The organism is Hymenobacter citatus, from assembly GCF_014333615.1.
Classification (GTDB): Bacteria; Bacteroidota; Bacteroidia; order Cytophagales; family Hymenobacteraceae; genus Hymenobacter; species Hymenobacter citatus.
This window is the reverse complement of the sequence record NZ_JACSCY010000015.1, coordinates 1-115343: the sequence shown is the minus strand read 5'-3', so window position 1 is coordinate 115343 and position 115343 is coordinate 1. Positions and strand designations below refer to the sequence as shown.

100 protein-coding genes and 2 pseudogenes are annotated in these 115343 nt (G+C 56.5%); 43 read left to right on the top strand and 59 right to left on the bottom strand.

Annotated elements, in window-relative coordinates:
• Positions 1 to 52: 52 nt before the first annotated feature.
• The 5 genes from H8B15_RS16785 (at position 53) to H8B15_RS16765 (ending at position 8769) form a co-directional block, all read left to right on the top strand.
• Positions 53 to 940, top strand: coding sequence for a geranylgeranylglycerol-phosphate geranylgeranyltransferase (locus H8B15_RS16785; RefSeq protein ID WP_187320806.1), 888 nt, complete (start codon positions 53 to 55; stop codon positions 938 to 940).
• A gap of 116 nt (positions 941 to 1056) precedes the next feature.
• Positions 1057 to 2376: a BamA/TamA family outer membrane protein gene (locus H8B15_RS16780; RefSeq protein WP_187320805.1), complete on the top strand. Its 1320-nt coding sequence runs from the start codon at positions 1057 to 1059 to the stop codon at positions 2374 to 2376.
• A 348-nt stretch (positions 2377 to 2724) separates the two neighbouring features.
• Positions 2725 to 5907, top strand: coding sequence for a SusC/RagA family TonB-linked outer membrane protein (locus H8B15_RS16775; protein WP_187320804.1), 3183 nt, complete (start codon positions 2725 to 2727; stop codon positions 5905 to 5907).
• Positions 5908 to 5920: 13 nt separating this feature from the next.
• On the top strand, positions 5921 to 7417 hold the full coding sequence (locus H8B15_RS16770; RefSeq protein ID WP_187320803.1) for a RagB/SusD family nutrient uptake outer membrane protein: 1497 nt from the start codon (positions 5921 to 5923) through the stop codon (positions 7415 to 7417).
• A 107-nt stretch (positions 7418 to 7524) separates the two neighbouring features.
• On the top strand, positions 7525 to 8769 hold the full coding sequence (locus H8B15_RS16765; RefSeq protein WP_187320802.1) for a glycosyltransferase family 2 protein: 1245 nt from the start codon (positions 7525 to 7527) through the stop codon (positions 8767 to 8769).
• 7 nt (positions 8770 to 8776) lie between these two features.
• On the opposite strand, the gene H8B15_RS16760 is transcribed toward H8B15_RS16765, so the two are convergent.
• The 3 genes from H8B15_RS16760 to H8B15_RS16750 all read right to left on the bottom strand — a co-directional run bounded on the left by H8B15_RS16760 (position 8777) and on the right by H8B15_RS16750 (position 11344).
• Complete coding sequence (locus H8B15_RS16760) at positions 8777 to 9373, bottom strand: SAM-dependent methyltransferase (protein ID WP_187320801.1); 597 nt, start codon at positions 9371 to 9373, stop codon at positions 8777 to 8779.
• Between the two features lie 95 nt (positions 9374 to 9468).
• Positions 9469 to 10197, bottom strand: coding sequence for a PIG-L deacetylase family protein (locus tag H8B15_RS16755; protein WP_246455569.1), 729 nt, complete (start codon positions 10195 to 10197; stop codon positions 9469 to 9471).
• On the bottom strand, positions 10190 to 11344 hold the full coding sequence (locus tag H8B15_RS16750) for an acyl-CoA dehydrogenase family protein (protein ID WP_187320800.1): 1155 nt from the start codon (positions 11342 to 11344) through the stop codon (positions 10190 to 10192). The genes H8B15_RS16755 and H8B15_RS16750 overlap by 8 nt, the downstream gene beginning before the upstream one ends.
• Positions 11345 to 11678: 334 nt before the next feature.
• Here H8B15_RS16750 and purH point away from each other — a divergent pair, with 334 nt between their 5' ends.
• The 7 genes from purH (at position 11679) to rodA (ending at position 21142) form a co-directional block, all read left to right on the top strand.
• The gene (purH, locus tag H8B15_RS16745) at positions 11679 to 13205 is read left to right on the top strand and encodes a bifunctional phosphoribosylaminoimidazolecarboxamide formyltransferase/IMP cyclohydrolase (protein WP_187320799.1); all 1527 of its coding nucleotides are present in this window, start codon (positions 11679 to 11681) and stop codon (positions 13203 to 13205) included.
• Positions 13206 to 13647: 442 nt separating this feature from the next.
• On the top strand, positions 13648 to 14673 hold the full coding sequence (locus H8B15_RS16740) for a rod shape-determining protein (RefSeq protein ID WP_185282419.1): 1026 nt from the start codon (positions 13648 to 13650) through the stop codon (positions 14671 to 14673).
• Positions 14674 to 14776: 103 nt separating this feature from the next.
• Positions 14777 to 15700, top strand: a complete 924-nt coding sequence (gene mreC / locus H8B15_RS16735) for a rod shape-determining protein MreC (protein WP_187320798.1) — start codon at positions 14777 to 14779, stop codon at positions 15698 to 15700.
• Positions 15697 to 16230, top strand: a complete 534-nt coding sequence (locus tag H8B15_RS16730; protein WP_187320797.1) for a hypothetical protein — start codon at positions 15697 to 15699, stop codon at positions 16228 to 16230. The genes mreC and H8B15_RS16730 overlap by 4 nt, the downstream gene beginning before the upstream one ends.
• 112 nt (positions 16231 to 16342) lie before the next feature.
• Positions 16343 to 17770: a glycosyltransferase family 39 protein gene (locus H8B15_RS16725; RefSeq protein ID WP_187320796.1), complete on the top strand. Its 1428-nt coding sequence runs from the start codon at positions 16343 to 16345 to the stop codon at positions 17768 to 17770.
• Positions 17771 to 17951: 181 nt separating this feature from the next.
• Positions 17952 to 19784: a penicillin-binding protein 2 gene (mrdA, locus tag H8B15_RS16720; RefSeq protein ID WP_187320795.1), complete on the top strand. Its 1833-nt coding sequence runs from the start codon at positions 17952 to 17954 to the stop codon at positions 19782 to 19784.
• 65 nt (positions 19785 to 19849) lie between these two features.
• Positions 19850 to 21142 (top strand): rod shape-determining protein RodA, encoded by a 1293-nt coding sequence (rodA, locus tag H8B15_RS16715; RefSeq protein ID WP_187320794.1) that lies wholly within the window; start codon positions 19850 to 19852, stop codon positions 21140 to 21142.
• 79 nt (positions 21143 to 21221) lie between these two features.
• Here rodA and H8B15_RS16710 read toward each other — a convergent pair whose 3' ends face one another.
• Both H8B15_RS16710 and H8B15_RS16705 read right to left on the bottom strand, forming a co-directional pair.
• Positions 21222 to 22283 carry a hypothetical protein gene (locus H8B15_RS16710; RefSeq protein WP_187320793.1) on the bottom strand — a complete coding sequence of 354 codons (1062 nt, stop codon included), beginning with the start codon at positions 22281 to 22283 and terminating at the stop codon, positions 21222 to 21224.
• Between the two features lie 99 nt (positions 22284 to 22382).
• Positions 22383 to 23492, bottom strand: a complete 1110-nt coding sequence (locus H8B15_RS16705) for a hypothetical protein (RefSeq protein ID WP_187320792.1) — start codon at positions 23490 to 23492, stop codon at positions 22383 to 22385.
• Between the two features lie 33 nt (positions 23493 to 23525).
• On the opposite strand from H8B15_RS16705, the gene H8B15_RS16700 reads away from it, so the two are divergent.
• The 4 genes from H8B15_RS16700 to recO all read left to right on the top strand — a co-directional run bounded on the left by H8B15_RS16700 (position 23526) and on the right by recO (position 27988).
• A complete protein-coding gene (locus H8B15_RS16700) occupies positions 23526 to 23852 on the top strand; it encodes a 2Fe-2S iron-sulfur cluster-binding protein (protein ID WP_187320791.1) in 327 nt (108 codons plus the stop codon).
• Positions 23853 to 24123: 271 nt separating this feature from the next.
• Entirely contained in the window at positions 24124 to 24753 is a 630-nt protein-coding gene (locus H8B15_RS16695; RefSeq protein WP_187320790.1) for a thymidine kinase, read from the top strand.
• Between the two features lie 81 nt (positions 24754 to 24834).
• A complete protein-coding gene (porZ, locus tag H8B15_RS16690; RefSeq protein ID WP_187320789.1) occupies positions 24835 to 27189 on the top strand; it encodes a type IX secretion system anionic LPS delivery protein PorZ in 2355 nt (784 codons plus the stop codon).
• A 76-nt stretch (positions 27190 to 27265) separates the two neighbouring features.
• Positions 27266 to 27988, top strand: a complete 723-nt coding sequence (gene recO, locus H8B15_RS16685) for a DNA repair protein RecO (protein ID WP_187320788.1) — start codon at positions 27266 to 27268, stop codon at positions 27986 to 27988.
• Positions 27989 to 28100: 112 nt separating this feature from the next.
• Here the strand turns inward: recO and H8B15_RS16680 are convergent, their stop codons facing one another.
• The 5 genes from H8B15_RS16680 to H8B15_RS16660 all read right to left on the bottom strand — a co-directional run bounded on the left by H8B15_RS16680 (position 28101) and on the right by H8B15_RS16660 (position 31786).
• On the bottom strand, positions 28101 to 28457 hold the full coding sequence (locus tag H8B15_RS16680) for an FKBP-type peptidyl-prolyl cis-trans isomerase (RefSeq protein ID WP_216859180.1): 357 nt from the start codon (positions 28455 to 28457) through the stop codon (positions 28101 to 28103).
• A gap of 99 nt (positions 28458 to 28556) precedes the next feature.
• A complete protein-coding gene (locus H8B15_RS16675) occupies positions 28557 to 29126 on the bottom strand; it encodes an FKBP-type peptidyl-prolyl cis-trans isomerase (protein ID WP_187320786.1) in 570 nt (189 codons plus the stop codon).
• Positions 29127 to 29150: 24 nt separating this feature from the next.
• Positions 29151 to 29690, bottom strand: a complete 540-nt coding sequence (locus H8B15_RS16670) for an FKBP-type peptidyl-prolyl cis-trans isomerase (RefSeq protein ID WP_246455568.1) — start codon at positions 29688 to 29690, stop codon at positions 29151 to 29153.
• A 54-nt stretch (positions 29691 to 29744) separates the two neighbouring features.
• Positions 29745 to 30704 carry an FKBP-type peptidyl-prolyl cis-trans isomerase gene (locus H8B15_RS16665; RefSeq protein WP_187320784.1) on the bottom strand — a complete coding sequence of 320 codons (960 nt, stop codon included), beginning with the start codon at positions 30702 to 30704 and terminating at the stop codon, positions 29745 to 29747.
• Positions 30705 to 30742: 38 nt separating this feature from the next.
• Positions 30743 to 31786, bottom strand: coding sequence for a DHH family phosphoesterase (locus H8B15_RS16660; RefSeq protein ID WP_187320783.1), 1044 nt, complete (start codon positions 31784 to 31786; stop codon positions 30743 to 30745).
• Positions 31787 to 32066: 280 nt separating this feature from the next.
• On the opposite strand from H8B15_RS16660, the gene H8B15_RS16655 reads away from it, so the two are divergent.
• Positions 32067 to 32486 (top strand): nucleoside-diphosphate kinase, encoded by a 420-nt coding sequence (locus H8B15_RS16655; RefSeq protein ID WP_187320827.1) that lies wholly within the window; start codon positions 32067 to 32069, stop codon positions 32484 to 32486.
• Between the two features lie 185 nt (positions 32487 to 32671).
• Here the strand turns inward: H8B15_RS16655 and H8B15_RS16650 are convergent, their stop codons facing one another.
• The 4 genes from H8B15_RS16650 to H8B15_RS16635 form a co-directional block, all read right to left on the bottom strand.
• Complete coding sequence (locus H8B15_RS16650; RefSeq protein ID WP_187320782.1) at positions 32672 to 34003, bottom strand: nucleoside permease; 1332 nt, start codon at positions 34001 to 34003, stop codon at positions 32672 to 32674.
• A 248-nt stretch (positions 34004 to 34251) separates the two neighbouring features.
• The gene (gene hemF, locus H8B15_RS16645; protein WP_187320781.1) at positions 34252 to 35178 is read right to left on the bottom strand and encodes an oxygen-dependent coproporphyrinogen oxidase; all 927 of its coding nucleotides are present in this window, start codon (positions 35176 to 35178) and stop codon (positions 34252 to 34254) included.
• Between the two features lie 102 nt (positions 35179 to 35280).
• Complete coding sequence (locus H8B15_RS16640; protein ID WP_187320780.1) at positions 35281 to 36168, bottom strand: universal stress protein; 888 nt, start codon at positions 36166 to 36168, stop codon at positions 35281 to 35283.
• Positions 36169 to 36273: 105 nt separating this feature from the next.
• Entirely contained in the window at positions 36274 to 37047 is a 774-nt protein-coding gene (locus H8B15_RS16635) for a sulfite exporter TauE/SafE family protein (RefSeq protein WP_246455567.1), read from the bottom strand.
• A gap of 138 nt (positions 37048 to 37185) precedes the next feature.
• On the opposite strand from H8B15_RS16635, the gene H8B15_RS16630 reads away from it, so the two are divergent.
• Entirely contained in the window at positions 37186 to 38043 is an 858-nt protein-coding gene (locus H8B15_RS16630; protein ID WP_187320779.1) for an NAD(P)-dependent oxidoreductase, read from the top strand.
• Here the strand turns inward: H8B15_RS16630 and H8B15_RS16625 are convergent.
• The 6 genes from H8B15_RS16625 to ccoN all read right to left on the bottom strand — a co-directional run bounded on the left by H8B15_RS16625 (position 38040) and on the right by ccoN (position 44122).
• Complete coding sequence (locus tag H8B15_RS16625) at positions 38040 to 38501, bottom strand: FixH family protein (protein WP_187320778.1); 462 nt, start codon at positions 38499 to 38501, stop codon at positions 38040 to 38042. The genes H8B15_RS16630 and H8B15_RS16625 overlap by 4 nt on opposite strands.
• Before the next feature lie 240 nt (positions 38502 to 38741).
• Positions 38742 to 40145: a cytochrome c oxidase accessory protein CcoG gene (ccoG, locus tag H8B15_RS16620; protein ID WP_187320777.1), complete on the bottom strand. Its 1404-nt coding sequence runs from the start codon at positions 40143 to 40145 to the stop codon at positions 38742 to 38744.
• Positions 40146 to 40311: 166 nt separating this feature from the next.
• Positions 40312 to 41211, bottom strand: coding sequence for a cbb3-type cytochrome c oxidase N-terminal domain-containing protein (locus H8B15_RS16615; protein ID WP_187320776.1), 900 nt, complete (start codon positions 41209 to 41211; stop codon positions 40312 to 40314).
• Complete coding sequence (locus H8B15_RS16610) at positions 41208 to 41531, bottom strand: hypothetical protein (RefSeq protein WP_187320775.1); 324 nt, start codon at positions 41529 to 41531, stop codon at positions 41208 to 41210. Before H8B15_RS16610 ends, H8B15_RS16615 begins: the two co-directional genes overlap by 4 nt.
• A complete protein-coding gene (locus tag H8B15_RS16605; protein WP_187320774.1) occupies positions 41525 to 41731 on the bottom strand; it encodes a hypothetical protein in 207 nt (68 codons plus the stop codon). Before H8B15_RS16605 ends, H8B15_RS16610 begins: the two co-directional genes overlap by 7 nt.
• Positions 41732 to 41869: 138 nt before the next feature.
• Positions 41870 to 44122, bottom strand: coding sequence for a cytochrome-c oxidase, cbb3-type subunit I (gene ccoN / locus H8B15_RS16600; RefSeq protein WP_187320773.1), 2253 nt, complete (start codon positions 44120 to 44122; stop codon positions 41870 to 41872).
• A 175-nt stretch (positions 44123 to 44297) separates the two neighbouring features.
• Here ccoN and H8B15_RS16595 point away from each other — a divergent pair, with 175 nt between their 5' ends.
• From H8B15_RS16595 to H8B15_RS16585, 3 genes are all read left to right on the top strand, one after another.
• A complete protein-coding gene (locus tag H8B15_RS16595) occupies positions 44298 to 44999 on the top strand; it encodes a transposase (protein WP_187320772.1) in 702 nt (233 codons plus the stop codon).
• Positions 45000 to 45061: 62 nt separating this feature from the next.
• Positions 45062 to 46015: a redoxin domain-containing protein gene (locus H8B15_RS16590; protein WP_187320771.1), complete on the top strand. Its 954-nt coding sequence runs from the start codon at positions 45062 to 45064 to the stop codon at positions 46013 to 46015.
• A gap of 100 nt (positions 46016 to 46115) precedes the next feature.
• Positions 46116 to 46826 (top strand): hypothetical protein, encoded by a 711-nt coding sequence (locus tag H8B15_RS16585; protein WP_187320770.1) that lies wholly within the window; start codon positions 46116 to 46118, stop codon positions 46824 to 46826.
• Here the strand turns inward: H8B15_RS16585 and ccoS are convergent.
• Complete coding sequence (ccoS, locus tag H8B15_RS16580) at positions 46784 to 46927, bottom strand: cbb3-type cytochrome oxidase assembly protein CcoS (protein ID WP_187320769.1); 144 nt, start codon at positions 46925 to 46927, stop codon at positions 46784 to 46786. The genes H8B15_RS16585 and ccoS overlap by 43 nt on opposite strands.
• The gene (locus H8B15_RS16575; protein WP_187320768.1) at positions 46924 to 49434 is read right to left on the bottom strand and encodes a heavy metal translocating P-type ATPase; all 2511 of its coding nucleotides are present in this window, start codon (positions 49432 to 49434) and stop codon (positions 46924 to 46926) included. The genes ccoS and H8B15_RS16575 overlap by 4 nt, the downstream gene beginning before the upstream one ends.
• 128 nt (positions 49435 to 49562) lie before the next feature.
• Between H8B15_RS16575 and H8B15_RS16570 the strand changes: the two genes are divergently transcribed.
• From H8B15_RS16570 to H8B15_RS16555, 4 genes and pseudogenes are all read left to right on the top strand, one after another.
• Positions 49563 to 50153 (top strand): group III truncated hemoglobin, encoded by a 591-nt coding sequence (locus H8B15_RS16570; RefSeq protein ID WP_187320767.1) that lies wholly within the window; start codon positions 49563 to 49565, stop codon positions 50151 to 50153.
• A 183-nt stretch (positions 50154 to 50336) separates the two neighbouring features.
• The gene (locus H8B15_RS16565; RefSeq protein ID WP_187320766.1) at positions 50337 to 50726 is read left to right on the top strand and encodes a group III truncated hemoglobin; all 390 of its coding nucleotides are present in this window, start codon (positions 50337 to 50339) and stop codon (positions 50724 to 50726) included.
• Between the two features lie 91 nt (positions 50727 to 50817).
• Positions 50818 to 51756, top strand: a complete 939-nt coding sequence (locus H8B15_RS16560) for a helix-turn-helix domain-containing protein (RefSeq protein ID WP_187320765.1) — start codon at positions 50818 to 50820, stop codon at positions 51754 to 51756.
• A gap of 92 nt (positions 51757 to 51848) precedes the next feature.
• Positions 51849 to 52601 (top strand): annotated as a pseudogene (locus H8B15_RS16555) (SDR family oxidoreductase).
• Between the two features lie 229 nt (positions 52602 to 52830).
• Here the strand turns inward: H8B15_RS16555 and H8B15_RS16550 are convergent.
• A complete protein-coding gene (locus tag H8B15_RS16550) occupies positions 52831 to 53874 on the bottom strand; it encodes a response regulator (RefSeq protein WP_187320764.1) in 1044 nt (347 codons plus the stop codon).
• Positions 53852 to 55459, bottom strand: a complete 1608-nt coding sequence (locus tag H8B15_RS16545; protein ID WP_187320763.1) for a sensor histidine kinase — start codon at positions 55457 to 55459, stop codon at positions 53852 to 53854. The genes H8B15_RS16550 and H8B15_RS16545 overlap by 23 nt, the downstream gene beginning before the upstream one ends.
• 410 nt (positions 55460 to 55869) lie before the next feature.
• On the opposite strand from H8B15_RS16545, the gene H8B15_RS16540 reads away from it, so the two are divergent.
• Positions 55870 to 56193: a thioredoxin gene (locus H8B15_RS16540; RefSeq protein WP_187320762.1), complete on the top strand. Its 324-nt coding sequence runs from the start codon at positions 55870 to 55872 to the stop codon at positions 56191 to 56193.
• A gap of 318 nt (positions 56194 to 56511) precedes the next feature.
• Here the strand turns inward: H8B15_RS16540 and H8B15_RS16535 are convergent, their stop codons facing one another.
• The gene (locus tag H8B15_RS16535) at positions 56512 to 57120 is read right to left on the bottom strand and encodes a superoxide dismutase (protein ID WP_187320761.1); all 609 of its coding nucleotides are present in this window, start codon (positions 57118 to 57120) and stop codon (positions 56512 to 56514) included.
• A 127-nt stretch (positions 57121 to 57247) separates the two neighbouring features.
• Positions 57248 to 57697 (bottom strand): nucleoside deaminase, encoded by a 450-nt coding sequence (locus H8B15_RS16530; RefSeq protein ID WP_187320760.1) that lies wholly within the window; start codon positions 57695 to 57697, stop codon positions 57248 to 57250.
• A gap of 126 nt (positions 57698 to 57823) precedes the next feature.
• Between H8B15_RS16530 and H8B15_RS16525 the strand changes: the two genes are divergently transcribed.
• Positions 57824 to 58369 (top strand): YceI family protein, encoded by a 546-nt coding sequence (locus H8B15_RS16525; RefSeq protein ID WP_187320759.1) that lies wholly within the window; start codon positions 57824 to 57826, stop codon positions 58367 to 58369.
• Positions 58370 to 58450: 81 nt separating this feature from the next.
• Here H8B15_RS16525 and H8B15_RS16520 read toward each other — a convergent pair whose 3' ends face one another.
• From H8B15_RS16520 to H8B15_RS16505, 4 genes are all read right to left on the bottom strand, one after another.
• On the bottom strand, positions 58451 to 58990 hold the full coding sequence (locus tag H8B15_RS16520) for a hypothetical protein (RefSeq protein ID WP_187320758.1): 540 nt from the start codon (positions 58988 to 58990) through the stop codon (positions 58451 to 58453).
• A gap of 90 nt (positions 58991 to 59080) precedes the next feature.
• Positions 59081 to 59539 carry a hypothetical protein gene (locus H8B15_RS16515; RefSeq protein WP_187320757.1) on the bottom strand — a complete coding sequence of 153 codons (459 nt, stop codon included), beginning with the start codon at positions 59537 to 59539 and terminating at the stop codon, positions 59081 to 59083.
• A gap of 236 nt (positions 59540 to 59775) precedes the next feature.
• The gene (locus tag H8B15_RS16510; protein WP_187320756.1) at positions 59776 to 63396 is read right to left on the bottom strand and encodes an ABC transporter permease/M1 family aminopeptidase; all 3621 of its coding nucleotides are present in this window, start codon (positions 63394 to 63396) and stop codon (positions 59776 to 59778) included.
• A 189-nt stretch (positions 63397 to 63585) separates the two neighbouring features.
• Positions 63586 to 64482: an ABC transporter ATP-binding protein gene (locus tag H8B15_RS16505; RefSeq protein ID WP_187320755.1), complete on the bottom strand. Its 897-nt coding sequence runs from the start codon at positions 64480 to 64482 to the stop codon at positions 63586 to 63588.
• A 210-nt stretch (positions 64483 to 64692) separates the two neighbouring features.
• On the opposite strand from H8B15_RS16505, the gene aspS reads away from it, so the two are divergent.
• Positions 64693 to 66456 (top strand): aspartate--tRNA ligase, encoded by a 1764-nt coding sequence (gene aspS, locus H8B15_RS16500; protein WP_187320754.1) that lies wholly within the window; start codon positions 64693 to 64695, stop codon positions 66454 to 66456.
• Between the two features lie 51 nt (positions 66457 to 66507).
• Here the strand turns inward: aspS and H8B15_RS16495 are convergent, their stop codons facing one another.
• The 3 genes from H8B15_RS16495 to H8B15_RS16485 form a co-directional block, all read right to left on the bottom strand.
• The gene (locus tag H8B15_RS16495) at positions 66508 to 66858 is read right to left on the bottom strand and encodes an HNH endonuclease (protein ID WP_343069175.1); all 351 of its coding nucleotides are present in this window, start codon (positions 66856 to 66858) and stop codon (positions 66508 to 66510) included.
• 35 nt (positions 66859 to 66893) lie between these two features.
• Positions 66894 to 67127, bottom strand: coding sequence for a hypothetical protein (locus H8B15_RS16490; protein WP_187320752.1), 234 nt, complete (start codon positions 67125 to 67127; stop codon positions 66894 to 66896).
• Between the two features lie 114 nt (positions 67128 to 67241).
• Positions 67242 to 68756, bottom strand: coding sequence for a DUF4394 domain-containing protein (locus tag H8B15_RS16485; RefSeq protein WP_187320751.1), 1515 nt, complete (start codon positions 68754 to 68756; stop codon positions 67242 to 67244).
• Between the two features lie 534 nt (positions 68757 to 69290).
• Between H8B15_RS16485 and H8B15_RS16480 the strand changes: the two genes are divergently transcribed.
• The gene (locus H8B15_RS16480) at positions 69291 to 70100 is read left to right on the top strand and encodes a 3'-5' exonuclease (RefSeq protein WP_187320750.1); all 810 of its coding nucleotides are present in this window, start codon (positions 69291 to 69293) and stop codon (positions 70098 to 70100) included.
• Between the two features lie 135 nt (positions 70101 to 70235).
• Here the strand turns inward: H8B15_RS16480 and H8B15_RS16475 are convergent, their stop codons facing one another.
• From H8B15_RS16475 to nuoK, 4 genes are all read right to left on the bottom strand, one after another.
• Entirely contained in the window at positions 70236 to 71627 is a 1392-nt protein-coding gene (locus H8B15_RS16475; RefSeq protein ID WP_187320749.1) for an NADH-quinone oxidoreductase subunit N, read from the bottom strand.
• A gap of 99 nt (positions 71628 to 71726) precedes the next feature.
• Positions 71727 to 73193: a complex I subunit 4 family protein gene (locus H8B15_RS16470; RefSeq protein WP_187320748.1), complete on the bottom strand. Its 1467-nt coding sequence runs from the start codon at positions 73191 to 73193 to the stop codon at positions 71727 to 71729.
• 109 nt (positions 73194 to 73302) lie between these two features.
• A complete protein-coding gene (gene nuoL, locus H8B15_RS16465; protein WP_187320747.1) occupies positions 73303 to 75255 on the bottom strand; it encodes an NADH-quinone oxidoreductase subunit L in 1953 nt (650 codons plus the stop codon).
• A gap of 127 nt (positions 75256 to 75382) precedes the next feature.
• Positions 75383 to 75715 carry an NADH-quinone oxidoreductase subunit NuoK gene (gene nuoK, locus H8B15_RS16460; RefSeq protein ID WP_185282471.1) on the bottom strand — a complete coding sequence of 111 codons (333 nt, stop codon included), beginning with the start codon at positions 75713 to 75715 and terminating at the stop codon, positions 75383 to 75385.
• 245 nt (positions 75716 to 75960) lie between these two features.
• Between nuoK and H8B15_RS16455 the strand changes: the two genes are divergently transcribed.
• The gene (locus tag H8B15_RS16455; protein ID WP_246455564.1) at positions 75961 to 76563 is read left to right on the top strand and encodes an RNA polymerase sigma factor; all 603 of its coding nucleotides are present in this window, start codon (positions 75961 to 75963) and stop codon (positions 76561 to 76563) included.
• A gap of 55 nt (positions 76564 to 76618) precedes the next feature.
• A complete protein-coding gene (locus H8B15_RS16450; protein WP_187320746.1) occupies positions 76619 to 76996 on the top strand; it encodes a hypothetical protein in 378 nt (125 codons plus the stop codon).
• A gap of 60 nt (positions 76997 to 77056) precedes the next feature.
• Here the strand turns inward: H8B15_RS16450 and H8B15_RS16445 are convergent, their stop codons facing one another.
• The 14 genes from H8B15_RS16445 to H8B15_RS16375 all read right to left on the bottom strand — a co-directional run bounded on the left by H8B15_RS16445 (position 77057) and on the right by H8B15_RS16375 (position 89862).
• Complete coding sequence (locus H8B15_RS16445) at positions 77057 to 77566, bottom strand: NADH-quinone oxidoreductase subunit J family protein (protein ID WP_187320745.1); 510 nt, start codon at positions 77564 to 77566, stop codon at positions 77057 to 77059.
• Between the two features lie 88 nt (positions 77567 to 77654).
• Entirely contained in the window at positions 77655 to 78233 is a 579-nt protein-coding gene (locus H8B15_RS16440; protein WP_187320744.1) for a NuoI/complex I 23 kDa subunit family protein, read from the bottom strand.
• 17 nt (positions 78234 to 78250) lie between these two features.
• On the bottom strand, positions 78251 to 79333 hold the full coding sequence (gene nuoH, locus H8B15_RS16435; protein ID WP_187320743.1) for an NADH-quinone oxidoreductase subunit NuoH: 1083 nt from the start codon (positions 79331 to 79333) through the stop codon (positions 78251 to 78253).
• Positions 79334 to 79424: 91 nt separating this feature from the next.
• A complete protein-coding gene (locus tag H8B15_RS16430; RefSeq protein WP_187320742.1) occupies positions 79425 to 80426 on the bottom strand; it encodes an NADH-quinone oxidoreductase subunit G in 1002 nt (333 codons plus the stop codon).
• A 115-nt stretch (positions 80427 to 80541) separates the two neighbouring features.
• On the bottom strand, positions 80542 to 81882 hold the full coding sequence (gene nuoF, locus H8B15_RS16425; RefSeq protein ID WP_187320741.1) for an NADH-quinone oxidoreductase subunit NuoF: 1341 nt from the start codon (positions 81880 to 81882) through the stop codon (positions 80542 to 80544).
• A 50-nt stretch (positions 81883 to 81932) separates the two neighbouring features.
• Entirely contained in the window at positions 81933 to 82490 is a 558-nt protein-coding gene (locus tag H8B15_RS16420; protein ID WP_187320740.1) for an NADH-quinone oxidoreductase subunit NuoE family protein, read from the bottom strand.
• A gap of 22 nt (positions 82491 to 82512) precedes the next feature.
• The gene (gene nuoD / locus H8B15_RS16415; protein WP_246455572.1) at positions 82513 to 83694 is read right to left on the bottom strand and encodes an NADH dehydrogenase (quinone) subunit D; all 1182 of its coding nucleotides are present in this window, start codon (positions 83692 to 83694) and stop codon (positions 82513 to 82515) included.
• A 203-nt stretch (positions 83695 to 83897) separates the two neighbouring features.
• Positions 83898 to 84467 (bottom strand): NADH-quinone oxidoreductase subunit C, encoded by a 570-nt coding sequence (locus H8B15_RS16410; RefSeq protein ID WP_187320738.1) that lies wholly within the window; start codon positions 84465 to 84467, stop codon positions 83898 to 83900.
• 89 nt (positions 84468 to 84556) lie between these two features.
• Positions 84557 to 85111 (bottom strand): NADH-quinone oxidoreductase subunit B, encoded by a 555-nt coding sequence (locus tag H8B15_RS16405; RefSeq protein WP_216859179.1) that lies wholly within the window; start codon positions 85109 to 85111, stop codon positions 84557 to 84559.
• A gap of 53 nt (positions 85112 to 85164) precedes the next feature.
• Positions 85165 to 85581 (bottom strand): NADH-quinone oxidoreductase subunit A, encoded by a 417-nt coding sequence (locus H8B15_RS16400; protein ID WP_187320737.1) that lies wholly within the window; start codon positions 85579 to 85581, stop codon positions 85165 to 85167.
• An 828-nt stretch (positions 85582 to 86409) separates the two neighbouring features.
• Positions 86410 to 88074, bottom strand: a complete 1665-nt coding sequence (gene pruA, locus H8B15_RS16390; protein WP_187320735.1) for an L-glutamate gamma-semialdehyde dehydrogenase — start codon at positions 88072 to 88074, stop codon at positions 86410 to 86412.
• A 194-nt stretch (positions 88075 to 88268) separates the two neighbouring features.
• Positions 88269 to 88964 (bottom strand): YjjG family noncanonical pyrimidine nucleotidase, encoded by a 696-nt coding sequence (locus tag H8B15_RS16385; protein ID WP_187320734.1) that lies wholly within the window; start codon positions 88962 to 88964, stop codon positions 88269 to 88271.
• A gap of 53 nt (positions 88965 to 89017) precedes the next feature.
• Positions 89018 to 89332 (bottom strand): (2Fe-2S) ferredoxin domain-containing protein, encoded by a 315-nt coding sequence (locus tag H8B15_RS16380; protein WP_187320733.1) that lies wholly within the window; start codon positions 89330 to 89332, stop codon positions 89018 to 89020.
• A gap of 131 nt (positions 89333 to 89463) precedes the next feature.
• Entirely contained in the window at positions 89464 to 89862 is a 399-nt protein-coding gene (locus H8B15_RS16375; RefSeq protein ID WP_185282486.1) for an ArsR/SmtB family transcription factor, read from the bottom strand.
• A gap of 109 nt (positions 89863 to 89971) precedes the next feature.
• Here H8B15_RS16375 and H8B15_RS16370 point away from each other — a divergent pair, with 109 nt between their 5' ends.
• The 8 genes from H8B15_RS16370 to H8B15_RS16335 all read left to right on the top strand — a co-directional run bounded on the left by H8B15_RS16370 (position 89972) and on the right by H8B15_RS16335 (position 102343).
• Positions 89972 to 90655 carry a peptidase associated/transthyretin-like domain-containing protein gene (locus H8B15_RS16370; RefSeq protein ID WP_187320732.1) on the top strand — a complete coding sequence of 228 codons (684 nt, stop codon included), beginning with the start codon at positions 89972 to 89974 and terminating at the stop codon, positions 90653 to 90655.
• 214 nt (positions 90656 to 90869) lie between these two features.
• Positions 90870 to 92249 (top strand): NAD(P)/FAD-dependent oxidoreductase, encoded by a 1380-nt coding sequence (locus tag H8B15_RS16365; protein ID WP_187320731.1) that lies wholly within the window; start codon positions 90870 to 90872, stop codon positions 92247 to 92249.
• Between the two features lie 314 nt (positions 92250 to 92563).
• The gene (locus H8B15_RS16360; protein WP_187320730.1) at positions 92564 to 93160 is read left to right on the top strand and encodes an RNA polymerase sigma-70 factor; all 597 of its coding nucleotides are present in this window, start codon (positions 92564 to 92566) and stop codon (positions 93158 to 93160) included.
• A gap of 79 nt (positions 93161 to 93239) precedes the next feature.
• Positions 93240 to 94265 carry a FecR family protein gene (locus H8B15_RS16355; RefSeq protein ID WP_187320729.1) on the top strand — a complete coding sequence of 342 codons (1026 nt, stop codon included), beginning with the start codon at positions 93240 to 93242 and terminating at the stop codon, positions 94263 to 94265.
• Positions 94262 to 97687: a SusC/RagA family TonB-linked outer membrane protein gene (locus H8B15_RS16350; RefSeq protein ID WP_187320728.1), complete on the top strand. Its 3426-nt coding sequence runs from the start codon at positions 94262 to 94264 to the stop codon at positions 97685 to 97687. The genes H8B15_RS16355 and H8B15_RS16350 overlap by 4 nt, the downstream gene beginning before the upstream one ends.
• 19 nt (positions 97688 to 97706) lie before the next feature.
• On the top strand, positions 97707 to 99221 hold the full coding sequence (locus tag H8B15_RS16345) for a RagB/SusD family nutrient uptake outer membrane protein (RefSeq protein WP_187320727.1): 1515 nt from the start codon (positions 97707 to 97709) through the stop codon (positions 99219 to 99221).
• A gap of 137 nt (positions 99222 to 99358) precedes the next feature.
• Complete coding sequence (locus H8B15_RS16340; protein ID WP_187320726.1) at positions 99359 to 100792, top strand: glycoside hydrolase family 30 protein; 1434 nt, start codon at positions 99359 to 99361, stop codon at positions 100790 to 100792.
• 93 nt (positions 100793 to 100885) lie between these two features.
• A complete protein-coding gene (locus H8B15_RS16335; RefSeq protein ID WP_246455562.1) occupies positions 100886 to 102343 on the top strand; it encodes a glycoside hydrolase family 30 protein in 1458 nt (485 codons plus the stop codon).
• Between the two features lie 152 nt (positions 102344 to 102495).
• Here H8B15_RS16335 and H8B15_RS16330 read toward each other — a convergent pair whose 3' ends face one another.
• The 6 genes from H8B15_RS16330 to H8B15_RS20885 form a co-directional block, all read right to left on the bottom strand.
• On the bottom strand, positions 102496 to 102870 hold the full coding sequence (locus H8B15_RS16330) for a PH domain-containing protein (protein WP_187320725.1): 375 nt from the start codon (positions 102868 to 102870) through the stop codon (positions 102496 to 102498).
• A 54-nt stretch (positions 102871 to 102924) separates the two neighbouring features.
• The gene (locus H8B15_RS16325; RefSeq protein ID WP_187320724.1) at positions 102925 to 103350 is read right to left on the bottom strand and encodes a hypothetical protein; all 426 of its coding nucleotides are present in this window, start codon (positions 103348 to 103350) and stop codon (positions 102925 to 102927) included.
• Between the two features lie 127 nt (positions 103351 to 103477).
• Positions 103478 to 105832 (bottom strand): M1 family metallopeptidase, encoded by a 2355-nt coding sequence (locus tag H8B15_RS16320; RefSeq protein ID WP_187320723.1) that lies wholly within the window; start codon positions 105830 to 105832, stop codon positions 103478 to 103480.
• Between the two features lie 170 nt (positions 105833 to 106002).
• Entirely contained in the window at positions 106003 to 106608 is a 606-nt protein-coding gene (locus H8B15_RS16315; RefSeq protein WP_187320722.1) for a HupE/UreJ family protein, read from the bottom strand.
• A gap of 199 nt (positions 106609 to 106807) precedes the next feature.
• The gene (locus H8B15_RS20890) at positions 106808 to 107725 is read right to left on the bottom strand and encodes an SDR family oxidoreductase (protein WP_216859178.1); all 918 of its coding nucleotides are present in this window, start codon (positions 107723 to 107725) and stop codon (positions 106808 to 106810) included.
• A gap of 11 nt (positions 107726 to 107736) precedes the next feature.
• A complete protein-coding gene (locus H8B15_RS20885) occupies positions 107737 to 109023 on the bottom strand; it encodes a family 1 glycosylhydrolase (protein WP_216859177.1) in 1287 nt (428 codons plus the stop codon).
• 421 nt (positions 109024 to 109444) lie between these two features.
• Between H8B15_RS20885 and H8B15_RS16305 the strand changes: the two genes are divergently transcribed.
• A complete protein-coding gene (locus tag H8B15_RS16305) occupies positions 109445 to 109837 on the top strand; it encodes a hypothetical protein (RefSeq protein ID WP_187320721.1) in 393 nt (130 codons plus the stop codon).
• Between the two features lie 62 nt (positions 109838 to 109899).
• On the opposite strand, the pseudogene H8B15_RS16300 reads toward H8B15_RS16305, so the two are convergent.
• Positions 109900 to 110162 (bottom strand): annotated as a pseudogene (locus H8B15_RS16300) (type VI secretion system ATPase TssH); the annotation flags it as partial.
• Positions 110163 to 110241: 79 nt separating this feature from the next.
• Here H8B15_RS16300 and H8B15_RS16295 point away from each other — a divergent pair.
• A complete protein-coding gene (locus tag H8B15_RS16295; protein ID WP_187320720.1) occupies positions 110242 to 110460 on the top strand; it encodes a hypothetical protein in 219 nt (72 codons plus the stop codon).
• Positions 110460 to 111053: a hypothetical protein gene (locus H8B15_RS16290; RefSeq protein WP_187320719.1), complete on the top strand. Its 594-nt coding sequence runs from the start codon at positions 110460 to 110462 to the stop codon at positions 111051 to 111053. Before H8B15_RS16295 ends, H8B15_RS16290 begins: the two co-directional genes overlap by 1 nt.
• Positions 111054 to 111106: 53 nt before the next feature.
• Here the strand turns inward: H8B15_RS16290 and clpB are convergent, their stop codons facing one another.
• On the bottom strand, positions 111107 to 113719 hold the full coding sequence (gene clpB, locus H8B15_RS16285; protein ID WP_187320718.1) for an ATP-dependent chaperone ClpB: 2613 nt from the start codon (positions 113717 to 113719) through the stop codon (positions 111107 to 111109).
• A 483-nt stretch (positions 113720 to 114202) separates the two neighbouring features.
• Here clpB and H8B15_RS16280 point away from each other — a divergent pair, with 483 nt between their 5' ends.
• Complete coding sequence (locus tag H8B15_RS16280; protein WP_187320717.1) at positions 114203 to 115195, top strand: acyltransferase family protein; 993 nt, start codon at positions 114203 to 114205, stop codon at positions 115193 to 115195.
• The last annotated feature ends 148 nt before the right edge of the window (positions 115196 to 115343 follow it).

The window sequence follows — 115343 nt, the reverse complement described above, 5'->3', positions numbered from 1 at the left end:
GAGTAGGTTTTGTGTTGCAATGATTTATCGCGTGCCTTCTATAAAACCAGCTATGCCTACCAGAAAACTATCGTGGGTTGAAAGGAGCCGGCAACTAGCCCGCCTGATCCGGCTGCCCAACCTGCTGCTAATGGGGCTGTGCCTGCTGCTGGTGCGGGCAACACTGTTGCCAACGGCCACTTGGCGGGTAGTACTGGCGTCGCCGTTTTTGCTGTTAGTGCTAGCCACGCTGTGCGTAGCAGCTGCCGGCTACATCATCAACGACTATTACGATGTGAAGATTGACGCCGTCAACCGGCCTGGCCAACTTGTCATTGGCCGCCTCATCAACCGGCGCCACGCCATGATGGCCCATCTCATCCTGTCGGGTATTGGCATTGTGGTGGCAGGTGTGCTTTCACCACTGCTAGGCTTGGTGCATGTGGGGTCGGCGCTGCTCTTGTGGGGCTACTCTGTACGCTTTAAACGCGTGGCCCTGGCCGGCAATGCCAGCATTGCTACCCTCACAGCAGCAATGGTACTCCTACCCGAGTTGCAGGCTCGCACGGGGCAGGCGAGTCCGTGGGGCTACGCGCTGGCGGCTTTCTTGCTCACTATGGTGCGCGAAATTGTGAAGGATGTGGAAGATATGCGTGGCGATGCGCAGCACGATTGCCGTACGCTGCCTATCGTATGGGGCGTGAGCCGGGCGAAATGGGTAGCAGGCGCCTTCTTGGTTTGCTTACTATTCTTAACCGGCGGAGCTGCATCCGAATCCTTTCAAACTGGTTATCCGTGGTTAGGTGCTTGGTTGCTAGTGCTTTGTCTGCTTCCCATGCTAGCGTTGAGCTATCAGTTGCGGCGCGCCGACCGTCGGCGGCATTTTGCGCAGCTCAGCGCTTGGTGCAAATGGATTATGTTGGCCGGCGTGCTGTCTATTCCTTTATCTGCCATTGTCTAAAACCGTAGTAGGCACTGTTGCGTTAGTGCAGAAATCCTAGTCAGATGCGTTGCGTGGCGCCGCCTTTTCGGGCCACCTGATTTCCTGGCTTCCACCTTTTTCTGTCTGGCATTTTTATGCGCTTTCTCTACCTGCCGCTGGTCTTATCCGGGCTGGCCTTGTCTGCGGCCGCTCAATCTGCGGCGCCCTACTCGGTGGTGGCACCACCTCCAGCTTCTCCTACCGTATTAGCATCGGCGGCGGAGCCTACGGAGGCGCCGGCGCCTACGCTGGGCCTGCTGGCCAACCGCCAGCCCGCTACCTCCCTGCTAACGCCTCGCCGTGTTCCTACCCGTAAGCTAGACTTTAGCCCCAGTGATAAGCCAAGCTTTATTCCAGTACCTATTGCCTTTTATCAGCAGGAAACTGGTTTCGCCGTAGGGGCGGCCATCCTACCGGTATGGCGCTTTGGCACCGATACCACCGTGCGTAAATCAAACGCTCGCCTTATTGCGTGGTTTAGCCAGAAGAAACAAACAACGATTCAGCTCACGCACACCATCTTCACCCCCGGCGAGAAGTTCTACTTCTCGGGTGAGCTGAGCTACTATGATCTGCGCTTCGACTATTTCGGTATTGGAAACGATACGCGCAAGAGCGACAAAGTAAGCATTCAGTATCCTCTGTTTGTATTCGATGAGAAAGCCTTGGCAAAGGCTGCGCCTAACCTGTTTGTGGGTGTCCGCTACCGCCTGACTAACCTGGGCGACGTGGAGCTGCGTGAGGCGGAGAAGTACATGAGCGTTCCGCCGGTGTATGCGCAGTTGGGGGCCCGTGAAAACTTCCGTGGTTTGGGTGAGCAACGCAACGGTACTATCAGCTCTGGAGTAGGGCCGGCGTTGCTATATGATGGTCGCGACAACGTGCTGGCTACCTACCGCGGTAACTTCGTGGACGCACATATCCTGTTCAACGGCGGGGCGCTAGGCAGCGACTACCGCTTCACGCGCTATCAGATCGATGCGCGTCACTTCAACCCGTTGTTCGGCTCCAACAATACCATCTTGGCACTGCAATTTGTGGGGCAATACCACTCCGGCGATGTTCCCTTTCGGGAGCTGGGCGGTATGGGCGCTACGCTGGGGGGTGCTATCTATAACAACTCTTACCTGATGCGTGGTATCTACGAAGCCCGCTACCGCGACCGTCAATTCACAACAGTGCAGGCTGAAATACGCCAGAAGCTCATTTGGCGCTTTGATATTGCTGCGTTCATTGCAGCCGGCCAGGTAGGGTATAATCTAAACGACTACACCTTCGACGGCACCAAGCTGGCCGGTGGGGTAGGAGCCCGCTTCCGCTTCAACCGCCGCGACCGACTCAACATCCGCCTTGATTATGGGGTAGGCTCGGGCGGCAACTCTGGTATCATCTTCGCAGTGGGGGAAGCTTTCTAAAGTAAATTTGAAAATTCGTTTATAAAAATATAGCCTCTATCTGTTAGCAGATAGAGGCTATATTTTTATAGTTGGACAATACGAATAGATTCGTATTGTCCAACTATAAAACGGGTGAAATTAATTGTGCGCTATTGTCTTAAGATTTTTGCGAAAGTGCATTAATGTCATTATAATAGCCTTTATATGTAATATAGAGAGATAAAATTTTGTATAGTTTATAGAATGTATTTATAAATATTGGGTTCATAAACAGAAAAATTGTTTGTTAATCTATTGTGATGTTAGGATTATGTCGTTTATTAGATGCATTCATTGAAATACTCTTAACCCCTTACACAAGTACACATGAGGAAAACACTACTCTTGTTTCTACTTACCGTACTCGTATTAGCAAACCACAATCTGTGGGCGCAAGTGCGAACAATTACTGGTAAAGTCCTAGGATCGGATGGCTCGGCATTGCCAGGTGTAACGGTCGTAGTAAAAGGAGGTGGACAGGGAACTTCCACTGACGCAGAAGGCAGTTATTCACTATCTATACCCGCTAGTGCAAATACACTAGTATACTCATTCATTGGGTATGATAGTAAAGAGGTTGTAGTTGGCGGCCAATCAGCCATCAATGTAACACTTGCAGCTACTACTACGGGGCTCGATGAGGTAGTGGTAGTAGGCTATGGCACACAGCTTCGCCGTGAGTTAACAGGGTCGGTTGCCACCATATCCGGCACAGATGTGGCGCAACGCCCAGTACAAAGCTTTGAGCAGGCTATGCAGGGTAAAGCTCCAGGTGTGAATATCACCACCCCTAATGGAGTACTGAATAACCCACCTGTAGTACGGATCCGAGGCGTAAACTCTATTTCGCTCAGTTCGTCGCCTTTGTATGTTATTGACGGTATCCCTACCTACAGCGGCGACAACTCGGCTACTAACGCGCCTAATAACCCACTTAGCAGCATCAACCCCAACGATATAGAGAGCATTGAGGTGTTGAAAGATGCCGCTGCGGCTGCTATTTATGGCTCGCGGGCAGCTGGTGGTGTAATCCTCGTAACAACCAAGCGTGGCAAAAAAGGGCAGAGCAAGGTATCGGTTGACTCGTGGGCCGGCCTGACCAAAGCCTTTCGTCTTTTCGATGTGCTGGGTGCCGAGGACTATATGATGATTAAGAACGAGGCTGTACGTAACCTAAATGCGAACCGGGTTGCGCTAGGTGCAGCAGGCAATAACGTGGAGGGCTTCCGGCCAACATTAGACGCTGATGGCAATGTGGTGGATACTAGGTGGTATGATTACATCTACCGTACGGGTTTCTCTACCTCCAATTCAGTGAACTTCTCTGGTGGTACCGACAAGACGAGCTTCTACGCTTCAGTGGGCTATACCAATCAGAAAGGTATGTTGGAGAACAATGAGTTCAAGCGTACTTCCGCTCGTGTGAATGTGGACCACAAAGTATATAAGACGTTTTCGGTAGGTGCCCGCATCAACTACGCTAATAACTACAACGCAGCACCAAGCACGGGCTCGTTGAGCGGATCGGCATTTGGTACGGCTGGCCTGGGACGCCTGCCGCTGGTATTGCCTCCCAACATTCCGGCTTACACCCCTGATGGTAGACCGGCTACCAATGGTGCCGGCGTAGGTGCCGGTGCCAACGTAAACCCAGCCGCACCAACTTCTGCTCTGGCTCCGGGTTACTACAACCCGGTTGTTGATCTCGCTTACAACTACTTCAACTCGGAAAGCAACCAGATTCAGGGCAATGTATACGCCAACTGGGAAGTGCTGAAAGGCCTGAACTTGCGCACCACTTACGGTATCGACAACGTGGGCTTTGAAGATAAATCGTTCCAAACGGCGCTGGCCGGTGATGGTTTCAGTACGGGTGGTTCTGCTACCAACTATTACCGCACTAACAAGCGTTGGAACTGGCAGAACACCGCTCAATATGACCGTTCTTTTGGCGAACACAACGTCTCACTACTTTTGGGTGGCGAGCAGCAGCAGACGGAGGTACAGCGCTGGGGCGCCAACCGCACTCAGGTAGCTGACGATTTCTTTGATACCTACCAAGGCAACTTCACAAACATTGCGGCCGCTGGTAACGCCCAGGGCTTTAATTACTTGGTTTCGTATTTTGGACGTTTGAGCTACGACTACGCAAAGAAGTATCTGCTCTCGTTCAATGCTCGGCGCGACGGCTACTCTGCTTGGGGTAACAAGAAATGGGGTAATTTCTATGGTGGTGGCGTAGGGTACATTATCACCGAAGAAAACTTTTGGAAGAATTCGGGCCTGGCTAATACTGTAAGCTTCCTGAAGTTTACGGGTAGCTACGGCGAAGTAGGCAATAGCCAGGGTGTAGGGGACTTTACAACGCTTTCTACCTATGGTTCGGGCTTGTATGGAATAAACGCTACCCTCGGCTATAACAACGCTGGCAACCGTGATTTAACCTGGGAAACCAGCAAAAAACTCGATGTTGGCTTCTCGTTTGGCCTGTTGCAGGATAAGTTGCAGGGCGACTTTTCGTATTACCGCAATACTATTGATGGGCTGATTCTGGCAGTGCCTCTATCACCTTCCAAAGGAGTTCCCGGCAACTCAATTGATGCTAACATCGGCTCAATGCGCAACCAGGGGATTGAATTCAACCTAAAGGCCAACATCTTCCAGAAGCAAGATTTCAGTTGGGTAGTGAGCGGCAACGTAACTACGCAACGCAACGAAGTGCTGGCGCTAGTAACAGAAGGACAACGGATTGGTACTGCTACCTCAGGCCTGGAAACGGTGAACTACACCCGAGTGGGTGGTTCAGTAGGTGAAATCTTGGCTGTTCCTTCATTGGGGGTTAATCCTGCTAATGGTCAGCGGATGGTGAGCATTGTAAACGCTGATGGTACTGGTCGCACAACAGTACAATACAACCACCAAGGTGGTGGTTGGACGACGCTAGACGGAAAGCCTGCCAGAACACCAAACCAATTGACCGACGGCGAATACTATGGTCCAGTGCTGCCCAAGTGGTACGGCGGTATCGACAATAGCTTTCGCTTCAAGCAATTCGATCTGAATTTCTTCATTCAGTATTCGGGTGGCAACTACATCTACAACGGTACAAAAGCCGGTTTGCACGACCAGCGTTTCTGGAACAACGACTCCGACATTCTTGACCGTTGGACCAGCGAAAATACTAATGCCAAATGGCCGCGGGTGGTATATGGTGACAACGTATCGAACGGCTCTGCCTTGGTAATGTCGTCGAACGTGGAGAAGGGTGATTTTGCTCGTCTGCGCAACGTAACACTAGGCTACTCGCTGAATCCGACGCTTGCCAGCCGGGTAGGCATTGCCAATGCCCGCCTCTACGTGCAGGTGCAAAATGCTGCTTTGGTCACGAAGTACTCAGGTATCGACCCGGAAATTTCGTCAAACGGTGCCAGCAACACTGGTATCGGCGTAGACCGCAACTCAGTGGGACAGGCCCGCACATATACGGTAGGCTTCAACATTGGCTTCTAAACACAACTTTCGGATGAAGATCATAACTAAAAATACTGTTACGGTGGCGTTGGGTGCCTTGCTTCTGGCAACAGGGGTAACTTCCTGCGATACCGATAAGCTTGACCCAGTACCTGAAACTGCCTTTTCAGATCAGGTAGTATTTAACACCCCGGCACGCATCGCGTTACAGATAAACAATCTGTATGCTTATGTAAAATCTGGTAGTTTTCTGGGGGGGCGCTACCAAGTGTATAGTGATGTCCGTGCAGATGATTTTATCAACCGTACATCCAATGCTGTTACGGCGTTGCAAGTGTGGAACCATACGCTAACGGAAACATCCTCGAATGACGTTACCAGCGTCTGGGGTGCTGCTTATTCGGCTATCAACCAGATCAACGTATTTCTAGCAGGTCTGGAAGCTAACTCAGCTAGCTACGTAGCACCTGTGTTTGCTGCTGATTTTGCTACTACCACAGCTGTTCAGTATCAAGCCGAAGCGCGCTTCCTGCGGGCTCTCAGCTACTACTCGCTGTTGCAGCTGTATGCCCGCCCGTATATTGACGGTAACGGTAGCAAACCCGGTCTGCCACTTCGTCTACAGGCTGAAACCGGTGCTGGCGGCAACGACTTGGCCCGTAGTACGGTGGGTGAGGTGTATGCACAAATTTTGGAAGACCTGAACTTTGCCGAAAAGAATTTACCGCTCACTTACGCAAGTACTACGCTGAATATTACGCGTGCACATCGCAATACTGCTATTGCTTTGAAAACTCGGGTGTATTTGACGATGGGGCAGTATGCTAATGTGGTGACAGAAGCTAATAAGATTGTTCCTGCAACGGCACCTTTTACGGCCAGTAGTGGCGTTGCAAATTCACTAAACGCCTCTATTGTAACGGTATTCAACTCAGAAACGACAGAAAGCATTCTGGCATTTCCCTTCACTGCACAAAATACACCCGGCACCCAAAACCAGTTGGGCTTTTATTACTTACCTACCAGCAACCCTGGTGGTCCTACGGGCGGGGGAGAGTTTTACCTGAATGCTGAAGGTATTTTAGCGAATACCACCGCCCTTTCTGCCACTGACGTGCGCCGTACCAGCTTTGTGATAACAAATGGTGGCAACTCCTACTTGGCAAAATACTCAGGTGGTACGCCCTACCTGGACAAAGCACCAGTGCTGCGCTATCCGGAAGTGATGCTGAGCTTATCAGAGGCGTTATTCCGTACTAATGGTCCTGCTGATACACGCGCTTTAGCACTGCTGAATGCTGTGCGTACTCGCTCAAAAGGCACTGCTTATACCAGCTTCGCTTCAGCAGATGCCGCTGTAAATGCTGTATTATTAGAACGCCGGATTGAGTTCTTGGGCGAGGGTATCCGCAACATTGATATCATGCGCCTGAATGCAACCATTCCAGGTAAAGGGTCGGTGAGTGCTGTGCCATCTTCTAGTGCCAATTACGTGTGGCCAATCCCGGCTACGGAGCTTCAAACGAATAGTCTGATCACACGCAATTAACATCTGAAGCTCCATAGTGGGCCAGACAAACAAAAGCGGCTTTCCTACCAGTAGGAAAGCCGCTTTTGTTTACAGCCACAGTTGGGCAATTCGCGTAGAGTACGGTGATGACATCCGTACTACCCTCGCGCTTCCATGCTGCCCACGAAGTGGCTGCTTCGCCTCTGTTGGAACGTGGCCTGCTGACTGTGCCGCCCCGACCAGAGCTATGTTATTCTGTTATTATCCCAGCAAAAGACGAAGCGGAGAACCTGCCGGCTACTTTGGCTGCCTTGGCTACGCAAGTAGATGAGCAAGGGCAGCCATTGCCGCTTTATAGCTACGAGGTAATTGTACTGGCCAATAACTGCCGGGATGCCACCGCGCATGTGGTCCGTCAGTTGGCACAGGCCTATCCGCAACTGGCATTGCACGTGATAGAGCGCACCCTACCGCCCGCCGAGGCGCACGTGGGAAAAGCCCGGCGCCTGCTGATGGATGAGGCCGCACGGCGCCTGCGCAGCGTAGGTAGGCCACACGGCATTATTGCCAGCACCGACGCCGATACCCGCGTAGCGCCTACCTGGCTAGCCAGCATTGCTGCCGAAATAGCCGCGGGCGCCGATGCCGTGGGTGGGCGGATTGTGGCCGAAGTGCCTACCCAGCGCAACTGCCCCGTGCGGCGCTACCATCTGCGTGATGCAGCCTACCGCCTGCTGGCAGCGCAATTGGAGCACTTGATTGACCCCGATCCGGTGGATGCTTGGCCGCGTCATCACCAGCATTTTGGAGCCAGTTTTGCCCTCACGGTTTTGGCCTATGAGCAGGTAGGCGGACTGCCAGTGGTACCGTATCTGGAGGATGAAGCTCTATACCAGGCCCTGTGTGGCCACGATTTGCGCGTGCGGCACAGCCCTGCTGTGCGTGTGACTACCTCGGCGCGCCATGAAGGGCGCGTGGCGGTGGGCTTATCGTGGCAGTTGCGGGAATGGGCGGCGCTGAGTGAGCAGCTCCGGGAACCTCTGGTAGCGAGTGGGCCACAATTAACGGCTCAATGGCAGGCCCGCCGGCAACTACGACAGCTCTGGCAAGCTGTTAAAAACGATGTACATTCCTCTGGTGCTGCGCTTAGTCCTACCTTGCACGCCGTCGGGGTAAGAATAGCCGATATGCTTGGTCTTACCAAACAGATGCTATGTCAAGCCGTTGTGGAAGCTGTTACGTTTGGCGCACTGTGGCAATGTGTACAACAGGAACAAGCTACCCGCCAACAATGGGCGCAACGGTGGCCGCCGGTTGCACTCTCATGTGCCTTAGCTGAACTGCGAATGTTGTTAAAGCAGCATACGCCATTAGTAGGGGAGGCGCAATAGAATAGCCTTACCGCTTCTCCAGTAAGTCCAGTCGGTAGGTTTCCTGGCGCTGGCCGTGCACGTGGCGCAAAGGGCCATCTGCCTCGGCTTTTTGCAGAAAGAACTCGTGTACTTCGTCGCCGGTTAGGGGGTAGTCGTGTACGGGGGGTGTCCAGTGCACCAGCAGCAATTGCCCGCCGGAGGGTAGGGCAGCTAACAATTGTGCGGCGGCGCGGGCCAAATCCTCGGGCGACCAGTAATAGCCCACCTCTGATACCAAAATCAGGTCGAACTGCTCCTGCGGGAACTCCTCCGGCACGCGCATCAGCTGAAACTCCACCTGAGGCAACTGCGCGCACCGTTGCCGGGCGCGTTCCAGAGGTGCCTCCGCTACATCCACGGCCAGTAAACGCCCACACCGCGGCGCCAACTGTTCTGTGAGTACGCCCAGCGAACAACCGATTTCAAAAGCCCGATCGTAGTGCGGTCGAGGTAAGGCGGCCAACGTAGCAGCGTATTTCTCCCGCTCATAGGGGCTGGTTTCGAACTGCCACGGGTCGTCGTTGGCCCGGTACACATCATCAAAGTAAGTGGGAGGGAGGGTGTTCGGTTGATTAGGGTTCATAGAAGTAGGAGTTTATTTCTCGCAGAGGTTCGCAGAGCGTAGGTCAGCACACTGCGAACCTCCGCGCCTTCCTCCGCGAACCTCTGCGAGAAAAGTCATTCGTCAAAATACACTTCGATAGGCTGCGCGAAATGCGCAAGCATCTGCTCCGAAAGCAGAAAGCCGCTGGGGTCATCGTCGATGATGCCGGGGGCAAGTTGGGAGCGATGGGCCGCAATGGCAGCCTGCTTTTGAGGCAGCACGGAGCTGATATCCAAGCGCCAGCCGGTGACTTCGCCTGGTTGTGGCAAATCTTCGGAGGCGGCGCGCTCCCAGGCCCACACTACGTACTCGACGCGCCGGATAGGTAGGCCCGTCAGTGCCGCGGCCACCAGCTGGCTGGTGGCGCGGTGGTCGGGGTGCGGGTCGCGTCGCCAGGGTACGAGCACGGTAGCGGGCTGCACGCGTTGGAGGTAGGCACGCAGGGTAGCTACGGCTTCCGCAAAACCCGGTTGGTTGAGGGTAGGCACGGCGCTGTCGGGAAGGCCCAACAGCAGCAAATCGTCTGTGCTGACGCCTAATAATGTGAGAGCCTCACGCAGTTCTGCTTCGCGCAGAGCTTGCCGGGCCGCGGCCGGAAACTTCACTGAATGAGGATGCGACATGGTGCCATCACTCACCAACACGGCCTGTACCGGCACGCCCGCCTGCCGCAGCAGCGCCAGCAACCCGCCGCATCCCAGCGACTCATCATCGGGATGGGGCGCTACGATGACAGTAGAGCCAAGGGTAAGCGCGAAATCAGCCGGGCGCAGCGGCAATGAATCAAACAAAAACTCAGCCATGCCACAACGAATAAGCAGGTGCGGTAGAAGCCAGCGCAAAACGGCCCGCGTCGGCCAGGGCGGCATCGGGGGCGGGTTGGCGCAGGTAGTGGGTCAGGTCGCGGTGGAGGCGCTCGAAGGGCTCGGGACGGAGCAGGCCGCGGGCGCCCACGCACCGCTCGGCCAGCTGGAGCGTGCGCAGGCAGATTTCCTCGATGGCCGTGCGCACCATGTTGGCGTAGGCCACGGTGGTGTCTGCGTCGTCGGTGGCCTGGGAGCGCATGGCGTGTTCGGCGGCGGCGCGTAGCCAGTGCTGGCCGCTTTCGATGAGAGTAGCCAGCTCGCCCAGGCGTTGGCGCTGGTAGGGGTCGTCGGTGCGACCAGTTTTTTGTAGGAAGTGGCGGGTTTCGTCAAACACCGCCTCAGCCCCGCCCAACTGCACAGCCGCAAACCGAATGGCGCCCCCACTAAACCACGGCTGGCGGTAGTAGTCACCGGGCTGGCCCAGCAGGTCATCGGGGCCTACCTCCAGCCCCGTAAAATCAACCCGAAAACTGGCCGAAGCCCGCATCCCGAGCGGCTGCCAAAACGATTTATCCAGCTGCGGCACTTGCGCATCGGCTGGCAAAATCAGCATCTGCCAGCCCCCATTGGGTAGGGCGCCCGTAAGCAGCGGGCGCGTGACGTGACCCGCGCCCGAGCCAAACGTTTTGCTACCCTGCAAGCGGTAGCGGCCATCGGGGAGTGGTTCCAGGTGCACGCCGTCGTGTGCCTGCGTGTTCCAGACGCCAAACAAATGCCCGGCCGTCGCGTCCTCAGCCCAGCGCGCTACTTGCTCCGTGCGGCCAAATCGTTGGGCTAATTGCAAGGCATTGGCGTGACCTTCGTACACGCGCCCTACTGCCAGATTGCCGCGTCCAATATGCCGCAGCGTGCGCAGCAAGGGTAGGGTGTGCGAAACTGCTGCCAAGTCCTGTCCGCCGAGGTGGGTGGGTAGGGGAGCCGTGAGCAGGCCTGCCGCGCGCAGCCAGTCAAACTCTTTTTCCGGAAAGCCACCTTCCTGGTCGGAGGCGGGCGCTTGGACCGCCAGGCGCGGAGCTAATTGAGCGGCGGCGTCTTCGGCCGGCGTGGTTTCTTCGGTTGTAGGAAAGGGTAGGGGGGCAGACATAAACTAGGAATAGCGTGGTAGAGAACATGTACTGTATTTGAATCCGGGGTGTTGTGCTTGCGTGAGAAGTAAAGTTGTTGGGCCATCCTTCCGAGCTTGCCGAGGAATCTCGCGTGGTGATATTGTATTGCTAATCAGAAGTCAGCTCGCGAGATTCCTCGACAAGCTCGGAATGACGGCCTTATATATTGTAGAATAACTGGTGGTATTTTGTGTTGATTACGAAGGTGTTATCAGGTGCTTAACAATTACGTAACATATAGAGCACCAAGCCGCCCGCTTGCCGTGGCTACCTTCGTGCTGTCATTCACACAGTCCGCAACCAACCCCTACCATGTCGCAGCCGATTCGTTCCGCTCTCGTTTCTGTTTATTACAAAGACCGCCTGGAGCCGCTGGTGGCCCTGCTCAAACAGCACGGCGTGACCATCTACTCCACGGGGGGCACCCAACAGTTTATTGAGGAGCAAGGCGCCGATGTAACGGCCGTGGAAAGCCTGACAGGCTTCCCGGAGGTGTTTGGTGGCCGCGTGAAAACGCTGCACCCCAAGGTATTCGGCGGCATTCTGCACCGCCGCCACGAAGCCAGCGACTTGCAGGAAGCCGAGCAGCACCAGATTCCGCCCATCGATTTGGTGGTGGTTGACCTCTACCCCTTCGAGGAAACCGTGGCGTCGGGAGCACCCGAGCAGGACATCATCGAGAAAATTGACATCGGTGGCATTTCGCTGCTGCGCGCCGCCGCCAAAAACTTCCGCGACGTGCTGGTGGTGAGCAGCCGCGACCAGTACGAGGCCGTTACGCAATTGCTGACGGAGAAAAACGGCGGCACCGACCTCGAAGACCGCCGCCAGTATGCCGCCGCCGCCTTCGCCGCCACTGCGCACTACGACACGGCTATTTCTGGCTACTTCAAAGAAAGAGCTAACAGCCAACAGCTATCAGCTAACAGCTCCCAAGAAACACCCCTGCGCTACGGCGAAAACCCGCACCAAGCCGGCACCTTCCGCGGCGACTTGGATGCGTTGTTCGATCAGCTCCACGGCAAGCAGCTCAGCTACAACAACTTGGTAGACGTAGATGCGGCCGTGCTGCTTATGCAGGAATTCCAGCAGGGCAAACCTGCCTGCGCTATTCTGAAGCACACCAACGCCTGCGGCGTGGCCCAAGCCGATACCTTGCACACGGCCTACCTCAACGCCCTGGCCTGCGACCCGATTTCGGCATTCGGTGGCGTGATTATCGTGAACAAGCCGGTAGATGAAGCCACAGCCCAGGAGCTAAACAAGCTGTTCTTTGAAGTGCTGATTGCGCCGGAGTTCGACGCGGCGGCCCTCACGGTGCTGCAAAGCAAGAAAAACCGCATTCTGCTGCGCCAGAAGCCCGTTGATTTCCCACAAAAGCAGGTGAAAACCTTGCTGAATGGCGTGATTGAGCAGGATTTCGACCGCGCCATCGAAACCGCCGCCGACTTCAAAACCGTGACTGACTCGGCGCCTACCCCCGAGGAAACCGAAGCCCTGGAGTTTGCCCTCAAAGTGTGCAAGCACACCAAGAGCAACACCATTGTGCTGGCTCGCGCCGGCCAATTGCTGGCTTCCGGGGTAGGGCAGACTTCCCGCGTAGACGCTCTCAAGCAAGCCATCGAAAAGGCGCACTCCTTCGGCTTCGACCTGCAAGGCGCCGTAATGGCCTCCGACGCCTTCTTTCCCTTCCCCGACTGCGTGGAAATTGCTGGCGCAGCCGGCATCCGGGCAGTGGTGCAACCCGGCGGCTCCATCAAAGACCAAGACAGCATTGCGGCCTGCAACCAGCTGGGTATGGCCATGGTGATGACCGGCGTGCGCCATTTCAAACACTAAAGGCTATTTGCTTACGTATTGAACGATGTAGAGACGCAACCTTGCGTCTCGTCGTTGAACGATTTCGTGCACACGGCGCGGCCAACGAGACGCAAGGTTGCGTTTCTACACCGTCAATACGTAACGCAAATAGCTTATTAATAATTAGCCCTAAAATTCCGAACGGTCCTGCCAAGCTTACCGACGCAGGACCGTTCGGAATTTTAGGGTAGTCGGTTTGCTGGCCAGTGCGCCTAGGAGCAATATTTGGGTTGAAATGCGAGTATTGCACCCGCATAGCAGGCTCTTTTGATAGAAGGATTCTGGTATTAAACTGAAATAATTGGGCCCCGGAGCCGCAGCGCAATCCTATGTCTATAGTAGGGCTTCGCGGAAACTTCTGTACTTTTGCCCCACTTTTTCCGGTGCAAGCCGCCCGGTTTCATCTACTTGCCGTCACTCAATGGGTTTCTTCAATTTTCTGACCAGCGACATCGCCATGGACCTGGGCACGGCCAACACGCTCATCATTCACAATGATAAAGTGGTGGTGGATGAGCCCAGTATCATTGCCAAAGATCGTACTACCAATAAAGTAATAGCCGTGGGTCGGCAAGCGCAGCAGATGCACGAGAAGACCCACGATAACATCAAGACCATCAGGCCATTGAAAGACGGCGTAATTGCCGATTTCCACGCCGCCGAGGAAATGATTAAGGGGTTGATCAAGATGATTGACACCCGCACGCGCCTGTTTCAGCCCTCGCACCGCATGGTTATCTGCATTCCCTCGGGCATCACGGAGGTAGAAAAACGCGCTGTGCGCGACTCTGCTGAGCACGCCGGTGCCAAGGAAGTTTGGATGATTCAGGAGCCCATGGCCGCCGCCATCGGTATCGGCATTGACGTGGAGCAGCCCATCGGCTCCATGATTATCGACATCGGCGGTGGTACTACGGAGGTGGCTGTTATTGCTTTGTCGGGTATTGTGTGCGACCAGTCGATTAAAACAGCCGGCGACGTGTTCAACCAGGATATTCTGGATTACATGCGCCGCCAGCACAACCTGCTGATTGGTGAGCGTTCGGCCGAGCGCATCAAGATTGAGGTAGGCGCCGCCCTCACGGAGCTGGAAAACACGCCCGCCGACTTCGAGGTGCGTGGCCGCGACCTGATGACGGGCATTCCGAAGGTTATCAAAGTGACTTCCTCGGAAATTGCCATTGCTCTCGACAAATCGGTAGCCAAGATTGAGGAGGCCGTGCTGAAGGCGCTGGAAATCTCTCCCCCCGAATTGTCGGCCGACATTTACGAAAACGGCATTCACCTGACCGGCGGCGGTGCCCTGCTCCGCGGCCTCGACAAGCGCCTGGCCGCCAAAACCAAGCTGCCCATTCACATTGCTGAGGACCCGCTCCGCGCCGTGGTGCGCGGCACCGGCGCCGCCATCAAGAATATTCAGGCTTTCAAGAGCGTATTGCTTACTTAGAAGTGAGGCTGTGAGACATGAGAAGTGAGATAGTAAATTCATAACGATTTGTGCGAGTCTATTATCTCACTTCTCATGTCTCACCATCTCCTATCTATTTTCAATGAGAAACCTCTTTGCCTTTTTGTTTCGCTACCGGGGCATCCTCGTGTTTGCGTTGCTGGAGGTATTGAGCGTTTACCTGCTGATTCGCAATAGCGCTTACCAGCGGGCGGCGTTTTTCAACTCGGCCAATGCCTATGCCGGGCAGCTGTTGGAGTGGCGTACGCAGGTGGCGGAATACTTCGAACTGGCCCAGGTAAACCAGAGTTTGGCAGCCGAAAACGCGGCCCTACGTCAGCGTCTCTACCTGTCTGACCTGGGGCGGCGCGTGGCCGACAGCCTACCCATCCGCCACGATAGTCTTGCCCAGGTGCGCCTACTACGCACGGGCCGCCCCGATTCACTGGTACTGGGCAACCAAGCTCTCAGCAACAACGACCCCAGTTATCCACTGATTCCGGCTAGGGTAGTGAATAATAGCTTGCGCGACGTGGATAACTACCTAACGCTGAACGTAGGAACGCTCGATCAGGTGCAGCCCGGTATGGGGGTGCTGGCCGCCAGTGGGGTAGTGGGTAGGGTGCAGTCGGTGAGTGAGCATTACGCCCGCATCACGTCGCTGCTGCATTCCAAAACGGCTATTTCGGCCAAAATCCAGCGCGATGGTACGTTTGGCAGCATCAAATGGCAGGGCGACGACCCCACCCACGCCCTGCTCGACTACATTCCGCGCCAGAACAAGCTGGTGCGCGGCGACACGGTGATTACCTCCGGCTACAACGCTACCTTCCCGGAAGGGGTGATGGTGGGTACCATCGACACCTTTACGAAGGAGCCCGACAAGAATTTCTGGACGGTGCGCGTGCGGCTTTCGGTCAATTTCTCTAACCTGACCTATGTGTACGTGGTGCGCAGCCGGCCCCAAGCCGAGCGCGACACCCTGGAAACACACACGGGCACCGTAGTAGGAGGGGGGAAACGATGAGCATAGTCGGAACCATTGCGTGGCAGCTGGTGCGGTTTGCGCTCTTTGTGGGGCTGTACGTGCTGCTGCTCGACAACAGCAACTTCGTGCTGTTCGACCTGGGCTGGAATTTCTTCTATCTGGGCTTCCTGCTGTTTCTACCCATTGATACGCCCATTGTAGTGCAACTACTGCTGGGTTTTGGGCTGGGCTTCACGGTAGATGTGTTTCAGGATACGGGTGGACTATATGCTGCCTCGGCTGTGCTCACGGCCTACCTGCGCCCGTGGGTGCTACGCCTGCTGACCCCTCGCGATGGGTACGACGCCGCCGACTCGGTGAATATTCACCAGATGGGCTGGCAGTGGATGATGGTATACTTGGTGCTGCTCATCGCCTTGCACCACGTGACGTTCTTTCTGTTGGAGTTGGGCAGCTTCCTGTCGTTGGGCTTCACCATGGCCAAAATCCTCGTCAGCACCCTTTACACCACCTTGGTGATGCTGATTGTGCAGCTGGTGTTTTTTCCTACCCGTCGCCGGTCGCGTTAGAGGGTAGGGGCTGGGCTGTTGCAATGCCGCAGCTGGGTTGCTTTATCCGGGAAACCCAGCAAAAACGTAGTAATCTTGTAGAAGTGAATACAGTGAGTTATGCTAGGTTTCTATGCTTCTACAAAAGAAATATTACGCACTACTATTACTGGTGTTGTTAGTTGGCTTCGCGGCCACGCTCTACCACCGAATCGTTCATTTCGATGACGCCTGGTGCACCGAGCAATCCTATTGGTTACTGAAAGACGGCATTGTGCGCTCCGAGTTATTCAGGGGCTACAACTACTGGCACGAGCGTCTGTACGTTTTTCACAAAGCCTTCGTGTACGTGCAGGTGCCGGTGCTGTATCTATTCGGACCCACCATCTGGGCGGCCCGCACCGTGCCAATGCTGTTTACCGCGGTAGGGCTGGTGCTGCTGTTAGTGTATTTTCGAGGGCGCGCGGCGCAGCAATGGCTAGCCGCCCTATTCTACGTTGGCTGCGGATGCCTGTGGACATTCGGGGTAGACAATCGTCCTGAAACTATGGTGGCGGCCTGCGGCTTCGCCTCGTTTTTGCTGTTGCAGCAGCATAGCGCCCGCACCCGTTGGGTAGTAGTGGCGGGGGCGTTTGCCGGATTGGCGGCCCTCACCCACCTCAATGGCACCATCTACATTGCCGCGGGGTGCGCTTGGCTCGCAGGACAAGGCCATTGGAAAAAAGCAGTGTGGTTTGGCTTGGCGGGGGGCATTGTGCTAAGCTTGTATGTGGCCGATGCGCTGTGGGACAACCAATTGAACCGGCTACTCTACCAGTTCAGCCACGACCACGCGGCCCAGGGCAATTTCAACTGGGCCAAGAAGATGCACGTGATGCGCCGCTACGACCAAATCTTCTTTCACAGCAGCGGCGAAGTGCCTCTCACTGTGCTTTTTCTGCTCACCGTATTGGTACTGACACTGCGGCCGGCCACCCGGCGACTGCTAACGCCCACCATGCAGTATTTGCTGTGGCTACTGGGCATCTTCTGGCTGCTCACCAAAAACACGAACGTATATTACTACCTGCTGTTCGTGCCCATATTAATCGTGGTTGTGACGGAACTTCTAGCAGCCGCTACGCCCCACTTAGCGCGCTGGCAGCGGCTGGCACTGCTGGTAGTGCTATGCCTCTACCCATTAGGGGCCGCTGTGCGTACGGTCGAGCTGGTCATTGAAAATCAGCGCGAGCCTTCCATTATGGATACCAATCGGACGCTGGCGCAGTACATGCCCCGCAAAGGTGCCAAGGTAATTGCGCCTATCGATTTTTTCTTTGGGCAGATGCCTCATTACCGCGTCCGGTCCCTCACGTATTACCAGCTCATAGCCCCCGATAATCCACCGCCTTTGACTACTTTTTTCCGCCGCGCGGCTCAGGACTCAGTGCGCTATATTATTTGCGATTATCGACAGAAAAACCAGGTCTACCACATCCCATCCGATGCGCCCGCGCAGATTGGCGCTTACCGGCGTGTGTACCAGGATGCCTGGCGGGGGATATATGCTTACACGGAATAAGTAGGTGGATTTTTGTTGAAAAAGAAGAACGTCTGTGTATGCGTGTTGTTGTAGGGCACAAGCCGTAACAAGCGGTGTTGTGTTGGTGCTAATGCTGTACTATAGCCGCTTAATGGTTTGTATCTTTGCGGCGCAGCTACATCATGCATCGGTATAGCTTACTACTCAGATTTTCTTTGCTTTGCAATATTTAGAAGGACGCAAATACGTAGTGCAGGCCATTTTTCTTGCCGTGGCGATGCTATTTGCGGGGCGACTCTTTTACATCCAGGTGCTGGATGGCAGCTACAAGCTGGCCGCCGACCGCAACACCTTGCAGCGCATCGTGAAGGTGCCTTACCGCGGGCTGGTGTATGACCGCAACGGCAAGCTGCTGGTACAGAATACGCCGGTGTATGACCTGCTGGTGGTGCCCCGCGAAGTGAAGCAGCTAGACACGGTGCGCTTCTGCCAGCTGCTGCAACTACCCGTAGAGGACTTGCGCGCTGGCTTGCTGGCTGCCAAAAAATACTCGCGCGTGAAAGCCTCACCGCTGGTACAGAACTTAAGCACTGCCGAGCTGGCTTCCATTCAGGACAACCTGATTGATTTCCCAGGCTTCCGCATTGAAGCGCGGATGGCCCGCGCTTATGGTACCCAAAGCATGGCCCACGCCCTGGGCTACGTAGGACCAATACCGGCCACTTGGGTAGACCGGGAGAAGTACGCCAAGTACCGTCCTACCGATTTTCTGGGCATTAGCGGCCTGGAGTCGTTCTACGAGAAGGAGCTGATGGGGCACCGGGGCGTGCAGTACCGCATGGTGAACGTGCGTGGCATTGAGAAGGGCGCGTTCCGGGGAGGCGAGTTTGACACGCTCTCCGTAGCCGGGCAGGACTTGCACACGGGCATCGACATCGACTTGCAACAATACGGTGAGATGCTGATGGCTGGCAAGCGCGGTACAGTCGTCGCCATTGACCCCAAAACCGGCGAGATTCTAGCCTTCGTGTCGGCACCGGCTTATGATCCGGCCATGCTCACGGGCAAGGGCCTAGGCAACCGCTACATGGAGTTGCTTAATAACCCCGAGCGCCCCCTCATCGACCGGCCTCTCACGGCCATTTACTCGCCGGGCTCGGTGTTTAAGCTGGTAAACGAGCTGGTGGCCATGCAGTCGGGCGCTGTATCGGCCAACACGGGCTTTCCCTGCAACCAGCGCTTAGTGCGCTGCACGCACAACCACGAATATCCTGGTAATGTGAGCATTGCCATCAAAAACAGCTGCAACCCCTATTTCTACCAGGTGATGCAGGCCACCGTAATGCGCGGCCGTTCGCGCAACCGCTTCGAGGATTCGCGGCTGGGACTGGCCGAGTGGAAACGCAACGTAATGACCTTCGGCCTCGGCGACAAGCTGGGCGTGGACTTAATGGGCGAGAAGAAAGGCCTGATACCCTCGCCTGAGTACTACGACAAGCGCTACGGCCACCACCGCTGGACTTACAAAACGGTTTACTCCTTGAGTATTGGCCAAGGCGAGGTGCAGGTAACAAGTCTGCAAATGGCAAACATCATGGCCATTATTGCCAACCGTGGGTACTACTACACGCCCCATTTCGTGCGCAGTGTAGGCCAAAACGGCCCTTTGCCTCAATTTCAGGAGCGCCATACCACAAGCGTAAACCCGCGCTATTTCGAGCAGATCATTCCGGGTATGCAGATGGTAGTGGGTAGGGGCGGCACGGCCAATCTGGCTAGCCTAGAGCAATTCGGCATCTCAATGGCCGGTAAAACGGGTACGGTGCAGAACCCCCACGGCGCCGACCACGCTACCTTTGCAGCCTTTGCACCCGTCGAAGACCCCAAAATTGCCATTGCTGTGTTCATCGAAAATGCAGGCTTTGGCGGCTCCTCAGCGGCTCCTCTGGCCTCGCTGATGGTGGAGCGCTACTTGCGCGGCAAAGTGGTGCGCAAACAGTGGGAAGAATGGTTGCCTGGCTCCGCCGACCGTTTCGTGAAACGCCATCATTAAGCGAGTTGTCAACCGCTGAGTACGTGTTGTCAGTTATCAGACAACGTATAATTAACACCTGATTAATGCCCTCATCACCCGCTCGTTATTCCCGCAGCATAGACTGGGTTACCGTAGGCATTTATTTGCTGATGGTGTTCGTGGGGTGGCTGAACGTGTACGCGGCCAGCTACTCGCCCGATGCACCTACCCACGTCTTCGGCTTGAGCTTTGGGGAGCTGATGAACTTCAACTGGTTCAAGCAAATCCTGTGGATTGGGACGGCCGTGCTGCTCATTGTGGTGCTGCTGGTAGTCGATTACAAGGCGTACGACACGTTTGCTTACGCGCTCTACGCGGGCATGATTGTACTGCTCATTATTACGCCCTTTATTGCGCGACCTATTGCGGGCTCCCGCTCCTGGCTGGAGTTGGGGCCGGTGCGCCTGCAACCCGCCGAGTTTGCCAAGTTCATCACGGCCTTGGCCGTGTCGCGCTACATGGCGGGCATCAACCTGCGTCACCAGAATTTTCGCGACCAGTTGATGCTGGCCGTCTTCACGCTGCTTCCCCCGTTGCTCATCATCGCGGCCAACGAAACGGGGCAGGCGCTGGTATTCGGGGCGTTTCTGCTGGCGTACTTCCGCGAGGGCATGTCGCCGCTGATTTTGCTGTTGCTGGCAGCCGGCGGGGCTATCCTGATTCTGGCGCTGCTGGTGCCTAAGCTTTGGCTGATTGGTTTTTTTACCGTGCTATTGGTGCTGGTGTTGGTGTTCAACAATCGCCTGCTACGCCACCATCTGCCACTTTCCATTGGGGTGTGGCTGGTGGTGATTGGGATGGTATTTGGGGTTGATTTCTTCTTTAATAGCGTCTTGCAGGAGCATCAGCGCAAGCGCATCGAAATCCTCATCAATCCCTCTGCCGACCCGCTAGGGGTAGGCTGGAACGTGACGCAGTCCAAGATTGCCATTGGCTCGGGTGGGGTAGTGGGCAAGGGCTTCCTACAAGGTACCCAAACCAAGTTCGACTTTGTGCCCGAGCAAAGCACCGACTTCATTTTCTGTACTGTGGGCGAAGAGTGGGGTTGGCTTGGTTCCGTGGTTACGATTGCACTGTTTATGGCCTTGCTGTGGCGCGTTGTGTACGTGGCCGAGCGGCAGAAATCGGTGTTTGGGCGCACCTACGGCTACTGCGTGGCCAGTATTATCTTCTTCCACTTCGCCGTGAACATCGGCATGACCATCGGGCTGGCGCCGGTGGTAGGGATTCCGCTGCCGTTTTTTAGTTACGGCGGCTCCTCGCTCTGGTCGTTTACTACCCTGCTATTTATCCTGCTGGCCATCGACGCCTACCGCAAACAGGATTTGGTTCGGTAAGGCGTTGGTGTGATGCTATAGTAAGAGAGGATGTTGTAATGAAATGAGTAATTCACTTCTCTACCTCCTGAAAGTGCGGTTATGGATTATGCTGAACGTTGATTAGCCAGCGGCCCAGCGGATGATGCGTTAGCACCAAAGCCAAGCCCACGGCCAGCACAGGAGTACCCAGATACGCCATACGACCCAACTCGCCGGAAAGCAGCATGTGCACCAGCACGAGCAACAGAAAAGTGCCGCCGGCCCAGCCCAACGGCGCTATCCATCGCCTCCACAGGGCAGCGTCGCACAAGCCCAATAAAAACAGCAACCAGAAAAAGCCAAGTACGCTGAATAGGTCTCCTGCCCCGCCCACCGAGAACAGGCGTTGGAGTGAATAGCGTAGGTTCTCAAAGTGATGAAAAGCGTTCTGTACACTGGCTGCGGGTGGGGTGCCGGCTTGCGCGTCTATCCAGTATCGGATGGTGTAGGTGAGGGCCCCTGCTGCCGTTAACAGCATAAGCTGCAATGGCCAGCGCCCGGCCGTTTGGCCAAAGACCAGCAGCCACGGCACCAAGAACACAAACGACTCCTTGGCCAGTGGCCCCAGCAGCAGGCAGCAAACCAGCGCTGCTCTTGACCCGCTACGAGCGGCATAAAACGCCAACGCTACCACCAACACGTATAGGCTATCGACCATGGGTAGCCCCGCCAAGTACACTGCCCAACGGCTGCACAACACCGCCGCCAGCGCCAGCAGCGCCGCGGGTGGCGATGCGCCGTAAAGCAGGCACGTACGAAACATAAGTAGCCCCGCGCCGGCCAGCACCAGCGTATTTACGATATAAAAAGCCAGCCGCAGAGGCCACTCGCTCTGCGGGCGTTGGGGCCATACGCGGGTGTATACTTTCTTGATAGGCCACGCTACGGCCGCCGCCGCCCATGGCACTACTACCCGGTAGCGCCGCGTAATGCTAGTGCCCCGAAACTTGCCCTGTGCCACGCGCAAGTAGCTGCGCGTGTCCAGAGAGTGTGAGAAATCGTAGTGCCTGTACATGGTGTAGGCGCCACCCGCCAGCAACCCTACTGCCACTATATATACCAGCAGCCAATTACGCCAGGTAGTAGGCACAGCAGCGAGAGAAGCAGGGGTAGGGGGCACAACTACAGGTAGCGGAGTTCAAAAAAATAGGGCTTGGTTGTTCGCGAAGAAATCAACCAAGCCCTATCGATAGACAGCGGAACTAGAAAGAGTGTTTAGCTACGCAAACTTGCGGTCAATCAGCTTCAGTAGGCGCCCCACGTGCTCTTCCTTGCGGGTCCAGTCGTGCGATTTAGCCAGTGTATCCGTCACGTAGCGTTTGGCCGCGTCGGCGTCGGGTAGGGTGTCAAGGTGCTGTATAGCAGTGTGATACTCCATGTTCTCTCCGTTAAACAGCTCGTTGATAAAGCTGAACCGTTGGTTGATGGAAATGGCTTCCCGCAACGATTCCACTCGCGTTGGTTTTTCGGCTAGTGTTGCCGACTGGCGCTCGGTGCGCAGCGTCGTGCTCAGGCTTGGCACAGACGTATGTTCGCTTTTGAGCTTTTCGTAGAGTCGCGCAGCCGGAGCCTCTGGTGCAGATGCCGGGGCTGGGGTAGGGGGCGCGGGGGCTACCGGCGGAGCAGGCGGTGGTGTCGGGGCGGCCATTACCGGCGGTGGGGTAGGGGCGGGGCGGGGTGGCGCTTCGGCCACGGGGCCATCCTCACGCAGATCAGCAGCGGTAAGGGGTAGCAGATTGCTTAGCTCTTCCACCAGCTTTTCCAGGGGGCGTTGCCGGGCGTGGTTGGCCTGCTGATACTGCCGAAACCGCTCCAGCACAAAGGTGCGCTCCAAGGGCGCGCCCTTCACCAGAGAGTCGATAAACGTTTGAAACCACGCTTTGTCTACATCAATGTAGCGCAACGCGTCGTGGAGCTGCTCCACGGCCACGCTGGGACTAGTGCCCAGGATTTTACCCTCAAAAATCTGTTCCGGATCGGTGGCAATGCCCAGCGTATCGGCCACAGCTGTGGCCAGCAGCGGCTCAAACGTGGCACGGCTTAGCTTAATGCGCCGCGACAGGGTGTTCATGAACTGCGTGAGGGCCTGCCGCACGTCGGCAGCCTCAAAGTCGAAGTAGGGACTGCGCAGCCGGGCCATTTCCTGGGTCCACTGGCCCAGTAGCTGCTGCACCACAAACAGATTGACCTGCCGGATGGGCGTAAATTTCAGCACAGCGGGACCGTCTAAGGTAGCGTCGGGCTGGGCAAGGAAGTGCTGGTTGCACAAGTGTGCCGCCAAGCGGCGGCCGTATTGTTCGCGTTTCGCGGAGCTATATTTGTCCTTCATTGAAAGCCTTATTCAATGGCAATTTAGGGAAAGATGCCCATTTTGACCGTGCAAAATCTATTTGGCGTGGCTGTGCCGGTGCCAGCTGGCACTACGTTGCTGGCGGCACTGCAAGCCGCTGGCCACGATTGGATGCACGCCTGCGGGGGCCGTGGGCGGTGTACCAGCTGCCGCATACAGGTCGTAACGGGCCTAGAACTACTAACGCCACCCACCGATCCAGAATTGCGTTACCGCCGTGCCGGCCGCCTACTCAGTCACGAGCGCCTCACCTGCCAAACCCGCCTACCTGCCGGCGACGTGACCGGCTGTGTGCCCGAAGCTACGAAGCTGCCGCACGTGCAGTATGGGGTGGGGTAGCAGGATGAGAGGGTAGCCAGTAAGAAGGTTGTCATCCTGAGCGCAGCGAAGGACCTTCTGCCAGTTAAACGAGTCGTGGTTGCGATAGTCGTTCTCATGTGATAAGGTCCTTCGCAAGCTCAGGATGACAATCTTCTTACTGGCTACCCTCTCGTCCTGCTACCCTCAACAGTGAAAGCAGCGTTGTTGCCCCCTGCCGGCCAAAGTTGTAAATTTGACCCTTTGTCTCCGGACAAATTCTCTTATTCACTCATTCATTCACGCATCGACTGTGTTCATCGAACCTCGCGTTGGCAATGGCCGCGAAGCACCGCATCGGGGCTGGATTGAAGTGGTGGCGGGCTCCATGTTTTCGGGTAAAACCGAGGAACTGATCCGCCGGCTCAATCGCGCCAAAATTGCCCGCCAGCGGGTCGAAATTTTCAAACCGGCCCTCGATACCCGCTACCACGAGCACGATGTGGTGTCGCACAACGCCACCAGCATCCGCTCCACCCCTGTGCAGCTACCCGAAGAAATGCTGCTGCTCGCCAGCGGCTGCGACGTAGTGGGCATCGACGAAGCGCAGTTTTTCGACCACTCGCTGGTCGACGTGTGCAATCAGTTGGCCAATCAGGGTACCCGCGTGATTGTGGCCGGCCTCGACATGGACTACACCGGCAAGCCCTTCGGCCCCATGCCAGCCCTAATGGCCGTGGCCGAGTTTGTGACCAAGGTAAACGCCGTGTGCGTGTGCTGCGGCGAGGTAGCAGCCTATTCTTTCCGTATTGCCGCTTCCGAGGCGCAAGTGCTGCTCGGTGAAACCGACTCGTACGAGGCGCGTTGTCGGCCGTGTTTTCAGGCCGGGATGCAGGAGAAGGCACCCGCCATAGTTCGCCCCGCCGCTCGTCAGGAAAGTTAAGCGGTAGTCAGAACCGGCTCCGATAGAAAAGCCTACAGCCAATAGCTACAAGCTAAAGGTGTAGTATGTACCTTGTTCCGCATGCGCCACCTCCTACCCACCCTGTGCTATGTACTGCTTCTGCTCACGGGCCTGCTGCCCCCGTTACCTGCCCGGGCGCAGTCGGGCGTGGGCTACGGCGACTGGCAATTGCACCTGCCCATCAACCGCGCCAAGGCCCTGACCGATGCCGGCAACCGCGTATACGTAGCCGCCGAAGACGCCTTTTTTTATTACGATAAAGAGCTAAATACCACGGCGTTGCTTTCGCGCCGCGACGGCCTGCACGACGTGGGCGTACAAACCGTAGCCTACGACTCCCTGACGCGTCAGACGCTGGTGGCCTACGCCAACGGCAACCTCGACGTGCTGCAAGCTGACGGTTCTATTCAGAACCTAACGGATATTCTGCGCAAGCAAATCACGGGTATTAAGGCCATTTACGGCATTGCCTTCCATAATCGGTTGGCCTACCTGTCGTGCAGCTTTGGGCTGTTGGTACTGGATATGACGCGGCTGGAAGTGCGCGAAACCTACACCAACATTGGCGCTGGTGGGGCGGCTGTGCAAGTGTACGCTACCACCGTGGCTGATGGCTACTTGTTGGCCGCTACCTCGGGCGGCGTCCTGCGCGGCTCGCTGGCAGCCAATCTGCTCGATTCTCGTGCCTGGGCCATCGTGCTACCCGCGCGTGCCGGCGACCCGTACCGCACCTTGGCCATGCAGGCGGGCACCGTATACGCAGGCGTTAATGGCGACCAGCTGTACCGCTTCCTACCTGCCGGACAAACTTGGCAAGCTGTACCTGGCACCAGTGTTGGCACCTTCAGCCAGCTCACGCCTTCGGCGGCTGGGTTGATCATTACCGATAACCAAAAAGTGAGCGTATTGAATGCCGCCGGGCAGGTGCGGACGCTGACTGCCGCGCCCATTCAGAGCCCGCGGGCGGCTTTGCGGGCGCGCGATGGCGCCTACTACGTGGCCGATTACCGCAATGGCCTCGTCCGTGTTGCGGCTGATGGGCAGCAGGCCGAGAGCTTTGTAACCAATGCCCCGGCTACCGCCCTTAGCTTTGGCGTGTATAGCGATGCCCGCAGCGGCATCACCGATGTGTTCAGCGGCGGCTATCAGGACCGCTACCTGCAAAACGAACTGTATGCTGGTTTCTATGAATACCAGGATGGTCGTTGGACTAATATCACATCCACTACCCTACCCGACCCCGCGCAATACCCCAACCCCAAAGACCTGACCCACGGCGTGCGCACCGCCGACGGCACACTCTATGTGGGTAGCTATGGACAAGGGTTGTTGGCGTGGAAAGGCGCGGGCAACTTTCGGCTGTTTAACCCTACCAATGGTAACAGCCCGATACTGAGCGCTATCAGTAATCCAAACTACGCCCGTATCACGGATGTGGCCTTAGATGGCAACGGCGATGTGTGGGTGATAAATCGCCACCAGCGCACCAACAATTCGGGCCTGTTCGTCTTCAGTCCCACCAACAATGCCTGGCGGACACTACCCTATTTCTCCGGTTCTGAGAACCTCGACCGCCTTGCCCTCGACGACAACAAGGTGGCCTGGGCGACGCAGGCCCGCCAGGGCGGTCAGGGCTTGGTAGCCTATGACCCTGCTACTGGCGCCGTGCGCTATTTCACGAGTGCTACCTCCCCCGATAACTCTACGCCGGGTCTCATTAACCTCTACGATGTGGTGAAGGACCGACGAGGCGCCATCTGGGTAGCCAGTGGTAGCAGTAGCGAAGTGGGCGTGGCCGTTTTCGACGACCCCAGTCAAGCCTTCGACCCCAGCGCAACGTTTCGGGTGCCATTCCTGCGTAAGGGCGAATCGGATACGGGCTTCGCCATTTTGCGCGGTCAAACCGTGCTGTGCATCGCCACGGATGGGGCCAACCGCAAATGGTTTGGTACAGCTGATAACGGCCTGTGGCTGTTCAATGCCGATGCCGACGAGGCGCTGCTGCATTTCACTACTGCCAACAGCCCGCTACCCTCCAACCACATCAACGATGTATCGGTGAACGACCGCACCGGCGAGGTGTTTGTGGCTACCGATGCGGGCCTGGTGACCTACCGTGGTTCGGCTACCATCACAGAAGGTAAGCCCGACTGCGTGAAGGTGACCCCCAATCCCGTGCGCACCAGCTTTACCGGCGAGGTAGGAATTTCGGGCCTAGTGAACGATGCCATTGTGAAAATAACGGACGTGACCGGCGCCCTCGTCTACCAAACCCGCGCCAACGGCGGCACCGTCACCTGGAACCTGCTCGATAGCAATAACCGCCGCGTGCAGTCCGGGGTCTACCTGGTCCTCTCGTCCGATGCCGATGGCAAGAACGGCTGCATCAGCAAAATTGCAGTGGTAGAGAAGTAGGAATTAGTCTATTCCAAAAGGTGTTAAACTAGGTATCAAAGCTAGCGTCTGCTGCTCTTACCTTTTAAGTGAAACTATGCTGATCAAAACCCGCGGTATTGTCCTCAACTACATGCGTTACCGCGAAACGTCCATTATTGCGCGGGTGTATACCGAGCGGTTGGGGTTGCAGTCGTACGTAGTGAATGGGGTGCGCAAGGCCAAGCCTCCCGGACGCATTGCGCTGTTTCAGCCTTTCACGTTGCTGGATTTGGTGGCCTACACTTCACGCCAAGGCGGCCTCACGCGCCTCTCGGAGTACCGCTGCGCCGAATCCTACCGCAGCATTCCGTTTGATGTGCAGAAGAGCAGTGTGGCCTTGGTACTATCGGAAATTGTGGGGCGGGTGGTGCAGGAAGAAGAGGAAAACGAGCCGCTGTTCCATTTCCTGCACGATGCTCTGCTGGCCTTCGATCAGCAGCAAACGGGCTACGAGAATTTTGCCCTGATTTTCCTGCTGCGCCTAGCTTCCTATCTAGGGTTCGGGGTAGAATCGGGGCAGGAGATAACCACCCAAGTAGCCTTTGCCTCGGCGGTACCTGCTACGGGTAGCGGCACCAGCACGCCTACCGTGCTACGCTTCCAGGAATTTGATCAGTATTTCGACGAACTGCTGCACGACCCTACCCACGCCACCGTGCCCAATGGCCGGGTGCGCCGCGAGCTACTCAATCTACTCATCCGCTACTACCAACTCCACATCGAGCACCTAGGCGACGTCCGCTCGCTGGCCGTGCTATCGGAAGTGCTAGCCGAGTGAAGGTGAAATAGTGAGATGGTGACATGGTGAGTTTGAGGTTCTAACCGCGCATTCTGCGCAAGTGGCGCCGTTAGCGCTGATAGAAACTCAAACTCACCATGTCACCATCTCACTATCTCACCTTCACCACCGTCAGGTCGAATACCAAATCGGTATTAGGTGGAATAAGGTAACGACTATCATCGTCGGGGTCGCGGGCACCTTTTGCACCGTAGGCCAGCGCGGCTGGAATCCAGACGCGGGCGCGGGTGCCGGCGGGTAGTAATAAGAGCACCTCGTCCCAACCTTTGATAACCTCGCCGCGCCCTACCCGCAGGCGCAACGGATGCCCATCTACCACCGACGAATCGAACACCTTGCCATTGGGTAGGAAGCCAGAGTACTCCACCACCAACTTGTCGCCGGCCTGAGGAGTAGGGCCGGTGCCAAGTGTCGTTATCGAGTAGCGCAGGCCGCTAGCGGTTTGCACGGTATCAGCCGGTGGAGTTTGTGCTACAACAGTGAGAGTACTGAAAAGCAGACTCAAACATAACCAGCAGGCCCACCAACGCTGTGCTATCATGCGCTATTAGTTAACGCGCTTGGTTACGATCATGTCGAACTGCAGTACCCGGTCATTGCCAACGTTTGAGATAGGGTCGCCCGACAACTGAGAGCCATAGGCCAGGTAGGAGGGAATAAGCAGCAGCTTCCGGTCGCCGGGTTTCATGAGCAGTAGCGCCTCATCCCAGCCTTTAATCACGTTACCGGCGCCAGCTACTACCTGAAAACACTGGCAGGGCGTGCGGTTATCGTAAGAGCTGTCGAAGGTAGTGCCGAGCACCCCATCGTTGATAAACTTGCCGATATACTGCGTTTCTACTCGCTGACCTTCTTTGATCGTTTCAGTACCCGCAGGAGCGTCTGTAACAGGCACCAGATACAAGCCCGATTCAGTGCGGGTGAAGTTTTTGATGTTGTTGGCTGTCAGATACTTCATAATCGAAGCATCGTCCAGCGTTTTTTGCTGCTCGCGGTGGTCTTCGTATTGTTTGAGGTAGCTCGGCGTTTTGTTGCAGCCAGAAAGCACCGTAGCACTGCCGGCAAAGGCCAACAGTGAAGCACTCAGAAGCAGGCGATGCAGGAAAGGTCGTATCATTTGGGAAAAAGAAAAGATAGCCGCTTATTTAATGTCAATCAGTTCTACCTCAAAGCGTAGCGGTGTATTAGGCGGAATGGTAGAGCGGCCAAACACTCCATACGCCAGTGCCGACGGAACAAGCAAAGTAGCCTTGCCTCCTTTGCGCATTAAGGCAATGCCTTCATCCCAGCCCATAATGACCTGGCCGATACCCAATGTGAAGTTGAACGGAGTAGCGCCGGAAGCGTCGAATGCTTTGGGTGGCGTGCTGAAAAAATAGCCCGTGTAGCGTACCGAAACGGTTTGACCGGCTTTGGCCATGTCGCCGGTACCCAGGGCCGTGCTGTCCTGCACAAAATACAGACCCGAAGCACGTTTATCGAACTTCGTAATCTTGTTGTCAGCCAAATACTTCTGAATGGTGGCTTCGTCGTCTATCTTGGCTTGAGCAGCCTGGCGTTCCAAATCAGCCAGATAATCGTCGTTGCTGTTATTATTTAAACAGGACGAAACGCTCAGCAGCAAAACCAGCAAACCGAGTACGAAGCGCGAGGCGCGGAAGAAGGAAAAAGTATTCATCATACCAGTAAGAGAAAAATAACCGCCGCCGGGTTGCATCCGGCGGCGGTTATTTACCTATTTCACGTCTACCAACTCCACATCGAAGCGCAACGGCGCATCAGCAGGGATGTCGGCGCCCGCGCCGCGCTGCCCGTAGGCCAGCGATGAGGGAATCAGCAGCACGGCCTTCGAGCCCTTGGGCAGTAGGGCAATGCCTTTGTCCCAGCCCGGAATCACCTGGCCTACCCCTAGCGGGAATTCTATCGGCTTACCCTGGTTGCCCTTGGCCGAAGAGTCGAACTCTTTACCGTCGAGCAGGGTGCCTTTGTACTGCACCGACACCGTCTGGCCCGTCCTAGGCTTGGCGCCAGTGCCGGCCTGCGTAATGATGTAGTACACGCCCGAGGTGTCGCGCTGGGCCGTGAGGTTGTTTTTCTTGATGTACTCTTGCAGAATTACATCATCCTTTTTCAGTTGCTCTTTGGCGTGCGCCTGCATTTTTACCTGCGCGTCCATCATTTGCTTCTGCTGGTCGGCCATGGCCTCGTCGCGGGTCTGCACCTTCTCGGCTTTCACCAGCATCGTGATGGTGTTGCCCTGCTTCTTGATGAAGGGCGGCGCCGGACGGCCCGAGTTCTTCATAGCCAGCGTGTCGGCGTTGAATTTGAACACGGCTGAGTCGCCGGGCTGGAGCATGGCAAAGGCTTCGGCCTCAGCACCTTTCTGCTTCACCGAGTCCAAGGGGAACGGGGCGGGGATGCCCATGCGCTGCACGCGCGAGCTCATCAGCAGCGAGTCTTTGGCCGTGCGATACTCAATGTGCAAGCCCATGATCTTGCCGATGCGGTCTTTGTAGGTAGGGTCGCCGGTTACGGCCACTTCGCGGGGCTCGTACTTGTTGCCTACCTTCTTGAAGATTTTGTATTCGATACCAGACTTGGTTTTCTGAAAATCGCCACCGCCTTTGTTGCAGGAGGCCAGGCCCAGAAAGCCGGCCGCCAGGGCCAGACTCAAAGAAATGCGTTGAGAAAGCATTGAGTAGGGTAGAGTTAAAAAAGAGAATTTCGGGCAAGTTACGCCGAACGGGGCGCAACTACTAAAGGAGCCGTGACCAGTTGAGCCTGGTACTGCGGCAATAAGTCGATGAAGCGCTGCACGGTGTTGTCGAGCGAATCGTAGCTGACGCCGCCGGCGGCGTTGTGGTGGCCGCCGCCCCCAAAGTGCTGGCGCGAGAAGTCACTCACGGAGAAGTCTCCCACCGAGCGGAAGGAAATCTTCACCGCCGAGCCTCGGTCGATGAGAATAGCGGCAAACACTACCCCCTCAATACTCAAAGCAAAGTTGACGAGGCCTTCCGTGTCGCCGGTTTTGGACTGGTACTGGCGTAGCTCGTCCTGGGTGATGGAAATGTAGGCAGTGTTGTACTCGCGTAGCACCGTGAGCTTGTCCTTCAGCACAAAGCCCAGGAAGCGCAGGCGCATCTCGGAGTGCGAGTCGTAGATGCGACGGTGTACGTCGGAAAGATTGATACCAGCGTCCAGCAGCTCGGCAATAATCAGGTGCACGTTGCGCGAGGTGCTGGGGTGGCGAAACGAGCCCGTATCGGTCATGATGCCCGCGTACAGGCACTCGCCAATACCCACGTCAATCAAATCCTGGTCGCCCAAGTCGCGGATTACCTCAAACACCAGCTCCGAAGCGGCGGCCGCGCTGGAATTGGAAAAATCCAGATCGGCAAAGTTCTCGGGCTCCTGGTGGTGGTCGATGAGCACCTTGGTGCCGGGCGCGTGCCGAATGTACTCGCCCATCTCCGCAATGCGGTTGAGGCAGGAGAAATCCAGGCAGAAAATAACCTCCGCTTTGTTGATGAGGTCGCGCACCTGGGCGTCGTTCTGGTGCCGCTCGTAGATGATAACATCCTCGTTGCCGGGCATCCAGGCCAGGAAATCGGGGTAGTCGGAAGGAGTCACGACAGTAACGTGGTGACCTTTTTTGCGGAGATACCCCATCATGGCCAGCGACGAGCCCAAAGCATCGGCGTCGGGTTTGTGATGGGTGGTAATGAAAATCTGCCGGGGTTGCGCAAGCAGCTCTTGCAGGGCGGTAATTGTGGACATTGCCTACTACTAGATGGCTGAAAGTCGGTATTTTACGACGGAAACAAGGCGGCAAAAGTCGGAAAAATTCCGGAATTGCAACGAAACGGCCCGCCCGTCTCTCAAAATAGGAGCCCTTGGGCGCGTCGGATACGGTCAAACGCCACTGCTATATAAAAGGTGCCCGCAGGATTTATTCGGCGCAACTCCGCAACTCTCGCCGGATACCTCTACTTTTGCGCCCACAAACCGCCGCGGCGGTTTTCTACTTTCCTACCCTTACCCTTTGACCCTGAATCGTATGGCAACCAACCGCACGTTCACCATGATTAAGCCCGATGCCGTGCAGGACAACCACATTGGTGGTATCCTGAGCATGATTGAAGCCGGCGGCTTCCGCATCGTGGCCCTGAAGAAAGTACAGCTGACGCCCGAGCGCGCCGGCCAGTTCTACGAAGTACACAAGGAGCGTCCCTTCTACCAGGATCTGGTGAAGTATATGTCGTCGGGTCCCATCGTGGCCGCCATCCTGGAAAAGGACAACGCCGTGGCTGATTTCCGCACGCTGATTGGTGCTACCAACCCCGCCAACGCTGAGGAAGGCACTATCCGGAAAAAGTACGCCAAGAGCATCGAAGCCAACGCCGTACACGGCTCCGACTCCGACGAAAACGCGCAAATCGAAGGCGACTTCTATTTCCCCGCCAACGAGCAATTCTAAATCACGGATTCGCTCGGATTTTTCGGATTACACGGATTTTGTGGACGATTGGCTAAAATTATTGCTCTGTAGCCACAACAAAAAAGCCTCGCAGTTTGCGAGGCTTTTTTGTTGATAATGGATGCTTCTTCAGAAAGCCGTCCACAAAATCCGTGTAATCCGAAAAATCCGAGCGAATCCGTGGTCTAGGCAAGCAGGGGTTCCGGGTGGGTTTCTTCCACCGCCTGTGGGTTGTGTTTGTGCTTGAAGAGCAGCACGAACAGCACGGCAATAACCAGGGCATACAGCGCGAAGGTTATCCAGATGCTGTGCCAGTCTTTGGTGCCATCGGCGGCGGTGAAGTACTTCTGAATCACGATGCCGCTGATGGAGCTGCCTAACACGGCCCCGAAGCCGTTGGTCATCATCATAAACAAGCCCTGCGCACTGGCCCGGATGCTCGGCGCCGTTTGGGTTTCCACGAACAGCGAACCGGAGATGTTAAAGAAGTCGAATGCCATGCCGTAGACGATGCACGACAGGATAATCATCCAGAGGTTGGACTCGAGATTACCGTAGGCAAATAGGCCGAAGCGCAATACCCAGGCAATCATACTCATAAACATCACCTGCTTGATACCAAAGCGCCGCAGAAAGAACGGAATAGCTAGAATAAACAGCGTTTCAGAAATCTGCGAAATCGACATAATAATGGCCGGGTATTTTGCAGACAAGCCACTTAGGGTATCAAGAGGACGTGATATTAGTTGTGATAGAAGCTGCGAAAAGGATTCAATATTCAGAGTAGGGACAGTAGCGCTGGCGTCATGCAGGAAGGTGTCGCCGTAGGCATTGGTGAGCTGCAGGGCGGCGCCTAGTAGCAGCGCAAACAAGAAGAAGGTCGCCATTTTGGCGTCGCGCAGCAGGGCGAAAGACTTCAGGCCCAATATTTCTACCAAGGAGCGGCTGGGCGCATCCTGGGCTGTAGGTGGGCATTTGGGTAGAGTGAAGGCGTACAGCCCTAGCAGCAGCGCTGCGCCAGACGCTACATAAAACTGGTTGGCCGATTTCTCGAAGCCCAGCAAGCTCACCGTCCACATGGCCACGATGAAGCCGATAGTGCCCCATACCCGAATGGGGGGGTAGTCCTTCACCACATCCAACCCCTCGCGCTTCAGCACCGAGTACGACACGGCAATAGACAGCGACAGGGTAGGCATGTAGAAAATCATGTTCAGCAGAATCACCCAGAAGAACATGCCGGGGTCTGTGACCCACGGAATGGTGAAAAGCACAATACCGCCCAGCAGGTGCAGCACGCCGTACAGCTTCTCTGCATTGATATATTTATCGGCCACAATGCCCATCAGCGAGGGCATAAAAATGGAGGCGATACCCATAGTGGAGAAGATAGCGCCAAACTGCGCCCCCGACCATTGTTTGGTTTGAAACCAATAGGCACCGATGGTTATCAGCCACGAGCCCCAGATAAAGAACTGTAAAAAGCTCAGGATGATAAGACGCAGCTTCGTACTCATGCAGGTCTGATTTAATGCGCGGCGAATGAAATTAACCCATAAAGATACTTAGGAGTGGGGAAGTTGTGAAGTTGTGAGTGGTGAGTTTGTGAAATTGTGAGTAAACATGCCTGTCATCCTGAACGCAGTGAAGGACCTTATTACGGAAGAACAACAGTCGTTTCACCAACTCGCTCTTACGTGATAAGGTCCTTCGCGCTGCTCAGGATGACACCCGTATTTTCTACTCACTACTCACTACTCACTACTCACCATCTCACCCACTCTACCCCCTTACGCAGCCACGCCAGGGTAGCGGCTTCCGGCGAGCCTGGTGCGGGCACTTGGTTGTAGTGCCACTCGCACTCTGGGGGTAAGCTCATGAGGATGCTCTCGGTGCGGCCGCCGGTTTCGAGGCCGAACTTGGTGCCCCGGTCGATGGCGAGGTTGAACTCGGCGTAGCGGCCGCGGCGGATGAGTTGCCACTGCTTTTCGGGGGCATTGTAGGGTAGGGTGCGGTTCTGGCGCATTAGCTCGGTATAGATGGGACCAAAAGCGTCGCCTACGTCCTGCACGAAGGCAAATAGGTCCTCGAACGAGCCGTCTTTTCCTACCGTGAGGCGGTCGAAGAAGATGCCGCCTACGCCGCGGGTTTCCTGGCGGTGAGGCAGGTAGAAATAGTCATCGGCCCACTGCTTGAAGCGGGGGTAGTAGGTTGGGTTGTGGCGCTGGCACACGGCCTGGAGCTGTTGGTGAAACCAGCGCGCTTGCTCCTCCACTACATAAATGGGTGTCAGATCAATGCCGCCGCCAAACCAGGCCTCTCCATTGCCGGCCTCAAAGTAGCGCACGTTCATGTGGGCAATGGGCACGCGCGGGCTGCGCGGGTGCAGCACCACCGATACACCCGTGGCAAAGTACTCGGGGTTGGGCATGAACAGGTTGCGGGCGGCCGGTTCGCTCATCTCGCCCCACACCGCCGAAAAGTTCACCCCACCTTTCTCCAGTATTGCCCCGTGCTGAATGACATTCGACAGGCCGCCGCCGCCACCCTCGTGCTCCCAGGCGTCGGTGCGGAAGGTAGTGCCACCGTCGGTGGTTTCGAGTTGACGGCATAGGCGCTGCTGAAAGTCCCGCATCCATATTTCGGCGGCAGCGCGGGTAGAGGAATCGGTAGCAGTGAGGACGGTATGCATAACGAGGGCGTTATGAGTAAGGTGAAGAGTTCGTTTTGAGCAGCCTGCGACTACCCCTGACAAGGGCTCAAAGCCCTGTCAGGGGTAGGGACACACAGTGGGTTAGTGGATAGCTTCGGTCCGCTGAGCGGCTCCCTGGGCTTCGTGTCGGGCGCACCGCTCGCAGCACACCATGGTAGGCTGGGGCTGGCGCAGCACCAATACCGGAATCTGCGTATGGTAAGCGCGGGTAGTGGTATAGCAGGCATCAAATAGGCGGCGGAGCAAGGCGCTGCTGGTGGGTGCCACCACAAGCAACTGGGTCTGGGTGCGGGCGCAAAACTCGCTGGTGCCTTCCAGCTGGTCGTCGTCTTCGAGCAGGTGCGTAGTAATGGCGGGCCAGGTGAGCTGGGGGCGGGCTTTTTCCAGGGCGCGCTTCAGGCGCATCCGGTCGGGACGGTGGTGGGGTGAGTAGAACTGCACCAGCTGCAACGGCGCCGGAAACGCCTTCGCCAGCGCCGACAAGCGGGGTAGGAGGTGGGTATCCAGCTTGTCGAAATCAGCCGAGAAAACGGCGCTGCTTGGCAAGGGTAGGCGGCCAGGCGGCACCACCAGCACGGGGCACGCTACTAGGTTGATAATAGCAGCGGCGTGGTTGCCGGCCACATCGGGTCGGCCGCAGTCGATGTGCTCCAGGCTCATCACCAGCAAATCGGCCGCGCACCGGGTTGCTTCGGGTTGGGCGTGGTCGTGCAGGCAGCCTGACACCACCCGGTAGTGGTAGCGGATACGGCGCCCATCCTGCCGCGTGAGCTGCTGGTAGCGCAGGCGCTCGGCCAGCGTGCGCAGCCGTTGCTCCAGCGTCTGCATTTCCGCGGCGGTGGGGGTAGGACCGTGGTGGCAGTAGAGCAGCACGATTTCGGCCGGCCAGCGCACGGCCAGCTTATTGGCATATACTACTGCGTGCTCCGAAGCCGCGGTGAGGTCAAGAGGGACGAGGATGGTTTTCATAGGTTCTTTAATTAGCTGCTAGCTATTGGCTGTTGGCTGATAGCCTGCTGAGGTTTGTATCAGTAACTGATGGGCTATCAGTTGATAGCGCACAGCTAGGTCTATTTAATGACAGTAGTGCATGGTACTGGGCTGAGCGGCATGCGCGGCGGGAGCAGTGTGCACCAGCTGCGGACTGAGGTAGGGAACACCCAGCCCCAGCCCGCGCAGGATGAACAGCACGGCCAGCACCGTGGCCACGTAGGGCACGGCCTGCCGCATGTGGGTGCGCCACCCCAGCGGTACCAGTCGCCCCGTGAGCGACAGGCCCAACATCAGGGGCAGCGTGCCCAACCCAAATAGCAGCATGTAAGCGGCCGCGCTGCCTACCCCCGGCGTGCTCAGCGTGCCAGCCAGCGCCAGATACACCAGGCCGCAGGGCAGCAAGCCGTTCAGCAGGCCGGTAACGTACAGCGCCGACAGCTCCTGCCGGTGGAAGAAGTGCGCCAGCGTTTGCTTCAGGTAGGCCAGTGGGCGGTCGAGGTAGAAAGCGGCAGCCAGGCGACTAGTGTAGCGCTCGGGCACTGCCACCAGCAGCAGAATCAGCAGGCCCGATGCAATGGAAAGGCCCTGCTGCCACCCCGCCAGCCGCAACGACTGCCCCACCGCGCCCACCGCCACGCCCAGCAGCGTGTAGGTGGTAACGCGGCCAAGATGATAGAGCAGCCGCCCACCCACGTAGCGCCAGTGAGCATCGGCTGCATCCAGCCGGCTGGGTAGGGCCAGCGCAATGGCGCCGCACATGCCCACGCAGTGGAAGCTACCCAGAAGACCAAAGATGAAACCTGCCCAGAGCATCGGCGGAAAGCGCGTGTTCGAATTGGGAGGCAAGTAGGTCATAAACCGCTGCCGTCGGCATGACAAAAATCAGGTGGCGGGGTGATGTTTGCTTGGATGATGCTCGCTTGCAAAACGAACCAATTCCTCCCTTTGTGGTATAGATACCGCGTCCCACTCTACATCACTCAACCACTACCTATGAACGCACAACCCCAACTCGGCTGGATTGGCCTCGGCAATATGGGCAACCCCATGTCGGGCCGACTGCTGGAGGCCGGCTACCCGGTAGTCGTATATAACCGCAGCAAAGACAAAGAAGAGGCCTTGCGCGCCGCCGGGGCCACCACCGCCGATTCGCCAGCTGCCGTGGTGCAGCAGGCCGACGTGGTGTTCCTGATGGTGTCGGACGACCAGGCCGTGCGCGACCTGTTCGCTGGCCCTGACGGACTGCTGCAGGCCCAAGCGAGCGGTAAGCTACTCATCAACATGAGCACCGTGTCGCCCGGTATCAGCGAAGAAATGGCCAACCTCAGCCAACAGAAAGGCCACACCTACCTCGATGCACCGGTTTCCGGCAGCGTGAAACAGGCGGAAACCGGCCAACTGGTGATTATGGTAGGGGGCGACGAACAGGCATTCCAACAGGCGCAGCCGTTGTTTGAGCACCTGGGCAAGCTGGCGCTTCACCTCGGGCCTACCGGCAGCGGCAACCGCGCCAAGCTCGCCATCAACACGCTGTTGGGCTTCTACACGCAGGGCTTGGCCGAAACCTTCCTGTTTGCTCAGCAGCACGGCCTGAAGCTGGAGGATATGCAGACAATTATTGCCAACGGCGCCATGGGCAACGTTTTCTCCAAGATCAAAGGCGAAGCGATAATGGCTGAAAACTATCAGGCTGCCTTTGCCCTGAAGCACCTGGCCAAAGACCTTCGCCTGGCGAAAGCCGAAGGCCTGAACACGCCCCTAGGCGAGGTAGTCCACGACACCTTCCAGCAGGCCGAGCCTGCCCTGGGCGAAGAAGACGTAATTGCCATCATGAAGCACCTGCAAGGCTAAATTGTTAAATCCTGCTCCACGAAATACGACTGTCCATCAGCCGTAAAATCCACGCGGACGCGCCAGAAGCCACTATCCGTTTTCTGGGTGCTAATGCGTTGGATCAAGTCTGAATCAGGTTGTAGGGGAAGGGTAAAATCGAGCTGTAAATTGGAAGGGCGGAAGAAATGGATGCTGCCTTCCAGCAGTTGCCCGCTGAGGGTAGTAGGCAGCTGCACCCGCAGTTGCTGCTCCGCCGCTTGGTACTCTATGGCCACGGCGCTGGGTAGGGCGGCGGTGCGCGCCACCGATTCGATGCGCTGTTGGTAGGCCAGCTCCTGCTGGTAGTAGGTAGGGCTCACCAGGTCCACGTTGGTGCGCATCGTCTGGCTCACCATGTAGCCAATATAGCCGCCGAACAGCAGAAATGCGGTAATGATGGCGTAGGGCCAAAGGGTGCGGGTTGGAGTGGTAGTCATGGAGATGAATTGGGGATAGGGCCATGTAGCCGTTCGCGCCGCCTGCCGGTCCGACGCCGTAGGCGTCCGACCGGTATCGTTGCTGCCGTTGCCGGTGCCAAACCACCCGGCGCGGGCGTCAGCTTACGGCAACCGGTCGGACGCCTACGGCGTGGGCCCGGCAGGTGGCGCGGACTCGGCTCGTGCAACGGCAGCAACGATACCGGTCGGACGCCTGCGGCGTCGGACCGGCAGGCGGCCCTACCGGGGTGGGGCCAGAAACTTGGTTTGCTCTTCCGCTATCAGCTTGCCGCCGCTGAACACTCCAATGCGAATCTTGGAGCTGGTGGTGTGCAGCTCGCCCGCGGGCAGCTCGGCAAAAAACACGCCCTCCGCGATGCCCTGGGCCGGTAGCGTCAGGCCATCGGTGCCGACCAATGAAATCTGGCCGTGGGCCGGCTCCAGCAGCCGCAGTTCGATGGGGTAGGGCTGGTTGGTTTTGTTGATGACCGAGATGTTGTAGAGGTTGGTGATGGTGCCGCGGTCGGTTTTCTGAAACAGCTGGCCCGGCGTGCGCAGCACCGTAGCCGCCACGTTGGCCCTAGACACCAGCAGGCCCGTCATCACTACCAGCAGCACCGTGAGCACCGCCGACAGCGCTTTGATGCGGCCCGTAACCCGGAACCGGGTGCCGGTGGCAATGTTGTTTTCCGAGGCGTGCCGGATGAGGTTGGGCGGCAGGTTCACCATCGCCATGATGTTGTTGCAGGCGTCGATGCAGGCGGTGCAGTTGGTGCATTCCAGCTGCTGGGCACCGTTGCGGATGTCGATGCCGGTGGGGCACACCTGCACGCACTGGTGGCAGTCGATGCAGTCGCCGGCGGTGCGCACGTTGTTTTTGCGCATCTTCTCGCGGGGCTCGCCGCGCTGGTAGTCGTAGGCCACCACCAGGCTGTCTTTGTCGAGCATCACGCCCTGCAAGCGGCCGTAGGGGCAGGCAATGGTACACACCTGCTCCCGGAACCGGGCAAATACGGCGTAGAAAACACCCGTGAACAGCACCATGGAGGTGAGGCCGCCCAGGTGCTCAGCAGGCGGATCGGTGATGATTTTCACCAACTCCTCGCTGCCAATGATGTAGGCCAAAAACGTGTTGGCAATCAGGAAGGAAAGCAGCAGAAACACGGCGTGCTTGCCGGTTTTGCGCCAGGTTTTGTTCCAATCCCACTCGGCTTTGTCGAGGGCCTTTTGCTGGGGCGCGTCGCCTTCAAAGAAGTATTCAATGCGGCGAAACACCATTTCCATGAAGATGGTCTGGGGGCACACCCAGCCGCAAAACACCCGCCCATACACCACCGTGAACAGAATCACGAACACCACGAACGTCATCATGGCCAGCAGCAGAATAAAGAAATCCTGCGGCCAGAATATTTGTCCGAAGATGATGAACTTCCGGGCCGGCAGGTTCAGCAGCAGCACCGGCAGGCCATGGATGCGCAGCCACGGCCCGGCAAACAGCAGGGCCAGCAGGCCGTAGCTAAGCCAGGTGCGGGCGCGGTAGAGGGCGCCCTTCGGCTGCTTGGGGTAGAGCCAGATGCGCTTGCCCTCGGCATCCACCGTGGCGATGGAGTCGCGGAAGCTTTCGGTTGAGGTGGGTGTTTTCATAGGGTTTTGTGGGCCGACGTGCGCCTACCGGTCCGACGCCGGAGGCGTCCGACCGGTATCGTTGCTGATGCACGCGCCGTGTGGGGTAGGTAGTAGCAGGCGTCAGCACGCGGCTCGTTCTACGATACTGGTCGGACGCCTCCGGCGTCGGACCGGCAGGCGGCCGCTACTTCTTCGGCGCCAGCTTCTTCGCCGTAGGGTCGATTTCACCCTGTGGCTCCTTGGCGTTGGGTGGATTGGTGCCTTGCAGCGATACCACGTAGGACGACACTTGCAACAATTGCTTGGCCGAGAGCTTGCCCTTCCAGGCCACCATGCCCTTGCCCTGCACCCCAAATTTGATGGTGCGGTACACGTGGTTGATTTCGCCGCCGTGCAGCCAGTACTCGTCCGTCAGGTTGGGGCCTACCTTGCCTTCGCCGTTGGCGCCGTGGCAGGGGGCGCAGTTTTGGGTGAAGATGGTTTTGCCCTCGCCCAGGTCGGCGGGCGCGAGTAGGGCCTGGTAGGTCGTGAGTTGGTTGGGGTCGTCGGAGCCGGCCGATACGAGTAGGGCCGCCTGCTGCATCTCCGTTTCGTACTCGGCGTGGCTGAGCTGGCCGGCCTGGGCTACGTGGAAGTAGGTGAAGTATACCACGGCGAAAATGATGCTGACCACGAAGCCGTATTTCCACCACGGCGGCAAGTCGTTGTCGAACTCGTGGATGCCGTCGTAGTCGTGGTTGGCAATGACTTCGTCGCGCACGGTGCCGGTTACCAGTACCGGGTCGCCCACAAGCAGGCCCAGCACCTTGCCGCTCCAGCTGTGGCGCACGGTAGGCATATCGTATACCCGGCGCAGTTGGGGCCGCAGCTTCACGACCAGCGCCGTGAACAGCAGCAGGGTCAGTAGCACCACCAGTGCCAGCGTACTCAGCAAAAACCAGAACAGCATCATTTTACTATCCGAAGCGCCGGCAGCGGCTGCCGTAGCTGGTGCCTCCACCGTTTGGGCCAGCGTCGGGTAACTGCCTAGCAGGGCTAGTACACCGGCGCCAGTACCGTATAGAGTTCTTCGCGGTAGGCTCATGCGGCAACTTTCTGCTCGGCGGGAAGGGTAGGGGTGGGCGCTACCGACACTGTAGGAGCAGCCGGAGTAGCCTCAGAAACTACCCGAGTGGCTTCTTCCGGTGTATCCTTCTCCTGCACCGAATAGGCCACGGCCGAGGCCAGCGAGCTAGCAGTCATCATTCCAAACAGCAGCACCACGGCGGCCAGGCCCCAAGCCAGCCAGCTCAGCACGTCGGTGGGTTGAGGTCCGGCGGTGGCAGGTGTAGCAGATTGGGCCGTGGCAGCATAGCCAGTGAGTAAGCCCGTGAAAATCAAGAGGAAAGTGCGCTTCGTTAACATGGCAGGTTGGGAGTAAAAGTGGTTGAAGAGGTTTCATCCTCGCCGCCCAGCAGCGGCAGGTTTTTCATTGCATGCACGTGCTGGCGGTTCACGACGAACACGTAGGCCAGCAGCCCCAGAAAGAAGAGAAAGAAGATGACGAAGGAGATAATCGGGTAGATTTCCACGCTCGCAATGGAGCGCAAAACGTTCTTATCCATAAGGTTGAGCGGTTTGAGCGGTATTTGATAGGTCGTCATTTCGACCAGCGGGAGAAATCTCGCGTGCAGCGGTAATCTCAATTGATAGGAATTACGCACGAGCGAGGTTTCTCCCGCTGGTCGAAATGACAGACTACCTTAGTGCGATATCTCAGCCGCGTTGGACTGCGCCGAAGCGGCGGCCTGCTGCGGGTTCACCTTGATGTCGGTGCCCAGGCGCTGGAGGTAGGCAATCAGGGCCACGATTTCCTTGTCGGGTAGCACTTCGATTTCCTCCTTCTTCAATTCGCGGGCAATGCCGGCGGCCTGCTGGCGGGCTTCGGCCACGGCCACCTGGTCGAAGTTGGCGGGGTAGGGCGTGTTGAACTGGTCGCGCAGCACCCGGATTTTATCGGCGGTGTGCGAGTAGTCGATATCATCCTCGAACAGCCACGGGTAGGGCGGCATAATGGAGCCCGGCGACATGCTGGTGGGGTCCAGCATATGGTTGTAGTGCCAGGAGTGCGGGTACTTCTGGCCCACGCGGTGCAGGTCGGGACCGGTACGCTTGCTGCCCCACAGGAAGGGTCGGTCGTACACAAACTCGCCGGCCTTGCTGTACTCGCCGTAGCGCTCGGTTTCGGAGCGGAACGGCCGCACCATCTGGGAGTGACAGTTGGAGCAGCCCTCGCGGATGTAGATGTCGCGGCCTTCCAGCTCCAGCGAGGTATAGGGTTTCACCGAGGCAATGGTGGGCACGTTCGACTTCACCAAAAAGGTCGGAATCATCTCGATAGCGCCGCCGATGGCAATGGCCACCGTGGCCCAGATGGCCATTTGCGCGGGCCGGCGCTCAATCCAGCGGTGCCAGTAGCCGTCGGTGTGCTGGTCGGCCACGTTGTTGGTGAGGTAGAGCGGGGTAAGGGGCGCGGCTTGAGCTTTCTCGTTGGGTAGCAACTGGCCCGATTTGGCGGTTTTCACCAGGTTGAAGACCATCAGAAACACGCCGCTGAGGTAGAGCACCCCGCCGATGCCGCGCAGGTAGTACATGGGCACGATTTGCAGCACCGTCTCCAGGAAGTTGGGATATTGCAGCAGCCCTTCGTTGTTGAACTGCTTCCACATCAGCCCCTGCGTGAACCCGGCCCAGTACATGGGTAGGGCGTAGAACAGGATGCCCAGCGTGCCCAGCCAGAAGTGCGTATTGGCGAGCTTCTTCGAGTACAATTCAGTCTTATAGAGCCGCGGCCACAGCCAGTAGAGCACCGCGAAGGTCAGGAAGCCGTTCCAGCCGAGGGCGCCCACGTGCACGTGCGCCACAATCCAGTCGGTGAAGTGGGCAATGGCATTCACGTTTTTCAGCGACAGCATCGGCCCCTCAAACGTAGCCATGCCGTAGGCCGTGATGGCCACCACCATGAACTTGAGCACTGGCTCCTCGCGCACCTTGTCCCAGGCGCCGCGCAGGGTCAGCAGGCCGTTAATCATGCCGCCCCAGCTGGGGGCAATCAGCATAATGCTGAACACCACGCCCAGGCTTTGCGCCCAGTCGGGTAGGGCGGTGTAGAGCAAGTGGTGCGGCCCTGCCCAGATGTAGATGAAAATTAAGGACCAGAAGTGAATGATACTCAGGCGGTAGCTATACACCGGCCGGTTGGCGGCCTTGGGTAGGAAGTAGTACATCAGGCCCAGGTAGGGCGTGGTCAGGAAGAAGGCCACCGCGTTGTGGCCGTACCACCACTGCACCAGCGCATCCTGCACCCCGGCGTAGGCGGAGTAGCTTTTCAGGAAGCTCACCGGCACCTCCATCGAGTTGACGATGTGCAGCACCGCTACCGTGAGCAGCGTGGCAATGTAAAACCAGATGGCTACGTACAAGTGCCGCTCGCGCCGCCGGGCAATGGTGCCAAACATATTCCAGCCAAACACCACCCACACCACCGTAATCAGGATGTCGATGGGCCACTCCAGCTCGGCGTACTCCTTGCTGGTGGTGAAGCCCATGGGTAGGGTGATGAGGGCGCACAGAATAATCAGCTGCCAACCCCAGAAGTGTACTTTGCTGAGCGCGTCGGAGTACATCCGGGTCTTGCACAGGCGCTGCAAGGAGTAGTACACGCCCATAAAAATGCCGTTGCCGACGAAGGCGAAAATCACGGCGTTGGTGTGCAGCGGCCGCACCCGCCCGAAGGTGGTATAGGGCGTGCCCATGTTCACCTCGGGCCGGGCCAGCTGAAAGGCGATGATAACGCCAATGAGCATGCCGGCCACGCCCCAAAACACGGTAGCCAGGCCAAAATCCCGGACAATCCGGTTGTCGTAAAAAAACGTGTCGACCGCCTTTACAAAGCCCGGCACCACCTGGGGCGGCGCGGCCGGGGCTGTTGTACGCGGTTGTTGTTCGACTTCCATAACCGTGGAGTAGTAGGTGATTTACTGCTCCAAAGGTCCTGCCTGGCCGGGCCGGAAGGGATGACGAAAATCAGGTAGGGAGGTGATTGATGTTAGGCCGGGTCGCCCCCCGGTCCGACGCCGTAGGCGTCCGACCGGTATCGTAGCTGATGTTGCACAAGCCTCGTGCTGACGTTTGCAGCCCGCCTACCCACGCGGCGCGGGCATCCGCAACGATACCGGTCGGACGCCTGCGGCGTCGGACCGGCAAGTGGATTTCTTGGAGAAAAACTATTTTGGCGGCATGCGCTACGAAGCCGAACAACTTTACCACGTATATAATCGGGGTAATAATCAGCAACAGGTGTTTTTCACGCCGGGGCACTATGTGCACTTCCTCAGAAAAATACGGCAGTACGTGCGACCTCACGCCGAGATAGTAGCCTACTGTCTGATGCCTAACCACTTTCACCTACTGCTGTATACCACTGCGGCAGGTTGCCGGGACCAAGACACCAGCAGCAGTACCAAGCAGCCATTGGTACAAGGCTTGGCCTTGGCGCTGAGTACCTACACGCAAGGATTCAACAAAGAAACAGGCCGTACGGGCGCCCTATTCCAAGCGAAAACCAAGGCTCGTCGGCTATTCGATCAGTACGGGCAGTACCCCCGCACGTGCTTCCATTACATTCATCAAAACCCGGTGCGCGCCGGCTTAGCAAACCGTCTGGAGGGCTGGGTATACTCATCTTACCCGGAATATGCCGGATTGCGAAATGGGTCTTTGTGTAATCAGCAGTTGGCTTATGAGTTATTGGACGTACCCGCTGAGTACGCTGTTTTCCGCCGCGAAGCAGAGCAAATGATTGATCCGGATCGAGTGGCCGGATGGCTGTAGCCGCCCCGGTCCGACGCCGCAGGCGTCCGACCGGTATCGTTGCTGACGCCTGCCCAAGCTTCGTGCTGACGCCTGCCCCCACCTACCTCATGCGGCGCGGACATCAGCTACGATACCGGTCGGACGCCTGCGGCGTCGGACCGGCAGGCGACTCCTCAAACAGCACCTGCCCGGCGGGTATGTCGTCGTCGTGCTTAGGCCACTGCCAGAAAAGTACAGCCCAAGTTGCCCCAGTTATCTTTTATCTGACTAGCTTCAGCCCTACCTATTACTTTCTGATTATCATTATGAAACAGTTCTTCTATGCCGCGGGCTTTGTGGCAAGCGTGGCAATCAGCAATGCATATGCGCAAACGGCTCCGCAACCCCCGCCCGTGCAAAACCGGATTCAGATCAACGAGCAGTCGGTGGTGAAGAGCGCCAGTGGTTCGTTGCTACCGTATGTGGTGTGGCGCCAGATGGTAGGAACGGGCGACTACACACTCAAAGCAGCGCCCGATTTTTCGCCCGCCAGCCCGGTGTTTGTGGTAGTGCAGCGCACGCCCGCCGAGCGCGAGCAGTACCTGTCGCAACTACCGGCTCCGCAGGAAAGCCCTTTCTTCACGACCGGCCATACCATAGCGCCCTTCAAGCTGCGCGATGTGAACGGGCATAAGTTTGATAGCAAGGAGCTAAAGGGGAAAATCGTGGTGTTGAACTTCTGGTTTATCCGTTGCGGCCCCTGTCGGATGGAGATTCCCGAGCTCAATACGCTAGTGAAGCAGTATGCTGACCGTGAGGATGTTGTGTTCTTGGCCGTTGCGCTAGACGAGCGTGCTGACATCCAGGACTTCGTGCGGCAGTACCCTTACGACTATGCTTTAATTCCAGCCGGGCGCTACGTGGCGCAGGGATACGGTATCAAATCCTACCCTACCAATCTGGTACTAGACCGGGAAGGCAAAGTAGTGTTTCACGCACAGTACCACCCGAATATGGCGTACTTTCTCCAGAAGGCTATCGATAATGTGCCGTAAGAAATAATGCATCGCCGTTTAGTAAACTATTGTCGTTTAGTAAGTTGCGCAGCATGGTCGGATTGTTTTCTTTGTGGGGTATTTCGCTTGCTATCCTGCTATGGAAAACGTGCCCGCCGCCCTCGGCCTGGCCTTCGCCCTGACCACGGCTTTCACCGTGGGGCTGTTTTATCGGGCCGCCCATTGCTCCCGGCCTACGCTCTACCTGCTGCTGGCGTGGCTGCTGGTGCAGGGCGGAATAAGTGCTACTGGATTTTACGATGCGCCCCAGGCGCTGCCGCCCCGGCTGCTGCTGGCAGTAGCGCCGGCTCTGGCTGGCATTGTCGCGCTACTGCTCACCACCCGCGGCCGCGCCTACCTCGACCACCTACGCCTGGATACGCTCACGCTATTGCACGTCGTCCGTGTTCCGGTTGAGCTGGTGCTGTTGGGCTTGTTTCTCTATAAAGCAGTACCGCAGCTGATAACTTTAGAGGGGTACAACTGGGATATTTTCTCGGGCCTGAGCGCGCCAGTTCTTTATTATGCGGTTTTCAAGCGGCACAAGTTGGGGCGTAAGACGTTGTTGTGCTGGAACGTACTGTGTCTGGTGCTGCTGCTGAATGTGGTGTTCTGCGCGGTGCTGTCAGTTCCGTCGCCGGTACAGCGCTTTGGCTTTGAGCAGCCTAATGTGGCCGTGCTGTATTTTCCCTTTGTGTGGCTACCTAGCTGCGTGGTGCCGCTGGTGCTGTTAGCCCACTTGGCTGCCATCCGGCAGCTGACCGGCACCTACTCCTCTTCCTCAAACAGCACCCGCACCGAGGGCGTGTAGTCGTCGTCGTACTGCCCCGAGCGCACGGCCCACAGGAAGGCACCCAGAAACGTGAGGGCCACCGTGAGGCTAATGCCGATTAAGATGAAAATGATGTTCATAATCCACGTTTGTAAGCGGCGTAGCGCACCAGTAGGGTAGAAAAAACCATCACGCTCAAGGAGCTGATGGGCATGAGAATAGCCGACACGATGGGCGTGAACCGGCCCTGCACCGCCAGCCCCAGCCCAATGCCGTTGTAGCAAAACGACAGCACGAACGTAGCCAGCACGATCTGCAAGCAGTCTTGCGAAAAGCGCAGAAACGTGGCGAAGCGGCCGAAGCTGCTGGCGTCCAAAATGGCGTCGCAGGCGGGGGAGAAGTTCGTGAGCGTATCGGTGAGGGCAATGCCGGCGTCGGCTTGTTGCAGAGCGCCGGCGTCGTTCAGGCCGTCGCCCACCATGAGCACGCGCCTACCCTGCCGGCGCAGGGCGGCTACGTAGTCGAGCTTATCCTGGGGCGACTGGTGGAAGCGCAGCTCGGCCTTCGGTCCGAACAACTCGCGCAGCCGGTCGTGCTCCGCGCTGTTGTCGCCGGACAGTACGGCTAAGTGGTAGCGCTGGCCGAGGTCGGCAAGGATGGGTTGAAGGTCGTCGCGGTACACGTTGCGGAACACGTAGCAGCCCAGCGGTTCCCCGTTCAGGGTCACGTACACACGGGATTGCAGTTGGTCAGCTTCTTCGGCCGCTTCCGGTGCACGGCGCTGGTTGCCGGCAAATGCCGCCGAGCCTACCTTCACTTGCACGCCGTTTACTATCCCGCTCACACCCTGACCGGGTAGTTCGATGAAGCTGTGAACGGTGTGACCCCACCCCCGTCCCCTCCCCTCCGGGAGAGGGGGGCGTTCTGACAAATCAGTCGTCTGGCACCCCTCTCCCGGAGGGGAGGGGCTGGGGGTGGGGTCCAGCTCCCGCGCCAGGCGCTGACTCAGCGGGTGCGTCGACTGGCGCACCACAGCCGCTACCAGCTCGGTTTCGGCCGTGGTTAGCGGCCGGCCGAGGTACTCTACCGTCGAGCGCTTTACCTCGGTGAGCGTACCGGTTTTATCAAACACGATGGTATCGACCCGGCCTAGTGTTTCGACTACCCCAGAGTTTTTCAGGTAGAACTTCAGCCTCCCAAACGTGCGCAACGCCGCTCCCAAGGCAAACGGCGTAGCCAGCGACAGGGCGCAGGGGCAGGCAATGACCAGCACCGACGTGAAAGCTCGCAGCGCCATTTGCGGGTCGCGGGGGTACCAATAGGCTACGGCGCCGGCGGCCAGCAGCAGCGTGGCGGCCACGAAGTAGCGGCCCACCGTATTGGCGTAGGTTTCCAGCGTTTGCTGCTCGCTTTTCTGAAAGGTGGGATTGTTCCAGAGCTGGGTGAGGTAGCCCTGCGACACTTCGCGCACCACTTCCAGCTCCACGGCCTTGCCCACTTGGCGGCCGCCCGCATACACTACCTCGCCCGCCACCTTCGCCACCGGCACACTCTCCCCCGATACAAAGGAGTAGTCGATCTGCCCGGTGCCGCGCATCAGCATGGCATCGGCGGGAATCACCTCCTGGTGGCGCACCAGAATGCGCTGCCCTACCCGGAGTTCCTTCACCGATACCGACCGTTCGCCCTCGGGCGCGAGCAGCGTCACGGCCACGGGGAAGTAGGAGGTGAAGTCGCGGTCGAAGCGCAGGGCGTCGTAGGTGCGTTGTTGCACCCATTTGCCGATCAGCATGAAGAACACCAGTCCCGTAAACGAATCGAGGTAGCCAGGGCCGCGCTGCGTCAGAATGTCGAATACACTGGTCAGAAACAACGCGCTCAGACCTAGGCTAATAGGAAAATCAAGGTTGATGTAGCGCTGCCGCACGCCCTGCCACGCCGATTGGAAGAACCCCCGTGCACTATACAACAGCACCGGCAAGCTCAGCAGCAAGCTGATGTAGCCGAAAAACCGCCCGAATTCGCCCTGCAACTGCTCCGTGAAGCTCAGGTAATCGGGGAAGGCCAGCAGCATCACATTGCCGAAGCAAAAGCCCGCCAGCCCAAGTTGGTAGTACAGTCGCCGGTTGTGGTGGTGAGGCTGGGCTCCCAGCTCGGCCAGCGTAATCTGCGGCTCGTAGCCCACGGCCGTCAGCAGCTTCACCACTTCTTTTAGCGAAATTTGTCCCGGATGGTAGCTGAGGCTGAGTTCCTTGCGCAGAAAATTCACCCTCGACTCTCTAATGCCTGGATTCAGCTGGTAGAGCTTCTCTAGCAGCCAGATACACGAGGCGCAGTGCATCTGCGGAACCGTGAGCGTAAGCCGCGCCAGCGTATCCGACCGAAACGTGAGGAGCTGCGCCTGCACAACTTCCGAATCGAGGTAGTCGAAACGGCCGGGCAACTCTAGCGTTTTTACTTTCTGGCCGGGCCGCTCATCGAAGGCATAGTAGGCGCAGAGGTTGTTGGTTTGCAGCAGCTCGTACACGGCCCGGCAGCCGGCACAGCAAAATGGCTGCTTATCAAGTAAGATAGGCTCGTCGGGGCATTTGTCGCCGCAGTGGGTGCAGGCAACGTGGGTAGGGACTTCGGGGGCAACAGCATTCATGCGCAAAGCGAGTCAGGCAGAAGAAAGCCAAAGGTCCTGCTTCGGCTGTGCTTTGCAGATGACAAACGTCAGGGTAGGAGATGAGTAAGGTCATGGGAGCAATTGACTTGCTCGCTGACCTTTGGTTTGTGGCTGACGCCTGCCGGTCCGACGCCGCAGGCGTCCGACCGGTATCGTTGCGGATGTTGAACGAGCTGCGTACGGACGCCTGCTTCTACTGCCTCATGTGGCGCGGGCGTCAGCAACGATACCGGTCGGACGCCTGCGGCGTCGGACCGGCAGGCGGCCACTACGGATTCATCTTCTTTCCTACCCCCATGGCTATGCAAACCCTCCCCGACATTCGCACCGAAGCCGACATCACCACGCTCATCACAACCTTCTACGAAAAGGTAGGGCTCGACGAGCTACTCGGTCCCATCTTCCAGGCCGATGCGCAGGTGCACTGGCCGCAGCCGCTGTTTACCATGCAGGCCTTCTGGAAGCGGGTGCTGCTGAACACTGGCGGCGCCGACGGCTGGCCGTTTCCCGGCGGCCTGGTGCTGCCCAACACCGGCGAGTATTTCCAGCGCTGGCGGCAGCTCTTTTTGGCGGCGGTAGAAGATAATTTCAACGGACCCATTGCCGAAGCCGCCAAGGCCAAAGCCCAGGAAATTGCGCGGATGTTTGAGTACAAGCGCCAACCGCGTACGCTGCTGAGTTTTTTGAGAACTTTGTGAAGTAGGGCCTGCCGGCCATGTACGCCTGCCGGTCCGACGCCGTAGGTGTCCGACCGGTATCGTTGCTGACGTTGCAGACGCTTGTTCATGCGGCGCAGATGGTAGCAGGCGGCAACCGGTCGGACGCCTACGGCGTCGGACCGGCGGGCGGCCCATACATTCGTTTTCTACTCGCCATCCACCATGCCCGTTCCGCTAGCCGATATTCACACCGAAGCCGATATCAAGCTGCTCATCGACAGCTTCTACGACAAAGTAAACCAGGATGAGCTGCTGGCGCCTATTTTCAACGGCGTGGCGCATGTGAACTGGGCCACGCATCTGCCCACCATGTACGACTTCTGGAGCAGCCTGCTGCTGGGCACTGGGCGCTACCGCGGCCGGCCGTTTCCCAAGCACCTGCCGCTGCCCGTAGATGCCACGCACTTTCAGCAGTGGCTGACGCTGTTTCGCGCCACGGTAGACGAGCATTTCGCTGGCCCCAAGGCCGACGAAGCCAAGCAACGGGCGCTGAGTATTGCCACTGTCTTTGAGTACCGTATTCGGCAATACAATTCGCTGTCGATTCTGTAGCTCAGCGCGCAGTCAGGATAAGGAGTTGTAAAAGAGTAACGTAGCTGCATCTAAATAGCAGTACCTTTGATTTATACAAAGGCAACCAGCTATGCATTCTCCTCTGCTCACCGAGTTTTACCAAGAGCTTACTACCTGCACCGGCTCCGATTTGAACGCGCTGCTGCCCAGCGGCATTCAGCAGGAGGTAGGGCACTTCAACGTGTTTAACCTGAATGAGCTGTGGCAACCCGCCCGTGAGAAGCCCGCGGCGCCGTATGCTTGCCGGTCTTTCTACAAGATCAGCCTGCTGACTGGCCGCAGTCGGGTAGACTACCCCGACAAAAGCTTCGATCTGGAGCAGTCTACCTTGTTTTTCTCTGCCCCCCAAACGCCGCACTACTGGTTGCCAGAAGAAAGACAAGGCGGCTATTTTTGCGTGTTCACACCGGAGTTTCTGCTGCCGGCTAAAAGTGGGGTAGTACTCGAAGAGCTACCGCTTTTCAAGGCAGAAGGCTACCCCGTTTTTCAGCTGTCGGAGGAGGTAGGGGCCCGTGTGGAGTCGGCTTTTCGGCGGATGGAGGAGGAAATGGCCTCCGATTATGCCTATAAGTATGACCTGTTGCGCACCTACGTGCTGGAGCTGATTCATCTGGGGCAGAAGCTGCAACCGGCCACCGCGCTGCACCCCGTGCATAGTGCGGCGGCCCGCCTCACCTCGTTGTTTGCGGAGCTGTTGGAACGGCAGTTTCCGCTCGAAACACCACAACAGCAACTCCGTCTGCGCACGGCCAAAGACTACGCCGACCACCTGGCCGTGCACGTCAACCACCTCAACAAAGTGCTGAAGGAAACCACCGGCCGCACCACCACCGACCTGCTCGGGACGCGCATTGCGCAGGAGGCGCAGACCCTGCTGCGGCAAACGCACTGGACGATGGCGGAAATTGCCGATAGCCTGGGCTTTACTGACGTCGCCCACTTTTCTCATTTCTTTAAGCGCCACACGCTGGTAGCGCCCGGCGCGTTCCGGAGTACAGAAGTGGTTTGATTTCTACATAAAACGGATTGCCTTGCGCAAAGTGGGGTAGGGGTGGCTGCCGGACCTTTGTCGTGTTCTATTCAACACGTCAACTCCATCAGATGACAACTTCCAAAATAGCTCTAGTAACCGGTGGCAGCCGGGGCCTGGGCAAAAACATTGCGCTGAGCCTGGCGCAAAAAGGCATCGACGTACTGCTCACCTACCACAGCCAGCAAGCCGATGCGGCCGCCGTGGTAGCCGAAATTGAAGCCCTCGGCCGCAAAGCCGTGGCCCTGCAACTCAACACCGCCGACGTTAGCAGCTTCAACGCCTTCTTCGCGAAACTGCCGGAGACGTTGCAGGCCACTTTTGGCACCACGCGCTTCGATTTTCTCATCAACAACGCCGGCACCAGCCTGCAAGCGCCCTTCGCCGATACCACGGAGGTGCAGTTTGATTAGATGCTGAATATCCACCTCAAAGGCGTGTTCTTCCTCACGCAGAAGGCATTACCGCTGCTTCAGGATGGCGGGCGCATCATCAATATGTCGTCGGCCACCACGCGGATTTCCTACCCCGGCGCGTCGGCGTACGCCATTATGAAGGGCGCAGTGGATGTGCTCACGCGCTACCTGGCCGTAGAGCTGGGCGCGCGAGGCATTGCCGTAAACGTGGTAGCGCCGGGTGCCATTTTCGGCGGCGGAGCCATGACCGATACGCCGGAAATACGGGCGTACGTGACCCAGATGACTGCCCTCGGCCGCCCCGGCCTGCCCGACGATGTGGGCGGGGTAGTAGCTTTCCTGTGCACCGAAGACGCGAAGTGGCTCAACGGTCAGCGCCTCGAACTGACAGGTGGTGTGAGTTTATAACCAGCTAGTAACGTAAATCGCCTCCGCTGTCGGGTGCCGGTCCGACGCCGCAGGCGTCCGACCGGTATCGTTGCTGAGGTTGCACGAGCTTCGTGCTGACGTTTGCAGCCCGCCTACCCACGCGGCGCGGGTATCCGCAACGATACCGGTCGGACGCCTGCGGCATCGGACCGGCACCCAACGACAAACCCTGGCAGGGCTTCAAGCTGCTGTCAGGGTTTTTCGTTGATTACCAATTGGCCGCCCGCAGCTTCTCCGGCTGCACCACCCGGATGCCTTGGGGCGTCAGGTCCACGTAGCCGGATTGGCGAAACTCGCTCAGGGTCCGAATCAGCGACTCGGTGGCGGTGCCCACCATGGCGGCCATGTCGTCGCGGGAGAGTTGAATGAGCGTGTTGGGATTGTCTTCGTGCAGACGCAAGAGCGTATCGGCCACACGGCGGCGGATGGAGTTGTAGGCCATGTCCAGCAGCTGCTGTTCCCGCTCGCTCACGCGCCCGGCCAGCAGGCGAATAAATTGCTGTCCTACCTCGGCGTTGCGCGTCAGCAGTTGCAGAAAGTCGTGCTTCGGAATATACACCAGCTCGGCATCGTCGAGGGCCACGGCGGAGTCGTCGTAGGGCGTTTGGGTGAGCAGGGAGAGGTAGCCGAAAAACTCGCCGGGGTTGTAAAGGCCGGTAATCAGCTCCTTGCCGGCGCTGGTGGTCTTCACCGTTTTCACCCTACCCGCTTTCAGGAAGTACAGCCGAATGGGCTCGTCGCCTTCCACGTAGATATCCTGCTTGCGGCGCACGGTGTGCACGCGCCGGTCGGCGGAGAGGCTTTCCAGGTTGCCTACTGTCTTGGCATCGTTCAGGAACTCGGTAAGGCCCTCGGCCTGCAAATTATAGTCGGATTTCAGATGTTGAAAGCGGTTCAGGCGGCTTGTAATGGCGCTCAGCAGCTCGGTTTCGTCGAAGGGCTTGGTGAGGTAGTCGTCGGCGCCCAGCTCCATGCCGCGGCGCAGGTCGGTGCGCTCGGTTTTGGCCGTCAGGAAGATAAACGGCACGCCTGCCAGCTGCGGGTTTTGGTTGAAAATATGCAGCACGCCGTAGCCATCCAGCACGGGCATCATAATGTCACAAATTACCAGATCGGGCCTGGTAGCCAGGGCCTGCTCTACGCCTACCTTGCCGTTTTCGGCCGTGACGACGGCATAGCCCGCCAGCTCCAGAATCTCGGCCGTGTTTTCGCGTAGCGCCTCGTTGTCCTCAATCAGCAGAATGGTCTTCATAGGGAATAGTAAGCGTGACAGTGGTGCCCACGTGCAGCTCACTGTGCAGGGCAATGGTGCCGCCCAGCAGCTGCAAGTAGCTGGCCACAATGTAGAGTCCCAGGCCCGTGCCGGGCAGGTTGGTGACATTGCGGGCACGGAAAAACCGCTCAAATAAATGCTCCTGGTCGTCCTGCGAAATCCCTACCCCCTGGTCCTGCACTGTGAGCGTGAGCTGCTGCCGGGCGCAGGCGGCGCGCACCGTCACCACCGAGTTTTCGCCCGAGTACTTGATGGCATTGGAAAGCAGATTGACCAGAATCTTGCGGAGCAGCGAGGTGTCCAGCCAAATCGGGTGGGCGCAATGCAGCTCCGTTTGCACAGTTTGGCCGGCCTTCAACAGTCCCTGCACGTCCTGAATGGTTTCGGCAAGCAGCGCGTCCAGCAGCAGGCGCACCGGCTTAGCCTCAATCTTCCCTTCCTCGATGCGGCCTACCGACAGAAACTCTTCCAGGATATCATTGAGGTGGCGCACCGAGCCGCGGATGCGTTGCAAGTGCTTTAGGCGCTTGTCCTGCTGGTCGGTGTTGGGGTATTTTTCGATGAGGGTAGCCGAGGTGAGCACCGCCGTGAGCGGGGTGCGAAACTCGTGCGAGGCCATGCTCACGAAGCGAGACTTCAATTCGCCCAGCTCCTGCTCGGCGGCCAGGGCGCGGGTCAGCTCGTCGGTGCGCTGCTCTAGCTGCTCCAGCGTGTTCAGGAGGGCGTGGGTGCGGTCGGCTACTTTTTGCTCCAGCTCGGCATTCAGGCGCTCCACGTACTGGCGCTGGGCAATCAGCTCCTGCTCGGCGTTTTTCTTAAAAGTGATGTCGACGATGTACGACACCACGTACAGCTCCTCGTCGAGGTAGAAATAGCTGAGGCTGATTTCGGTAGGAAACTCCGAGCCGTCTTTGCGGCGAGCCAGCAGGTCGCCGCGGTGGGCACCCATGGCCCGCACCGAGGGCTGGGCGTTGAAGGAGTGGCGCAACTGCTCGTGTCGGTGGGCTACGGCGTGGGGCACCAGCACCTCAATGGGCTGGCCCAGCAGTTCGTCCTCCGGATACCCAAACAGCTGGTGCGACGTACGGTTGGCCGACACAATCTCGCCCGCCCGATTACACATGATAATGCCGATGGTAGCATTGGCCACCACTGCCTCGAAGCGGCGCACACTCTGGGCCAACTCGCGCTCGGCTTGATGCAGGCGGCTTTGCTCCGTGAGGCGAACCAGCAGGTAGGGCTTTTGCTCAGAGGTGAAAGCCGTTAGCTCGATGCGTGCCCAAAACGGCGCGCCCTGTAAGCGGTTGATTTCTGCTTCGGCCTCGTGGTGCCCTTGTTGCCGGGCCAGTTCCTGCAAGCGCGGCCAGTCTATGGTAGCCAGCGGCCGGGCGGGTAGGGCCGGGGCAGCCAGCAACGTCTGCTGCGAAGGGTAGCCCAGCAGCTGCACGCCCGCCGGATTGACCTGCACAAACCAGCCCAGCGCTACATCATACACCCCCACAAACTCCCGGGCCTGGTTGAACAGTATGTCCGTGAGAGCAGGGGTGAAAGAAGGGGGGAGCATACGGTAGGAAAGCGGGATGGGGTAGGCTGTTATATATTCAGGACTTGTGCACCGAGCGTCTGCCGGTCCGACGCCGTAGGCGTCCGACCGGTTGCCGCGTGCTGACGTTGCACAAACGGCCTGCGGACGTTGCAGACGCGCCTGTTCATACGGTGCCAACAGCAGCAGGCGATGCGGTGGTCAGCAACGGCAACCGGTCGGACGCCTACGGCGTCGGACCGGCAGACGTCGGCACACGCTACGCTTGGTGCGTAAGTCCTGATACTATCAGAAGCAGTAGTCAGCAGGCCAAAGGTCAGCATAAATCAGATGAAGCTGCATGACAAATATCAGGTAGCCGGCTGACCGCCCTCAGGATAAAGGGTAGGCGGGTGCGGCAATTTTACGGCAGTATCTAGCAGCCTGCCGTGATGTCCGTTTCTCAACTCTCTCCGCCGCCACATACCACCGACACCGCCGTGCTGCTGGTGCTGCTCCCGGTGTGCCTGGCTGGCCAGCCGCAGCAGCTCCGGCTGCAAGTGCTGCTTGATTACCTCCAGCGGCGGCTCAGTCCGGCTATTCGGGTACTCAAGATTGATGAGGCCACGCACCCGGCGGTGGTGCACAGCTTCCATGCCCAGCAGTTGCCTGCGTGCGTGCTCGTGCGGCAGGGTGTGGAGTTATGGCGGCAGCAAGGCCTGCCCGATGCGGAAGACGAGGTAGCTCTGTTATTGAATAAGCTGACTCAAAACTAGCCCTACCTACTGTTGAGTAAGGCAGATACAAGATGGACAAGTGAAGGGTAGGGAAACAAACAGGCTTACGCACTCGCTCGGCTGCGCCGAGTGAGCCCTACGCTTGAGGGGCTGTGCCCCAAATCCGGCCGCGCCGCTTCCACGATGTCGGCCTAACGGGATGCAAACGCGCGCAGCAAAGCTGCTGGGGCATACTCCTCACTCGGCATAGCCGAGCGAGTGCGTAAGTCCTAAGAATATTAATGCGTAACTCCTAACAAAAAAGCTCCTTCGCGTAGTGCAAAGGAGCTTTTGTCCACACAGCCGATTGGCTATTACTTAGCCGGCGGCCGAGAAGCGCTTGTTCACCTCGTCCCAGTTGATGAGGTTGAAGAAAGCGGCGATGTAGTCGGGGCGCTTGTTCTGGTACTTCAGATAATAAGAGTGCTCCCACACGTCGAGGCCCAGGATGGGCGTGCCGTTGCAGCCGGTGTCGGGCATCAGGGGGTTGTCCTGGTTGGGGGTAGAGCAGATTTGCAGCGAGCCATCGGGCTGCTTGCACAACCACGCCCAGCCCGAGCCGAAGCGGGTAGCAGCGGCCTTGCTGAATTCTTCCTTGAATTTCTCGTAACTGCCAAACGACTTGTTGATGGCCTCGGCCACGGCGCCGGTAGGCTCACCGCCACCGTTGGGCGACAAAATTGTCCAGAACAGCGAGTGGTTCCAGTGGCCGCCGCCGTTGTTGCGCACCGCAATAGGAGCCGTAGCAATATTCTGCATCAGGTCTTCCAACGACTTGCCTTCCAGCTCAGTGCCGGCAATGGCATTGTTCAGGTTGGTTACGTAGGCCTGGTGGTGCTTGGTATGGTGGATTTCCATCGTCTGCGCATCGAAAGAAGGCTCCAGCGCGTCGTAGGCGTAGGGTAGTGCGGGCAGTTCAAAAGCCATAGGAGTAGGATTGGGTGTGAAAAAATGTGGAAGGCCGAGCGGCTTTCCACTAGCATAACCGCCAGATAGGGTAGGGGGTTACAAAAAAAGCCCCCTGCCACTACTAACGCGGCCAAATATAGTGCGATTAAGATTTACGCTTGCGAGCGAAGAATTCGCGTAACAGCTGGCTGCTTTCCTCGGCCAGCACACCGCTTACTACCTCGGCGCGGGGGTGCAGTAGGTGGCCGTGGCGGCGGTAGCCTACCTTGAGCTCATCGGCGCCGTAGACCACGCGGCGCACCTGCGCCCAAGCGGTGGCGCCGGCGCACATCACACAGGGTTCTACGGTCACGTAGAGCGTGCAATCGGCCAGATACTTGTTGCCCACGTGGTTGGCAGCGGCCGTAATAGCCAGCATTTCGGCGTGGGCCGTCACGTCGCGCAGCTTCTCGGTTTGGTTGTAGGCGCGGGCAATGATCTGGCGCTCCAGAACCACCACGGCCCCGATGGGGATTTCGTCTTCGGCCAACGCGTAGCGGGCTTGTTTGAGCGCCTCGCGCATGTAGTGGTCGTCGTTGAGCAGGGAAAGCGTCATAAGTCAAAAATAAAACCGACAAGCAGAGCAAAAGGAAAAAAATATATGTAGGTACATTGGTTTATTAAAATATGTACCTACATTTGTTGCGTCAACATCGCACTCCACATTCTCATCTTCATCGTTATGGCTACCACCAACTGGACCCTCGACCCCATGCACTCCGAAGTGCAGTTCAAAGTAAAGCACTTGGTTATCTCTACCGTGACCGGCAACTTCAAGAAGTTTGAAGGTTCGGCGGTAACCGAGGGCGACACGTTCGAGGATGCCAAAATCAACTTCACGCTCGACGTCAACAGCATCGACACCAACCAGGAGGCCCGCGACCAGCACCTGAAGGCCGAAGATTTCTTCAACGCCGCGCAGTACCCGAGCATCAAGTTCGAGTCGACGTCCTTCAAAAAAGGCAGTGATGACACTTATAAGCTGCAAGGCAACCTCACGGTGAAAGACGTAACCAAGCCCATAACGCTGGACGTAGAGCACGGCGGCACCGCCACCGACTTCTACGGCAACCTGAAAGCCGGCTTTGATGTAACCGGCAAAATCAACCGCAAAGAGTTCGGCCTGACCTGGGACGGCGTAACCGAAGCCGGCAGCATTGTGGTAGGCGAAGATATCAAGCTGGTTATCAGCGTGCAGTTCGCCAAGCAAGTAGAAGCTGCTGCGTAGTTTCTCTCATTCTGATGCACACATCAAAAAAGCCACTCCTGCAAAGGAGTGGCTTTTTTGTGCACTGTTTGTAAAGAAACGTTACTTCAACACCACACTTTCCATCACCTCGCGGGCGGTGGGTTGCCACTGCGCCTGCTCGTCGGCGGGGGCGGTGAAGGTGAAGATGTATTGCTGGTCGCCCTCGATGGCGTATTGCACCAGCTGGTAGCGCAGAATGGGCGCCATGTTGCCACCCCGGCGCGTGTCGTTCACCGTCGACACAAACTCCAGCACCACAAAATCGCGCTTGTTGATGGTGCGAATGTCTTCGGCCAGGAACTGCACCTTGGAATACATGTTCTGAATGCTGGCCTTATAAATCTTCACCAGCAGGGCATAGTCGCGGTTGCTGAAGGAGGTAGGCTTCTGCGTCACGCTGAAATCGACGCGGCCGCTGGGGTTGCTGAACGCGCCCAGCGGGCGGCGCTGGGCCGGAAACTTGGCCGCAATACCGTCGTCGGGTAGGGGTGCGAACGTGTCGGGCACGCCCACGGTCAGGTTCTTGGCAATGGTGGTTTTGCGCAGCTTGGGCGGTGCCACGAAAGCCGTGAGCACCACTAAAAGAAGTAAGGGAGCCAAGCGGCTAAGAAAACGAGTTGCTTGCATCATAGTAAAGGCAAAAGTAGGGTAAGAACAGAAACGGCGCGGCACTAGTGCCGCGCCGTTCCGTTAGCGCCGTTTTTTGGCAGTAGCCAGGGTAGGATACTTCACGCGCACCTTCTTCCAGTACACGTAGTTGCCGGTTTTGGCCTCCACCAAATACGTGCCCGCCGGAATGCGCCCCAGCGACACGGGCTGCCCCGTGTTGTTCTGCGGATCGAGGGCCGTGGTGTAAATAGGCTGATTCTTATAGTTGGTCATCACCAGCGTACCGGGCTTGGTGAACTGCTGCGTGAAGCTGAGCATAATCGTCTGCCCGTCGGAGGTAGGAAATATATCAATGCCCGAAAGAGTCTCCACGCGCTTAATAGGCCCATCGAGTACAAGGGGCTCCACGTCGGTTTTGGCTTTCACGACGGTGCCGTTTTCGGCCTTCGTCTTGGTTTTAACTTTGGTAGGAGTTTGGGCCTGCACGGCCGAAACAGTGAGGAAGGCAACGGCGAGAGACAGAAGGGCGGAACGTTTCATGGGTAGGGAAAAACAGAAGTAGCCGGGAAAACAAAGTCGTTTCCCGGCTACTTGCAGAAGTTGGGCCAAATGTGGTTTATCCAAGCATTATTTGTTATTACCCGTTTATCCTTTCTGTCATTCTGAGCGGAGCGAAGGACCTTCTCACGCGTGAACAAGTCGTTGTTACGCAAGTCGTTCTCACGTGAGAAGGTCCTTCGCTCTGCTCAGGATGACAGGAGTAAGAAAGAATTCCTCTACTTCTCAATCGTCACATCTTTCAGATTGTCGCTCGGCGTTCTATCAATCAGTAAGTTGAAAGGGTCGATGCCGGCTTTGGCGGGCTTTTCGGGTACGGTCACGCTGAGGCGGGTGGTGCCGGGGCGGAAGCGGCGCTTCTGGCGGTACAGGGTCACATCCTGCCACTGCCCGTTGATTTTCTTGCGGGCCAGCACGCCCACGTCGATGAGGTCGTTCATATTCTTGGCGGGCGTTTCGTTGCCGAGGCTGTCGGCATATACCTTCTTGGCGCTCAGTACCATGTCTACGCGGTACTGGCCGTTGGGTAGCTTGCGGGCCGTCACGGAATCGGCGCGGTTCTCATACAGCGTGATGCGCTCAAACATATCCGTGATGAGGTACTGCAACGAATCGGGCGTGACCTGGCGCAGGTGGCGCACCAGATCCAGCGAGGTGGTGTAGGGCGGCTCCTGGTACTGCACCTCCTTGATGTAGTCCGATAGCGCCTGGTTCACCTTGTCCTCGCCGATGTAGTCGGCCAGGGCGTACATCACCACCGAGCCCTTGCGGTAGTGGATATACTGCTGGTTCTCTACCTTATACAGCGGCTGCTCGGCCCGACGCTCCTGTGCCCGGCCGCCCAGGTAGCTGTCCATTTCGTACTTCAGAAACTTGCGCATCATGGCCTCGCCATACTTCTGCTTCATTACCATCAGCGCCGAGTACTGTGCCAGCGTTTCCACCATCAGCGTCGAGCCCTGGGCGTCGGCCCCGATTACCTGGTGCGCCCACCACTGGTGCGCCACCTCGTGGGCCGTCACGTAGTAGGGGTAGTCCACGTCGTTGGGGTTGGTGGTGTCCACTTTGGCAATAAAGCCGATGTTCTCCGAAAACGGAATCGTGTTGGGGAACGACTGAGCAAAGCTGCTGTACCCCGGAAACTCCACAATGCGCACCTGCCGGTGCTGGTAGGGGCTGAAATTCTTGGAATAATAGGCCAAGCCATCCTTCACGCCCCGAATCATGCGGTCGAGGTTGTACTCGTGGCCGGGTTGGTAGTAGATGCTGATGTCCACGTTGTTCCACTTAGCCTGGCGCACCGCGTAGCGCGCCGATTGGAACGAGTAGAAGTTCAGAATGGGCGCGTCCATGGCGTAGCGGAAGTAGCGGCGGCCGCCCTCCTGCCACTCCTTTTGCAGGTAGCCTGGGGCCAGCGCAATCTGGTCGGGCACGGTGCTCACGGTGGCCGCGAAGCGTACCCAGTCGGCGTCGTGGGCAATGTAGGTGTTCTGGCGGGCGGCCGTGTCGCCCAGTGGGCGCATGCGCGGCTTGGGCTTGAGGCCGTACTTTTTGCGGGCGCTTTCCTCACTCAGCTCACTGCCCTCGCTGTAACCGAGGTGGGGCATCATGGCGCTGTTGATGAAGGTGCCGTTTTCCACAATGCTCGTACGGCCCGTACGGTTCTCGAAGCCCGGCGCCGGGTAGTAGAGGTCGAAGGAGAGGGCAAGGGAGTCGCCGGGGGCCAGGGGGCGGGGCAGGCGCTGCACGTAGAGGCCCTGGGTAGTGTCGGCCAGTACGTTACGGGCGCCGGGGCCGGCTTGCAGCTTCCGGATGCGGGCCGTGTTCAGCACGTCCAGCACCACCGAGTCGATGGGCTGCTGGGTTTTATTCAGCACCCAGTACTGGCCGTGCGCCCGCGCCTCCTGCCGCTCCGGAAACAGATCCACCTGCACATTCACGGCCACAATGCGCGGCTGGGGTAGGCGCTGGAGGCGCTTGTACTGCTTTTCGTAGGCCACGCGGTCCAGCTCGTCCTGCTTGCCGGTGCGGTATTTATTGAGCACGTTTGTGTTGTAGAAAATCCACGCGCCCAGCCCCACAAACGCCAGTAAGGCCAGCGTGAGCGTGACTTTGACCGGGGTACTGAAGCGCCGCTGCGCCAGCTGCTGCCGGGTGGCCCAGGTGGTTTCGGTGCCGCGCACCCACAGCAGGTTGGCCCCGACAGCCAGCACCACGGCCAGCGCCGCCCAGTAGCTTTTAAACCAAAAATACGGCCCAATAAAGTGCCCAAAGCCATTGAGCGCCGAGTAGCTCACGCCGGGGTCAGAGCCGTAGAGCAGCAGGTTGTGCTCCAGCCCTACCTGCCCGGCCAAAAAGGCCACAAACAGGTAGTAGAGCACCATCACCAAGTGGCCCAGGTATTTGTTGTTGACGACCACCTGCACCACTACCGCCAGCACCACCAGCAGCCAGTAGTCCAGCAGCTTCAGCCCAAACAGCCAGCGCAGATACAGCCCGATTTCAAACTGGTAGTAGCCATACGAAAGCTGGGTAAGGATGCCAAACACCAGCACCACTACCAGCAACACCACCGGCACCAGCAGCAGGGCCGCCAGCTTGGAGGCAAGCGGTACCCAGTTCGGGATGGGTAGGGCGTCGTAGAGTTGATTCATGTGGGCGTCCCGCTCGCGCCAGACCAACTCTCCGGCGTAGAAGGTGATGATAGCCAGCAAGAACAGCGTGAACGACCCCGACAAAATCTCGATTACCTGCTCGGTAACGGGGTAGGTCTGCGTGTCGTAGATCTTGCCGATTTGCAGGGCCGAGGCGAGCAGAAACGCCAGGCCCGCCACCACAATGGCAATAAAATAGGGGCTCCGCAGCACGTCGCGCAGCTCCTGCCAGGTTAGGCGGGCCCACTGCCGTAGGTGCTGTCCCGTGCCGAAATCCTGCTGCACCTGGGGTAGCACCAGCGTGCCCACTGGCTGCACGGCACGGCCCATGTCCTCGGGGCGCGGCCGGCGCAGACGCACCGTGCCCACGCTCTGCCCAAACCGGAACCGCAGGTAGCAGAACGCCACCAGCAGCAGCCCTACCCCCAGCCACAGCAGGCGGTTGAGGCCCAGCAGGCCGGTAGGCGTAATCAGGCGGGTGTTTTTCTCGGCGGGCGTCCAGTACTTGGTGAGCAGCGACAGCGCCCCATTGCCCATGGGGTCGAGCAGGGAAGCCAGGGTTTTGTTGTCGAGGTCGGAGAGTTGACTTTGGGCCACGAAGTAGAGCACCAGAAAGATAATGCTGCCCACATAAGTACTCAGGGCCTGCCGCGTGAGTGTAGCCAGCACAAAGAAAATAGCCCCGGCAAACAGCGTATTCGGCAGCACAAACGTGAGGTAGGGCATCAGGTAGGCGCCCACCTGCGACGGCCCTACCTTGGTCGGGTTGACGCCCGGAAACAGCGTGCCTATCCACAGCCCTACCCCAATGCCGCTGAGCACCAGTAGGGTAATGAGCAGCGTACCGAAGAAGCGCCCACCCAAATAGCCGGCCTTGCTGATGGGCGACGTGTACAGCAGCGGGTGCATGCGGCTGTCGAAGTCGCGCAGCACGGCCGGCCCAAACATAGCCGAAATAATGAGCACACCCGGCACAATGGTGAGCACGCTAATCAGCCCGTTGAGCGCGAACGGCGAGTTGATGTACACCTTGCTGTTGCCCACCGAAGCCGTGACACCCTCAAAAAAGCCGCCGGTCATCAGCATCATCAATAGGCTGATGGCTAGAAGAATAAAGAAATAGATGTAGGTGGCCGGCCGCCGCAGCCGGTACCACAGTTCAAAGCGAAGGATAGCGAGAAACATGAAGCAGGAAAGTCAGAAGTGAAGAAGGCTAATCTAGTTCCCCTCCTTTTTTAAGGAGGGGTGCCCGCAGGGCGGGGTGGTAAAACCGTCAGAACGATGCTAGTTTTTAGTTTTCTAGCACTAGTTGAACCACCCCCAACCCACACTCGCTTGATGCGCGACATTTGAAAAAGGAGGGGAGCTAGATTTTTAGCTCTCTGCCACGGCTGCCTGCCGCTCGGCCTGCGCGATGCGGGCGAAATACACGTCTTCCAGGGTAGGGGTGATACCCTCGTAGTCTGGTCCCGGCTGCGCGTCGCTGACCACGTGCACGATGGTGCGGCCGGCAAACAGGCGCGTCGAAATCACCTGCTGCTGCTGTTGCAGGGTAGGTAGCAGCTCCTTGTCGATGGTGCGGCGCCAGAGTTGGCCGTTCAGTTCCTGCATTACCAGCAGCGGGTCGCCAGTGAGTAGCACCTGGCCTTTGTTGATGATGGCCATGTTGCGGCACAGGTCGCTCACGTCGGATACGATGTGCGTGCTCAGAATCACGATGATGTTCTCCCCAATTTCGGCCAGCAGGTTGTGGAAGCGGTTGCGCTCGGCCGGGTCGAGGCCGGCGGTGGGCTCATCCACGATAATCAGGCGCGGATTGCCGAGCAACGCCTGCGCAATGCCGAAGCGCTGCTTCATGCCGCCGGAGTAGCCGCCCAGGTTTTTCTTGCGCACTTCGTAGAGGTTGGTGCGCTGGAGCAGGCCGTGCACTACCTCGCGCCGCTGCTTGCTGTCGCTGAGGCCTTTGAGCACGGCGAAATGGTCGAGTAGCTGTTCAGCTGAAATCTTGGGATATACACCGAACTCCTGCGGCAGGTAGCCCAGCACCCGGCGCACGGCGTCTTTGTCGCGCAGCACATCAATATCGCCCAGCGTAATGCTGCCGCTGTCGGCTTCTTGCAGGGTAGCAATGGTGCGCATCAGCGACGATTTGCCGGCGCCATTCGGGCCGAGCAGGCCAAACATGCCCGTGGGGATGCGCAAGGATACGTTTTGCAGGGCGCGTACACCGTTGGCGTAGGTCTTGGATAAGTTCTCAATAACAAGTTCCATCTGATTGGTAAGGAGTAGAGATTCAGTGGATAAGATAGAGAAAGTGCTATAGAAGTTGCGTGGGCGAAGGTTATTTCTCGCAGAGGTGCGCGGAGGTAAGCGCAGAGTTCTAACGTCAGCCGTCGTTACACTCTGCGCACCTCTGCGCCTATCTCCGCGCACCTCTGCGAGAAATTCGTTTTACCTTCGCAACCGTAAAACATTACCACTATGCTTCGTACGCACACCAATGGCGAACTTCGCCTCGAAAATGCTGGTCAAACTGTAACGCTCGTTGGCTGGGTGCAGCGCACCCGCGACAAAGGCGGCATTTTCTGGATTGATTTGCGCGACCGGTACGGCATCACGCAGCTCACGCTGGAAGAAGGCCAGGAAGCCGAAACCCTGCGCGAAGCCGCCCGCGAGCTGGGCCGCGAGTTTGTGATTCAGGTGACGGGCAAAGTGGCCGAGCGCTACTCCAAAAACGACAAGATGCCCACCGGCGACATCGAAATTCGGGTGGAGAGCCTGGAGGTGCTGAACCCGGCCAAGCTGCCGCCCTTCCTCATCGAAGACGACACCGACGGCGGCGACGACCTGCGCATGAAGTACCGCTACCTGGACCTGCGCCGCACGCCCGTGCGCCAAAACCTGATGCTGCGCCACCGCATGGCCCAGGCCGTGCGCCGCTACCTCGATGCGCAGCAGTTCATTGAGGTAGAAACGCCTGTGCTCATCAAAAGCACGCCCGAAGGCGCCCGCGACTTTGTGGTGCCCTCGCGCATGAACCCCGGCGAGTTTTACGCCCTACCCCAGTCGCCCCAAACCTTCAAGCAGCTCCTGATGGTATCGGGCTTCGACCGCTACTTCCAGATTGTGAAGTGCTTCCGCGACGAAGACCTGCGCGCCGACCGCCAGCCCGAGTTCACGCAGATTGACTGCGAAATGGCGTTCGTGGAGCAGGAAGACATCCTGAACACCTTCGAAGGCTTGGTGCAATACCTCTTTAAAGAGGTGAAGGGCCTGGAAATCGGCAAGCTGCCCCGCATGGAGTACGCCGATGCCATGCGCTACTACGGCAACGACAAGCCCGACACGCGCTTCGAAATGAAGTTTGTGGAGCTGAACGATGTGGTGAAAGGCCAGGGTTTCCCGGTGTTTGACAACGCCGAGCTGGTAGTAGGCATCAACGCCATGAGCTGCGCCGCCTACACCCGCAAGCAGCTCGACGAGCTGACGGAATTTGTGAAGCGCCCCCAGCTAGGCGCCACCGGTCTGGTGTACGCCCGCGTAGAAGCTGGTGGGCAGGTGAAGTCGTCGGTCGATAAGTTCTACTCCCAAGAGGAGCTGCAAAAGTGGAAAGCCGCGTTCAACGCCAACGAAGGCGACCTGCTACTGATCCTGGCCGGCCCCGCCGACAAAACCCGCAAAGCCCTAAGCGAACTGCGCCTGGAAATGGGCCAGCGCCTCGGTCTGCGCGACAAGGATACCTTCTCGGCGCTGTGGGTAGTAAACTTCCCGCTGCTGGAATACATAGAGGAAGAAGGCCGCTACTTCGCTATGCACCACCCCTTCACCTCGCCCAAGCCCGAGGACGTGGCCCTACTCGACAACCCCGAAACCATCGGCCAGGCCCGCGCCAACGCTTATGATATGGTGATTAACGGGGTAGAGGTAGGGGGCGGCTCCATCCGCATCCACGACCGCGCCGTGCAGGCCCAGATGTTTAGCCTGCTGGGTTTCAGCCCCGAGGAAGCGCAGGCGCAGTTCGGCTTCCTGCTCGACGCCTTCGAGTACGGCGCCCCGCCCCACGGCGGCATCGCCTTCGGCTTCGACCGCCTGTGCAGCCTCTTCGGCGGCGCCGACTCCATCCGCGACTTCATCGCCTTCCCCAAAAATAACTCGGGTAGGGACGTGATGATTGACTCGCCTTCCGAGATTTCCGGGGCGCAGCTGAAGGAGTTGAGTATCAAGACGGATGTGGTAGGGAAGTAGTAGCTACTTATAATAAAAAGCGGCGCCTGAGGTATCAGGCGCCGCTTTTTATTATAAGGCTTCGCGCTCTAACAGCCGCTCAGGAGTGTTAAAGCCAAGCAGCCGCGCAGTCACTTCTCCTATAGGAGTCAAGCCCTGAACCGCGAATCCTACGATAGAAAAATGGCTGGCCCAATCATCCGTGGGGGGGTTGAATAACCGCGTTAGCGTACCATCTGCTGCCAAAGAAGCAATATCGCTACCCTTATTTCGATTGCAGAAAGTACAGGCGTAAGCCAAATTTTCTGCTACAGTAAGCCCACCATGTTTTTCACTGATGATGTGATCCACTTGACATCCCAGGAATGTATCGTCCTCCTGGATGTGGCAATATTCACAGTGTATGCCAGCCCGCGATGCCACCAGTCGGCGTAAAGCAGCGTTTATATAAGTGCTACTCACGCCGCCAGCCGATGTCGGGCGCGGGCTTTTGCCAAACGCAATAGATGCTCTAGTTGCATATAATGCGCTAATTCCGTAGACTCAGCAGCCGATAATGCTGCGTTTTTTTCTCTGTAAATAAGATCAGCCACCCGCTCCCGCACGGCCTCTGACGGACGGTAGGCTAGTAGTGCGGCCGGAGTGAAGCCCCCAGCCAGCCAATCAACAATTTCTTCGTAAGCGCGACTCATAGAAGCAAGATAGAGAAATGACGGGGTATACGGTATCCTACATGTATATACAGAAAGCGGCGCCCGATACTTCAGGCGCCGCTTTTTTACGTGCGGTTTACAACAAAACGCTGCTTAGAAACCCAGACCCACGGCCATAGCGCGCAGGGGAGTAGGGAGGTCGGCGCCCTTGGTGGCGGCGCCAGAGGTCAGGTTGATGGTGTACACGCTGGCGCTGGTGCCTACCGTGAGCACGGCAAAGCCGGTGCCGCTGGTGCCGCCAATGTCAAAGCCGTTTGTGCCGGTCGTATTCACGCCCAGCGCGCCCACGGCTACCAGGGTACCGTTGTTGGGTGGCTCTTGGCGATAGAGTTGGTCGGTATTCGAGTCAATCGTAAAGAGAACCGTGGGGCCAGCGCCGATAGAGTTGTTGTTATAAGCAGCTGCCGTTACGCTAGGCGTACCAGGGTTCAGCGGGCCATCTACAATGGCCGTACCATCAATTGGGTTCACGCGCAGGTTCACGCCGGTGTTGCTTACAATGCGAATACGGTCTACGGTCGGATTGAAGTCAAAGCCAAACTCGGCACCCGTGAGGGGTAGAAGCACAGTACCCACTACCGTAGCTACGCCAGACGACATATTAATGGTATACAGACGGTTCGTGCTACCCAATCCGTAAAGCTGACCGTTAACGGGACGCATGTCCAGGCCCACAATCTGCTCGCCGCTCTGCACGCCGGTAATCGGCTTCGATACCTGCGTTTGGGGGCTGGCGGGGTTAAAGGTGATAAAATTGTTGTTGGTATCTACACCATAAGCTACCGCTTGGGTAGGAATAGCCAGCCCAATGATGTTGTTGTCGTCATCAAACTCGTCGTAGCGTGTGGCGCGGCCCGAGGTCAGGTCAATCTTGTACAGGCCCGAGCGGTTGTCTACGGTTAGAGCCGCAAGTGCGTCGTTGGTGCCAGCTGCAATATCGAAACCACTCATGCCCGTCACGTTCACGCCCAGGTCACCGATGGCTACCAGCGTGCCGTCGTTGGGCGGGTCCTGCCGGTACAGGCGGTCGGTGGCCGGGTCAATGTCGAAGAGTGTCGTTGTGCTGGTGCCCGATACCGAATTGGTGTAGGCCACGGCCGAAATGGCCGCGTTGGTTACACCGTTGATACTGCCATCGGTTGCTACTACGCCACCGGTTTCAGGGTTCAGGCGCAGGTTCTGACCAGTGTTGGTTACCAGGCGTAAGCGGTCTACAGTGGGGTTAAAGTCGATGGTGGCCATCGTGCCATTTATAGCAGGCACAAAGGGGGCACTACCTACCATGCGGGCCGCGCCGGTAGCGGGATTGATAACGTACAGGCGGCTGGTGCTGCCCAACCCGTAGAGCTGGCCGGTGGCAGGACGGTAGTCGATGCTCATGATCTTCTCACCACTTTGTAGACCCGTGATAGTAATGGGTGCGGGTGATTCGTCTGCATCATTGGTGTTTAGCGACAGCAACTGGTTGTTATCGGTAAGGGCCTTAAATTCTAAGTCAATTTTATTGACGGTGGGGTCGTCAGAGTCGTCGTTGCAGGCGGTGAACATGCCTGACAGACCGAGTGCTAAAGCCAGCGTGCCGGCAGTTTTTAGAAAGGATTGTTTCATTGTGCTAGGGTTATTTAGTGTACTATCCCAGCCTTACGGTGCCTGCTAGTGTTCAGATTGGATCATTGTCTATATACTTGTAACATGTTGATATACAGGAATTAAAAGGAAGTTAAATCTAAATTAAAGCATTTTAATTTACCCTATAGTAGCAAAATTGCTACTGACCCTGTGCCTGTTGGTTCTACTGATAGAGACCATCTCACTAGGCGAAACCTACCAACTTACGAGCGTGCACACCCCTGAACGCTGCAAAGTAGAACCGAGTGGACAAAAACGCATCACTTGGTCGGGCGGCCATTTTTTGGCGGCGGGCTACCGGGTATGCTGCTCCTACTTTGCTACCCGCCAACGAGCCAATAGAGTTTGTGTTAGCCGTAGCATTTGGTGTATCGGTGATATGCTAGTTCCATTTCTCTTTCGTGTATAGGCAGTAGCACAAGCTGTCGTGTCGCACTGAGGTCGATTAGGCTCTATCAGCCCGAAACTCCTATCTTCGGCAGTAGTCTCCCTACCCTATAATCCCCGGCCGGTATGAATGCCCTCCGCCACGTCGACCTGACAAAGGTTTTTCTCGTTGATATAGAAACAGTTCCCTGCGAAGATTGCCATAGCAAACTCAGCACCGAGCGGCAGGCGCTCTGGGATAAGTTTTGCGGCAAGCGGCACCAGCGCGAAATCACGGAGGGCAAAACCACCAGCGAGCTGTTCGGCAACGCGGGGCTATATGCTGAGTTCGGCAAAATTGTGTGCATCTCGGTGGGCTTCTTCCGGATGCTGCCCGACGAGACGCTGGAGTTCCGGGTGAAGTCTTTTGCCGACGACGACGAGTGCGTAGTGCTGAAAGGCTTTGCCAACCTACTGGACCGCCACAAGCCCTTCGGCGACCTGCGCAGCCGCTTCCCTGGCTCCTCCCCCGATGGCTACTTCCTGTGCGCCCACAACGGCCGCGAGTTCGACTACGCCTACCTGGGCCGCCGCATGGTCATCTGCGGCATCTCCCTACCCCCCATGCTCGACATTGCCGGCTACAAGCCCTGGGACCTGCCCCACCTGCTCGATACTATGGACATGTGGAAGTTTGGCGACAACAAAGGCTACACCTCCCTGGCCCTGCTGGCCGGCGCTTTCAATATTCCGTCGCCCAAAGACGATATCGACGGCTCGCAGGTAGGAGAGGTATACTGGAAGGAAAAGAACCTGGCGCGCATCGTCACCTACTGCCAGAAAGACGTGGAAACCACCGCCCGCGTGCTGCTGCATCTCAGCGGCCAGCGGGAGCTATGGTCGACGGTGCAACTGACCCATATGCCTTGGCCCGATGTGAAAATGCAGGTGGCATAGGTAGGAAAAAAGCGTGTCATCCTGACGAAGGAAGCACCTTATCACGGAAGAAACACCATCGTACCAACGACTCGTTCTCCCGTGATAAGGTGCTTCCTTCGTCAGGATGACACGCTTTTTATGCTTAAAACATGTCTATAGCAGCCCGCTTACCAAACCGGGCAGCACACCCAGCACCACCGTGAGTATCGCCAGCACCACCAGCATCACCGACTGAAAGCTGCTGACATATACCGGCTGCGCATTCACCGGCAGCGGCCGCAGGTAGGCCGCAATAACGGGGCGCAAATAGTAATAGATGCTAACCATCGACATCACCAGCGCAAACACCACGAGCCCAATATAGCCTTGGCTAACAGCTGCCGAGAACACGAAGAACTTCCCAAAAAAGCCTCCCGTGAGCGGAATGCCCGCCAATGAAAGCATCGAAATGGTAAGGCACCCAGCCAGCAGCGGATTCGTGCGGTACAGGCCACCCAGCCCGTCATAGTCCTCGCGCTGGCGCTGGTCGGCTACCAGCTTCAGCACCGCGAAGGCTGATACCGTAGCCACTGAATAAGCCAGCGAATAGAAGAAAATGCCGTTGGCCGACAGGTTTTGGTCGAACGCTACCAGGGCAATGAACAGGTAGCCAGCGTGCGAAATGCTAGAGTAGGCCAGCATGCGCTTCACGCTGGTTTGGGCCACAGCGCCCAGGTTGCCAATTAGTAGCGTTAGGATAGTAATAGCCAGTACGGTAGGCATCCAGAACGACTGTGCCCCACCGAAACCAACAAGCAGTAGTTTGAAAAATGCTGCGAAACCAGCTGTTTTCACCACCGTGCTCATATAGGCCGTGAAGAAGGTAGGGCTACCCTCGTACACATCGGGCGTCCAGAAGTGGAAAGGGGCCGCGCCTACCTTGAAGCTAATACCGATGATAATCAGCAAAATACCGATGTAGAGCATCGGCGTGAATTCGGCGTTGGCCGGATTGGCAATAGCAGCGCCTAGTTGAGAAAGGTAGAACGTGCCCGTAGCGCCATACACCAGCGCCACCCCAAACAGCAGAATGCCCGTAGCGAAAGCACCCATCAGGAAGTACTTGAGGGCCGCTTCGTTGGAACGAGCATTGCGTTTGTCGGCGCCAGCTACTACATACATGGAGATGCTCAGAATTTCGATGCCAATAAATAGCATCAGCATATTGTTGTAAGCCACCATCATGATGGCGCCTACCAGGGCAAACAGCAGCAACGAATAGTACTCAGCCAGATTGGCTTCGCCCTCGCGCACGTATTTCTCGGAGAAGGGTAGAAGCAACAGCGTGGTCAGGACCACAATGCCCGTGAAGGCTACTGTGTAGCGGTCCACCACCAGCATTTCGCTGAAGAAGCTTTGCGTACCCAGGCTCCAGTCGTAGGCATTGGCCCCAAATACAATGACCAGCACCAGCATCGCCAGGGGCATCAGCAGCTTGTTGGAGCGCAGAAAGCCTAGGAACAGGTTAATGATGCCGAAAACGGAAAGTATAATGAGAGAAGTCATGGGATGAGAAGCTATTAGCTATTAGCTGTTGGCTGCTAGCTTTTGTCGTTGCACGGTTAGCTACCAGCTAACAGCGAGTGGCCAGCAGCCAAAAAGTACCTATCGTTTCACGATATTCAGCAGCTGCATCACCGCTGGCTCCGAGATATGCAGAAAGGTATTGGGGAACAGGCCAATCCAGAAAACCAGTACCACCAGCGGTACCATCACGGCCAGTTCGGCGCCGCTCAGGTCAGTAATGGTGGAAGTGAAGCTTGAATCCGGCCCCAGCATTACGCGCTGGAACATGCGCAGCAAGTACACCGCAGCAAAGATGACCGTGAGGCCCGCTACTGCGCCCATCCAGGCGTTGTACTCATATACGCCTGCCAGCAGCAGGAACTCGCCCACGAAACCGCTGGTGAGGGGTAGTGCTGCTGAGCCTAGTAACACCACTAGGAACGTGACAGTGAGTAAGGGCGTGCGGCGTGTAAGGCCGCCGAGGTCAGCAATATTGCGGGTGCCGGTGCGGCGCTCAATCACATCAGCAGCGAAGAACAGGCCTACTACGTTCACGCCGTGGGCCAGCATCTGAATGACGGCCCCTTGCATACCGGTTTGGGTGAGCGAAAATATGCCCGCTGCCATCAGCCCTACGTGCGAAAACGAAGAGTAGGCAATCAGGCGCTTGATATCCTGCTGACGAATAGCGATGATAGCGCCGTACACAATGCCGATAACGGACAAGATTAGCACCAGCGGCTGCCACTGACTTACACCGTAAGGTACAACGGGTAGAAGCCAGCGCATCACGCCGTACACGCCCATTTTCAGCATGATACCCGAGAGCAGCATGGTAGCCACCGTGGGCGACTCAGTGTAGGTATCAGGCTGCCAGGTATGGAAGGGGAAGATGGGCATCTTCACGGCGAAGGCCGCAAAAATCAGCCAAAACAGCCACGACTGCTCGCTGCTGCTTAGGTTCAGATTGTAAAAAGCCGATAGCTCCGAGGTGTGCTGCGCCAGTCCCGACGCGGCCGGGCCGGTTTGGAAGTAGAGGTACACGAAGCCCGCCAACATAAACAGCGAGCCGATGATGGTGTAGAGGAAAAACTTGAACGTGACCTGTACGCGCCGTTCGCCGCCCCACACGCCGGCAATGAAGTAAATCGGAATAAGCGCCACCTCCCAGAAGAAGTAGAACAAGAAAGCGTCCAACGACACGAACACGCCTACCAGCCCGGTTTGCATAAATAGCACCAGCGCGTACAGCGACGAGGGGTTTTCGTACTCGCGGCGGAAGGCAGCCAGCAGAATCACGGGCACCAGAAATGTCGTGAGCAGCACCAGCAGCACGCTCAAGCCATCCATGCCCACGTGGAAATTGATGCCGGCCGAGGCTACCCACTGGTAGTTGACATCGAACTGCCCGCTGACGTTGCCACGCGACACAACGGCGGCAAACGCGGCTACCGCCAGTTCAACTAGCGCCGCGCCCAAGGCTACCACGCGGGCCGCGCCCCCTTTAAAGAAGTGCAGCAGTAAAGCAGCCGCCACGGGCCAGAGTAGGAGAAAGACGGTGAGCATTAGCTAATCAGGTTGTTCTTAAGGCGCTCTGAAACAAGGAGCGATAAGTCAGCAGTTTACTACTATATGAGGCGAAAAGCTGCGTAGGAATGAAGTGGAAATGAGCGTTTTAGAAGCGCACGAAATTCAGCACCAATACCAGCACAATCCCGACTACCATTAGAATCAGGTAGGTTTCCACCGAGCCGGTTTGCACGTAGCGCAGCAGCTGGCTGCCGCCGAGGGTAACGCGGCCGAAACCGTTCACGATGGGGTCGATGATGCTCTGCTCTACGAAGCGGTAGAGGCCACGCGAGAGCCACATGATGGGCCGCACGAACAGGGCGTTGTACAGCTCGTCGATGTAGTATTTGTGGTAGACCAGGTTTTCCGGGGCCGAGCGCTGGGCGTCGTCCTCGGCGGGGCGGGCGCCACGGCTCACGTACTGCACATAGGCCAGTACAATGCCCAGCACGGCTGCCGCCACCGAGAGGCCAATCAGCATCAGCTCCGTGTTGTGGTCGGGCTCCTGACCGAAAGCGGCCGGGTTGAGGCGCTGCGAATAGGTGAAGATGGGCGCGAGGTAGTCGGCAAGGTAGTGCTTGCCACCGAGCAGCATGGGTGCCCCCATAAAGCCGCCTATAGCTGCTAGAATAGCCAATACAATCAGCGGCAGCGTCATGCTGGCCGGCGACTCATGTAGGTGGTGCTTCTGCTCCTCCGTACCGCGGAACTCGCCGAAGAACGTGAGGAACAATAGACGGAACATGTAGAAGGCCGTCAGGAAGGCCGTAAACAGACCAACGGCATACAGCACTTTGCTGTGCTCATACACGTGGCTCAAAATCTCATCCTTCGAGAAGAAACCCGAGAAAGGCGGAATGCCCGAAATAGCCAGGCAGCCGATGAGGAATGTAGCAAATGTAACGGGTAGGGCCTTGCGCAGGCCGCCCATGCGACGAATGTCCTGCTCGTTGCTCATGGCGTGAATCACGGAGCCGGCACCCAGGAATAGCAGCGCCTTGAAGAACGCGTGCGTGAGTACGTGGAACAGCGAGGTAGAATATCCCATCACGCCCAGCGCCAGGAACATATAGCCCAGCTGCGACACCGTAGAGTAAGCCAGTACCTTCTTGATGTCATTTTGCGCCAAACCAATGGTAGCCGCAAACAGCGCCGTAGCCGCACCAATAACTGCTATAACCTCCAACGTTTCGGGGGCCAGCGTGAATAGCACGTTGGCGCGCAGCACCATGTAGATACCTGCCGTTACCATGGTAGCGGCGTGAATGAGGGCCGATACGGGGGTAGGGCCGGCCATAGCGTCGGGCAGCCAGGTGTAGAGCGGAATCTGAGCCGACTTGCCGGCCGCGCCCACAAACAGCAGCAGGGTAATGGCCGTAACTACCGCCACCGAGTAGGGGCCAAACTGACCCAGGCTGGCTTTCTGAAATACCTCGGCGTATTGTACCGAGTTGAAAGTCAGGTAAATCAGGAAGATGCCGAGCAGGAAACCCAGGTCGCCTACCCGGTTGATGATAAAGGCTTTCTTGGCGGCGTTGTTGTTAGCGGTTTCCTTGTTCCAAAACCCGATAAGCAGGTAGGAGCATAGCCCCACGCCTTCCCAGCCCACGAATAGAATGACGAAGTTGGAACCCAACACCAGCACTAGCATGCTGAACACGAACAGGTTCAGGAAGGCGAAAAACTTGCCCACGTTCTCGTCGTGGTGCATGTAGCCGATGCTGTACACGTGAATCAGGAAGCCTATCCCCGTCACCAGCAGCAGCATAATCAGGCTCAGCTGATCGACCTGGTAGGAAAACGGAATTTGCAGGGAGCCCACCGAAATCCAGTCGAACAGCGGCACCGTGTATTGGTACTCAAACGTGGCAAACAGGTAGCAGGAAATCAGGAAGGAGCCTAGCACCATGAGGCTGCCCAGCGCCCCGGCCGCCGTGCCCGACAAGCGCCGGTTCATCAGGCCATTGATCAGAAAACCCAGAAACGGCAGCAGCGGAATCAGCACGTACAGCAGCGTGGCGTGCGGGGCTCCGTGAAGGGGTAGTACAGTTTCTTGCATGTGTTAGGGTCTTGGGGTCTTTGGGTCTTAGGGTCTTGGATTTGTTGGAATTTAGCGTTCAAAAATCAGCGAAAGAATAGAACGAAAAAACCAAGTCCCCAAGACCCTAAGACCCCAAGTCCCTACTTTAAAACTTTAGTCGGCTGAGCAGATTGACGTCGGTAGTCTGGAAATTGCGGTAGATCATCACGATAATGCCCAGTCCGACCGATACTTCGGCGGCGGCTACGGCCATGATGAAAAACACGAATACCTGCCCGTTGGCATCGGCACGGTAGGCGGAAAAGGCTGTTAGCAGAATGTTCACGGCGTTCAGCATCAACTCTACGCACATGAAAATGATGATGGCATTGCGCCGGATCAACACGCCCGTCACGCCGATGGCAAACAGGGCCGTGGCGAAAAACACGTAGTACTGGAGCGGTACGGTGCGGATTACTTCCGGAATGGTCTGGTCCATGCGGTGGGGTTTGCCGACGGGGGCGGTACAGTATAGGTGGCAAAGGTATCGGAAAAATAGAAAAGCCCCACTGTAAAACGTGATTTGGAACCAGTCTAACCTATTAGTGGCTGACCGTAACGAGCACTAGTAAGAGAAAGGAGAATAATTGCCACTGTGCCAATAAGGTTGAGACGTGCTCATCCCGAAGAAAATGTGTGGGTTTGTTCAAGTATTTTCGGCCTTCATCCGTCTGTGTTAGCAGAATGGAAACGCTACCCCTCATGCTCGATAATGCCTACATGGATGCAGGCCACCAGGACCGGCAGATTCAGCAAGCCGTGCGTGAACAGCGCACCCGGCTGCTGGCCTTCATCCGCCGTCGTATTCCCAATGAGGCCGAGGCTGAAGACGTATTGCAAGACGTTTTTGCTGAACTGGTGGAAAGCTACCGGCTTTTGAAGCCGGTAGAACAAGCAGCAGCGTGGCTATTTCGGGTGGCGCGTAACCGCATCACCGACCTGTATCGCCGAAAGAAGACTGCTTCGCTAGAAGACGAACTGCACGCAACGGGCACGGATGAAGACGATTCGCTGCTGCTCGCCGACATCCTGCCGGCTCCCAACGACGCACCCGAAAACCGCTTGCTCCGCGAAACGCTGATGGAAGCCCTGGCCGCCGCGCTGGAGGAGCTACCGCCCGCTCAGCGCCAGGTGTTTATTTGGCACGAACTGGAAGAGAAAAGCTTCCGCGAAATGGAAGAGGAAACCGGCGTACCGCTCAAAACCCTGATTTCGCGCAAGCACTACGCCGTGCAGCACCTGCGCAAGCGCCTGCAAAAACTGTATACCGAGCTCTTTACGGATTAGCGTTTGGTTTTCAACAGCAAAATACTGCGCTAGCACATACCCTTATTACTCAACAATGAACCGTTCTTCTTGGCTGCTACGCGGCCTCAAATTCGCCATTTTCGCCGTTGTATTTATTGCAGTGGTTGGTCAGTTTTTCATGGTCTTGTGGAATAAGCTCATACCAGAAATCTTCAATGGTCCGGTTATCAGTTTCTGGCAAGGCTTGGGGCTGCTGTTGCTTTCGCGTATCCTGTTCGGTGGTTGGGGTAGGGGCGGGGCTGGCTGGGCCCGCCGCCGTAACGCCTGGAAGCAGAAAATTGCCGGTCGCATGGCTACCATGACGCCGGAGGAACAGGAGAAGTTTCGCCAGAAAATGCACGGCGCCTGTAGTCCAGCCTGGATGCGCCGGAAATTTGGCGAAGAGCCATTAGCTACGCAGAAGGAGGTATAAAAGTGAAAGCGGCAACTGAAACCTCAATTGCCGCTTTCGCTTTTATAGAAAAAGGAATTTCTAGAAATTTCGTTCGCCGGTTTCGCGCTTGCCCAGCATTACAGCGCCTACCATGGCAGCTAGGAAAAGGATGGAAGCCAGTTCAAAAGGTAGCAAGTACTGATCGTAGAGCACCAAACCGAGACGGTCTACCATACCAATTTGCGAATCAAAGGTAGCGGCATCGTAGCCTACTGGCTCCACGTTGCGGAGAGCAGCTACTAATACCAGCAATAGCGAACCACCTGCAATAACGGCAGCTATCTGGGCCAGCATCGGTTTTTTAGGCTCCGTTTCGGCGTTCAGGTTCAGGAACATAATCACGAACAGGAACAGTACCATGATAGCGCCTGCATACACAATGATGTTCACAGCCGCCAGGAATTGCGCGTTCAGAATCAGGTAGTGCCCCGACAAAGCGAAAAATGTCAGAATCAGGAATAGCACGCTGTGCACGGGATTCTTGGCGATGACCACGCCCAGCGCGCTCAGCAGCGCCAAAAACGACAGAAAAAGGAAAAGTGGGGACATAGGGCAAAGCTATGACTAAAAGCGGGAAACCAATGCCCCTCCTTTTGCAAGGAAGGGTAGGGTGTATTAGTCGTTATGAAGAAGGAGATTACGCCAGTTGGGCGTCCATCTTGGCGCGTAGCTGCTGGGCTTGTTCCTCTGTGAGCTGGATGCCGCGCTTCGAGCGGTTGTCCGGCGAAACCGGCTCTACCAAACGGTTTTTGCCGTAAATGAACTCGTCGCGCTCGAAGCGCGGCGGCGCCATTTTGTCGGCTTGCAGGTATACGGCAGCTTTCGGGCAGGCTTCTTCACAGAGGCCGCAAAAGATGCAGCGGAGCATGTTGATTTCGTAGCTGATGGCGTACTTTTCTTCGCGGTACAGCCCTTCCTCGCCTTTTTTTCGTTCGCCAGCCACCATGGTAATGGCCTCGGCGGGGCAGGCTACGGCACAGAGGCCGCAAGCAGTACACCGCTCCCTACCCTGCTCGTCGCGCTTCAGCACGTGCAGGCCGCGGAATACCGGCGAAAAGGGCCGTTGCTCTTCGGGGTAGCGTATGGTCGGCTTCTTCATGAAGAAGTGCCGCATCGTAATACTTAAGCCTTGAAAGATAGCCGGCAGGTAGGCCCGCTCGGCCAGCGTCATCGGCTTTTTTTCAACTTGCTTGGCTCTATTGCTAAGGGATTGCATAAGGTCAGATCAAAAGCCTACTGAATGATACCGAAGGTAATCAGACCACCGGTGAGCAGGATGTTGAAGATGGACAGGGGGATGAGAATGGTCCAGCCCAGGCGCATCAGCTGGTCGTAGCGGAAACGGGGTAAGGTCCAGCGCACCCACATAAAGAAGAAGATGAAACCGAAAATCTTCCCGAACAGTAGCACGGTACCCAGGATGGTAATCAGGTTCTGGGCGCCGGCCAGCGTCCAATCCTGGTTGCTTACCAACCAGTCGCGCAATTCATACTGAAAGGGGAAGTTGAAGCCGCCGAAGTACAGCACGCTCATCACAGCCGAAGCCACGAAGATGTTCACATACTCCGAGAATAGGTAGAGGCCCAGCTTCATCGACGAATACTCGGTGTGATAACCACCCACCAGCTCGGTTTCGCACTCGGGCAAGTCGAAGGGCGTGCGGTTGGTTTCAGCGAAAGCACACACCAGGAAGATGATAAAGCCCAAGGGCTGCTTCACAATATTCCAGAAATGCCACTCGCCCGCCACCGACTGTTGTAAGGTGATATCGCGCAACGACAGCGTGCCCGAAATCATCAGCACCGCAATCAGCGACATGCCCATAGCCAGCTCGTAGCTGATGTTTTGCGAAGCCGCCCGGATAGCACCGAGTAGTGAGAACTTGTTGTTGGACGCCCAGCCGCCAATCATGATGCCGTATACGCCCAGCGAAACCACGCCAAACACCCACAGCATCCCGATGTTCACCTCAATGCCTTGCAAAAAGAAGTAGTTGGAGCCAAATGACAATACGTTGCCGAACGGAATAACTGCCGACGACATTAGGGCCGTGATCATGGCCAGGCACGGGCCAAAGATGAACAGCGCCGTATTGGCGTTTTGCGGGAAGAATTCTTCCTTCGTGAACATCTTCACGGCATCAGCCAACGGCTGGAGCAAGCCGTAAGGACCGGCGCGGTCCGGGCCTACCCGGTCTTGCAGAAAGGCCGCAATTACGCGCTCGGCGTAAGTGCAATACGTGGCAATCAGCAACGATAGCGCGAAGACCACGAAGATGACGATGGATTGCCAGCCGAGGGCGGGAAGTTCTAGCATGGGTAGGGGCGTCTTACAGGCGCCCGTTTTGATAGTTGGTAAATAGAGAAGTTAGGGTAGCAACGCCCACACGGGCGCGTGCAACGCGCCCCTACGATCCTAATTTCAGGGGTGGGTTCTTTTCCAGCTCGCGCTGCGTGCTTTCAGGCAAGTCGGCTACTACCGAGTGGTTAAGCACCGGCAACTCGTAGTGGTTAGCCGAAATAACGGAAGAACGGTCGATGTGGGCGGGGCCTTCAATAGTCCAGTCCGAAGTTTCCTTTTTCTCGAAGCGGCACTCGTTGCAGATCCACTCTTTCACCTCCCCATACTCGTCCTTGCGGGCGGTTATGCGGAGCACGTCTTTGCCTTTGTACCACAGCAGCACATTGCCCGAGCATTTGGGGCAGTCGCGGTGCGCATTCACGGGTTTTGTGAACCACACGCGCTGCTTGAAGCGCCAGGTTTTATCGGTGAGGGCGCCTACCGGGCACACATCGATGACGTTGCCAGAGAAGTCCTGGTCGATGATGTTTTCGATGTAGGTGCCGATTTCGGCAGCATCGCCGCGGCCCAGCACGCCGTGTACTCGGTCGCCGGCTACCTGGTTGGCCGTGTACACGCAGCGGTAGCACAAGATGCAACGCGTCATGTGCAGCTGAATGAGCGGCCCGATGTCTATTTTATCGAATGTGCGGCGTTCCTCGGTATAGCGCGTGGTGCTCACACCGTGCTCAAAAGCAAAGTTTTGCAAATCACACTCACCGGCTTGGTCGCACACAGGGCAGTCGAGGGGATGGTTGATGAGCAGCATCTCCACGATGCCCTTGCGCACGTCCAGCACCTGCTGATTCACGGTGTTCTCTACTACCATACCGTCTTGCACCGAGGTGATGCACGAGGGCACCAGCTTGGGCATGGGACGTGGGTCTTTGGTAGAACCGGCCGTTACTTTCACTAGGCAGGCGCGGCACTTGCCGCCCGAGCCTTTTAGCGGCGTGTAGTAGCACATGGCCGGAGGCACAATGCTACCGCCTACGGTGCGGGCCGCATTCATAATCGTGGTTCCATCAGGAACCTCAATCTCAATGCCGTCGAAGGTTATTTTAGCCATTATTTACTTGTCATCCTGAGCGGGGCGAAGGACCTTATCACGTCAGCGCCGCAATAGTTTTAGTGAAGTTGACGAAAGCAGCCGTGATAAGATGCTTCCTTCGTCAGCATGACAGTTAAGCCAGTACTGCTTTACTAGGGTAGACCGCGCCGGGGCGGGCGGCTTCCTTGGCGTGCGTTACGTGCCACTCAAACTCGTCGCGGAAGTGACGCACAGCAGCAGCTACCGGCCACGCGGCGGCTTCGCCCAGCGGGCAAATCGTGTTACCTTCGATTTGCTTGGCTACGCTCACAAGGAGGTCAATGTCCTCCATGTGGCCATGGCCATGCTCCAAGCGGTGCAGTACTTTTTCCATCCAGCCAGTGCCTTCGCGGCAAGGCGAGCATTGTCCACAGCTTTCGTGGTGGTAGAACCGCGAGAAACTCCAGGTATTGCGCACGATGCACGTGGTTTCGTCCATGGCAATAAAGCCACCTGAGCCCAGCATAGTACCCGTCACAAAGCCGCCGTCGGAAAGGGATTCGTAGGTCATCAGGCGGTTTTCGCCGGCTGCGGTCTTCAAAATTAGCTCTTTGGGTAGAATAGGTACGGAAGAGCCACCGGCTACTACTGCTTTCAGCTCACGGCCTTTCCAAATGCCACCGCAGTATTCATCGGAGTAGATGAACTCTTCAACTGGCACGCCCAACTCAATTTCGTAGATGCCAGGTTTGTTGAGGTGGCCGCAAGCCGAGAACAGCTTAGTACCGGTGCTCTTGCCTACCCCTAACTTGGCGTATTCATCGCCACCATCATTAACGATGGGCACTACCGCCGCAATCGACTCCACGTTGTTTACCACCGTGGGGCGAGCATACAGGCCTTGCACAGCCGGAAACGGCGGCTTGTTGCGCGGGTTGCCACGCTTGCCTTCCAACGATTCGAGCAGAGCCGTTTCTTCGCCGCAGATGTAAGCGCCACCACCAGGGTGCACGTGCAAATCCAGGTCGTAGCCTGAGCCGAGGATGTTCTTGCCTAGGAAACCGTTGGCATACGCTTCGGAAATGGCCTTTTCCAGAATCCGAAGCACGTACAACAGTTCGCCCCGAATGTAGATATACGACGTGTTGGCACCCAGCGCGTAGCTGCTCGTAATCATGCCCTCAATGAGCAAGTGCGGCAGCTTCGACATCAAATGGCGGTCTTTGAACGTGCCCGGTTCTGATTCGTCGGCGTTGCACACCAAGTGGCGCGGCACGCCTTCGGGCTTCGCTAGGAAGCTCCACTTCAGGCCGGTAGGGAAGCCCGCGCCGCCGCGCCCACGCAGGCCCGACTTCTTCACTTCCTCTACCACCTCGTCGGGGGTCATCGTCTTCAAGGCCTTCTCCACTGAGCGGTAGCCGCCGTGCTTGCGGTATACCTCAAACGTGTCAATGCCTTCAACGTTAATATGTTCAGTCAGCAGTTTGCGTCCCATAGTAGTCTGCGCTAGTAGCTATTCGCCAATCGTCTAATTTTCCTGCCCGATTAATTCTGCGCCAGTGCTTCCCAAGGAAGGATAGGACGGTGCACCATGTTGCGTAGCTCGGTGAGCATGGCATCCACGTTTTCGGGCGTATCGAGCTGCTCGTAGTACTTCTCCCGCACCTGCACGATGGGAGCAAAGCCACAAGCAGCCAAGCATTCTACTTCCTTCAATGTAAATAGGCCGTCAGGTGAGGTCTCGCCGCCTACCTTGGCACCCGTCAGGCGCTCCAAGTGAGCCGTTAGCTCGTCGGAGCCGCGCAACATGCAAGGGCCGGTGCGGCAGATTTCCAGCACGTGCTTGCCTACCGGTTTCAGGTTGAACATGGTGTAGAACGTGGCTACTTCGTACACCTCAATGGGCTTCAGGTCCAGCGTTTCGGCTACCAGCGTTTGCACTTCGGGGCTCACCCAGCCCCCAAACTCGGCCTGGGCAATGTGCAGCACCGGCAGCAGCGCCGACTTCTTGCGGTCCGCGGGGTAGTGCGTAATGATGCGCTTGATTTCGTCCTGAGCAGCAGCCGAAAACTGAGGCTTGGCGGGGGCGTTCGTAGATTCCATATCAGTCAGATTCAGCGGCATACTAGGCGTCCAGTTCGCCGGCAATTACGTTCATCGACGACAGCGTGAGAATGGCGTCGGAGAGCGACTGACCCACCACCATTTCGGGGTAGGCCTGGTAATAAATAAAGCAGGGCCGACGGAAGTGCAGGCGGTAGGGCGTGCGGCCACCATCCGAAATCAGGTAGAAACCCAACTCCCCGTTGCCACCCTCCACGGAGTGGTACACTTCACCTACCGGCGCATCAATCTCACCCATGATGATCTTGAAGTGATAGATGAGCGCTTCCATGTTTTTGTACACAGCCTGCTTGGGCGGCAAGTAATAATGCGGCGCGTCGGCGTGGAAAGGGCCTTCCGGGAGGTTTTCCAAAGCTTGCTCAATGATGCGCAGGCTCTGCCAGATTTCGGCATTGCGCACCAAATAGCGGTCATACGTATCGCCCTTGGTACCTACCGGAATTTCGAAGTCGAAGTCTTCGTAAGAAGAATACGGGTTCATGGCGCGTACGTCGTAGTCGACGCCAGTAGCCCGCAGATTGGGGCCGGTGAAGCCGTAGTTCAACGCTTTTTCTGCCGTAATGCCGCCCACATCAATGGTGCGGTCCATGAAAATGCGGTTGCGGTTGAACAACTTCTCGAACTCGCGCATTACGTCGGGGAAGCGTTTCAGCCACGTGCGCAGCTTCTGAATGGCCACCGGCGAGAAGTCGCGCTCCATGCCGCCTACCCGACCCATGTTAGTCGTCAGGCGCGAGCCGCAGACTTCCTCGTAAATCTCGTAGATGTTTTCGCGCTCCTCGAACACGTAGAGGAAGCCGGTGAAAGCACCCGTGTCTACCCCCAGAATGCCGTTACACACCAAGTGGTCGGCAATGCGGGCCAGTTCCATCATAATCACGCGCATGTATTGCGCACGCTTGGGAACCGTTACGCCCAGCAGTTTTTCTACCGTCATGTGCCAGCCCATATTGTTGATGGGCGACGAGCAGTAGTTCATGCGGTCGGTTAGCGGCGTAATCTGGTAGAACGGGCGGCGCTCCGCAATCTTCTCGAAGGCCCGGTGGATGTAGCCGATGGTCGGCACACCCGATACAATCCGCTCGCCATCCATTTGCAGGATGTTCTGGAAAATGCCGTGCGTAGCCGGGTGCGTCGGACCCAGGTTCAGGGTCGTCAGCTCCTGGCTGAAGTCGTTGAGCATCGGCACGTTCAGCCCAAAATGCTGGTCACGGGCCTCTTCTACAATCTTATGCGTGCCGTCGAGAGTGTCGTTTACTGCCATATCAAGTGTTGTCATCCTGAGTGTGGCGAAGGACCTTATCACGCCTGCGCTACACGGAGATAAATACCTACTAAACGCTGCCGTGATAAGGTGCTTCGTTCCTCAGCATGACAGAATAGTTGCTATCGACCAAAAAAGAGGTCGGTTTTGTCTTCGCGGGTACCATCCTCCAGCGGGTATTCGCGCCGCATGGGATGGTAGTCCATATCTTCCACATTCAGAATGCGGATAAGGTTCGGATGGCCCTGAAAGATAATGCCGTAGAAGTCGTAAGCTTCCCGCTCCATCCAATTGGCCGTGGCGTAGATGTCAGTGAGGGTAGGTACCACGGGGTCGGCAATCGGGAAGAAAATCTTCAGCCGTAGGCGCACATTGTTCACTAAGCTGTGCAGGTGGTACACCATACTCAACTCCTTGCCTTCATCTTCGGGAAAATGCACGCCACACATGGTTGTGAGAAAGTGCATTTTCAACTCCTCCTCACCAGCCAGTGTCTGCACAATCTCGTGAATCCGCTCGCGCGTGGTGGTGGCCGTCAGCAAGCCGTACGGTTCCTCCACGTCAGTGAAGGTGTCGGCACCAAAAAGCTCCTGCAACCGAGCCAATACTTTGGCGTTGGTTAGCTTGTTTGGGTCTTCCTGCGCAACGGCAGTGGCCTGGGCGGCGGCAGATTCTTCGATGGGGTCAGCCATAGTGTAGCTGTTAGCTATTGGCTGCTAGCTGCTAGCTTTTTGCTGAAACCTACGGAGAGGCTAACAGCTAATAGCTAACAGCCAACAGCTTATTTAATGTTGTAAGATGCCAGCAGCGCCTGATACTCGGGGGAGTTGCGGCGGCGCAAGGATTCATTTTTGGCCAGGTCCTGCACGCGCATCAGGCCGTCGAGCACTTGCTCGGGGCGGGGTGGGCAGCCGGGCACGTACACGTCTACCGGAATGATGCGGTCGATGCCTTGCAGTACGGAATAGGTATCAAAAATACCACCCGACGAAGCACAGGCACCCATGGCCAGCACCCAGCGGGGCTCAGCCATCTGCTCATACACCTGCTTCACGATGGGGGCCATTTTCTTGGCAATGGTACCCATCACCATCAGCAAATCGGCCTGGCGGGGCGAGAAGCTGGGACGCTCGGAGCCGAAGCGCGAAATATCGTAGTGGGCGCCCATGGTTGCCATGAACTCGATGCCGCAGCAGGAGGTAGCAAAGGGTAGGGGCCACAGCGAGTTGGCGCGGGCAATGCCGACTACCTTTTCCAGCGACGTGGCAAAAAAGCCAGCGCCTTCAATGCCTTCAGGAGCTGGTACGGTTTTGATTTCGGGAACTCTAGTATCCATGCGTGAAAGTCAGTTTATGAGGGAGATAGACCCAAAAAGCCAACACCAGTTATCTATTTATAGTTTGGCTGTGCGGTTGGGATTTCACTCCATCTCAAAATTCCCTTGCGAATTACATAGCCAAAGCCGGCCATCACCAGCGCCAGGTATACTACCATCTCAATGAAGCCGAAGGTGCCCAGCTTGCGGAAGTTCACGGCCCAGGGGTACATGAAGATAACTTCCACATCGAACAGCACAAACAAAATGGCTGTGAGAAAGTACTTTACCGAAATAGGCGTACGGGCGTTGCCTACCGACTCGATGCCACACTCCCAGGAAGCGTCTTTCACCTTACTGTGACGTTTAGGTCCTACCAAGTGAGACACCACCATGGCAAAAGCAACGAAGGCAATGGCCAGAACAAACTGTACCAGCATCGGCAAATAGTCGACGGGCTGATAGTCGATAGAACGTACGGCAAGAAACATAGTGGTTGACATAAAAGGAGGCCCAAACGAAAAGGCAGTAGGAAGCAAAGGTAGGGTTTGGATAGTTTGGAACAAAGATGAATAGGCCGAGGTAGGAAAGGGGTATATTTAGAAGCCTCACGACACCGTATTTCTATAGAATAGCAGCAATCCACCTCGCGCTTTTATTCTGTGGAAGAACCTCTAACTGGAAGAGCAATCTGAATTGCGCCACGGATATTATCGAGGGGAGGTGTTTGTGATGTCGGACACGAATGGGACGCACAACATCATAAGTGTAACAAGTCTACAATTAGGATTGCGCGGCAGAGGCTGCCGGGTGCATGATGAGAACGTACGTATAGCAATAGCAGAAGGCGAGCTTTGCACTTACCCCGACGTGATGGTAATCTACCGCCCCGACGACTCACCCGATAGGAATATGGTGCATCAGCCAGTGATATAGCGTGATATAGCATAGAAGTGCTGTCACCGGGTACGGAAAACCACGACCGAGTCCTGGAAATTCAACCGCTACACCCGCTGCCATCTATTGCAGCACTACCTATTGGTGGCGGCCAATGCGTGCTAGTGGAATGGTATCGAAAGGAACTGTCGGGAGTATAGTTACACACGCCGCTGAGCAGCCCCGACGATACTATAGTGCTGCCGGAGTTAGGAATCGAATGGCCACTGATAGACATTTATGTTGAACTGAATATCGAGCCAATGCCTGATCGGCCGCCGCGTGGCTAGTCTTGAATCTAGTTCTTCATGAGAACAGTATTCAAACAAAAAACGTCGCCCCAGAAAACCGGAGCGACGTTTCTATGTCAAGTTCAAGCTGCCTTACAGGCCCTTGTCGCGGTTCAAATCTTCCTGTGGCTCCGAGCCCAGGAAAGGGTAGCGGTAGTCCGTGACGGGTGCGAAGGTTTCTTTGATGGCGCGCGGCGACACCCAGCGCAGCAGGTTCAGGATAGAGCCGGCTTTGTCGTTGGTGCCAGAGGCGCGGGCACCGCCGAAGGGCTGCTGGCCTACCACGGCACCAGTGGGCTTGTCGTTGATGTAGAAGTTGCCGGCGGCATTCACCAGTTTCTTCGAAGCTAGGTCGATGGCGTAACGGTCTTGCGAGAAGATGGCACCGGTGAGGGCGTAGGGTGAGGTAGAATCTACCAGCTCCAGGGTCTGCTCAAATTGGTCGGCGTCGTACACATATACGGTCACTACCGGGCCAAACAGCTCAGTGCACATGGTTACGTACTGCGGATCTTTAGTTACGATGACGGTAGGCTCGATGAAGTAGCCCTTCGACTTATCGTAGCCGCCGCCGGCCACAATTTCCGCTTCAGCATCGGCCTTGGCGCCGTCGATATACTTGGCAAGCTTATCAAACGATGCCTCGCTGATAACAGCGTTGATGAAGTTGGAGAAATCCTCCACATCACCCATTTTAAACGAAGCCAGGTCTTCCTTCACGTAGCCCAGGATTTCGTCGGCCAGGTTGGAGGGTAGGTACACCCGCGATGCGGCCGAGCACTTTTGGCCCTGATACTCAAATGCCCCGCGCGTAATGGCTGTAGCCACGGCCTTGGCATGGGCCGAAGGGTGGGCCACAATAAAGTCCTTGCCGCCGGTTTCGCCCACAATGCGCGGGAAGCTGCGGTACTTGGGAATGTTCTCGCCAATGGTTTTCCAGATGGTCTGGAACACGCCCGTGGAGCCGGTGAAGTGAATGCCGGCGAAGTCGCGGTGGTTGAAAATGACGTCGCCAGCCACAGGGCCATCCACATAAATCAGGTTGATGACGCCATCAGGCACACCGGCTTCCTTGAACAGCTCCATCAGCACCTGCGCCGAGTAGATTTGCGTGTAGGCGGGTTTCCACACCACCACGTTGCCCATCATAGCTGCCGAGGTAGGCAGGTTGCCGGCAATGGAGGTGAAGTTGAAGGGCGTGAGGGCAAACACAAAGCCTTCCAAGGCGCGGTGCTCCAAACGGTTCCACATACCCGGCGCCGACTCCGGCTGCTGCCGGTACAACTCCTGCATGTAGTGCACGTTGAAGCGGAAAAAGTCGATCAACTCGCAGGCCGCGTCGATTTCAGCCTGAAACGCATTCTTGCTCTGGCCCAGCATGGTAGCCGCGTTGATGCGCGCCCGGTAGGGACCGGCCAGCAGATCGGCAGCTTTCAGGAAGATGGCGGCACGTTGCTCCCAGGGTAGGGCAGCCCACTGCTCGCGGGCGGCCAAGGCCGCATCAATGGCCTGCTGCACGTGCGAGGCGTCGCCCTCGTGGAAAACGCCCAGTGTGTGCTGATGGTCGTGGGGTGGGTTGATGGGGAGGGTCTTGCCCGTACGAACTTCCTGACCGCCAATGTGCATCGGAATGTCGCGCTCCTGTTGCTTCAGTTCCTTCAGCATCTTCAACAGTTCGATGCGCTCGGGCGAGTTGGGCGCGTAGCCCTTCACAGGCTCGTTGATGGGGGTAGGGACGTTGAAAAAGGCGTTGGCCATAGCGGGTGGTTTTTCGGTAATAGTTTTCGGTTTTTGGCCGAGGTAGGCTAGGGCAAAGGTAGCTAAAACCAAACCCGCGTGTCATCCTGAGCGCAGCGAAGGACCTTCTCACAGTAGAAAAAGTCGTTGTTACGCTTGTCGTTCTGCCGTGAGAAGGTCCTTCGCTGCGCTCAGGATGACACGCGGGTTTGGTTTTATAAAATCTCCTTCAACTCGCTCAAACACGCAATTTCATAGGTGGTCTGAGCGAAATGACGGCGTTTTGCGGGGTTGAAATACACTTGGTCGAGGCCGGCGTTGGCGGCACCCAGCACGTCGCATTCCAGGTTGTCGCCAATCATGAGGCTGTCGGCGGCTGTGGTGCCGGCGCGGTCCAGGGCGTGCTGGTACATGCGGCCGTCGGGCTTCAAGCAGCCGCTGCATTCGGAGGTAATAACCTCCTGAAAATAATCCGTTAGACGGGCTGCGCTTAGCTTCAGGTGTTGAATCTCCCGGAAACCATTGGTCAGTAAGTGCAGCGCGTAGCCCTTGGCTTGCAGGTAGTCCAGCACCTCAAAAGTGTAGGGAAACACGGCCGTTTTGTGGGGTAGGAGGGAAGTGTACTGGTCCGACATACCAGCCGGCAGCTCGTCCTCGGGCACGCCCAGCTTGGTGAGCGTGCGCGCAAACCGGGTGCTGCGCAGCTGCTGCTGCGTGATTTTGTTGCCCTGGTATAGCCGCCACAGCGCGTGATTCACCTCGCTATAGTACGCCATAAACTGCTCTACCGTGAAACCATAGCGCGCCAGCCGGTGGTCGTCGTACTGAAAGCGCAGCACCTCCTCGGAGTTGGTTTCAAAATCCCAAAGGGTGTGGTCGAGGTCGAAAAACAGGTGGTGGTACGTTTTCAAGTTGGGGTAGGCAGTTAAGAATAAATAGCAGGAAGTAGGCGTATAAGAGAGACCTACTCTAACCGCAGGCGCTGCACCGGTCGGCCTTCGCCCAGGTGCTCGGCTACAATGTCGGCCACGTCTTTGGGGAGCACGTCGCCATACCAGATGTTCTCGGGGTAGAACACCACGGCCGCGCCATTGCCTTTTTTGCAGTGCTTGCACACGTCGAGGCAGCCAGTGGTTTGCACACGGTTTTTGCGTTTTTTACCACCGCTAAGCAGTTTTTTGAGGTCCTGCTTTTTCAGCTCTTTTTTGAACGTCTTGGCCACGTCGTCGCCAACGCCGCTTTTCTGGTTGGTGCAAACGAAAATATGATGAGCGTACACGGGAAAGGTGAGATGGTGAGTGGTGAAGTTGTGAACTGCAAACGACCAGCACGCCGGATAAGTTGACGTAACGAGTGAAGGAGTACAAACTCACTACTTCACAATTTCACTACTCACCACTTACCATCTCACTACTTCACCTCAGCTTCACCTTTCCAGCGGCGGTTTTGCAGTTTATAAGCAGCCAGCTCCCGGTTCGACCATAGCGTTTGGTAGGTTTCCTGGTCGTGGCGTAGCTGGGCATCGCGCTCTAGGTAGCCCAGCAACTGCTGCACTACATCGCCTACCTCGTCTTTGATATAATAGAATACCCAATTGTCGAGGCGGCGGAAGTTAACCATGCCAGCATTCTTCAGATACAATAATTGGCGGGAGGTTTTGGTTTGAGTGAAGTCTAAGACTTGTTCCAGGTCAGAAATACACATTTCTTGATTACGCCATAGTAAATGCAGGATACGGAGTCGGCTTTCGTCGCCGAATGCTTTAAAAATGGGCAACCCTAATGCAACGGTGAAGTGTTTTAGGCGCATCTTTTGTTTGAATTGGAAGGAAGGAGGTAAGGAGCGGTCCGACAAATTTACGTCAATCCGAGTGCCTACCCTTCAATCCGCCGTATACTTGTAATCTGTAATGTGTTCTATGTCTGTTTCCTTCTCTTTTCGTAGGGCTTTTGCCGGGGTAGTGGCGCTGCTGCTCCTGCTGCTGGCCGCCTCTGCTGCGCAAGCGCAGGGTAAGCGGCCGGTCGTGCAGTTTTCCGGAATCATCGCCACTGGCGACTCGCTGCTGGGCGTGCCTGGCACGGCCGTATTTGTGCCCAAGGCCGGGCGCGGGACGCTAACCAACGAGTACGGCTACTTTTCGCTGCCCGTGCTGGCCGGCGACAGCATCGTGATTCGGTCGCTGGGCTACGGTAACCAGTGGGTAGTTATTCCACCCGATTACCCGCGGCAAAGCTACTCTGTGATTATTCAGCTGAAGGAAGATGCTACGGTGCTACCGGAGGTGCGCATCTTCCCATATGCCACGGAAAAGGCATTCAAAGAGGCCTTTCTGGCCCTGCGCCTACCCGATGAGAAGGGTTCTTCAGCCGCGGCCAACCTTAGTCCTGAGGTGATGCGCCGGCTGTTCATTGCCTTACCTACCTCCAGCATGGCCAATTACCGCCAAACCATGCAGATGCAGCAATACGACCAGCAGCGGCGCATGGGCCAAGGGGCTACCCCCTACACCAACAACCCCCTGCTGAACCCCTTCAGTTGGTTGCAATTAATTAATCAGGTGAAAAACGGCGAATTCAAGAAAAAGGCCGGCGATGATTACTAGGCCGCCGCACGTTTGGTAGCGTAGGCGAAACGTCCCTTCTCTCCTTTTGAGAAGGGACGTTTTTATGTATATAGGCGAAACACAGCGGTTTTTTGGGCGGAGTATCGTCCAAAAGCCGGAAGTTGCGTACCAGCGAGTTGATGGATGGTTGCCGCAACGGGCGCAACCGAATTTCGCAATGACGGGCGCGCCGTGCGCCCCTACGCTTTACTGTATGGATACGAATTTGCCTGTTTCCTCGCTTCCGAGGGTTGTGATTGTAGGGTGTGGTTTTGGCGGACTACGCCTGGCCAAAGAGCTAGCCAACCAACCCGTACAGGTAGTGGTAGTGGACCGCAACAACTACCATAATTTTCAGCCGCTACTTTACCAGGTAGCCACTGGCGCCCTGGAGGCCGATAGTATTGCCTACCCCATTCGGAAAATCTTTGCGGGTCAGGAAAACTTCTTCTACCGCCTGGCCGATGTGCAGCGCGTAGAGCCGGACCGCAATACCATCGTAACCGACATCGGCGAAATCGGCTACGACTACCTGGTGCTGGCTACGGGCTCGGTCACCAATTTCTTTGGCCTCGACACCATCGAGAAAAACGGCATGCAGATCAAGAGCGTGCCGAATGCCCTGAATCTGCGCAGCTTCCTGTTTCAGAACTTCGAGCGGGCGGTGCTGGAAGCCAACCCCGCCAAGCGGCAGGCGCTGCTGAATGTGGTGATTGTGGGCGGTGGCCCTACGGGTGTAGAAATTGCCGGCTCGCTGGCTGAGATGCGCAAAGACGTGCTACCCCAGGACTACCCCGAGCTGGACCTGAAGCAGATGGAAATTTACCTCATTGAGGCCGGCGAGGCCGTGTTGGGGCCCATGTCGAAGGAAGCGCAACAAACGGCGCACAAGTACCTCGACGAGATGGGGGTGCATATTCGGCTCAATACCTCGGCCAAGCGTTTCGAGGATGGCAAAGCCTATATTTCTGATACGGATTTCATTCGAACAGAAAACCTGATTTGGGCCGCTGGCGTGAATGGGGCAGCCCTGCCTGGCTTTTCGGATCAACAAATTACCCGTAATAAGCGCATCAATGTGGACCATCATAACCTAGTGACGGGCACCACAAATATTTATGCCATCGGCGACGTGGCTAACATGGTGACCGATGCCATGCCCAAGGGCTACCCCATGCTGGCGCCAGTGGCCATTCAGCAAGCCGAGCAGCTAGCCGCCAACATGGGCCGTATCCTGAAACAGGAGCCGCTCAAGCCTTTCGACTACACCAACAAGGGTACCATGGCCATTGTGGGTCGCAACCGGGCGGTAGTCGATTTGCCCCAAGACATCCATTTTGGCGGCTTTTTCGGGTGGCTGACCTGGTTGTTTGTGCACTTAATGACGCTCATCGGCTTCCGCAACAAGGTCGTAACGCTCATCAGCTGGGCCATTAGCTACTTCAGCTCCGATAAGGCGCTGCGCCTGATTATTCGGCCTTACAAGCGCCGCGATTATAAAAAGCACAGCGGGCAGTCGGCAGCAGAGCACCTGAACGCCACACCGCAGTATAATCCTACCCCGCCGGCTTTGCAGGAGCCAGTGAAAGGATAAGATAGTGTGAAAATAAAAGTTGACACTTGATAGCCTGCAGTAACAAGCTGGCAGCATCAGCTATGTGCAAAAGATTGTGTCAAACTCAGCCGCCATGCCAGTGTTACAGATGGTACACACGATGCGGCAACTTTACAATTGACAAGTGGAATCTGCACAACGTTATCTTGCAGATCTTGTGACTGTAAAAGTCTGGTGGGTAAGAAAATCTGTGGAGAAGAAAGGAGAACGAAAACAACTAGTAGCTTTCTTACTTAAACCGGTAAGAAACTACTTTTAAGTACATTTAGGACTTCGTTTCTTTCTCTCCTTCTTTGAAAGCTATACTGGATTTTCCGGATATTGCTTGGCTAAGCCGTCTACGCCACGACGACGGCCGAGCGTTCGACGCACTGTTTCGTCATTACAGTCCGCGCGTGTACCGGTTTGCCTATAGCTATTTGAAGTCTAAAGCAGCAGCAGAAGAGATTGTGCAGGAGTGCTTCCTAAAGATCTGGGAAAAGCGCCATGAACTGCGCGACGATGTGCCCCTGAAAGGGTACCTTTTTACTACCGCTCATCATCTCATTCTAAACCAGTTGCGCCACGCGCAGCATCAGGTTGCCTACCAAGATTTTTTGCGCCACGTGCCACCCGCACAAGGCAACACCGAAAAAGAGGTGGAGTATGCCGAGTTGGAAACGGTATATCTGGCTGCGCTAGCCAAGCTACCGCCCAAACGCCGTCGTATTTTTACCCTCAGCCGGCAACAAGGTCTATCGTATCCCGAAATTGCTCGTGAGCTGAACATATCGGTGAAAACAGTGGAAACGCAGATGGCGCAAGCCCTAAAATTTCTGCGACTATATTTTAAATTGCACGGTAACGCGCTGATAATATTGCCGTTGCTGATTTCAATAAATTCTTTTTGATTTTTTTCTGCGGGAGCAGTCAGGGTGTTGAGCGGCTGGGGTGTAGTACCTATATCCAGCCGCTTTACTCTGCTAACCTATGCTGCCACTCGTTACGCAGGAACTTTTCAACCGCTATGTGCACGACCAAGCTACGCCGGCTGAAGCGTCAGCGGTACGCGCTTGGCTTACCGAGCCCACCAATCAGCTTGTAGCAGAGCAGTGGATGCGTGCGCACTGGCATACGCTGGAAACGGAGCCTGCAACTGCCCTACACGATGAACCCGATTACGAGGCACTGCTTACCTCGCTGCACCAGCAAATGGGGCGTACCGCTGCTTGGCGTTGGCAGCCCTGGGCCGCCGCAGCGGCTATAGTTGGCGGGCTGGCTGTAGGCGGTTTATGGTGGCAGTACGGTACGCCGTCCACCACACCGGTAGCAGCCGTTGCCCACACCGAAACCACCGCCTACGGCCAGAAACGTACCCTACATTTATCCGATGGCACGGAGGTGACGCTGAATGGTCACTCTACCTTGCGCTACCCCCAAGCATGGGCTACTGGTCAGCCGCGGGAGGTCTGGCTGGATGGCGAAGCATACTTTTCGGTGCGCCACCTACCTAGCGATGAACACTTCATTGTGCACACCCCAGATGGTATGCAGGTGGAAGTGCTGGGGACCAAGTTTGCCGTATACCGACGCCAGGAGCAGGCTCGTGTAATGCTGGTGTCAGGCAAGGTGCAGCTCAAGTTTAAGGCCGCCGACCACCGCCCCGACTTAGTGATGCAACCCGGTGAACTAGTGGAGATGAACAGCCGGCAGCCTGAGGCTGCCGTGCGCAAAACGACGGTGGCTGCTGCGCCCTATACTTCCTGGAAAGATGGCAAGCTAGTATTCGATGAAACCACCATTGCTGAGCTGGCCACCCGTCTGCACGACACTTATGGCGTGGAAGTAGTCCTTGCAACACCCGAGTTACAGAACCGCCGCATTACTGGCACTGTGCCCATTGGCGAGCTGGATGTGCTGTTGCAAGCCTTAGAAGAGACATTTCACCTAACGATTCAGCGCCAGCAGAATCGCCTCATTTTCTCGGATCATAATTCCCCCAAACCTAGCTTATGACCCCATTTACTACCCGACTGTGCGGCCGAGTCGTCCGTACGGCCTCCGCGACGGCAGTGTGCGCGCTGCTGGTCCCTACCCCAGATGTGCTGGCTGCCCCTACCCAGCTGCTGGCCGCCAACTACTCCAATCAGCGGACCGCTTCCCGCGCCGAAACGGTAGCGTTGAAAGACCTGCTTGGTCGGTGGGAAAAGGAATACAACGTTACCATCTTCTACGAGAGCGACCTAGTGCGTAATAAACGCGTGCCTGCCCAAGCCGATGGCGCCACGCTAGACGCTAAGATGGCCGAAGTGCTACCGCAGGCAGCCTTGACGTTCAAGAAGTTGCGCGCCGATTATTACTTGGTTGTAGAAAATTCGAATACTGTTTCCACGGCAAAAACTGCAAACGTTTCCGTGGCAGATGTAACGGTTTCTGGACGCGTAACGCAGGCCAATGGTGAAGGACTACCCGGTGTAACGGTAGTCGTGAAGGGCACAGCCAACGGCGCTTCGACCGATGTTGAAGGTCGGTTTTCTCTAACAGTGCCAGAAGGTAGCACACTGGTGTTTAGCTATGTGGGCTATGTGCGCCAAGAGGTGCCTGTGGCGGGTGCTACTACCGCTCTCAACGTGACATTGGTAGAGGATACTAAGGCACTGGGCGAGGTAGTGGTAGTAGGCTACGGTACCTTAGCACGCCAAGAGTTGACGACTGCGGTTTCCTCAGTAGGTGCCCAGCAGATTGAGCGGCAGAAAGTAGCTGGCTTCGATCAGGCACTGCAAGGCCAGGCACCTGGCGTGCAGGTAACAGCACCAACCGGTGCTCCGGGCGCAGGTATCAACGTGCGGATTCGCGGTAACAGCTCGCTTAATAGCAGCAATTCGCCGCTGTATGTAATTGATGGTGTGCCTGTGCTGCCTACCTACGATCGGGAGTTGAGCGTGGGTAATCAGAAGCCTAACCCGCTAAATGCTATCAACCCAGCAGATATCGAGTCGATTGACGTACTGAAGGATGGTGCTGCTGCCGCTATTTACGGGGTGCGCGCCTCTAACGGTGTGGTAGTTATCACCACGAAGCGTGGACGCTCTGGCAAGCCGCAAGTAGGCTTCAATGCGTATTATGGGGTGCAAAGCCTGCGCAAAAAGCTGGATGTACTGAATTCCCGGCAGTTTGCAGAGTACTACAACGAGTCGCAGGCCAACGCCGGCGCGGCCATTGGCTATCCAGACCTAAACAACCTGCCACCCTACGATACGGATTGGCAGGATGAAGTATACCGTACCGCTGCTATTCAAAACTATCAGTTGAATGTGAGTGGTGGTACCGACAAAACGCACTATTATGTAGGTGGCGGCTACTTCAAACAGGATGGTATTATTCTGAATTCGGGCTTCGACCGTTTCAACTTCAAATTGAACTTTGATCAAAAAGCGGGTGAGAAGTTTCGGGTAGGAACCAACTTAAACCTGAGCCGGACGAATACCAACGGGAGTGTACGTAGCGAGTTGGGGCTTGGTAACTCGGGTACAGTACTAGGCACGCTGGCACAAATCCCTACTATTCCAGTACGGGATGCCAACGGTACATACGGGCTGAACCCCTTCTCCTTGTCGGATAACCCAGTAGGTAACTTGCTGGAAAGCAGTAATAAGTCGCTGAGCTACCAGGTTATCGGCAACGTATTTGGGGAGTACAATATCTTAAAGAACCTACAGGTACGCTCCTCCATTGGTATCGACTTCCGCACGCAGCTGGAGAACGAATTTATTACCCGTAATTATCCTGGAACCTCGCGCGCTGATGCCTCTACTCGCGGCAGCGGCCGCACGGGCACAACGCTGCAAAACATCTGGCTCTGGGAAAACACGGTTACCTACAACCCCAACATTGGCGACAAACACAGTCTGCAATTGTTGGTAGGGCAGTCGGTGCAGGCATCAAACCGCTTTGCTTCCAATGCCTCTGTGCGGGGCTATGCCTCCAATGCCGTGCCCTACCTATCGGCTGGTACGGAGCGCCTAGGCACGAGCAGCTACGAAGAAGAATGGGGCCTCACCAGCCTTTTTGCGCGTGCTATTTATAGCTACGAAGACCGCTACCTGGCTACCGTGAGCTTGCGCCAAGATGGTACCAGCCGTTTCGACGAGCACTACGGCTATTTCCCGGCTGTGGCCCTGGGCTGGCGTATTTCCAAGGAAAACTTCTTCCCACAGAACAGTAAAGTATCAGATTTGAAGCTGCGGGGTAGCTTTGGTAGCAATGGCAACCAAGACTTGTCTTACACCTACCAGCGTTTCAGCTCCTATGTGGTAGGCGCTAACTACACAGGGAATAGTGGTACGGTGCAAGGAGGTATCCGGCCCGATCGGATTGGTAACCGTTCGTTGAAGTGGGAAACTTCTAATCAGTATGATCTGGGCTTGGATTTAGGCATGTTCAACGACCGCCTCACGCTGACAGCAGATGCCTACTTGAAACGCTCGAAAGACCTATTGCTGAGCGTACCACTTGCTCCAAGCACCGGTGCTCAGGTACTGGACATCATTCAAAACGTAGGCTCGGTTGAGAATAAAGGGCTTGAGTTTGCGCTGAACACGGCCAATGTGCAAGGGCAGAATGGCGGCTTCACGTGGTCAACAAACCTAAACGTGTCGCTGAACCGCAATAAAATACTAGACCTGGGCACGTTGGCAAACGACGAAGGTGATTTAGTAGATCGAACCATTATCTACGATTATAGCATCTCGCAAAAAGGCAAGCCACTGGGTTCTTTCTATGGCTTTAAGACGCAAGGCATCTTCCAAACGCAAGATGAGATTAGCAGTGCTCCTACCCAACCAAACAATCCACAGCCGGGTGATATTCGCTTTGTAGATGTAAACGGAGATGGGGTAATCAATAACGACGACCGCACCATCATCGGCAATCCTAACCCGAAAGCCATTGCAGGGGTTACCAACACCTTCAGCTTCAAAGGACTTGACCTGAGCGTATTCTTCCAAGGTAGTTTCGGCAATGATATCTACAATGCCAACCGGCAGGCGTTGGAGTCTCTGACGGGCCCAGTGAACCAGTTGACAACGGTGCTGGACCGCTGGACGCCAACGAACACGAATACGTCTATTCCGCGGGCAGTCTATAACGACCCAAATAACAACGGCCGCTTCTCCAACCGTTGGATTGAAGATGGTAGCTACGTGCGCCTCAAAAACCTGACGCTGGGCTATACCCTACCCACAAGCATTATCAACAAGGCCCGTATCAGCAGCCTGCGTGTATATGTGAGCGGCCAGAACTTGCTAACCTGGACTGACTACTCGGGCTATGACCCAGAGGTAAGTGCCGACCCCTTCTCATCGACTGGTCTTGGTCGCGACTTTGGTGTGTATCCGCAGGCACGTACCTACACGGTAGGCTTGAATGCCAATTTCTAATCTGAGTTTCATTCTACCCATGAAAAAGATATTCATCCCCGTTTTTGCCCTAGTACTGCTTGGTAGCTGCGATATTCTGGATAAGCCACCACTACCCTCTATTTCGCCGGAAAACTTTTTCCAGAGCGCCGACGACGCCGAAGCTGGCCTAACGGCTGCCTACGATGCGCTGCAAGGCACTGGCCTATATAGTCAGGATTTGATTGCAGTAGGCGAAATGCCCTCCGACAACTGTACTAGCAACAACGGCGACGTAGCATCGCTGGACCGCATTTCCTGGACGCCTACTACCAGCCAAGTGTACAACATCTGGCGCGACTCCTACCTGGGTATCAACCGGGCCAATGCAGTTATCCGGTATGTGCCTACCATTACAATGGATGAGGCGCGCCGAAAACAGATTCTAGGGGAGGCGTATTTCCTGCGGGCTTTGCACTACTACAATCTGGTGAAGCTGTACGGCGGTGTGCCGCTGCGCTTAGAGCCAACTGAAAGCGGTGAGCAATCGGTTATAGCCCTACCTCGGGCAACGGTTGAGGCAGTGTATACCCAGATTGTGGCCGACCTGACAGCCGCTGATGCGGCTGTACCAGCCAGCAATGCAAATCGGGTGACAAATGGGGCTGTGAACTCGCTATTAGCCAAGGTATACCTAACGCAACGGCAATGGGGAGCAGCTGTAACGGCTGCCAACAAGGTTATCAGCACCGGTCGGTACTCTCTTGTGACAAATTTTAAAGGATTGTTCCCGGCAGAGAACAAAGTGTCCGAAACAATTCTGGAAGTCCAGAACCAAGGCAATGCGGATGGTAATAACATCTTGCCCGATCTATTGCTACCATCTCCGCCAGCTACTTACTCCTTCCCTAAATTCAACATTCCAACACTGTTCTTGTCAAAAGAGAATGAGAAACCAACGGATCTAACGTCCGTGGTTGACACGGTAAATGACCGTCGTTGGAGTCGAGTGAGTACTACTACTGTGAGGGTTGATACAGTTTTATACGTACGGCGTGATTATGCGAGCTTTGTATTGAGTTCTAGTAGAAGTCGAGGTGCAAGCTCTAATGACTTGGGCCCTTTTGTGTACAAGTGGCCCGGTGCACCAAACGCCTTCAACAGCCCCGACAACACGTATATCTTGCGCTACGCTGATGTATTGCTGATGTACGCGGAAGCCGCCAACGAACAAGCAGGACCCTCGGCCGATGTCTTGGAAAAGTTGAATCTTGTGCGCACTCGTGCGGGCTTAGCGGCCCTCACGCCTGTTTCGCCGCAGTATGCCAGCAAAAAGGCGATGCGTGATGAGATTGACCGGCAGCGCCGTCTGGAACTTGCTTTCGAGGGGGAGCGGTGGTACGACCTGCTGCGTTATGCCCGCCACAACCAAGCAGAAGCTGGGGCTCACGCTGTGACAGCACTGGATATTATCCAGCAACGCCTCAACCGTCCTGATGCCAATTATTTGCTGTTTCCTTTGCCTCAGGCCGAGATTAACAACAACGCACAGCTACAGCAGAATCCTGGATATTAATTTTCTGCTATAGCCAAGGCTTTCACGTCCGCTGGGCATACACCTTCCCAGCGGCGTGATAGGGAGCCGGTTCCGCAATGTTAGGGGCGCGGGCCGGCTCCTTTTTTTGTTCTGTTTCTCACTTTCCTACCTATTGTATGCAAACCAATTTTCGAAAGGCGTGGCTACCGCTGGCGCTATGCGGAGCGTGGCTGACAGGCGCTACCAGCTGCCAGCAGCCGATGGCTGGCACCGGCAAAAGCGCGGGCGTCACGCAATGGGTTACCACACCCGACCAAGCCATGCTGTTTCAGCGTCAGCCGAATACGTTGAAATTCACGGCTACTAATGCTACCCCCGCCACCATTGAAGTAGACGATAACCAGAAGTTTCAGAGCATTGATGGCTTTGGGTATTGCCTCACGGGCGGTAGCGCTACCCTGCTGCACCAAATGGGCCAGGCCGAGCGCACGGCCCTGCTGAAGGAGCTGTTCGACCCAAAGGCTGATGGTAGCATTGGCGTAAGCTACCTGCGCGTGAGCATTGGCGCCTCGGACCTCGATCCGGTGGTGTTCAGCTACGACGATGTACCCGAAGGCCAGACCGATTCACAGCTTACCAAGTTCAGCCTGGCGCCCGACCGCAAGGATCTGATTCCAGTGCTAAAAGAGATTCTGACTATCAATCCCAGCATCAAAATTCTGGGCTCGCCCTGGTCGCCGCCTACCTGGATGAAGACCAACGGCAACAGCAAAGGCGGCTCGCTGAAACCAGAGTACTACGAGGCCTACGCGCAGTACTTCGTGAAGTATGTGCAGGGTATGAAAGCCGAAGGAATCCGCATGGATGCTATTACGGTGCAGAACGAACCCCTGCACCCCGGCAACAACCCCAGCCTGCTCATGCTGGCCGAGCAACAGGCCGAGTTTATCAAAAAAAGCCTGGGACCAGCTTTCGAAGCCGCGAAAATCGACACGAAGATTATCACCTACGACCACAACGCCGACCGGCCCGACTACCCCCTTACCATCCTCAACGACCCCGAGGCGCGCAAGTATGTCGATGGCTCAGCGTTTCACCTCTACGCTGGTCCTATCGAGGCGCTGTCAAAAGTCCACGACGCCTACCCTGAGAAGAATGTCTACTTCACGGAGCAATGGGTAGGGTCGAAGTCCAAATTTGAGGATAACCTGGGCTGGCACATGAAAACGCTGATGATTGGGGCTACCCGCAATTGGGCCAAAACGGTGCTGGAGTGGAACCTAGCTGCCGACCCTGAGCAGAACCCCCACACGCCCGGCGGCTGCACCGAGTGCCTGGGCGCCATCACGCTAAATGGCAACCAAGTGCAACGGAACGTGGCCTACTATACCATTGCGCATGGTAGCAAGTTTGTGCGGCCGGGCTCGGTCCGTATTGCCTCCACGGCCGAAGGCACGCTGCCGAACGTAGCGTTCCGCACGCCTACCGGGCAAACCGTGTTACTGGTGCAGAACGACCAGAAAACGCCGCAAACGTTCGGCATCCGCTACCACGATAAGACGGCAAGCGCGACGCTGGCGGCTGGCGCGGCCGGCACTTACGTGTGGTAGGCCTAGTAGCGGTATCCATAAACCAGAGGGTAGGGGAGGTGCAAACCTTCCCTATTTTCATTGCTGTTCCAATGTTATATGAAGTGCTCGATAATGAATAAGGCATTCTGGGCGATGGTGCTGGCGGCCGGGGTAGGACTGAGCAGCTGCTCCAATAGCGGGAACGATGATGCTCAACCCGCACCCCCATCGCCTACCCCGCCCACGCCTACTGGCCCGTCGCAGGTGGCGCTGTGGCTCACCACGGCCAACAAAACCGTCTTGTTTCAAAAGCAGCCCCTGACGCTGAACTTCGCCACGCCGGCTGCTAACAATACCTTGCCAACCATTACGGTAGACACCACGCAAACCTACCAAAGCATCGATGGCTTTGGCTTTACGCTGACGGGCGGCAGCGCCTACGTGCTGCACCAAATGGGCGCCACCGAGCGGGCGGCGCTACTGAAAGAGCTGTTTGCCACCGATGCCAACAACATCGGTACCAGCTACCTGCGTGTGAGTATCGGCGCGTCGGACCTAGATACGCAGGTATTCAGCTACGACGATCTGCCGGCTGGCCAAACCGATCCTCAGCTTACCAAGTTCAGCCTCGACCCCGACCGTCAGCACTTGCTGCCGGTGCTAAAAGAGATTCTGACTATCAATCCCAGCATCAAAATTCTGGGCTCGCCTTGGTCGCCGCCTACCTGGATGAAGAACAATGGCAATAGCAAAGGCGGCTCCCTGAAACCGGAGTTTTACAATGCCTACGCGCAGTATTTCGTGAAGTATGTGCAGGGTATGAAAGCGGAGGGCGTGACTATTGATGCCGTTACGCTGCAAAATGAGCCGCTGAACCCGGATAACAATCCCAGTATGTCGATGACGGCCACGGAGCAGGCCACCTTCATCAAAGATAACGTTGGGCCAGCGCTAAAATCGGCGGGGCTAACCACCAAAATCATTCTCTACGACCACAACACCGACCGTACCGACTACCCGCTAGCCGTGCTGGCCGATGCCCAGACGCGGCAGTATGTCGATGGCTCAGCGTTTCACCTCTACGCTGGTAGTATTGAGGCGCTATCGTCGGTGCACAATGCCTACCCCGATAAAAACGTCTACTTCACCGAGCAATGGGTGGGTGCCCCCGGCAACTTCGCTGGAGACCTGAGCTGGCACGTGAATAACCTTATTATCGGGGCCACGCGGAACTGGTCGCGCAACGTGCTGGAGTGGAACCTGGCCGCCGACCCCAGCAATGGCCCGCACACGCCTGGCGGCTGCACCGAGTGCCTACCCGCCGTGACCATTGCAGGCAACTCCGTAACGCGTAACCCAGCTTACTACATCATCGCACAGGCGGCTAAGTTTGTGCGGCCCGGCTCGGTGCGTATTAATACCAGCGTGCCTAGCAACCTACCCAATGTGGGCTTCAAAAATCCTAGTGGCCAGAAAGTGCTGATTGTATTGAATACCAGCAGCAACCCTCAAACCTTTGTGGTGAAATATCGCGGCAAGGATTTGCAAGTAACCCTAGAGGGAGGCTCTGTAGGTACGTATGTGTGGTAGGAGGTAGACAGCAAAGTAGGTAGATAGGATTACTAAACAGAACGTCATCTCGACCAGCGGGAGAAATCTCGCGTGCTCCGGTAATTATATCCTACCTCAGCACGCGAGATTTTCCCGCTGGTCGAGATGACGTTCTTGCTTTTTTGAGCAGCTTACAGCGCGTACTCTGCCAGCGCGCGGTAGATATCGTACACACTCTTGTCGTTGCGGAAGGTTTTGCGAATGGGCTCGTCCTGCCCGCGCACCCAGATATTCAACTCCGATTCGAGGTCGAAATGCCCTACGGTTTCCATCGAAAACCGCTCGATGCTGCGATAGGGCACGCTCAGGAATTCCTGTTTCTTACCCGTCATGCCCTGCTTGTCTACCAGGATCAGGCGCTTGTTGGTGAAGATAAGCTGGTCGCGGATGATGGCGTAGGCGTGCTCAATTCGCTCGCCGGAAGCCAGAATTCGGTTGAGTTGCTGCTGTAATTCCTGCGCGTCTTTTTCGGATGCGTTGCCGAGAAGGCCGTCGAGTAGTCCCATGAGAAAACGATATGAGTGGAACTTCCTCTACGTAAGGCACGCAAAAGTAGCGGGCTACTCAGCCGCAAAAGCGTAACAGGAAGTATCAGCGTAATTTGTAACGACAAACTGCGGTGCGGTATACCCTATCACATTGGCGGTGCAGTAGTGGGGTAGAGCATCATCTGCTTTCGGCTCGCGCAATTGAAAGTACAGTTGCTTGCCGCGCAAAATAGCAGGGTCGTACAAACCAAAAACCTCAATTACATTGGTATAAGTAGCAGGTGTTGCCGCTGGTCCAGGAAGGCTATTCGTGCTCCCATCGCCACTAAACTGTAGCGCCTGACCAATCGGATATTTCTCATCTATCTGTATCAGATAACCCCCTGTGCAGGTGGTACCTACTACAATGCCAGGGATGCACTGCGGAGGGGCTTCCGTACAGCTTCCCAAGCTGACTAGACTAAGCCAAGAAAGAACAAGGAGTACTGTGTTTTTCATATTGATGCGGTAGGATAGTAGAGTAGATAAAAAGGAGAGTATAAGGAAGATAAAGACGTTGCACTGGCTTATAAAAAAAGCGTCCGCTCTGGTAGGAGCGGACGCTTTTTGCAGGGTAAAAACACGTTTAGTTTGTGCCGCCAGCGCTGGTGTTCGTTGGCTTGTCTTCCTTCTGCTGCATCGATACTTGCTGCTGCATGGGGTTCTGCTGCTGACGCTGCTGGTACTCAAACAGCTCGAAGCGCGAGGGGGCTACCTGGCGGGGATAGGCGTTGTTCGAGAGGTCGGTGTCGGCGGTCTGCTGGTAGGGGTCCAGCACGAAGGCCGTCACGGGCTTCTCGGTTACGAATACCTTGGTCACGTGCTCGTTATTCTTGCGCCAGATTTCGGCCGGAATGTTTACTATTTCCTTCTTGCCGTCGGCGTAAGTCATTTCCACAATCACGGGCATTACCAGGCCGCCCAGGTTTTTCAGGTCTACCTCGTAAAAATTCAGACCCTGGCTGAGGCGTTGCTGCTGCTCGGGCTTCAGGGTTTTCACATACTGCTGATAGCGCTGCTTATCGGCGGCGGTGGTATTCAGTGGGTCGTAGTTGTTGTAGAAATCCTTCAACTCTGGCTTCTTGTCTACCAGCGTTTTGGGGATATCCTGCAGGTTGCGCATGTCCGAAATGCTCTTGGGCGCGGTGTTGATCTGCTGGCGCTTCAGGGCGTTTTCTACCTCGGGGTTTTTCGAGTCTACGGTGTACGACTTCACGCCTTCGATGCTCAGGTCGGTGTGGTCATTGGTGTAGAACCAGCCGCGCCAGAACCAGTCGAGGTCCACGGCCGAAGCGTCTTCCATGGTACGGAAGAAATCGGCGGGCTCGGGGTGCTTGTAGGCCCAACGGGTGGCATATTGCTTGAAGGCGTAGTCGAACAACTCGCGGCCCATCACTGTTTCGCGTAGCACGTTCAGGGCAGTAGCGGGCTTGCCATAGGCGTTGTTGCCCAGCTGCAACACCGATTCCGAGTTCGACATAATCGGCGTCTGCACGCTCGGGTCCGACTTCATATAGTCCACCATGTTGCGCGGCTCGCCGCGGCGTGAGGGGTAGTTACGCTCCCACTCCTGCTCGGTGAGGTACTGCACAAACGTGTTCAGGCCTTCGTCCATCCACGTCCACTGGCGCTCGTCGCTGTTCACAATCATCGGGAAGAAGTTGTGGCCCACTTCGTGGATAATCACCGAAATCATCCCGTATTTCCGCTCCGCCGAGTAGGTGCCGTCGGCCTCAGGGCGTCCACCGTTGAAGCACAGCATGGGGTACTCCATGCCGCCCACCGGGCCGTGCACCGATATAGCCACTGGGTACTCGTAGGGAATCGTGAACTTGGAGTAGGTCTTGATGGTGTGCGCCACTACCTCCGTGGAGTACTGGCCCCACAGTGGGTTGCCTTCCTTGGGGTAATAGCTCATGCACAGCACGTTCTTGCCGCCTTGCTTGATACCCATGGCATCCCAAATGAACTTCCGCGACGACGCCCAGGCGAAGTCACGCACGTTTTTGGCAGCGTACGTCCAGGTTTTGGTGCCTTTGGGCTTGCCTTTTTCGGCTTGCTCGGCCTCGGCCTGCGTCACAATCAGCACGGGCTTTTGAGCGCCTTGGGCGTTGTTCAAACGCTGGCGCTGGGTGCTGGTGAGTACGTCGTTGGGGTTTTGCAGCGTGCCGGTGGCGCCCACCACGTGGTCAGACGGGGCCGTGATGCTCACGCGGTAGTCACCGAAGGGTAGGGCAAACTCGCCCGCGCCCAGGAACTGCTTGTTCTGCCAGCCCTGAAAGTCCGAGTACACGGCCATGCGGGGGTAAAACTGCGCAATCTCGTAGAGGTAGTTGCCGTCTTTGGGGAAGAACTCGTAGCCCGAGCGCTGGCTGATCTTGGTCTGGTCGTTGATGTTATAGTGCCAGGCAATGCTGAACGTCACCGACTGCTTGGGCTTCAAAGGGGTAGGCAGGTCGATACGCATCATCGTGTGATTGATGGTGTGCTTCAGCGCCGCGCCCTTCAGCCTCACCGACTCAATCTTAAACCCGCCATCAAACTCCGACCGCTCGATGTAGTCGAGAGCCTGGAACGGCATGCGCGTCTGCAATTGGCTGGTTTGGGTGGCTGTGGTCATGGAGTTTTTGTCCATGATGTTCTGATCAAGCTGCACCCACAGGTAGGGCAGCTCGTCGGGCGAAAGGTTGGTGTAGGTGATGTCCTCGGAGCCCGTAATGGCCTGCTTCTCGTCGTCCAGCTTCACCCGAATGTTGTAGTCGGCGCGCTGCTGCCAATAAGCGTGGCCGGGGGCACCGCTGGCCGTGCGGTACTCGTTGGGCGTGGGTAGCTCGGGGCCGAGCTGCGCAAACTTATCGGTGCCAGAGTTGGTGCTCTGGGCCAGAGCCGGCGCGACCATTGCGGCCGTCATGCCAGCCGTCAGAAGAAGGTGTTTCAGCATAGTCGGAATAAATGCGGAGGGGAGAAAGCAAATCTACTGAAAAGCGGTGGGCTATTCAGCAAGAGAAAAAGACAGTGCAGACCCACCTGCGTTGCACAGGCGGTGGCTTTTTGAAAGGGTAGGGGGTAAGGCGTCGGGCCGGTACCCGGCAGCTCAACTGACAGGCCATGCTACCCTATAAGTAGCACGAGGGCCACGCCCAAAGCGGCTCCACTGGTTATCAGCACCCAGTCGCGGCGCACGGCGTCGAAGCCACGCAGGATCAGGAACCCCAGCAGCAGGATAATGCCCACAATCAGCAGCTGCCCTACCTCCACGCCCAGGTTGAAGCTGAGCAGCTCCAGCACCGGCCGGCTTTGCTGGCCCAGCAGCTCGCGCAGGTAGCTCGAAAACCCCAGCCCGTGAATCAACCCAAAGCTGGCGGCCAGCAAGTTGGGTAGGGTAAGCACCAGCGGCTCGCGCCGGGTAGGGGCCACAATAGGCCGGGTGTTGGCCCGGCCAGCCTTCACGATGTTCACAACGCAGGTGATGAGAATCGTCACCGGAATCAGCTTCTCAATCAGCGCCGGATTATACTCCACAAAGCCTAGCGTAGCTAGAGCCAATGTGATGCTGTGGCCCACCGTGAAGCTCGTGACCAAGGCTACAACCCGTCGCCAATCACTCAGCACATACGGCGCGCACAAGGCCAGCAGGAACACTAGGTGGTCGTAGGCCTGCAGATTGAAGATGTGGAAAAAGCCGAGCTGGAGGTAGGTCTGGAAGACGGACGACATCTGACAAAGCTAACAAACTGGCGCATATACAGCCGGCTGCATATAGCCCAATAACGCGATACAGGCTGTAGCCTCAATAAATCAAAGTGTCATTTGTCTGCCAGTACCCTTTCGTGCGCACCTCCTCGCGCTACCCACGGGTAAATATGCTGGTGGCAGCACGACACGAAGAAGCCGCAAATCCGGGTGATGCAGCAGATTATAATAATGCGCCTTCTGTCATAAGATAGACCGGTGAGTTGGCCGAGTGTAATAGGTGCTCGTCGGCCAGGTAGCGGTGCAGGCCGCTTTCCAGGCTGGGTAGCAGCATGCCCTGTTGACTGCCCAAAGCGCTAAAACTCGGACGCATGGCAGCCCAGCCAAACGAGGCCGCTGGCTGGGACAGTACGCCGCTCGAGTCCAGGCCCGCGGTTTCTATGGCCAGGCGAGCCAGCTCGGCCCAGGTGCAGGTACCGTCATTGGCCAGGTGCCAGATGCCCCGCTCCTCATCCAGGAGCAGATCCAACGCAGTATTCACCAGATCGGGCAGGTAGGTAGGGGAAACCACCACATCGGCGGCGGCCGCAAAGGATTCGCCCAGCCGGGCAGCAGTCAGCGCGTGATGCACAAAATTATGCTCGTCCCAGGCCCCAAAGAAGGCACTTGAGCGCACTACCAACGCCTTCGGATGATACGCCAATACAGCTTGCTCGGCTTGCAGCTTGCTGTGCCCATACACATTGAGGGGGCGGGCGGGGTCGTGTTCGAGGTAGGCGCGGCGCTGCTTTCCATCAAATACCAGATCAGAAGAAAAGGTGAGGAGCGGCACCTGCCGGGCGGCGCAGGCCTGCGCCAGCAGGGTAGGGCCCAGCGTGTTTTCCCGGTAGCACTGCGTGGCGTCGGTTTCGGCGGCGTTTACCCGCACGTAACCAGCCGCATTCACCACGGCCCAGGGCTTGTGCAGCCGCAGCGCTGCCGCAATGGCGCTGGCATCCGTAATATCCAGTTCAGCCCTACTCAGGCTGATGGTCGCTATTCCCCGAATCTCACAGATCAGGCGGAAGGCGTGGCCCAGGGTGCCGTTGCCACCCGTAATGAGTAGGGGCTGCATGGCAGGTGATAGGTCAAGGTTGTTCATAGCAGGTGAAATCAGGAAGCCGAGTAGAAGCGCATGGGGCGTTGCCACCATCCTGGGCCTTGCAAAACGGGGTGGTGATGGTGGCCGTGCCGGATAAGGTTGCGTACCATCTTGGAAAGTGCCGTGGGCCGAGGCTTGCCTCTGCGCACATCAAACACGCCGCTTTCGTACGAAGCCCCATCGTGGGTGAGCAGATTGTCCCAGTCGAAGGCGCCCAGTAGCGACCACACCGTTAGGCCGCGTATATCCACGCCGGTGCGGCGCAGGCGGTTGGCGGCTTCCCAGGCTTGCTGAAGCCAGCGCATCTGCTCTTCGCGGGTGCAGCCCAGGTGCGATTCGGTGATGGCCAACGGGCGGTGGTAGCGCGTCCAGGCCTGGCGCAGCAGCTCTTCCAGGCCCGTCATGTCAGCATCGGGTACGCGCACGGCCTCCACATCCACATACGCCGGTCGGCTATCGGTAGCCGGCACGGCGCCGTGCCCCGGATACTGCTCTACCCGCTCATCCAAGAACCGCTCGCTGGTGGCGTAGTAGTTGATACCCAGGATATCCGGCGGCAGCGGCGAGTCCTGAAAAATAGCCAGCTCCGCTTCGCTCAGGCCATTGCCGCGCAGGTACGACCACAGTGGATGCGTTGGCGTGACGGTGCCGTTGAGCAAATCGAAACTCAGCCAGCGGCGGTGATTCTCAAACTCGGCCTGCGCGGCCAGGGCGGGGGTGTGGTGCGTTTGACCCAGGTCTTCGGTCTGCACGAGTTGCGCCGCCGGGTTTACCTGCCGGATGGCCTGCATCGCCAGCTTGGTAGCCAGCACCTGATGATAAAGTAGCCGTACAAATACGCTGTCGTGGGTGCCGTGCGGATACCAAATTCCATAGAGGCCACTGAACCGAGCAGTAGTCAAAGGCTCGTTAACGGGCGTATAGTAGCGCACCCACGGGTAGCGCTCGGCTACCAGGCCGGCATAACGCGCTAGGCCAGTAGCAAAACTTGGCTGATCGAGGGCGGTATAGCGCGGCCCGCTACCGTGGTGAACAAGGCCCACAATCGGCTCAATCTCCAGTTCTTGCAGCCGCGCGAGCCGCTCGTCGGGCCAGCGCCAATCGAGCTGGTCTAGGCTGGTAGGAGCCACGTGCTCCCACAAAACCGGGTAGCGCAGCGTGCGCAACCCCAGCTCCGCAAACCGGTCCAGGTCTGCAATTCGGTTGCGGTGGCCACTACGTGTGAGTTGATCAGAATAGGTGTCGCCCACGCGCCGGCAGGTGCATTCCACGCCGCCCCAGATGTCTATGTTTTCCATATAATCAGGTTATCGTTGGTGCCCGGCCCATGCCCTGCCATCTTGCCTGTCTGTATGCAGCACCAGCGGCGGTTCAGAACGATAGGGGTACTGGGCTAACAGGCTGAAGCATTTGAACATAGGAGGTGGAAAAACACAGGGGTAGGATAAGATTCCTACCCCTGTTCTACTCTCCGTATCAGTCAGGGGTTGCTACGGTCGGGCTTGCCGTAGTGCCAGGAGCGGTGCTACTGTTGGGCTCTTTTTGCGGCAGTACGTGTGCCCGTCATTCGCACCAGATATGATGCCGTATCGCTGCTATATGGCCCGAGACTTATGGCGGGAGATTCAGGAATACCACAGAGTTCGACTAGCTTTAGCCGATTTACTCGCCGCTATACTTGTATTTTGAATGACTAGAAGTGTGCTATTTAGTAGCTGCATGCTGTTGCTTGGCAGTGAGCTACATGCTCAATCAGCTGGCATGGTCAAACCGCCGACTGCCAGCTTCTCCCGCTCCGATACCGTTCGAGCGGTACAACGTGTTTTCAGTAGCCACCGGACCGGCGGCTGGATATGGACGGCCGTAGGCGGGTTGTTTGCTGTTCGTATAGCCTCAGTGGCAGCCACCAGCAGCTCCGATGCCTGGGCTGGCTCTACTGGCGGAACCGTGGTTGGTATTGCTGTACTAGGTGGTGTGCCGGCGGGCATCGGCGTAGGCAAACTCACGCGCTTCAGCCAGCAAAAAGAAGAACAAACAGTGGTGTTGTACCAACAATCCGGTATCCTGCCGCCGTATATCCGTAAGCGTCTCAAACCAAAGTTTTTCAGGTAGTACCAAATAAAGAGCCCCGCCGGCACTGTGCCGGCGGGGCTCTTTGTACAATCGAAACCGACCTACTCCACGGTTGGCAACTCCACGTTCACGAAGCGAATGTGGCCGTCTTCCAGCACCGCCTCTACCACCGAGTCCTTCGACACCTGGCCGGAGAGAATCTCCTTGCTCAGCTCGTTCAGGATCTGACGCTGGAGCACGCGCTTGAGCGGGCGCCAAACTGCGGATCGAACCCGGCCTCGCCCAGGTAGTCGAGCACCTCATCGGTGGCTTCCAGGCGGATGCCGGCTTCTTCTAGACGCTGCTGAATCTGCTTGAACCGGATGTGCCAAGTGCAGAAAGATGCCTGCACCCATTCTGCAAATTTAACGTTACCTTTCTAACTGTAGAAAAGATACTATTTTATGGAATCGGCACCGAATACTGGCAGTGTAGCTCAGCAACTCGATAATCTTGCTAACATGACAGAGCGCGTTGCTTCGCCAGAGTTTAAACGTGGCTTTCGTGAGTATGTGCACGCCCGCGCCAAGAAAGCCAATTCCTTCCTGACTTATCGTGATGCGCAAGGTCGGTTAGTGCGGGAGTGGCCAAACACAAACCGTATAGAAATTCTTGCGGAATAGTGCCTAATTCTGCCCTTGTTCCGACCATCTACATATTAGCTGGACCTAATGGCGCCGGCAAAACGTCACTCTACGAGTTTGAAGCGCCCAATGTGCCACGCCTGAATGGGGATAGTTTGTACCAGCAAGGCTTTACAACTTATGAAGTAGAAGTTGCGCTACGGCAGCAATTAGATGCGTGGATTGAGCAGAAAGTATCCTTCGTGATTGAAACCAATGCTGCCGGTGAACGAGACTATAAACTGTTTTCTTCTTTGAAGAAGGAACGCTACCGCCTGGAACTCCGGTATGTTGGGCTTGAATCGGTAGCAGTATGCCAGCAGCGTATTTCACAACGGGTGCTGGAAGGTGGACACGATGTGCCGCCTGCATTAGTTGAGCAGCGTTACGCAAATGGGTTATCCTTGCTGAAACAGTATTACCGCATCTTCGACCGTTTACAACTCTATGACAATACTGGGATTGAAACACAACAGGTAGCTGATTTACTTCCTGGTACTCCTTTGCAGCAATTCGAGCCAGTGCCGGTCTGGGCAGTTCCTGTGTTAGCGCATATCAAACGGATGGAAATGGTATACCAACGTCTGAAATGAAAAGCCCCGCTGGCGCAATGCCAGCGGGGCTTTTCATTTCAGACCGAACCCAATTACTCCACCGTGGGCAGCTCCACGTTCACGAAGCGAATGTGGCCGTCTTCCAGCACAGCTTCCACCACCGAGTCCTTCGAGACCTGGCCAGAGAGGATTTCCTTGCTCAGCTCATTCAGGATCTGGCGCTGGAGCACGCGCTTGAGCGGGCGGGCGCCGAATTGTGGGTCGAACCCGGCCTCGCCCAGGTAGTCGAGCACTTCGTCGGTGGCTTCCAGGCGGATGCCTGCTTCTTCTAGACGCTGCTGAATCTGCTTGAACTGGATGTCCACAATCTTGCGGATTTCCTTGCGCTTCAGCGGCTCGAACATGATGATTTCATCAATCCGGTTCAGGAACTCGGGGCGCATGTGCTGCTTTAGGCGGTCGACTACCTCCTCGCGGGTGCGGTCGAGCACTTCCTCGGCGTTGTACTCGTTCAGCTCCTTGAAATTGCGCTGAATGATGTCGGCCCCCGTGTTCGAGGTCATGATGATGATGGTGTTCTTGAAGTTCGCCACCCGGCCTTTGTTGTCGGTGAGGCGGCCATCGTCGAGCACTTGCAACAAGATGTTGAACACGTCGGGGTGCGCTTTCTCAATCTCATCGAGCAGCACCACCGAGTAGGGCTTGCGGCGCACGGCTTCGGTCAGCTGACCGCCCTCGTCGTAGCCCACATAGCCGGGAGGTGCCCCAATGAGGCGCGATACCGCGTGGCGCTCCTGAAACTCGCTCATGTCGATGCGCACCATAGCGTTTTCGTCGTTGAACAAGTATTCAGCCAGGGCCTTCGCCAGCTCGGTTTTTCCTACCCCGGTCGTACCCAGGAAGATAAACGAACCAATCGGGCGGCGGGGGTCCTGCAAGCCGGCCCGCGAGCGGCGCACGGCATCGGAAATAGCCGCAATGGCCTCAGTCTGGCCCGCTACGCGGCGGCCCAGCTCATCTTCTAGGTGCAGGAGCTTCTCCCGGTCGCTGGCCAGCATCTTGCTTACGGGGATTCCAGTCCACTTGGCTACTACCTCGGCAATGTCCTCGCTGGTGACTACCTCTTGCAGCATCGAGCCCCCGTCTTTGTTGGCGTTGGCTTGCTCCTGCAAGGTTTTCAGATTGGCCTCAGCCTCCTGAATCTTGCCGTAGCGCAGCTCCGCCACGCGGCCATAGTCGCCCTGGCGCTCTGCCTGCTCGGCTTCTACCTTGAAACGCTCGATGTTCTCTTTCTGCGTCTGGATGTCCGTGAGCACCGATTTTTCCGATTCCCAACGGGCTTTCAGCGAATCGCGCTGTTCGCCGAGGTCGGCCAGCTCTTTGTTGAGCACGGCTTCGCGGTCGTGGTTTTCCTCGCGCCGGATGGCCTCGCGCTCAATCTCCAACTGCATCATGCGGCGCTGCACCTCGTCCAGCTCCACCGGCATCGAGTTCAGCTCAATGCGCAGCTTGGCCGCGGCCTCGTCCATCAGGTCGATGGCCTTGTCGGGTAGGAAACGGTCGGTGATGTAGCGGTTCGACAACTCTACGGCGGCAATTACGGCATCGTCGGTGATGCGCACGCCGTGGTGCAGCTCGTACTTCTCCTTGATGCCGCGCATGATGCTGATGGCGTCGGGTACGCTCGGCTCGTCTACCATCACCGCCTGGAAGCGGCGCTCCAGGGCTTTGTCTTTCTCGATATACTTCTGGTACTCGGCCAGGGTAGTGGCACCAATGGCGTGCAACTCGCCGCGGGCCAGCGCTGGCTTTAATAGGTTGGCGGCGTCCATGGCCGAGTCGCCACCGGCGCCGGCACCAATCAGGGTGTGTATCTCGTCGATGAATAGGATAATCTCCCCCTCGGCGTCGGTCACTTCCTTGATAACGGCTTTCAGACGCTCCTCAAACTCGCCTTTGTACTTGGCGCCCGCAATCAGCAGGCCCATGTCGAGCGACATGATGGTTTTGTCCTGCAGGTTTTCGGGCACGTCGCCGGCCACGATGCGCTGGGCCAGGCCCTCCACAATGGCAGTCTTACCAACGCCCGGCTCACCGAGCAGCACCGGGTTGTTCTTGGTACGGCGCGACAGAATCTGCAACACCCGCCGAATTTCCTCGTCGCGGCCAATCACGGGGTCCATGTTGCCGGTGCGCACCCGTTCGTTCAGGTTGATGGCGTAGCGGTTCAGGCTCTGGTACTGGTCTTCGGCCGACTGGCTGTTCACGGTGCGGCCGCCGCGCAGTTCCTTGATGGCGGCCTTTAGGTTTTTCTCCGTGAAGCCTGCGTCTTTCAGCAGGGTAGCCGTGCTGTCCTTGCCGCCCAGGATACCTAGTAGCATGTGCTCAATGGACACGTACTCGTCGCCGAATTCTTTCAAAAAGCCCGTAGCCCGCTGCAATGCCGCGTTGGCATCGTTGGAGAGGTAGGGCGAGCCGCCGCTCACCTTGGGGTAGCCACTCACAATGGCATCCAAGCGTTGCGTCAGTAGGTTTTGGTTGGCACCCAGCTTCTTCGTCAGGAAGCCCACCACGTTCTCATCCGATTGCAGAATTCCTTGCAGCAAATGCCCCGTCTCGATGGCCTGCTGCTGGTTGGCGCCCGCAATCTCGGTGGCCTTTTGCACGGCCTCCTGCGCCTTGATGGTATAGTTATTAAAGTTCATTTGTCGCTAAGTCTTAAGTAGATGACTTCCGGGTAGGAAGTTCTACGCAAGACATAGCAAACGAGGTGCTAGGGGATTTTGGCTGACGTTTTGGCTGTGTTTATGGAGTTGCAGTAAATAATAGTAGACAAAAAGTCATTTTTATTAATTAAATCAGTAAAGGTGGAGTACATCAGTTAGCTTTGCCATATAATCTAAAACACTTGGTCGGCTATAGCTTTTGTCCTATACCTATTTAGTAGTATCTATTAAATAGGTATAGGACAAAAGCTATAATTAATGTATATAATAAGTTGAGTAAAGCGAAGTGAGCGTATGCTTAGAAGAAAAGTGAAAAAATTATATATGTACTCATATGAATAGGAGACGGATTTATATCAATTAAATGATTGCAAATGCATAGAATAGAAATTAAAAGTTTTTAGTATTTAATCATAGTAAATATCGCATAAAAAACATCAAAATAAATCTGTAAATACATATATGAATGAGAGGCAAAAAAGGAATTATGCAATCGATATTTTTAGGCTACTCGGTGCCTTATCTGTTGTTGCATTGCATGTTCCCTACGAAGATCTAACAAATAGTCTTGTACTTGGGATAAGATGGTGGGGGAGGTGGGCTGTTCCCTTCTTCTTTTTGCTAAGTGGCTACTTCTTCCAAAGAAATTATCGGGAGAGAGGTAATATTCAGTTTGTAAAGACCATAAAAAACTTGCTGTCTGTTTATGTGGTGAGTAATATTATTTATATAGCCTTCGATTTGTTTATAAATAAAAGTCACACTTTAAACGAATTTCTCAATTTTCATGACTTAGATAATGGTGTCTCAGGGCATCTATGGTTTGTTGGTTCGATGATATTCGGTTATCTAGCTCTATTATACTCTCTGGAATCCTTCTCCAATATTTCTCTATTACTTATATCTATTACTATTTATATAGTAGTTGTTACTCTCGATGTCTATTCTATTTATATGCAAATGAAATTAAATCACGATTTTGCAAGATATTTTATTTCAATACCCTTTCTAATATGGGGTGTTTTAATAGCTAAATCAAGTAACGTAATTAATAAAATTTCGATTTATGTTTTTGGTCTACTTGTATTGCTTACCTTCTTGGTTCAATGCGTAGAAATGGTTCTTGCCTATAAAGGAACCGGATATAGTCCTCATAATATAGAATTTGTTTTATCGAGTTCATTATTTGCTTTGTCCATGTTTGGATTATCCTTGCGAATTAAGTTAGATAAAGATGTTTTAATAGCAAGATTAGGTCGAAAATATTCATTGTTAATATATTTATATCATCCTATGCTAAATATATATTTGTTCAAATTTTTAAATATGAAGAATCTAGGTGGTGGATATTTGATGTTGCTGAACCCTCTAATAAGTTTTTTATTCTGCGTTATTTTGTTTGTATTTATTGACAGGTTATACCCTAAAGCTATTAATTTTCTTAGTGGAACTTAAATTCATGGTATGTATAATTTAAGGTTAGTGTAGTTTGTACTAATTGCTAAAGTGAATTGCAAGTTCACAATCCTGTAGGCTTCCCTGTCCGGTAGGCCAGTGAAAAATAGAGGTCAGGCGGCTTGACGAAACTCGGTTGGGGTCATAA

What these genes read in the sequence shown, in the direction of transcription:
- H8B15_RS16560 (WP_187320765.1), top strand. Translation starts at nt 50,818, where the DNA reads ATGCATTCTCCTCTGCTCACCGAGTTTTACCAAGAGCTTACTACCTGC.
- H8B15_RS16445 (WP_187320745.1), bottom strand. Translation starts at nt 77,566, where the DNA reads ATGTCCCCACTTTTCCTTTTTCTGTCGTTTTTGGCGCTGCTGAGCGCG.
- H8B15_RS16660 (WP_187320783.1), bottom strand. Translation starts at nt 31,786, where the DNA reads ATGTCCACAATTACCGCCCTGCAAGAGCTGCTTGCGCAACCCCGGCAG.
- ccoN (WP_187320773.1), bottom strand. Translation starts at nt 44,122, where the DNA reads ATGGAAGTCGAACAACAACCGCGTACAACAGCCCCGGCCGCGCCGCCC.
- H8B15_RS16655 (WP_187320827.1), top strand. Translation starts at nt 32,067, where the DNA reads ATGGCAACCAACCGCACGTTCACCATGATTAAGCCCGATGCCGTGCAG.
- H8B15_RS16650 (WP_187320782.1), bottom strand. Translation starts at nt 34,003, where the DNA reads ATGAGTACGAAGCTGCGTCTTATCATCCTGAGCTTTTTACAGTTCTTT.
- H8B15_RS16320 (WP_187320723.1), bottom strand. Translation starts at nt 105,832, where the DNA reads ATGCTGAAACACCTTCTTCTGACGGCTGGCATGACGGCCGCAATGGTC.
- H8B15_RS16305 (WP_187320721.1), top strand. Translation starts at nt 109,445, where the DNA reads ATGCTGTTGCTTGGCAGTGAGCTACATGCTCAATCAGCTGGCATGGTC.
- H8B15_RS16330 (WP_187320725.1), bottom strand. Translation starts at nt 102,870, where the DNA reads ATGGGACTACTCGACGGCCTTCTCGGCAACGCATCCGAAAAAGACGCG.
- H8B15_RS16420 (WP_187320740.1), bottom strand. Translation starts at nt 82,490, where the DNA reads ATGGAATCTACGAACGCCCCCGCCAAGCCTCAGTTTTCGGCTGCTGCT.
- clpB (WP_187320718.1), bottom strand. Translation starts at nt 113,719, where the DNA reads ATGAACTTTAATAACTATACCATCAAGGCGCAGGAGGCCGTGCAAAAG.
- H8B15_RS16340 (WP_187320726.1), top strand. Translation starts at nt 99,359, where the DNA reads ATGCAAACCAATTTTCGAAAGGCGTGGCTACCGCTGGCGCTATGCGGA.
- H8B15_RS16505 (WP_187320755.1), bottom strand. Translation starts at nt 64,482, where the DNA reads ATGGAACTTGTTATTGAGAACTTATCCAAGACCTACGCCAACGGTGTA.
- H8B15_RS16540 (WP_187320762.1), top strand. Translation starts at nt 55,870, where the DNA reads ATGTCCGTTTCTCAACTCTCTCCGCCGCCACATACCACCGACACCGCC.
- ccoG (WP_187320777.1), bottom strand. Translation starts at nt 40,145, where the DNA reads ATGAAAACACCCACCTCAACCGAAAGCTTCCGCGACTCCATCGCCACG.
- nuoF (WP_187320741.1), bottom strand. Translation starts at nt 81,882, where the DNA reads ATGGGACGCAAACTGCTGACTGAACATATTAACGTTGAAGGCATTGAC.
- porZ (WP_187320789.1), top strand. Translation starts at nt 24,835, where the DNA reads ATGCGCCACCTCCTACCCACCCTGTGCTATGTACTGCTTCTGCTCACG.
- H8B15_RS16515 (WP_187320757.1), bottom strand. Translation starts at nt 59,539, where the DNA reads ATGAAACGTTCCGCCCTTCTGTCTCTCGCCGTTGCCTTCCTCACTGTT.
- H8B15_RS16335 (WP_246455562.1), top strand. Translation starts at nt 100,886, where the DNA reads ATGAATAAGGCATTCTGGGCGATGGTGCTGGCGGCCGGGGTAGGACTG.
- H8B15_RS16640 (WP_187320780.1), bottom strand. Translation starts at nt 36,168, where the DNA reads ATGAAAACCATCCTCGTCCCTCTTGACCTCACCGCGGCTTCGGAGCAC.
- H8B15_RS16605 (WP_187320774.1), bottom strand. Translation starts at nt 41,731, where the DNA reads ATGGATAAGAACGTTTTGCGCTCCATTGCGAGCGTGGAAATCTACCCG.
- H8B15_RS16610 (WP_187320775.1), bottom strand. Translation starts at nt 41,531, where the DNA reads ATGTTAACGAAGCGCACTTTCCTCTTGATTTTCACGGGCTTACTCACT.
- H8B15_RS16700 (WP_187320791.1), top strand. Translation starts at nt 23,526, where the DNA reads ATGCCCATTTTGACCGTGCAAAATCTATTTGGCGTGGCTGTGCCGGTG.
- H8B15_RS16740 (WP_185282419.1), top strand. Translation starts at nt 13,648, where the DNA reads ATGGGTTTCTTCAATTTTCTGACCAGCGACATCGCCATGGACCTGGGC.
- H8B15_RS20890 (WP_216859178.1), bottom strand. Translation starts at nt 107,725, where the DNA reads ATGAACAACCTTGACCTATCACCTGCCATGCAGCCCCTACTCATTACG.
- H8B15_RS16535 (WP_187320761.1), bottom strand. Translation starts at nt 57,120, where the DNA reads ATGGCTTTTGAACTGCCCGCACTACCCTACGCCTACGACGCGCTGGAG.
- H8B15_RS16440 (WP_187320744.1), bottom strand. Translation starts at nt 78,233, where the DNA reads ATGCAATCCCTTAGCAATAGAGCCAAGCAAGTTGAAAAAAAGCCGATG.
- H8B15_RS16525 (WP_187320759.1), top strand. Translation starts at nt 57,824, where the DNA reads ATGGCTACCACCAACTGGACCCTCGACCCCATGCACTCCGAAGTGCAG.
- H8B15_RS16410 (WP_187320738.1), bottom strand. Translation starts at nt 84,467, where the DNA reads ATGGCTGACCCCATCGAAGAATCTGCCGCCGCCCAGGCCACTGCCGTT.
- H8B15_RS16280 (WP_187320717.1), top strand. Translation starts at nt 114,203, where the DNA reads ATGAATGAGAGGCAAAAAAGGAATTATGCAATCGATATTTTTAGGCTA.
- H8B15_RS16365 (WP_187320731.1), top strand. Translation starts at nt 90,870, where the DNA reads ATGGATACGAATTTGCCTGTTTCCTCGCTTCCGAGGGTTGTGATTGTA.
- hemF (WP_187320781.1), bottom strand. Translation starts at nt 35,178, where the DNA reads ATGCATACCGTCCTCACTGCTACCGATTCCTCTACCCGCGCTGCCGCC.
- recO (WP_187320788.1), top strand. Translation starts at nt 27,266, where the DNA reads ATGCTGATCAAAACCCGCGGTATTGTCCTCAACTACATGCGTTACCGC.
- rodA (WP_187320794.1), top strand. Translation starts at nt 19,850, where the DNA reads ATGCCCTCATCACCCGCTCGTTATTCCCGCAGCATAGACTGGGTTACC.
- H8B15_RS16670 (WP_246455568.1), bottom strand. Translation starts at nt 29,690, where the DNA reads ATGATGAATACTTTTTCCTTCTTCCGCGCCTCGCGCTTCGTACTCGGT.
- H8B15_RS16490 (WP_187320752.1), bottom strand. Translation starts at nt 67,127, where the DNA reads ATGAGTCGCGCTTACGAAGAAATTGTTGATTGGCTGGCTGGGGGCTTC.
- H8B15_RS16510 (WP_187320756.1), bottom strand. Translation starts at nt 63,396, where the DNA reads ATGTTTCTCGCTATCCTTCGCTTTGAACTGTGGTACCGGCTGCGGCGG.
- purH (WP_187320799.1), top strand. Translation starts at nt 11,679, where the DNA reads ATGTCGCAGCCGATTCGTTCCGCTCTCGTTTCTGTTTATTACAAAGAC.
- H8B15_RS16575 (WP_187320768.1), bottom strand. Translation starts at nt 49,434, where the DNA reads ATGAATGCTGTTGCCCCCGAAGTCCCTACCCACGTTGCCTGCACCCAC.
- H8B15_RS16770 (WP_187320803.1), top strand. Translation starts at nt 5,921, where the DNA reads ATGAAGATCATAACTAAAAATACTGTTACGGTGGCGTTGGGTGCCTTG.
- H8B15_RS16665 (WP_187320784.1), bottom strand. Translation starts at nt 30,704, where the DNA reads ATGCTTTCTCAACGCATTTCTTTGAGTCTGGCCCTGGCGGCCGGCTTT.
- aspS (WP_187320754.1), top strand. Translation starts at nt 64,693, where the DNA reads ATGCTTCGTACGCACACCAATGGCGAACTTCGCCTCGAAAATGCTGGT.
- H8B15_RS16485 (WP_187320751.1), bottom strand. Translation starts at nt 68,756, where the DNA reads ATGAAACAATCCTTTCTAAAAACTGCCGGCACGCTGGCTTTAGCACTC.
- H8B15_RS16450 (WP_187320746.1), top strand. Translation starts at nt 76,619, where the DNA reads ATGAACCGTTCTTCTTGGCTGCTACGCGGCCTCAAATTCGCCATTTTC.
- H8B15_RS16455 (WP_246455564.1), top strand. Translation starts at nt 75,961, where the DNA reads ATGGAAACGCTACCCCTCATGCTCGATAATGCCTACATGGATGCAGGC.
- H8B15_RS16705 (WP_187320792.1), bottom strand. Translation starts at nt 23,492, where the DNA reads ATGAAGGACAAATATAGCTCCGCGAAACGCGAACAATACGGCCGCCGC.
- H8B15_RS16400 (WP_187320737.1), bottom strand. Translation starts at nt 85,581, where the DNA reads ATGTTTCTTGCCGTACGTTCTATCGACTATCAGCCCGTCGACTATTTG.
- H8B15_RS16765 (WP_187320802.1), top strand. Translation starts at nt 7,525, where the DNA reads ATGACATCCGTACTACCCTCGCGCTTCCATGCTGCCCACGAAGTGGCT.
- H8B15_RS16405 (WP_216859179.1), bottom strand. Translation starts at nt 85,111, where the DNA reads ATGGATACTAGAGTTCCCGAAATCAAAACCGTACCAGCTCCTGAAGGC.
- H8B15_RS16315 (WP_187320722.1), bottom strand. Translation starts at nt 106,608, where the DNA reads ATGTCGTCCGTCTTCCAGACCTACCTCCAGCTCGGCTTTTTCCACATC.
- H8B15_RS16565 (WP_187320766.1), top strand. Translation starts at nt 50,337, where the DNA reads ATGCCCGTTCCGCTAGCCGATATTCACACCGAAGCCGATATCAAGCTG.
- H8B15_RS16550 (WP_187320764.1), bottom strand. Translation starts at nt 53,874, where the DNA reads ATGAAGACCATTCTGCTGATTGAGGACAACGAGGCGCTACGCGAAAAC.
- H8B15_RS16755 (WP_246455569.1), bottom strand. Translation starts at nt 10,197, where the DNA reads ATGGCTGAGTTTTTGTTTGATTCATTGCCGCTGCGCCCGGCTGATTTC.
- H8B15_RS16350 (WP_187320728.1), top strand. Translation starts at nt 94,262, where the DNA reads ATGACCCCATTTACTACCCGACTGTGCGGCCGAGTCGTCCGTACGGCC.
- H8B15_RS16345 (WP_187320727.1), top strand. Translation starts at nt 97,707, where the DNA reads ATGAAAAAGATATTCATCCCCGTTTTTGCCCTAGTACTGCTTGGTAGC.
- H8B15_RS16780 (WP_187320805.1), top strand. Translation starts at nt 1,057, where the DNA reads ATGCGCTTTCTCTACCTGCCGCTGGTCTTATCCGGGCTGGCCTTGTCT.
- H8B15_RS16615 (WP_187320776.1), bottom strand. Translation starts at nt 41,211, where the DNA reads ATGAGCCTACCGCGAAGAACTCTATACGGTACTGGCGCCGGTGTACTA.
- H8B15_RS16470 (WP_187320748.1), bottom strand. Translation starts at nt 73,193, where the DNA reads ATGCTCACCGTCTTTCTCCTACTCTGGCCCGTGGCGGCTGCTTTACTG.
- H8B15_RS16295 (WP_187320720.1), top strand. Translation starts at nt 110,242, where the DNA reads ATGGAATCGGCACCGAATACTGGCAGTGTAGCTCAGCAACTCGATAAT.
- H8B15_RS16725 (WP_187320796.1), top strand. Translation starts at nt 16,343, where the DNA reads ATGCTTCTACAAAAGAAATATTACGCACTACTATTACTGGTGTTGTTA.
- H8B15_RS16775 (WP_187320804.1), top strand. Translation starts at nt 2,725, where the DNA reads ATGAGGAAAACACTACTCTTGTTTCTACTTACCGTACTCGTATTAGCA.
- H8B15_RS16635 (WP_246455567.1), bottom strand. Translation starts at nt 37,047, where the DNA reads ATGACCTACTTGCCTCCCAATTCGAACACGCGCTTTCCGCCGATGCTC.
- nuoH (WP_187320743.1), bottom strand. Translation starts at nt 79,333, where the DNA reads ATGCTAGAACTTCCCGCCCTCGGCTGGCAATCCATCGTCATCTTCGTG.
- H8B15_RS16760 (WP_187320801.1), bottom strand. Translation starts at nt 9,373, where the DNA reads ATGAACCCTAATCAACCGAACACCCTCCCTCCCACTTACTTTGATGAT.
- H8B15_RS16325 (WP_187320724.1), bottom strand. Translation starts at nt 103,350, where the DNA reads ATGAAAAACACAGTACTCCTTGTTCTTTCTTGGCTTAGTCTAGTCAGC.
- H8B15_RS16585 (WP_187320770.1), top strand. Translation starts at nt 46,116, where the DNA reads ATGGAAAACGTGCCCGCCGCCCTCGGCCTGGCCTTCGCCCTGACCACG.
- H8B15_RS16375 (WP_185282486.1), bottom strand. Translation starts at nt 89,862, where the DNA reads ATGCGCCTAAAACACTTCACCGTTGCATTAGGGTTGCCCATTTTTAAA.
- H8B15_RS16430 (WP_187320742.1), bottom strand. Translation starts at nt 80,426, where the DNA reads ATGGCTAAAATAACCTTCGACGGCATTGAGATTGAGGTTCCTGATGGA.
- H8B15_RS16630 (WP_187320779.1), top strand. Translation starts at nt 37,186, where the DNA reads ATGAACGCACAACCCCAACTCGGCTGGATTGGCCTCGGCAATATGGGC.
- H8B15_RS16530 (WP_187320760.1), bottom strand. Translation starts at nt 57,697, where the DNA reads ATGACGCTTTCCCTGCTCAACGACGACCACTACATGCGCGAGGCGCTC.
- H8B15_RS16475 (WP_187320749.1), bottom strand. Translation starts at nt 71,627, where the DNA reads ATGACTTCTCTCATTATACTTTCCGTTTTCGGCATCATTAACCTGTTC.
- H8B15_RS16675 (WP_187320786.1), bottom strand. Translation starts at nt 29,126, where the DNA reads ATGATACGACCTTTCCTGCATCGCCTGCTTCTGAGTGCTTCACTGTTG.
- nuoK (WP_185282471.1), bottom strand. Translation starts at nt 75,715, where the DNA reads ATGGACCAGACCATTCCGGAAGTAATCCGCACCGTACCGCTCCAGTAC.
- H8B15_RS16785 (WP_187320806.1), top strand. Translation starts at nt 53, where the DNA reads ATGCCTACCAGAAAACTATCGTGGGTTGAAAGGAGCCGGCAACTAGCC.
- H8B15_RS16750 (WP_187320800.1), bottom strand. Translation starts at nt 11,344, where the DNA reads ATGTCTGCCCCCCTACCCTTTCCTACAACCGAAGAAACCACGCCGGCC.
- H8B15_RS20885 (WP_216859177.1), bottom strand. Translation starts at nt 109,023, where the DNA reads ATGGAAAACATAGACATCTGGGGCGGCGTGGAATGCACCTGCCGGCGC.
- nuoD (WP_246455572.1), bottom strand. Translation starts at nt 83,694, where the DNA reads ATGCTCAACGACTTCAGCCAGGAGCTGACGACCCTGAACCTGGGTCCG.
- nuoL (WP_187320747.1), bottom strand. Translation starts at nt 75,255, where the DNA reads ATGCAAGAAACTGTACTACCCCTTCACGGAGCCCCGCACGCCACGCTG.
- H8B15_RS16370 (WP_187320732.1), top strand. Translation starts at nt 89,972, where the DNA reads ATGTCTGTTTCCTTCTCTTTTCGTAGGGCTTTTGCCGGGGTAGTGGCG.
- H8B15_RS16730 (WP_187320797.1), top strand. Translation starts at nt 15,697, where the DNA reads ATGAGCATAGTCGGAACCATTGCGTGGCAGCTGGTGCGGTTTGCGCTC.
- H8B15_RS16545 (WP_187320763.1), bottom strand. Translation starts at nt 55,459, where the DNA reads ATGCTCCCCCCTTCTTTCACCCCTGCTCTCACGGACATACTGTTCAAC.
- H8B15_RS16480 (WP_187320750.1), top strand. Translation starts at nt 69,291, where the DNA reads ATGAATGCCCTCCGCCACGTCGACCTGACAAAGGTTTTTCTCGTTGAT.
- H8B15_RS16625 (WP_187320778.1), bottom strand. Translation starts at nt 38,501, where the DNA reads ATGACTACCACTCCAACCCGCACCCTTTGGCCCTACGCCATCATTACC.
- ccoS (WP_187320769.1), bottom strand. Translation starts at nt 46,927, where the DNA reads ATGAACATCATTTTCATCTTAATCGGCATTAGCCTCACGGTGGCCCTC.
- pruA (WP_187320735.1), bottom strand. Translation starts at nt 88,074, where the DNA reads ATGGCCAACGCCTTTTTCAACGTCCCTACCCCCATCAACGAGCCTGTG.
- H8B15_RS16355 (WP_187320729.1), top strand. Translation starts at nt 93,240, where the DNA reads ATGCTGCCACTCGTTACGCAGGAACTTTTCAACCGCTATGTGCACGAC.
- mreC (WP_187320798.1), top strand. Translation starts at nt 14,777, where the DNA reads ATGAGAAACCTCTTTGCCTTTTTGTTTCGCTACCGGGGCATCCTCGTG.